The following is an 89,902-nucleotide window of genomic DNA, read 5'->3' as shown; positions in this document are numbered from 1 at the left end:
TGGCGCTCGGCGGCATCACGCCTGCCATGAAGTTGGCGATGGCCGCTTAGCTCCACTTCTGGCGACCGCTAAAAGTGGGGGGATTACCCCACCAAGTCGGAAAACATCAACGATTTCGTGACCACCCGGGTGCGCGATGCATTGCTGGGCTGCCAGCCGGGATCCTTCGATGGCTGCGTGCCGTACAGCGTCTGGAACGACAGCGTCACCGCCGAGCAGGCGCAGGCATTGCAGGGCGTGGGTATCGTCAATTACGAGACCTCGATGCGTGTCTTCAATGCCTACGTCACCGGCAATTTTGGCTACAGCCTGCCGTGGGCGGGCGATAACCCGATCAGCGTCGTCGGCGGTGTGGAAACCCGTACCGAAACCTTCAAGCGTGTTGCCGACAGCAATATGCAGACCGGCAATTTCACCGGCCTGGGTGGTCCGACCTCCAACGTCTCCGGCGATATCAGCGTCAAGGAACTGTTCCTGGAAGGCGCAGTGCCGTTGCTGGCGCAAGCGGGCAGCCTGGATCAGCTGGACATGCAGCTTGGCTATCGCTATTCGGACTACGACATCTCCGGCGGCGTGAGTACGTACAAGGCGGGTCTGGGCGCGACCTTCGCGGATGGCAAGTACCATTTGCGTGCAGGCTGGAATCGTGCCATCCGTGCGCCCAACATCACCGAGCTTTACAACGAAAACACGATCGGACTGTGGAGCGGCAGCGACCCCTGCGCAGGGGCCAATCCCACGTTTACCCAGGCGCAGTGCGCCAACACCGGCGTCACGGCCGCGCAGTACGGGCGCGTGGCGGCCAATCCGGCAGGGCAGTACAACGAGATCGGCGGCGGCAACACCGCGCTGCAGCCGGAAACCGCCAATACCTGGACCATCGGATTCGCTGCCAGCCCGGTCAAGGGGCTGGATCTGAGCGTGGATTACTACGACATCAAGATTGACGATGCGATCCGTGCCATTGGTTCTTCCAACATCCTGACCGCCTGCGGTGTGACCGGTAATGCGGACCTATGTAGCCGCATCCGCCGCAATGCCACGACCGGCGACCTGTTCCGCGGCAGCGACGTGGACACCTCCGGCCTGATTTTCAACTCCCAGGACAACTTTGGGTCGTTGCACTTCCAGGGCGTGGATCTGACGGCCTCCTATGCCTGGAGCATCGGGCCCGGACGCCTGACTGCCTCGATGATGGGCAGTTATGCCATCAAGCAGGAATACGAGCCGGTTCCGGGCGTGCAGCAGGTGACCTACGACTGCGCTGGCGTGGTGAACGTGGCATGCAACAGTGCCGAATGGCGGCATGTGCTGAGCACCCGCTACAGCTTCGATCGTTACACCGTTGGTCTGCGCTGGCGTTACATCGGTGAGCTGGACTATCAGAACACCGACGGCACTGCCGGTACCACCGACGTGCGCTTGGTCAATCAGGACAACAAGGTGTCGGCGTACAACTACTTCGATCTCTCCGGGTCGATGCAGCTCGGCGATTACGTCACCTGGACCCTGGGTATCAACAACATTGCCGACAAGGAGCCGCCGCTGGTGGGTGGCAGCTTGACCTTCAATGCCAATTCGCTGGGTGGTTACGACCAGGCCGGACGCTACTTCTTCACCAGTGTGGGTCTGCGTTTCTGAGTCGCGTTGCAGTGAGGTAAAACGGGAACGGCGGGCCTTGGCCCGCCGTTCTTTTTTGTACCTGAGCCAAGCTGCGTCTGGTTGTCTTTGCGCACGATCCGCACCGTTTACCACCGCGAATAGCGCCTGCTCGAGGCGGAAGATGAGCGTGTGGCTTACGCCGCAGCCTCCCGCAACAACGGTGAGTCCCAACCCGGGCGCGGCGCGAAGCGTTCGCCGTAACGGGCATGCAAGGCCTGCAGACGCTCCAGTAGCGCGTCTGCGCCGACGCTGCGGATGTATTGGATCGGGCCGCCACGGAAAGGTGCGAAACCTGTGCCGAAGATGACGCCGGCGTCCAGCAGGTCTGCGTCGGCCACCACGGCGTCATACAGGCACGCTACCGCTTCGTTGAGCAGCGGCAGGATCAAGCGATCTTCCAAATCTGCCGGTGCGGCGTAACCGCTGGCAACCTCGGGTTTGACGGCGCGTCCGTTCTCCCACTTGTACAGGCCCTGGCCGTCCTTCTTGCCGCGCTTGCCGGCTTCCACGGTCGCCAGTGCCGCCGGGATGGGCAAACGCAGGAATGGCGCCAACTCGGCACCTACGCCTGCCGCCACATCCAGGCCCACGGTGTCGATCAATTCGATTGGCCCCATCGGCATGCCGAACTTCACTGCCGTCTTGTCCAGCACCGGGCCGGGAATGCCCTCGGCATACGCGGTGGCCGCTTCGAGCAGGTAGGGGAACAGCACCCGGTTGACCAGGAACCCCGGCGTGCCGGCCACCGGCACCGGGAACTTGTCCAAGGTCTTGCAGAACGCAGCCAGGCGCGCGACGTTGGCCGGATCCAGGCCATCGTGCTGCACGATTTCCACCAGCGGCATCATCGCCACCGGGTTGAAGTAGTGCAGGCCGGCAAATTGCGCCGGGCGCTGGATGTGGCCACGCAAGTCGGTCAGCGGAATCGACGAGGTATTGGTCGTCAGCAATGCATCCGGCTTGAGTTGCGGCTCGATCGATTGATACAGATCGCGCTTGGCCTGCGGGTTTTCGATGATCGCCTCGATCACCAGATCGGCCTGCGTCACGCCCGCGCCGGCCAGGTCGCCGCGCAGACGCGCCGCCACTGCTGGTCGCTTGGCGTCGTCCTTGACACGCTTGGCGAACAGCTCGCCACCACGTGTCAGCGCCGTATCGATAAAACGCTGCTCGCGATCCTGCAACGTGACGTCGAAGCCCTTGTAAGCCGCCCAGGCCGCGATATCGCCGCCCATGACGCCGGCGCCGATCACATGCACATGGCGAATCGGGGCTGCGGCCACGCCGGCTGCGTCCTTGCCGCCCAGCGCTTTCAGACGCTCGGTCAGGAAGAAGATCCGGATCAGGTTGCGTGCGGTCGGCGTGCTGGCGAGTTTGACCACTGCCTTGCGCTCGGCCGCCAAGCGCGCCTGGTTGCCGCTACCGCCCGCCCGCTCCCAGACGTTGATCAAGGCGTAGGGCGCCGGGTAATGCTCCTTGCGCGCCTTGCGCGCCACCTGCTTGCGCATCTGCGGCGCCAGTAGTTTGCGCGCCAGCAAGGTGTTGGTGGCCCATGCGGTAGCGCGCTGCTTGAACGCATGCGTGGTGCCGGCGAGCGCCAGGCTGGCGGCCACATCCACCAGCACGGCAGGCGCGGCGACCTTGTCGACCAGGCCCATCGCGCGCGCGGCCTTGGCCGACACTGTGCGACCAGTGAGCATCAGATCCATTGCGGCCGGCGCACCGATCAGGCGCGGCAAGCGGGCGCTGCCGCCCCAACCGGGGAAGATGCCGAGCTTGGTTTCCGGCAGTCCGATGCGCGTACTGCCATCGTCGGAGGCCACGCGGTAGCGGCAGGCCAGCGCGATTTCGGTGCCGCCACCCATGCAGAAGCCATGGATCGCCGCGACGGTGGGGCACGGTAGTTCGGCCAGCTTCTGGAAGACCTGCTGCCCGCGATGGATCGCATCGTTGACCGTGCCCTTGCGGTCGAATTCCTGGAATTCCTTCAGATCGGCACCGGCGATGAAGCCGTTGGGCTTGCCCGAGCGCAGCACCACACCGGTCGGCGGATCCAGCGCCAGCCGCTCGACCAAGGCGCCCAGCTCCAGCAGTACCTCTTGCGAAAATGCGTTAACCGGTGCGCCCTGCCGATCGAGGCTGAGCACGACCACGCCGTCCTCGCGCAGATCGGCCTGCCAATGGCTGAATCGGAGCCCGTCGAAACCTGGAAGCATGCGTCTAGCCGTCCGGCGATAGAAGGAAAGGTCGTTATCATCCAGAGGTTGTTTCCTTCACGTCAAATACCCGTACCTGTCGACAGGGCAGATCCGCGCTTGCGCGCGGCGTCGCCAGCGGTGCATCGCTGCCGCTACCCTGATGCGTGACGGTCGTACGGATCGGTATGAACTTTTCTTTTCAATGGTGGTCTCATTGCCCGACTTCGGTGGGCTGACAGGAGTGTGGCCCGACATGGCCGAAGTCGATACACCTCAGGAGCTGGACCTGGAACTGGTCCGGCGTGTGCAGCGCGGCGAAAGCGCGGCGTTCGATGTGCTGGTGCGCAAATACCAGCATCGGATCGTTGCCTTGATCGGGCGCTACATCGCCGACTGGAGCGAATGCCAGGACGTTGCCCAGGACACGTTTGTGCGCGCCTACCGCGCGATCAACAGTTTTCGGGGCGACGCCCAGTTCTATACGTGGCTGCACCGCATTGCCGTCAACACTGCCAAGAACCATCTGGTTGCGCACAACCGCCGCCCGCCCACCGACGACATCGAGATCAGCGATGCCGAACAATTCGATGGAGCGACCCGGTTGCGCGACACCGATACCCCGGAGCGCGAATTGATGCGACAGGAGCTGGAACAAACGGTGATGCGCGCGGTCCAAGCGCTACCGGAAGAACTTCGGTCGGCCATCACCCTGCGCGAGGTGGAAGGGCTGAGCTATGAGGACATCGCGCGAAAGATGGATTGCCCGATCGGAACGGTGCGCTCGCGCATTTTCCGGGCGCGCGAGGCCATCGATATCGAGCTGCGGCCTCTGCTGGAGACCGAAAGCGCTACCCGTGAGCGACACCGCGTATGAGCCATAACCCTGCCATGTCCACTACCGACAAATTCGAACTTCACTATCGCCAGCAGCTGTCTGCGCTGGTCGACGGCGAGTTGAGCGCCGACGAGTCGCGCTTTTTGCTGCGCCGTCTGGCCCACGACGAAGAATTGGCCGGCTGCCACGAGCGCTGGCAGTTGTGCGGCGATGTGCTGCGCGGTGCCGCCAGTGCGCCGGCGCCGCTGGATTTTGCGGCGCGTGTGCGCGGCGCCATTGCCGAGGAGCCGGCACCGCAAGCACAGCCGGCGGCCCGCCCAGGCGCACGTTGGCGCTGGGGCGGCGGTGCAGCGATTGCCGCATCGGTCGCGGCGATCGCCATGTTCCTGGCGCGCGAGCGCCTGCCGGACACCGCCGCGCCCGGTGCTGAAACACCCGTCTATGCCACCGCTGCCCAGCTTCCGCCTTCCTCGCAAACGCCGCAGGCCCCTGTGGCTCCGAAGGCACCGGCCGCACCGGCTCCGGGGACGCCGGATGAGGTGGCCGCGCTCGCTGCAGCCGTACCTGCCGCTGCGCTGGCATCTACTCGGCGCGGCGCGGCAACGCGCAACCAGCAAGTCGCACGCAGTGCGGCGGCGCGTCAGCAGCAGGCGCCGACCCGCATGGTCGCTGCGGCGGTACCGGCACCCACGGAGACCTCATCTGCGGTTGCGGCGACGCCGTCCAACCCGTTTACGCATCCGGATACAACGCTGCAGGCACGCCCGTGGCCGCGCGCGGCCTTGTCCGGGGCTGGCGAAAGCCCGCTCAACGCCAGTTTCCGCCAGAGCCGACCCGGCACGGCGTTCTATCCGTTCGAACCCGCGCCACAGGCAGTCGCCAGTCCGGCGCCGAACCGCCCGGCACCGGCGCCGGCCCCGCAGGACTGACCCTGTCGCCGGCCTTCATCCGTTCGGCTATCTCCCTTCCGTTATCGTGCCGGGCCCGTGTCGCTACGCGGGTTCCGGCTCCTCTCGCCCTGCCATCGGAGGCAACCTGATGAACCATCGCATCCGCACCCAGATGTTCGGCCTGATCGCCATGACCCTGCCGCTGGCGGCCTGCGCGCAGCAGCCCGCACCCGCTGCCAAGGACGTCGCCCCGATTGCTGCCAATCGCAGTGCCACGCCAGCGCCGCAGCTGGTGGCGGGGCTGCCGGACTTCACCAATCTGGTCGAGCAGGTCGGCCCGGGTGTGGTCAATATCGAAACCACCATTACCCGCAAGGATGCCATGGCGCGTCAGCAGCGCAGCGGCCCGGGTGGTCGTGGAGGTGGCGCGATGCCGGATGACGAACAGATGCCGGAATTCTTCCGCCGCTTTTTCGGACCGGATTTCCAGATGCCGGGCGGTCCGCGCCAGGGGCCCGGTGGCGGCGATGACGACGGCGGCATCGCCGGCAAGTCGATGGGCTCGGGCTTCATCATCTCGGCCGACGGCTACGTCCTGACCAATCATCACGTGGTCGATGGCGCCAGCGAGGTGACCGTCAAGCTCACCGACCGCCGCGAGTTCAAGGCCAAGGTGGTCGGTAGCGACGAGCAATACGACGTGGCGCTGCTGAAGATCGAGGCCAAGGGCCTGCCGACCGTGCGCCTGGGCGATTCCAACACGCTCAAGCCGGGGCAGTGGGTGGTGGCGATCGGCTCGCCGTTCGGCCTGGACCACTCGGTCACCGCCGGCATCGTCAGCGCCACCGGCCGCAGCAATCCGTACGCCGACCAGCGCTACGTGCCCTTCATCCAGACCGACGTGGCGATCAACCAGGGTAATTCCGGCGGCCCGCTGCTCAACACGCGTGGCGAAGTGGTCGGCATCAATTCGCAGATCTTCTCCGCATCCGGCGGCTACATGGGCATCAGTTTCGCGATCCCGATCGACCTGGCCTTCAGCGCGGCCGAGCAGATCAAGGCCACCGGCCATGTGAGTCGCGGCATGCTGGGCGTGGCGGTCGGCCCGATCGACTCGCTCAAGGCGCAAGGCCTGGGCTTGCCGGATAGCCGTGGTGCCCTGGTCAACGATATTCCTGCCGGTAGCCCGGCGGCCAAGGCCGGCATCGAGGTGGGCGACGTGATCCGTGCGGTGAACGGCAAGTCGATCGATGTCGCCAGCGATCTGCCGCCAATGATCGGGCTGATGGCGCCCGGCACCAAGGTGACCCTGGACGTCTTGCGCGACGGCAAGCCGCGCACCGTGACGGTCACCCTGGCGCCGTTGCAGGACGGCACCGGGAACGCCGCGCCGCGCACCGCCGCCGAGGAGGCCAAGCCCGGCGCCCCGGCCAGCGTGGAATTGCTCGGCCTGCAAGTCGCCGACCTGACCGCCGCCGAACGCAGCCGCCTGGGCCTGGAAGCGGGCGAGGGTGTGCGTATTGCCGCGGTCACCGGCGCGGCGGCGCGCAGCACCCAGCCGCCGCTGTCGCCGGGGCTGGTCATCGCCCGCGTGGGCCGGACCAAGGTCGGCAGCGTCGCCGAGCTCAACCGCGCCCTGTCCAGCTACAAGAAGGGCGACGTGGTCATGCTGCTGGTGACCGACGGCAAGGCGACCAGCTACGTGGCCTTGAAGGCCGGCGGCTGAGGGAGGCCGGGATTGGGAATCGGGATTGGCAGCAGCGGGTCCGCACTACGCGGCCCGCCCTGCTTTGCGATTCCCAAATCCCGATTCCCCAATCCCCGGCCCCAAAGGGGCCGGGCGTGCGATAATGCTGCGTTACCCTGACGACGGCTGCGCCGGCGCCCACCTCAATGTCCTCTGATTCAATGCGGAACATCCGCAATTTCTCCATCATTGCCCACGTCGACCACGGCAAATCCACCCTGGCCGACCGCATCATCCAGCTGTGCGGCGGCCTGCAGGCGCGCGAGATGGAAGCCCAGGTGCTCGACTCCAACCCGATCGAGCGCGAACGCGGCATCACCATCAAGGCGCAGTCGGTGTCCCTGCCGTACACGGCAAAGGACGGGCAGACCTACCACCTGAATTTCATCGACACCCCCGGGCACGTCGACTTCTCCTATGAAGTCAGCCGCTCGCTGGCTGCGTGCGAAGGTGCGCTGCTGGTAGTGGATGCGGCGCAGGGCGTGGAAGCGCAGTCGGTGGCCAACTGCTACACCGCGGTGGAGCAGGGCCTGGAAGTAGTGCCGGTGCTCAACAAGATCGACCTGCCCACGGCCGATGTGGACCGCGCCAAGGCCGAGATCGAGGCGGTGATCGGCATCGATGCCGAAGACGCGGTGGCGGTGAGCGCCAAGACCGGTCTGAACATCGATCTGGTGCTGGAAGCGATCGTGCATCGCATCCCGCCGCCCAAGCCGCGCGACACCGACAAGCTGCAGGCGCTGATCATCGATTCCTGGTTCGACAACTACCTGGGCGTGGTCTCGCTGGTGCGCGTGATGCAGGGCGAGATCAAGCCCGGGAGCAAGATCCTGGTGATGTCCACCGGTCGCACCCATCTGGTCGACAAGGTCGGCGTGTTCACCCCCAAACGTAAGGAACTGGCTGCGCTCGGCGCCGGCGAAGTGGGCTGGATCAACGCGTCCATCAAGGACGTGCACGGCGCCCCGGTCGGCGACACCCTGACCCTGGCCGGCGATCCGGCGCCGCATGCCTTGCCCGGTTTCCAGGAAATGCAGCCGCGCGTGTTCGCCGGCCTGTTCCCGGTCGATGCCGAGGATTACCCGGATCTGCGCGAAGCGTTGGACAAGCTGCGCCTGAACGATGCCGCGTTGCGCTTCGAGCCGGAAAGCTCCGAAGCAATGGGCTTCGGTTTCCGCTGCGGCTTTTTGGGCATGCTGCACATGGAAATCGTGCAGGAGCGGCTGGAGCGCGAGTACAACCTGGACCTGATCAGCACCGCACCGACCGTGGTGTATGAAGTGCTCAAGACCGATGGCACGGTCATCAACATGGATAACCCGGCCAAGTTGCCGCAGTTGAACCTGGTGCAGGAAATCCGCGAGCCCATCATCCGCGCCAACGTCCTCACGCCCGAGGAGTACATCGGCAACATCATCAAGTTGTGCGAGGAAAAGCGCGGCACCCAGATCGGCATCAACTACCTGGGCAGCCAGGTACAGATCAGCTATGAGCTGCCCATGGCCGAGGTGGTGCTGGATTTCTTCGACAAGCTCAAGTCGGTCAGCCGTGGCTATGCCTCGCTGGATTACCACTTCGTGCGCTTCGATGCCGGCCCGTTCGTGCGCGTGGACGTGCTGATCAACGGCGACAAGGTCGATGCGTTGTCGTTGATCGTGCACCGCAGCCATGCCGATCGTCGTGGCCGCGAGCTGTGCGAAAAGATGAAAGACCTGATCCCGCGGCAGATGTTCGACGTGGCGATCCAGGCGGCGATCGGCTCGCAGATCATCTCGCGCTCCACGGTCAAGGCGATGCGCAAGAACGTGCTGGCCAAGTGCTATGGTGGCGACGTTTCGCGCAAGAAGAAGCTGCTGGAGAAGCAGAAAGAAGGCAAGAAACGCATGAAGCAGGTCGGCCGCGTGGAGATTCCGCAGGAGGCCTTCCTGGCTGTCCTGCAGATGGACAAGTAGCAGGGATTCGTCATTCGGGATTGGCAACGGCTCGTCGCCTTCCTGCTGTTGCGAATCCCCAATCTCCAATCCCGAATTCCGTTCCGAAGGAACATCAATGAAATGGTTTGAAATCATCCTGGTTGTCCTGACGCTGGGCAGCGGCTTCATCTGGCTGCTGGACAAGCTGTTTCTGGCCAAGCGCCGTGCGGCGCGTGCCGGCCTGCTGGACAGCGAGCCGGCGATCATCGATTACTCGCGCGCCTTCTTCCCGGTGCTGGCAGTGGTGCTGATCCTGCGCAGCTTCGTGGCCGAGCCGTACAAGATTCCGTCCAGTTCGATGATGCCCAACCTGCTGATCGGCGATTTCATCCTGGTCAACAAGTTCGCCTACGGTTTCCGCCTGCCGATCACCAATACCAAGTTCATTCCCACCGGCGAGCCCAAGCGCGGCGACGTGGTGGTGTTCAAGCCGCCGCACGCGCCGGACCAGAACTGGATCAAGCGCGTGGTGGGCCTGCCGGGCGACAAGATCGGCTTCCACGGCGATACGCTGTACATCAACGACAAGCCGATGCATTACACGGTCAAGGGCGAGTACATCGGCAAGGGCAAGGGCGCCGAGATGACCGGCACCACGCTGCTGGTCGAGGACCTGCCGGGCCGCACGCATACCGTGCTGGAATGGCTGGACCGCAACATGCCGGCCGGGCAGGGCGACTGGACCGTGCCGGCGGACAGCTATTTCGTGATGGGGGATAATCGCGACAACAGCGAGGACAGCCGGTTCTGGACCCAAACGCACTTTCTGCCGGAAGCCAATCTGCGCGGCAAGGCGTTCCTGATCTGGCTCAATTGCGAAGGATGGTTCTGCAAGGGGAGTTTCGATCCATCGCGGATCGGGACTGGAATCCAGTAAATGCACGCACGGCGTGCCAGGGGAAGCACAATGAAGCGCAAGCAAAGCGGTATGACGTTGACGTCGTTCGTGGTGGTGCTGGCGGTGGTGGGGTTCGGTCTGTACATCGGGATGAAGCTGTTCCCGATGTATCAGGAGTATTACGCAGTGCGTACGTCGATGAAGGGCCTGGCCAATGAGGCTGGCAGTGCCGACATGGATCCGTCCAAGTTGCAGGAAATGTTCTTCAAGCGGCTCGATATCAATGCATCCGAAAGCGTGAAGCGTGAGAACGTCAAGTTCGAGCGGATCGAAGGCGGCTGGCGCATGAAGGTCAATTACGAAGTCCGCCGTGAGCTGGTTGGCAATCTGGATGTGGTCGGCAAGTTCGATACGGCACAGGATCTGACGAAGCGCGGTGTCGAATAGAACCTTCCAGCGCGGTGATCCGATCGGGCACGCATTCGCCGATCCGGCTCTGCTCGCCCAGGCGCTGCGGCATCGCAGCGCCGGGACGCCGCACAACGAGCGACTGGAATTTCTCGGCGACGGCATCGTCAACCTGCTGATCGCCGAGGCCCTGTATCAACGCTGGCCCAAGGCCGATGAAGGCGCATTGACCCGTGCACGTGCCGAGCTCGTACGCGAAGGTGCGTTGGCAGTCATCGGGCGTACGCTCAATCTGGGCGAACGTCTCACGCTTGGCCCGGGCGAGCTGAAGTCCGGTGGTCACCGGCGCGATTCGATCCTGGCCGATGCAGTCGAGGCGATCGTCGCGGCCATCTATCTGGACTGCGGTTTCGAGCGTTGCCGTGCAGTGGTGCTGCCGTGGTTCGAAGCGTCGCTGGCGGCATTGCCGGTGGGCAAGGCAGAAAAGGATCCCAAGACCCGGCTGCAGGAATGGCTGCAAGCGCGGCAACTGCCGCTGCCCACTTACGCGCTGATCAGCGAGAGCGGCGACGAGCATGCCAAGCAGTTCCACGTCGCCTGCATTCTGGAGCAGCCCGTTGCCCGCGCCGAGGGCCAGGGCACCTCGCGTCGCCTCGCAGAGCAACAGGCGGCGACTCTTGTCATCGCACAACTGGATTCAAACACGTGAGCGAAATCACTTCCCCTCACCGCAGCGGTAGCGTTGCGGTGATCGGCCGGCCCAATGTCGGCAAGTCCACCCTGACCAACGCCCTGGTCGGCGCGAAGGTCAGCATCGTCTCCAACCGGCCGCAGACCACGCGCCATCGGTTGCTGGGCATCGCCACCTTCCCGGAAGGACAGCTGGTGCTGGTAGATACTCCGGGCTTGCACCGCGAGCAGAAGCGCGCGATGAACCGGGTGATGAATCGCGCTGCGCGCGGCTCGCTCGAGGGGGTGGACGCGGCGGTCCTGGTGATCGAAGCCGGCCGCTGGGACGAGGAAGACACGCTGGCGTTCCGCGTGCTCAGCGACGCCGGCGTGCCGGTGGTGCTGGTGGTGAACAAGGTCGACCGGCTCAAGGACAAGACCGCGCTGTTCCCGTTCCTGGCCCAGGTCAGCGAGGGGCGCACCTTCGCCGCCGTGCATCCGGTGTCCGCGCTCAAGCGCAAGGGCCTGGACGCGTTGGTCGGCGACCTGCTCAAGCTGGTGCCCGAAGCCGAGGCGATGTTCGGCGAAGACGAGATCACCGACCGCAGCCAGCGCTTTTTGGCCGGCGAACTGGTGCGGGAGCAGCTGATGCGTCAGCTCGGCGAAGAGCTGCCGTATGCCACCACCGTTGAGATCGAGCGTTTCGCCGAAGATGGCGCGCTGCTGCGCATCGGTGCGGTGATCTGGGTCGAGCGCGAAGGCCAGAAGGCGATCGTGATCGGCAAGGGCGGCACCCGGTTGAAAGAAATTGGCGGCAAGGCGCGCCTGCAGATGGAGCGCCTGTTCGGTGCCAAGGTGTTCCTGGAAACCTGGGTGCGCGTGCGCGAAGGCTGGTCGGACGACGAGGCTGCGCTGAAGGCGTTCGGGTACGAATGAGGCCGGGAAGGCCGGGACCCGGGACCCGGGACCGGGGGCCCGGGAAACGCTGGGTCAGGCAGTTGGCCGGCATGCTGCCGAGGAGAGGTTGTTTCGTTTGTTTCAGGTTCGGGTGCTGCGCTGACGGCATTGGCTCGGCGCCCAATCGCCGCGTCGCGCGGCACGGCGACGGCCGATCCGGCGCTTTTCCAGGGTCCTCGGTCGCGGGTCCCCAATCCCGGCTTTTCCTCCCATGCTGATCGAGCACGAGCGCGGGTTCGTGCTGCATGTAAGGGCCTGGCGCGAGACCAGCCTGCTGGTGGAAGTGCTGACCGAGCAACACGGGCGGGTGGGGCTGCTGGCGCGCGGTGTGCAGGGGCCGCGCAAGCAGGCGCTTCGCGCGGCTTTGCAGCCCTTGCAGCTGATCCAGTTCAGCGCCGTGCAGCGCGGCGAGCTGGCCCAGCTGCGCCAGGCCGAAGCCCTGGATACCGCGCCGCGGCTGGCCGGCGACACCATGCTGGCCGGTTTCTATATCAGCGAATTGTTGCTGCGCCTGGCGCCGCGTAACGATCCAGTGCCCGAACTCTATGCCTGTTATGCGCAGGTACGTAGCCACCTGGCGTCCGATCTGCCGTTGGCGTGGGGCCTGCGCCGGTTCGAGCGCGACGTGCTGGAGGGGCTGGGCTTCGCGTTCGATCTACAGCATGACAGCGACGGGCAGCCGATCGACCCGGCAGCGCGGTATCGGCTGGATCCGCAGGACGGCGCCTTGCGCGTGTTGAGCGAACGGCTAGCTCAGGATCGCCGCGAAACCGTCACTGGTGCGGCGCTGCTGGCGCTGGGCCAAGACGTCATGCCGGACGCGGACGACATGCCCGGCCTGCGGCGCAGCATGCGCGGCGTGCTGCTGCATCATCTGGGCGGGCGTGGCCTGAAATCCTGGGAAATGCTCGAGGATCTCGCGCGCCGTCGTTGATGGCGCGAAGCGCTGGACGCGCATGCGCGATTGCGCTGGACATAAGTCCAGCTGCGGCCGGCGTACCATGACCGAGCAGCGAATTGAGCGAAGCGGGTGCTCGGAACCGACCGGCAGCACCTTGCCGGTCGGTTCCGAAAGCCCTTCGGCATGCACCCGACAACGACCGCCACTCACGTTCTCCAACGTGGACCGGGCGAGCAGCAAATGCATGCGCCCTGCGTCGAGCCTGGAGCTCGTCCAGGCCGTCAAGCGCCTGCAAGTGGAGCCGGTGCTATCTGCAATACGCAGCTCGATCAGCAAAACGGCGATGCATCGACCATGGCGGCGAGCCGGAAGCGCACCGACGCCGGCGTCTCGCGCATCTCGTCAGGCGAGGCGCTGCGATGGGTTCGCTCAATGCAGCAACGCAGCCACCGCCGCATGGAATTGGGTGCGCGCGGTGCGCGAGTGCGGGTCGCCGCGCAGCAGGCGCACTGCGCCGGCAAGCCGTGAGGCGCCGACAAAACCGCAGCTGGCTTGCAAGCGATGAAGATGGCTGCGTAAAGCCTGCTCGTCGCTGATCTGCAAGGCCGAATCCACCGCATCCCGTGTGCCCGGTAGCTCGGCCAGGAACAGTTCGCGCAGGGCATTGAGATGATGCTGCTGGCCATTGAGCGCACTCAGCGCAGCGGTCTCGTCCCAGTCGCTGGCGGCGATGTCCAGCACGCCTACCGGGGCCACGCTGTAGCGACCACGTGCCAGGCCGCGCCGCACCGCCTGCAGCAGGCGCTCGGAGGTCAGCGGTTTGACCAGCATTTCCAGAAACCCGTCGGACTGCAAGCTGTTCTGCATCGACATGGTCGCGTCGGCGGTATGCGCCAGTGCCGGCACGTCCGGGTGCAGCAGGCGCAATGCACGCAGCAGACCACTACCGGTGCCATCGGGGAGGTTGACGTCGATCAGCCAGAGGTCGTGGCGACGTTCGCGCGCGCGGTCGAGTGCGGAAGAAAGGGAATCGGCACAGTCGACCGTGGCAGGGAGACTTTCGAGGACAGCCTGTAAGAACCCGCGGCTGATCGGGTCGTCTTCCACCAGCAGTAGGCGTGGGTGGGGTTCCTGGCGTGTGGCCATGTTCATGCTGCCTCCTTGTCAGCGATGCCGCGTCCTGATTTTGTCGCGCGCAGCGGGAGTTTGCCTGTGTTTGTGGGGCGCGACAATTGTTGCGCTGACCGGCGCGGCCTCCGTCGATCGCATCTGCGACAATACGCACCCTTTTTGCCCGCAGCTTGTCGCCACGTGGCCAGAACCAGAAACCGTCTCGACCGAACCCCCTTCCAGACCGCGGTCACCGACCTGAGCCATGACGGCCGCGGGGTCGCCCGCCGCGATGGCGAGGGCGGCAAGGTCACCTTTATCAGCGGCGCCTTGCCGGGCGAGTTGGTGCGCGCCGAACCCACCGCCCGTAGCCGGCATTTCGATGAGGCCAAGACCGTGGGGGTGCTGGAGGCATCGCCGCAGCGGGTCACCCCGCGCTGCCCGCACTTTGGCGTCTGCGCAGGCTGTGTGTTGCAGCATCTGGAGGAATCGCAGCAGATCGTGGCCAAACAGCGCGTACTCATGGACAACCTGGAACGTATCGGTCATGTCACTCCGCAAGCCGTGCTGCCTGCGCTGACCGGCGACAACTGGGGGTATCGGCGCAAGGGCAGGTTCTCGGTGCGTCGTGTCGAGAAGAAGGACAAGACCTTGGTCGGCTTTCGTGAGCTCGACCCGCGGTTCGTGGCCGATCTGTCCGTTTGCTACACGGTGATTCCGCAGATCGGCGAGAAGATCCCCTTGCTTGCCGCGCTGATCGAAGGCATGGATGGCAAGCGCGACATTCCGCAGATCGAATTCATCGCTGGCGACGATGCGGTGGCCTTGACCATTCGGCATATGCAGCCGCTCAGCGAGCGCGACCGCCAGAGCTGGATCACATTTGCCCAGGAGCACGGCTTTACGATTTTTCTGCAGCCCGGCGGGGTGGACAGCGTGCATCCGCTGTGGCCGCAGGAAGTGCCGCTATCGTTCCGCTTGCCGCAGTGGGATGTGGAACTGGCGTTCCGGCCGCTGGACTTTATTCAGGTCAACGCGTCGCTCAATCAGAAGATGATCGCGCATGCAGTCGCGCTGCTGGATGCCAAGCCCGACGACCGCGTGCTGGACCTGTTCTGCGGCCTGGGCAACTTCACCCTGCCGTTGGCGCGCGTGGTGCGCGAAGTGGTAGGTGTGGAAGGCGACGCCGGACTCGTGGCACGGGCGAAGGAAAACGCCCAGCGCAATGGCCTGGACAATGCGCAGTTCTACGCCGCCGACCTGACCCAGGATCAGCGCAGCGCACCCTGGATGCGCCAGGGCTTCGACAAGCTGCTGCTGGACCCGCCGCGCTCGGGCGCCCTGGAAGTGCTGCAGCAGTTGCCGTTGAAGACGTTCCAGCGCATCGTCTATGTGAGCTGTCATCTTGGCTCGCTGGCGCGCGACGCCGGTTATCTGGTCAACGAGCAGGGCTTCACGCTGGTCTCGGCTGGCGCGATGGACATGTTCCCGCACACCGCGCACGTGGAAAGCATTGCGGTGTTTGAGAGGCGGTGATTCGGGATTGGGCATTGGGGATTGGCAAAAGCGAACACCTTCGCTCTGCGTCGCAACTGTCGTTTCGCGCATGTCGCTCGCTGTTGAGTCCGGATCCGACTGCAATCCGTGGATCGATAAGATTTGAGGTGACTGGCACTGCTCCTGCTTCAACGAATCCCCACTCCCGAATCCCATGCCTCTAGAAATCGAACGCAAATTCCTGGTCACCGGCGATGGCTGGCGCGATGCCGCGCATGCGGTGATTCCGATGGCGCAGGGCTATATCAACGACCAGGCGGCGCTGCGCAGTGGCATGCAGCATGCCTCGGTACGGGTGCGCATTCAGGGCGAAAGCGCATTTCTCAATCTGAAATCGCGCGAAGTGGGGCATACGCGGCAGGAGTTCGAATATCCGATTCCACTTGCCGATGCACGCGCATTGCTGGCGCTGTGCGTGGGCGGCCTGATCGACAAACGCCGGCATCTGGTCGCCTATCAGGGCCATGTGTGGGAAGTGGACGAATTCCTCGGCGACAACGCCGGCCTGATCGTGGCCGAGATCGAACTCGAACGCCCCGACGAAGCATTCGCCACGCCGGAATGGGTCGGGACCGAAGTCACCGACGACGTGCGCTACTACAACCTGGCCCTGGCCTCGCATCCGTTCAAGCAGTGGAACGGGGATCTGTGATTCGGGATTGGGACTCGCAAAGGCGGGCACGCGGCTCGGCGCCTTGGAGGCCTGAGGTGCAATTGGTGATTCGTAAGAACAGATGATGCGCGGCACCAGGGTGCTTTGCAGCGCTTCATCATCGCTCCCCAATTTCAGCAGTGGCAAACGTTTGCGAGTGCAGAATCCCGTCTATGCTCTGCCAATCCCAAATCACCACGAACGAACCCCAGCTCATGCGCATCGACATCTGGTCCGACGTAGTGTGTCCCTGGTGCTGGATCGGCAAACGCCGTTTCCAGGCCGCCCTCGCAGCGCTTGGTGCGCAGGCGCCGGCCTTGGATATTCACTACCACGCGTTCCAGCTTGATCCGGATGCCGGTCTGGAGCCGACGCCATTGCGCGAGGCGCTGGCGCTGAAGTTCGGCGGTACGGCACGGGTCGAGCAGATCCTGGCGCAGACCCAGGCCACCGCGCAGGCGGAGGGCTTGCCGCTGGATTTTGGCCGTGGGCAGGTGCAGGTGAGCACGCTGCGTGCGCATCGTTTGATCTGGCTGGCCAGCCACGAGGGCGATGTGGATGCGGTCATGGAAGCGCTGTTCCATGCGCATTTTGCCGAAGGCCGTAACGTCGGCGCGACCGACACGCTGGTGCGTGCCGGTGAGGCCGGCGGCCTTGCGGCGGCGCGTGTGCAGGCGATGCTGGAATCGGACGAAGGCGCCGTCGAGGTACAAGCGCAGCTAGCGCAGGCCGACGCGTTGGGCATCCGCGCAGTGCCCAGTTTCGTGATCGACGGCCGTGCACTGATCCAGGGCGCGCAGCCGCCGGAAAGTTTTGCGCAGGCGCTGCTGCAGTTGGCAGCCGAATCGACGCCAGTCGGCGGCCCTGATGCCTGCGGACCCGACGGCTGCGCGGTGTGACACGCATGCCTGCCGCATGCACCGGCACCTGCGCGATGGCATGACACCGCCCGACCGCGTGCAGACGATCGCCGTGATTGGCGCCGGGCTGGCCGGGCTGGTCTGCGCGCAGCAGCTGCAGGCGGGCGGCCATGCGGTGACGGTGTTCGATCAGGCCCAGACCCCGGGTGGCCGCACGCGCCACTACAGCGCCGAGCAGTGGCAATGCGATCACGGAGCGCAGTATTTCACCGCGCGCGATCCTGCATTTGCAGCGGTCGTGGATGCCTGGATCGATGCCGGTATTGCCGCGCCCTGGCAGGCACGTATCGCAAGCTGGGACGGTACGCGGTTGCGCCGACCACAGAGCGCGCTGACGCGTTATGTAGGTGTTCCCGAGATGACCGCGCCGGCGCGTACGCTGGCCGCGCAGTTGGATGTGCGTCTGTGTGCCGAGGTGCACGCGCTGCGGCGCAGCCGGCAGGGGTGGCGCGTAGCGGTGTCGCAAGACGCTGCAGAGCCTCTGTTCGATACGGTGCTGCTGGCCGTCCCGGCACCGAGGGCGGCTGCGTTGCTCGCGCAGGCCGCGCCTGCGTTGCGGACGATTGCCGAGCAGGTGCGCATGCAGCCTGCATGGGCGGTGATGGCGCGCTTCGATGTGCCAATCGATCCAGGTTACGACGCGCTGTTCGTCAATGCCGGCGCATTACGCTGGGTGGCGCGCAACTCCAGCAAGCCCGCGCGTACGGGTGCGGAGACCTGGCTGCTGCATGCAACGGCCGAGTGGAGCCAGGCGCATTGCGATGCCATGCCTGGGCACGTCATCGCCAGCCTCGTGCCGGAGCTGGCGGCGCTCGGTTTGCCGATACCGCGGTCCTGCGATGCTTTTTTCTGGAAAGTCGCCAGCAGCGACCCCGCATTGCAGATCGGCTGCGTCTGGGACGCGCAGCTTGGCGTGGGCATGTGTGGCGACTGGTTGGCAGGCGGCAAGGTGGAGGGGGCATGGCAGAGTGGAATGGCGCTGGCCCGGCATGTGTCTGCCGGCGACGCGCCGCACAGCGCTTGCGACTGACGCTGTGCCAAGCAGCGCAGAACTAAAGGGTGATGCGGTGCTTGGCCATACCGCGGTCATGGCAGTCGTTCGTGCATGCATCCCCGGTGACGCGAATATTTTTTTCGGGTCGAAGGCGTGCCCGTGCGCCGCATCGGCCCGGACGCGCCCCTGCATCCGGCATGATCGGGCGTCACTCTGATGCATGATTCCAGCGCACTTATCGCGCAAACCAATCCACAAACGCCGGCCCATACGCTGCGCTTGATCCTGGGCGACCAGCTCAATCCGCAGCACAGCTGGTTCGCCACGCGCGATGCGGGGGTGGTCTATGTGTTGATGGAAGTGCGGCAGGAAACCGACTACGTACTGCATCACGCGCAGAAGGTCCTGGCGATCTTCGCGGCCATGCGCGCGTTCGCCGCAGGCTTGCGGCGTGCAGGGCATCGGGTGCGCTATGTGACGATCGACAACGCCAGCAACCGGCAGTCGATCCCGCGCAACCTCGAGGCATTGATGGCGCATTACCGCGCCGACCATCTGGAGTACCAGTCCCCGGACGAATGGCGGCTGGACGAAGCACTACAGCACTGGAGCACCGCGCAACCCTTTGCCACGCGCATGGTCGACAGCGAACATTTCCTGACCGCGCGCAACGAAGTCGCCGCCTGTTTTCGCACTGGCAGCCCATGGCGCATGGAAGTGTTTTATCGGCGTATGCGGCGCCAGCATCGCATCCTGCTCGATGCAGCAGGCGAGCCGGAAGGTGGGCGCTGGAACTTCGACCACGACAACCGTGCGCCGTGGCCGGGCCACCCGCCTGCCCCCCAGGATTGGCGCACGACCCACGATCACAGCGCGCTGTGGCACACGATCCAAGCCGCCGGCGTGCGCAGCTTTGGCGCACCGAACGCGCAAGCCCTGCCATGGCCGCTGGATCGCGACGAAGCCTTGCAGCATCTGGACGCTTTCATCGCGCATGCATTGTCCAATTTCGGCCGCTTTGAAGATGCCATGAGCACGCGTAGCCCGCGCCTGTTCCATTCGTTGCTCTCGTTCGCGCTCAACGTCAAGATGCTGCAACCGCACGAGGTGATTGCGCGCGCCGAAGCGGCATGGCGGCAAGGGCATGCGCCGTTGGCGGCGGTGGAAGGCTTCATCCGGCAGATTCTGGGCTGGCGCGAGTACGTGCGCGGTGTGTACTGGTCGCAGATGCCCGGCTACGCGGAATCGAATCGTCTCGACCAGCATGCGCCGCTGCCGCACTGGTTCTGGGACGGGCAGATCGGCATGCGCTGCCTGGCCGATGCGGTCGGCAATTCTTTGGCCAACGCGCATGCGCATCACATCCAGCGGCTGATGGTGATCGGCAATTTTGCGCTGCTGGCGGGGCTGGATCCGCAGGCCCTGCATCGCTGGTATCTAGGCGTTTACATCGACGCCTTCGAGTGGGTGGAGCTGCCCAATACGGTGGGCATGAGCCAGTTCGCCGATGGCGGCCTGCTCGGCAGCAAGCCGTATATCAGCGGCGCGGCCTACATCGATCGCATGAGCGATTACTGCGGTGGTTGCCGGTATCAACGCAAGTTGCGGGTCGGCCCGAACGCCTGCCCGTACAACGCGCTGTATTGGGATTTCCTGCAGCGCCAGCGCCCGCTGTTGGCCGCCAACGAACGCCTGGCGCTGCCGTACCGCCAGCTCGACGGGATGGCCCCCGAAGTCTTGGCACAAGTACAGGCCCAGGCCGCGCATTGGCGCGCCCACCTCGAGGGGCTGTGAGCCTACCCGCAGCGCCCGCAGGGGCGCGCAGCTGAATGCGCGATCTGACTCTGCCACGCGCATCTGCGACAATGCCGCGCTGCGCCACCATGGCGCCTGGCCCGGGAGTCCCCCAACATGCTTCTGATCGGCGTTGCCGGTACCGAACTCAGCGCACAGGAACGCGATTGGCTGCAGCACGATGCGGTTGCCGGCGTGGTGCTGTTCAAGCGCAACTTCGCTTCGCGCACCCAGGTGGCCGAGCTGTCGGCCGCCATTCGCGCCGCCGCGCCGCGCCCGGTGCTGATCTGCGTGGACCAGGAAGGCGGGCGCGTGCAGCGGTTTCGCGAAGGATTCAGCGCGCTGGCGCCGTTGCAAAGCTTCGGTGCGCAGTACGCGCAGGACCCGGAGGCAGCACTGGCCGCCGCGCGCGCGCATGCGCAGTTGATGGCCAGCGAGGTCCGCGCCAGCGGCGTGGACCTGAGCTTTGCGCCGGTGGTGGACCTGGGCCGCGGCAACCGCGCCATCGGCGATCGCGCCTTCAGCGACGACCCGCAGATCGTGGCCACCTTCACGCGTGCCTATGTGCAGGCGCTGCACGGCGCCGGCATGGCCGCCACGCTCAAGCATTTCCCCGGCCACGGCACCGTGCTGGAAGATACCCACGTCGATCACGCCAGCGACCCACGGCCGCTGGAGGTGCTGCAGGCCGAAGACCTGGTGCCGTTCGTGGCGGGAATCGAGGCCGGCGCCGACGCCGTGATGATGGCGCACGTGGTCTACCCGCAGGTCGCGCCGGAGCCGGCCGGCTATTCGCAGCGCTGGATCGAGCAGATCCTGCGCGGCCAGATGGGCTTCCGCGGGGTGGTCTTTTCCGACGACATCGGCATGGCCGCCTCCTTCAGTGCCGGCGGCGTGGCGGGCCGGGTGCATGCGCATCTGGATGCCGGCTGCGACGTGGTGCTGGTGTGCCACCCGGAGCTGGTCTCCGAATCGCTGCAGGCCGTGCAGGGCCGCAGCCTCAATACCGCTGCATTGATCGGCCTGATCGGCCGTGGCGCACTGGGCTGGGATGGCCTGCTCGCCGGCACCGACGCCTCATTCACCACTCCTCCTTCTGCCCATTTCGGAACAACTGCCTGATGTCCACGCTCACCATTTCCCAGGCCCTGGCCCAAGCCGATCTGCTGGTCGACCGTCCCGCCATCGATGCCGCCGTTGCCACCATCGCCGATGCGATCGCACGCGACTACGCCGGCGAAGTGCCGGTGTACCTCACCATCATGCACGGTGCGCTGCCGTTTTCCGGCCAGCTGGCGCTGGAGCTGGGCGCACGCGGGCAGGACCTGCAATTCGATTACCTGCATGCCACCCGGTACCGCGGCGAAACCACCGGCGGCGAACTGGTGTGGAAGCACCGTCCGGCCACCGCATTGTTCGGTCGCCGCGTGATCCTGGTCGACGACATTCTCGACGAGGGCTACACGCTGCAGGGCGTGCGCCAGTGGTGCCTGGAGCAGGGCGCCACCGACGTGCGCGTGGCGGTGTTGACCGTCAAGCGGCACGACCGTTGCGTGCCGGGCGTGAGCGCCGATTACGTGGGCGTGGAAGTGCCCGACCGTTACGTGTTCGGCTTCGGCATGGACGTCAACGAGCAGCTGCGCGGTATTCCTGCCATCTATGCGATGAAGCCGTAACGCTGCAAATCCATGCCCGCATCGTTGCGGGCAGCTCGGCGCGCACGCGTGCGCTCCCCATCATGTCTTTCGCTGCAGAGGTCGGTTGTGTCCGCAAATTCCATCGCATTGGCCGTCATCGGCGGCACGGGTGTCTACAAGCTCGCGCAGCTGGACGATGTGCAATCGCACGAAGTCCAAACGCCCTACGGCGCGCCGTCCGGGCCGATTCGCGTCGGTATGCTGCTCGGCCATCGCGTGGCCTTCCTGGCGCGCCATGGCGAAGGCCATTCGCTGCCGCCGCACAAGGTCAATTATCGCGCAAACATCGCTGCACTGCAGCAAATCGGCGCCTCGCGGGTGCTGGCGCTCAACACCGTGGGTGGGATCACCGAACAGTTTGGCCCGCGCGTGTTGGCGTGCCCGGATCAGTTGATCGACTACACCTGGGGCCGCGTGTCCACGTTCTGCGAAGAGCCTGGAAGCGAGGTGCAGCACGTGGATTTCGGCCACCCGTATTCGCCGATGTTTCGCAGCAAGGTCATTGCGGCAGCCAAAGTGACCGGCGTCACGCTGGTGGCGGGCGGCTGCTACGGTGCAACGCAAGGACCGCGACTGGAAACGGTTGCAGAGATCGCACGCATGCGTCGCGACGGCTGCGATCTGGTGGGCATGACCGGCATGCCCGAAGCTGGGCTGGCACGCGAAAAAGGCTTGGAATATGCGTGTTTGGCGATCGTGGCCAACTGGGCGGCCGGTTGCGGCGACGCGCAGGAAATCACCATGGCCGAGGTGTTGGCCAACGTCGATGCGGCTTCGTCCGGGCTGCCCGAGCTGATTGGCGAACTTGCACGCGGGTGATTGTCATCGGGGCATAAGCTTTGCATACTCGGCGCGTACGCACCGCCGTACACCACCCATTAATTATTGCAAAGGTCTCGCATCACCATGCCGAACGGTACCGTCAAGTGGTTCAACGACGCCAAGGGATTTGGCTTCATCTCACCGGAGGACGGCAGCGCCGATGTCTTCGCGCACTTCTCCGCGATCAATTCCAAGGGCTTCCGCAGCCTGCAGGAAGGCCAGCGCGTCAGTTATGACGTGACCCAGGGCCCCAAGGGTGCCCAGGCTTCGAACATCACGCCGGTCGAGTAATCTGACTCGATTGTGCGGTTGAAAAACCCCGCCACGGCGGGGTTTTTTTTGCGCCGATTGTGCGCGGGCAGCGATCGCCAGACAGGGCAGGGACGATGCAACGAGCATTACGTATTGCGGTAGTGGGCTACGGAACGGCGGGGCAGGCATTGGCCGTGCTGCTCGGCGCCGACGGGCATCAGCTGGAGGTCTTCGAGCGCGCAGCTGCACCCGGGCCGGTGGGCGCCGGTTTTCTGCTGCAACCCAGCGGGTTGCAGGTGCTCTGGAACATGGGCTTGCTGCCGCAGGCGCTTGCGCATGGAGCGCCGGTGCGCCGCCTGTATGGCGACACGCCGTGCGGGCGCGCGGTGATGGACATGCAGTACCGCGATCTGGATCCGCGCCTGATGGGTGTGGGCATGCAGCGCGGCGCCTTGTTTACGCTGCTGCGCGAGGCCTGGCCGCAGCACGCGCAACTGCATGTGGACACGCAGATCACCGCGATCGACCACGCGGGCGTGCGCGTGCAGGATCAACGCGGGCAGTGGCATGGCCCCTTCGATCTGATCATCGCCGCCGATGGCTCGGCTTCCACGTTGCGTGCGCAGGCACAGGGAACGCAGCTGGATCGGGTATATCCATGGGGGGCGCTCTGGTGCCTGCTGCCACGCGAAGACTGGCCGTTCGTGGACGAATTGCGCCAGCGCTATATCGGCGCACGCAAGATGATCGGCCTGTTGCCGGTGGGCACGCGCCCGGGCGACGACACGCCGCGGCTGAGCTTTTTCTGGAGCCTGCCGTGCAGCGATTTCGTTGCGTGGGAACAGCGCGGCATTGCCGCCTGGCGCGACGAGGTGGCACAGATGTGGCCGGAAGCACACGCGCGGCTTGCCACGGTGCAGGTGCATGGTGCACTGGCGCGCGCGAGCTATCGCGATGCTGTGGTGTCGCGCTGGCATCGCGGCCGCTTCGTGCTTGCCGGCGATGCCGCGCATGCGATGAGCCCGCAGTTGGGGCAGGGCGTGAACATGGCGCTGCTGGACGCATTGGCGATGCGCGATGCGTTGCGCGCCGGCGCCGATCTGGACGATGCCTTGCAGCGCTACCAGCGCGAACGCCAGGCGCACGTGGCGATCTATCACCGCTGGAGCCGCTGGCTGACGCCGCTGTTCCAGTCCGAACGCGATCTGTGGGCACATGGCCGCGATCTGCTGCTACGCCCGATGGGACGCGTGCCGGGTGGACGCGGGCACATGTTGCGTGTGCTCAGCGGCACCCAGCACGGTTGGTTCGGCAAGCTGGCGCTGGCGCCTGAATTTGTCGAGACCTTGGCGCAGCCAGTCGCGCGGCTGGCCGACGTTAACGCCGAAGCACTTGCACGGCCATAGCATCGACCGGTGCGTGCGTGGCAGGGCTAACGCACCGGCAGTGCCAACGCATCGCCTTCCACGCAGGCAACCAGGCGCTCGCCTTCGGTCAACGTCGGCACGATGCCTGCGGTGAACTGCGAGAACGCCGGCAGGATGGTGACGCGCTCGCGCAACCAGAACGCCGGCCAGCGCCGCGACAGCCCTGGCAGCTTGGCCAGGGGATGCAGGTGCCCGCATAGCACGTGGCCGGTGGGATGCGGCAATGGGTCATGGCGCAGCACGAACGGTCCATCTTCGACCTGTTCGCCGGCCGCTTCGATGTGCAACTCCGCACCGGCCAGGGCGCGGTCGTGATTGCCGCGGATGGCGATCACGCGCAACGCGCAATGCCGTTCGCGCCATGCGCTCCAGCGTCGGTGCCAGGCGGCACGCGGCGCGGGCCCGTGCAACAGGTCGCCCAAAATCCACAGCGTCCGGACATCGCGTTGATCCAGCAACGCATCCAGCCGCTCCAGATCGTGCGCGGTGCCGCCGGCCGGCAAGCCGATGCCGGCACGTCGGAAGACATCGGCCTTGCCCAGGTGCAGGTCGGCGATCAACAGCGCACGGTGTGCCGGGCGATACAACGCACGCTCGCCGAGCAATTCCACGGTTTCGCCGGCCAGCTGCAGCTGCACGCTATCGCCCATGCTTGCGTTCCAGTTGTTCGGCAGCACGCAAGACGCGCGCCTTCCAGTCCTCGGTACTCAGCTGCCCACGCACGCGTTCGGCCCACAGCGGAAACGATAACGGCGTGAGGCTGCGTGGCTTGCGCAGGCGCAACTCGCGACGCGCGCAGTCTTCCAGCGCATGCGCAAGCCGCGCCAGTTCGAGCTGGCCTTCGAACACCTCGCGCTCGGCCTGGGCGAGCAGCAGGTGATCGGGGTCGAAGCGTTGCAACACGTCGTACAACAAACCGCTGGACGCCTGCAGCTGGCGCAGGCTGCGCGGCGCACGGCCAGGCAACGACGGCGACAACAAGCCCGCCACGCGCGCGATTTCGCGGAACTGCCGGCGGGCCAGCTCGCCGAGGTTGAGGCTGTCGCGCAGATCGTCGAACAGTCCCGCCGGCGAGAGCAGGGCCTGCAGCACATCGGCATCGATGTCGACATCCTGCGCTGGCGACAGCACAAAGCCGTAGTCGTTGGCAGCGAAGCTGAAGGTATTGCGCTGGCGTCGGCCCCAACGTGCCGCCAGCAACGCGGCCAGGCCTTCGTTGACCTGCCGGCCGGCAAATGGGTAGACGAAGACGTGGCGGCCGTCGCGCGCCTTGACGCTTTCCACCAATAGATGGTCCGGCCCGGGCAGCGAAGAGAGCGACGCCTGCAGGTGCAGCAACGGCGCCAGTGCCTGCATCTCCGGCGCATCGCCGGGCTCGGCGAACACCGCTTCCACCTCGCGTCCCAGCGCAGATGACAACGGCATGCGCCCGCCCATCCACTTCGGGACCACGCCGCTGCCACCCTTGGCCACGCGCACATAGGCAGTCATGTCTTCCAGGCGTACCAGTTCCAGCAGGCGGCCGGCGAACTGGAAGCGGTCGCCGCGGCGCAGGCGGCCGATGAATTGTTCTTCCACCGCGCCTAGCCGTCCGCCGCGCAGAAACTGCACGCGCACGCTGCCGTCGCTGGTGATCGTGCCGATGGACAGCCGATGCCGCAGCGCGACGCGCCGGTCGATCACGCGGTACAGACCCTCCTCGTCGCGCACCACTTTGTGAAAGTCCGGGTAGTGCGCCAGCGCGCTGCCGCCTTGCACGATGAAATCCAGCACCGCGTTCCAGGTGGTCCTTTCCAGTGCGGCGAAGGCATCGGTACCGCGCACTTCCTCGAACAACGCGTCGGCGTGGAAGCCGCCGCCGAGGGCGAGGGTGACGCAGTGCTGCGCCAGTACGTCCAGCGATAACCGTGGCGGTGGGCGCGCTTCGATATGGCCGTGCACCAGCGCGCGACGGGCCGCGGCATATTCGACCAGCTCCAGTGCATGCGAGGGGACGCACACCACGTGGCCCGACTCGCCGGGACGATGGCGTGCGCGGCCGGCGCGTTGCAGCAGGCGCGCGATGCCTTTCGGGCTGCCGACCTGCAGCACCTGATCCACCGCCGGGAAGTCCACGCCCAGATCCAGGCTGGAGGTGGCGACCACGCAGCGCAGGCTGCCGTCGGCCAGCCCGCGTTCGGCGGCGGTGCGTAGCGACGGATCCAGCGAGCCGTGGTGCAGCGCCAGCGTAGCCAGGTCTTCGGGCCACACCGCGCTCAAGGCCTGATGCCACAACTCGGCCTGCGCGCGCGTATTGGTAAACACCAGGCTGGTGCGCTGTTGCATGATCTTTTGCAGCACGCGCGCCAGTTGCGCCAGACCGAGGTGGCCTGCCCAGGGAAAGCGCTCGCCGCTGTCCGGCAGCAAGGTCTCCAGCGTCATCGTGCGCGGTTTGACGCCGGAGACCAGCGCCGCCTCGGGGCGATGCGGCAACAGCACATCGCGTGCCTGCGACAAATTACCCAGCGTTGCCGACAGCCCCCAGATGCGCAGTTGCGGCGTCCAGCCGCGCAAGCGCGCAAGACACAGCTGCAGCAACACGCCGCGCTTGTTGCCCAGCAGTTCGTGCCATTCGTCGACGATCACGCAGCGCAATGCCGATAGCTGCGGTGCGGTATCCGGATACGACAAGAGCAAGGCCAGCGATTCGGGCGTGGTCACCAGTACATCGAGCTTGCCGCTGCGGGCCAGCCGCTTGTCGCGCGCGCTGGCATCGCCGGTGCGCAGGCCCACCTGCCAATCCAGCCCCAATGCATCCACCGGCTCGCGCAGCGCGCGTGCGGTGTCGGCGGCCAATGCGCGCAGCGGCGTGATCCACAGCACCTGCAGATTGCGTTGCGGCTGGCGACGCGCAGGCGAGGCGGGTTTGCCCGGTTTGCGCGGGGATGTGCGCCCACGTGCGGCCAACGCCTCCAGCAACGGCCCGCCGAATGCCGCCAGCGTCTTGCCGCTGCCGGTGGGCGTGTGCAGCAGGCCGGATTCGCCGTCGAGATAGCGCTTCCACACATCGCGTTGAAACGTCAGCGGCGCCCAGCCGCGCTGCGCGAACCAGGCACGCCACTGTTGCAGTGGCGTGCCGTACGTGTGCTGCGTGACGCTCACCGCGCCAGTGCCTGCAGGGTACTCAGGTGGTCGGCTTCGGCCATTGGCTTGTCGTGACGCCAGCGCAGGATGCGCGGGAAGCGCACTGCGATGCCGGACTTGTGCCGCGCGCTGCGGTTCACCGCTTCAAACCCCAGCTCGAACACATGCTGCGCGGTGACCGCACGCACCGGGCCGAAACGCTCGGTGGTGTTGGCACGGATCCAGCGATCCAGCTGCAGGATTTCCTTGTCGTCCAGGCCGGAATACGCCTTGGCGATCGGTACCAGTTGGCCCTCATGCCACAGCCCGAAGGTGTAGTCGGTATAGAGCGTGCTGCGTCGGCCGTGGCCGGCTTGCGCGTACAGCAGCACCGCATCGATGGTGAGTGGGTCGATCTTCCATTTCCACCAGTCGCCGCGACGGCGACCAGATTGATACACCGAGCCGGCGCGCTTGAGCATCAACCCTTCCACGCCGCGTTCGCGCGCTTCCACGCGCACCTGCGCTGCGGCCTGCCAATCGCTGACCTGCACCAGCGGCGAGGCAATGATGCGCGGGTCTGCAAGCGCGGAGAGTACACCTTCCAGCAGAGCGCGCCGCTCCTGCAGCGGGCGCTCGCGCAGGTCTTCGCCCGCCAGTTCCAGCAGGTCGTAGGCCACCACGCGTGCCGGTGCGGCGGCCAAGGTCTTGGGCCCGGGCTTGAGCCGCTGGATGCGCGTCTGCAAGGCGGTAAACGGCATCGGCAGGGGCTGTTCGGGTTGCCAGGCCAGCAGCTCGCCATCGATGACGGTGCCGTCTGGCAACTGCATCGCGGCGTGTTCGATTTCAGGGAAACGTCCATCCAGACGTTCTTCGCCGCGCGACCACAGTGCCGCTTCGCCAGCGCGGCGAATCAGCTGCAGGCGAATGCCGTCCCATTTCCATTCCAGCAGCCAGTCGTCGATGGCGCCTAACGTTTCGACCTCCGCTTCCAGCGGCGAAGCCAGGAAGAACGGGTAGGGCTGCTGGCGTTCGCCGGGCAGTTCTTCGCTGGTCAACAGGTCTGCAAGATAGGTCGGATGCGGCCGCCAACTGCCCAGCATGCGCTGGGCAATGCGCGCGATGTCCACGCCCGACAATTCGGCCAGCGCCTGCTGCACGAGCCGTTGCGACACGCCAACCCGCAGTGCGCCGGTCAGCAGCTTGTTGAACACCAGCCGCTCGTCGAAGGCCAGGCTGCGCCACGCCTGCACGATGCAGGCCTTGCGGATGTCCACGTCCTGGTTGGCGATCGGCAGCAGCCGCTGTTCGATCCACTCTGCCAGGGGCAGGTCGGCCGCCTCGGTGACCGGGTCGTCCAGCAGCAGGGCCAGCGTTTCGGCCAGATCGCCGACATGGTCGTAGCTGTCGGCGACCAGCCAGTCGGCAACGCCGGCGGTGTCGGTGATCCATTCACGCAGCTCGCCGCTGCTGGCAATGCGCATGCGCGCACTGGCCACCTTGCCACCGGCCATCAGATAGAGCGCCCATGCCGCATCCAGCGCGGGCGCCTCGCGGAAATACGCCACCAGTGCAGCGCGCTTGTCGAGCGTGCCGGTGCTGCGGTCCAGGGTGCGATACAACGCCGCGAAACGCCTCACAGCAGCGCCCGTGGCGCTGCGCGCCTGTCGGGAGCACGCAGTTCCAGTGCGCGTCGGGTAAACGCGGCAAGCACGCGTGGGCGCCGTAGCGGTCGCGGTGGACCGATGGTGGCCGCTGGTGCGCTGCGATGCACGCAAAACGCCAATGCATGACGGCGGAACGCGAGCGCACCGCTCAGGCGAATGCGCGGACGCGCGCGAACATAACGACGTGCGGGCAGCGGGTTCATTCCTCGGCTCCGAAATCGGTGCGGAAGGCTTCTGCTGCGACGCCGCGCTCCCGCAGGTGTTGGATCAATGCATCGGTATTGCCATGGGTGGCAATGACGCGCTGTGCGCCGGTTTCTTCGATGGTGCGCAGCAGGTCGGGCCAGTCGGCATGGTCGGAGACCACAAAGCCGCGGTCGTAATTGCGCCGACGGCGATTGCCGCGGATGCGCATCCAGCCCGAGGCAAAGCCCTGCTGTGCGCTGCGGAACCGGCGGATCCAGGCACTGCCGGCCGCCGATGGCGGTGCGATGACCAACTGCCCGGCATAGTCGGCGCCGCGCGCATGCTCGCTGACCGGCTGGGTGTCCAGCATCGGGATGCCTGCCTGGCGGTAGACCTCCACACCTACCGCGACGGCGCCATGCAGCAATGCCGGCTGCGTCTCCCACGCGCGCAATTCGGCCAATACGCGTTGCGCCTTGCCCAGCGCATAGCAATACAGGATGGCCGCTTCGCCGCGTTCGGCGCATTCGCGGCGCCAAGCGGAAATATCGGCCGCGACCTCGGAGGTGTCGGGCCAGCGATACACCGGCAGGCCGAACGTCGCCTCGGTAATGAAGGTGTCGCACGGCACCACTTCGAACGGCTTGCAGGTGGGGTCGGGCTGGCGCTTGTAGTCGCCGGAGGCCACCCAGACCTCGCCATCCACTTCGATGCGCACCTGCGCCGACCCCAGCACGTGTCCGGCCGGATGCAGCGACACGCGCGCACGACCCAGCTGAAACGTTTCACCATCCGCATGCGTGTGATAGACCTGTTCGCCCAGGCGCCATTGCAGGATGGACAGGCTCTCGCGCGTGCAGTGGTACTCGCCCATGCCGCTGCGGGCGTGGTCGCCGTGACCATGCGTGATCACCGCGCGCGGCACCGGCCGCCACGGGTCGATATGGAAGTCGCCTTGCGGGCAATACAGGCCCTCCGGCCCGAGCACCACCAGATCGCCGCGTGTGTGAGTTGTCTCATCGTTGCCGTTGCGCATGCGGCAACTCTGGCCAAGCCGGTGTGCAGATCCTGAGAATGGGAGCCGTGCGCCGGTGCGTTCGTGCAGCACGCGCTGACCGGCAGGTGCCACGACGTCGCGAGCCGCCGCCGGACGGGCGTGGACGGCGCGCAGAGGCCAGCGTGCAGAAGCCAAGGGTGCACGCATGGCACATGCCGGTCAGTTCACCGCCACGTTCGTCCGGCAGTGCGCGTTTAGTAGTGTTGGCAGCCGCGTGGATCGTGGACGCCTTAGAGCGGCCAACAAAACAAAGCGAGCGGCCGTCAGGTGGCGTCGACGGTACGAAGGAACCGCGGTGTACGCGTGGTACACACCGATTCCGGGCAACGGCCGCGCCCGCCTGGCTGCGCAGTCGTTTTTGTTAGCTGTTCTTAATGCCGCGTACGTCGCCCAGGCGAACGCACCGCGCTCGCTTCCACCGCCAGGGTGAAGCCGCGTTCTTCGCCGCCGTGCATGGCGCCGACATCGACCACCTGGCGACGGATCTCCTCGCCCTTACCGTTGCGCACCACCACCACCACCGTGTATTCCCATGGATCGCCGTCGGCCGGGTGGCGGATGGTGCCGTCGACCTTGAGCGGCACGATCGGCGCCGGCTGCGCGTGTTGCGCAGCCGCCGAATCGAAGCGCAGGTGGTGCTTGCACGCAGGGCAGACGCTGGCGCTTTCCAGGATCGTCGCCTTGCAGTGCGGGCAGCTACGCGTGGCGCCGGGCGTGCCCGGGCGAGGTGCACTCATGTGGCGTCGCTGTCTCCGCTGACGACCGGCTTGTTGGGCGCGACCGGCTTGCCGCCATCATCGCCCCAGCCGAAATCGGCTTGGCCGCGCATGCGCGCACCCGATGCCACCGTGAGGCTGCCGGCCTTGACGTCGCCGACCAACACACCGGATGTCTGCAGTTCGACCTGCGCGGCAGATTCGATGTTGCCCTCCAGCTCGCCGGCGATGATCACCTTGTTGGCGCGCACGCCGCCATTGAGCTTGGCGCCGCGTTCGATGGTCAGATCGCCCTTGACGTTGACATCGCCCTTGAAGCGGCCGGCCAAGCGCACATGGCCGGCGCCTTCGATCTTGCCTTCGATGCTGATGTCGGCAGCGATCAGCGACTCTTTCGCTTCGCTGTGACGCTGTGTGGCTGCAGTTGCCGGTGCGACGCTGGGCGCTGCGGCGGCGGGCACCGGCGGTGCGGGACTGGTCTCGGCGGTGAACAGCCTGCCATCGGCAGCAGGAACCTCGGGGGTGACCGGAACGCCGTCTTTCTTGTTGGGACCTTGATCGCGCCACATCGACATCGGACTGCCTCGCTTTAGGGGGCGAGGCCGACTATCGCCGCGCAACTGGATCTTTTGTGTGACGAACTCCGCAATCCGCGATGGACGGCGTGCGTGCCGAAGCTGTCGGCAAACGTCGCGAGCAGAGCTCAGGTGGGTGCGGTGTACAGGGCGGCAGTGTCGCTCGACACATCGCGGACGCGGCCGCACCGGCCTGGCAGCTGCGCCGCGGCTTTGTCAGCTGCTTTCAGTTCGCACTGTCCGTCGCAGCACCGTGTCGCTCGACCCGGTTGCGCCCAGCGCGCTTGGCGCGATACAGCGCTGCGTCGGCTTTCTGGATCAGGCTCGCACCCTGTTCGCCATCGGCCGGGAAACTGGCCACGCCGATCGAGGCAGTCACCTTCGGCAACGCGCGCGCACCGTCGCTGACCGCCAGCGCGGCGATGTAACCGCGGATCTGCTCGGCCACGCGCATGGCTTCCTCGCCATCGGCTTCGGGCAGAAGGACGGTGAATTCCTCACCGCCGTAGCGGCATGCCACGTCTTCGGCGCGCAGGCGGGTCAGCAGCACCTCGCCCACCGCTGCCAGCAACAGGTCGCCACCGGCATGGCCTTGGCTGTCGTTGAACTGTTTGAAATGGTCCACGTCCAGCATCAACACCGACAGCGGCAGACCACGCCGTGCGCACCGCGCCAACTCGTGGCTCAGCGATTCTTCCAGATAGCGGCGGTTATACAGCCCCGTCAGCGCATCGCGGATCGACTGCCGGCGCAGTGATTCTCGCAGGCGCAGGTTGCTCAGCGCCAACGACAACTGCTCGGCGGCCGCCTCGGCGATTTCCAGCCGCGGCATCGGTCCCGGGCCGGCTGCGGACAGGAACAGAAACCCGAGCTGGGTGCCTTGCGCCGACATCGGCAGGCACGTGGTGGTGACGGACGCATCGCGTGCGGGTTCTTCGATATGCGCACACAGCGCATCCCGGCCCAGGTCGTGGACGATATGCGGCTGGCCGCGGCGCAGCGCCCAGCATTGCTCCGGCGACAGATGCGGCGCACTGCGCACCAGCGGCTCGCCCCAGTGGCTGATCGCCTCGGCGCGGTCTTGCGAGGCGCGCAGCAGGTACACGCTTCCCGCCACGCCCGGCAGCAGGCTGGCCAGGGTACGGCTGCTGACCATCAACGCTTCTTCGGCACTGATGCAGCTCTGCAGCAGGCCGGTGTAGCGGCTGAGCAGGTTGAGGTCGGCGGTACTGCGCTGCAGTGCGTCGATGCTCTCGCCCAACTCGCGATTGGCTTGCGCCGCCAGCTGTTCGGCCTGCGCGCGATGGCGCAGTTCGCGCATCAACAGCGCATAGACCATGCCCACCACCACCAGCCCGAACGGAATGCCGGCCAGCGCCAGTGCCAGCAACAGGTTGGCGCTTTGTTCGCTGCTTCGCGCGCGCTGTGCCAGCAGTTCCTGTTCGCGCTGCACCATCGCCAATGCCTGCTCGCGGATCGCGCTGGTGGTGCGGAAGGCGCTCTGCCGGATGTCGGCACGTGCCGGCTCCAGCCCACTTTGCGTATAGATGTCGAGCACGTGCTGAATCTGCCGCAGGCGGGTTTCCACCAGCCGTTGCAACTGCGCCAGGTGCTGCTCCTGCGCGGGGTTGTCGACGATCAGGCGGCGCAGGTTGTCCAGCAGGATCGGCAAACGTTCGACACTGGTGTGGTAGTCGAGCAGGTAGGCGTCGTTGCCGGTGAGCAGGAAACCACGCTGCGCCGATTCGGCATCGAGCACGCGCGCCTGGATCTCGTCGACCCGCCCGATCACCTCGTGGGTATGCGACACCAGCGCGGCGTCGGCCAGCGAACGGCGGGCACCGACGAAGATGCCGATTCCGATGACGACGAAGATCAGCGCAGAAAAAATCAGCGCCAGCTGGTTGCGCCGGCGTGACGTAAAAGAAGAGGACATATGCGAATGCTAGCCTGCCGGCCTCGACAACACGAGCCACCCGTCGGCCGAGACAAGCGCGCCGGCACATGGCCGGCGCGTTGCGGGTGCCGCGAAAGAGGGGCGACTCAGTGCTGCGCGTGGTCGGCGTCGTGCTTGTCGGCGTTCTGTTCGGCCTTGTTGGCCATTTCACGCGTCTTGTCGGCGGTGGCATCGGCCGCATTGGCGGTGGCGCGGCTGGCGTCTGCGGCCAACTCGCGCGCAGCCACGCGTGCATCGGCAGTTGCGGCCTTCGCTTCCACTGCTGCACGGTCTGCGGCCTGTTCGGTCGCGGCGGCGGCGTGCTTGGCGGCAGACGCGGCATCGCGGCGCGCCTGCTCGGCATCCGGGCCCTGACAGGCAGCAAGGGTGAGGGCGGCGATGGCGCTCAACGACAGCATGCGGATCGTCTTCATGGGTGGTCCTGTTCCTGTTCCGGTGTTGGAAGCCGGAGCTTATGCAGGAGGCGATGCAGTCTGCGTCAATGCGCAGCCGGCCATTCAGCCACGGGGTAGACAGACGCAGTCTTGCAGGATGTTGGTGGTCATGCCGGCGGGTACGGCGTGCAAGGCCGGAATCGCAGGCAAAAAAAAGCCGCTGGAAACCAGCGGCTTTTTTCGAACTCGCTTGGAGTCAAGAAGTGATTACTTCTTGGCTTCTTCTGCGGTGTCCTTGGCAGCCTTGGCGGTGTCTTCAGCCGTCTTGGCAGCGTCGGCAGCCTGGTCAGCAGCAGCGTCGGTCGCGGCGCCGGAAGCAGCCTGGGCAGCGTCAGCAGCGGTGTCGGCCGAAGCAGCAGCGGTGTTGGCAGCAGCCTGAGCGGCGTCAGCCGACTGCGAGCCCGAGGCAGCAGCCTGGTCGGCAGCGGTCTGAGCGTCGGCAGCAGCTTCGTTAGCCGAAGCAGCAGCGTCCTGAGCCTGTTCCGGCTTCGAGCAAGCGGTCAGGGCCAGGCCCAGAGCCATTGCGATCAGCAGCTTGTTGATGGTCATTGTTTCAATCCTCGTCGTTAGATTAGGCAACGCGCTATTGCGCGCCCCCGACATGATGACGGCCACAAGACGAGTGTCAAGCGCACGCGTATTCAGTTTTGCAAAATCGCCGTTAAAGATAATTAAATCAATTCGATAGCGATGGCGGTCGCTTCGCCGCCACCGATGCATAGCGTTGCGATTCCGCGCTTGCCTCCGCGGCTGCGCAACGCGTTCACCAATGTCACCACCAAGCGCGCGCCGGATGCGCCGATCGGATGGCCCAATGCGCAGGCGCCGCCATGCACATTGACCTTCTCGTGCGCGATGCCGAGTTGCTTGATCGGTGCCATCGCTACGACGGCGAAGGCTTCGTTGATTTCGAACAGATCCACATCGTCCAATTGCCAGCCGAGCTTGCCGAGCAGCGCTTGAATTGCAGCGACCGGTGCGGTGGTGAACCACTCCGGCTCCTGAGAATGGGTGACGTGGCCGACAATGCGCGCCAGCGGCGTCACGCCGCGGCGTTGCGCGTCGTCCGCGCTCATCAGGACGGTGATTGCCGCGCCATCGGAAATACTCGAGGAACTTGCCGCGGTCACGCTGCCGTCCTTCTTGAAGGCCGGCTTCAGCGTTGGAATCTTGGCCACGTCCGATTTGCCCGGCTGCTCATCGCTGTCCACGACGACTTCGCCCTTGCGCGTGGCGACCGTCACCGGCACGATTTCGTCGGCAAACGCGCCGCTGCGCTGCGCCGCCTGCGCGCGTTCCACCGAGGCGATCGCGAATGCATCCTGGTCGGCGCGGGTGAAGCCGAACGTCTCCGCGGTGGCTTCGCCGAACACGCCCATGGCCTGGCCGTCATACGGATTGGTCAGGCCGTCCCAGGCCATGTGATCGACCGCCTGGAAATTGCCGTAGCGGTTGCCGGTACGCGAGTTGGGCAGCAGATGCGGGGCATTGCTCATCGACTCCATGCCGCCGGCCACCACGATGCTGGCCGAGCCGGCCTTGATCAGGTCGTGTCCCAACATGATCGCCTTCATGCCCGAGCCGCACACCTTGTTGATGGTGGTGGCGCCGGTGGAGGTAGGAATGCCCGCGGCAATCGCGGCCTGGCGCGCAGGTGCCTGGCCGAGATTGGCCGGCAGCACGCAGCCGACGATGACCTCGGAAATATCGGCAGGTGCGATGCCCGATTGCGCGAGCGCGCCCCGGATGGCAGCCGCGGCGAGCGTGGGTGCCGGCACCGCATTGAATTGGCCGAGGAACGAGCCGATGGCAGTACGTTTGGCAGCAACGATGACGATGTCGGACATGAGCAGATACCGTTTAAAGTGAAACGATTATCTGCCTCATGGCGGCGCCGCGCTAGCACGCGCCCCACGCGCACCCTTTCCGATTAAAGTAAGCAAAGCGTTATTCGGGCCCGATTGGGCCCCATCCATGGAATGGGTTCGGGGAGAACACAAATGAAGAAGCAAGACGTCGCCAGGACTGTACTGGCCTCGGCGCTGGCCGTTGCGTTGACCGCATGTGGCGGTGGTGGTGGCGGAGGTGGTATCCGTCCAAGCACTCCGGCCGCACCGCCGGTGACCTCGCCGCCGCCGCCGCCAACATCGCCGCCGCCACCGGTGACGACGCCCACCACGCCGGAGCCGGCGATCGATGCGCATCTGGCGCTGACCAACGCGCGTGCGGCGCAGGCGCTTGGCTTCACGGGTGCTGGGTACCGCATCGGCGTCATCGATACCGGCATCAATGCCAATCATCCGGCGTTGCAGGGACGCGTAAGCGACAGCTTCATCTATGTGGACCCACGCACCAACAACACTGCGGTGGGCGATGTGGTCGGGCACGGAACCGTGGTGGCCGAGCTGGCCGCCGGGCGTGCGGTCGGGCAATGGCCCGGCGGCATCGCGCCGGGCGCGGGCCTGGTGTCTGCGCGCATCATCAGCGACCGTGCGCCGGAGGATGACGGCAGCGGCGACGGCAACGAGGTCGATGGACCGCTTGGCCTGGGACCGGTGCACGCCGATCTGATCAGTGCCGGTGTGCGCATCATGAACAACTCGTGGGGCGGCCTGTACTGGAACGACCCGACGGTGACCAATCAGATTGCCCAGGAATATCGCCCCTTCATCCTCAGTAACGATGGGCTGGTGGTGTTCGCGTCGGGCAATGAATCGCGCTCGCAGCCCTCCGATACGGCGGCGCTGCCCAGTCAGCCTGGCCCCAACGGAACGCTGCCGGCGGCCGATCTGGAGCGCGGTTGGTTGGTGGTGGGCGCGCTGGATACCGCCAACCCGACGCAACTGGCGTCGTACTCCAACGCCTGTGGTGTGGCGATGCGCTACTGCCTGGTCGCGCCAGGCACGTCGCTGTTCATCGACCCGGACGCCACTGCCGGCAACATCCGTTATTTCTACGGCAGCGGCACCTCGTTTGCAGCGCCGCTGGTCTCCGGTGCGGCTGCGCTGGTGTGGCAGGCATTTCCGTATTTCAACAACGATCTGGTGCGCCAGACCTTGCTGGGAACCGCCACCGACTTGGGAGCTGCGGGCGTGGATCCGGTCTTCGGCTACGGCCTGCTCAACGTCGGCAAGGCAGTGTTGGGGCCGGCACGCTTCGATTGGGGCACGGTGGATGTCAATGTCACGACCTTGCGTTCGACCTGGGCCAACGCCATCAGTGGCACCGGCGGCCTGACCAAGCGCGGCACCGGCACCTTGGTATTGAGCAGCACGGCCAATGCCTTCACCGGCGACACCCAGGTACTTGGCGGCACCTTGCAGACCGCCAGCTTGCAGAGTGCGCGCGTGAGCATCGCCAACGGCGCGCGCCTGGTCGGCGCGGGCAGCATCGGTGGTCGGGTCGACAATGCCGGGACCTTGCAGGTCAACGGCGCGACCGCATCCATTGCCGGCAACTACACTCAGGCCAGCAACGGTCGCCTGGCAGTGAATGTGGGTGACCGTTTGAATGTCGCGGGCACGGCGACCATCGCAGGCGACCTGCAATTGCTCGGTCGGCGCGACTACGTCGTCAACAACACGACCTACGCAGTGCTGCAGGCGACCGATGGTCTGCAGGGCACATTCGACACGCTGAGCAGCGGGCCGGCGGTGACCTTTCTTAGCGCCACGCGCAGCTACGACGCCAACGCCGCGTATGTGTCGCTGCAGCGCATGGATGTCACCGCGGTCGCTGCGTCGCTGGGCGCGATCGGCACCGCATCGATGGATTCGGCCATCCGCGTCGAGCAGGCGTTCCAGCAGGTCGATGCGCAGCAGTTCCAGGGCAATGGTGCACTCAGCGGCGGCTTCATTCGCGCTGCAGCTGCCTTGCAACAATCGCCCACGGCCAAGGCCGCCGCGGATTCGCTGCGCAGCCTGTCCGGCCGCGCGCATGCCGACTCTGCGGCGATGACCTTCGACACCATCGATCTGGGTCGCCGCGCACTGGCAGCGCATTTCGATGGTCTCTCGCAACAGCCGCGTCTGTTGGGCAACTGGCAGCGGGCACTTGGCGGGCCGGGCGAGGGCGGTGCAACCACTTCGGGCTTTGCCACCTCCGGCTGGATGATGGGCAACGATCTGCGTCTGGCTTCCGGTGCGGTTACCGGCTTTGCGTTCGGCGAAACGCGCTCCAGCAGCCTGGGCGACCTGGATGGGGCACGCGGGCGCGATCGTCAGGTGCAGGCGCAGCTGTATTGGGGCACGACACTGGGCGCTGCGTACACGTTGGGTCAGCTGGGCTTTGGCAACGTCAATCGTCAGATCGAGCGCACCCTGCAGCTGGGCGAAGACCGCAGCAGCGCCTTCAGCGACTACAGCGGCAGTTACCTCAGCAGCAATCTGGAAACCGGGTACCGCCTGGGCGGTGCGCATGCAAGCCTGACGCCGTATATGGGCCTGGATTATGTGCGTTTGCGCAGCGGTGGCTTCCGCGAAAACGGCGGCGATGGTTTCGGCTTGCGTGCCGATGCGAGTACGTCCTCGCGCACGCAGGCGCTTGCCGGCGTGCGCTCGGCGTATCGTTGGCGCGGTATCCAGTTGGGCAGTTACGCCGAATGGCAGCAAGCGCTGAGCAGCGATGGCTTGACGCTGGATGCCAGCTTCGTCGGGGTGGATGCGTGGGCACCGCTGCGTGGCATGCAGCCGGCACGCTCGGGTGGTCTGTTCGGCATCACTGCTGCAGCACCGGTTGGCCAGCAGAGCCAGCTGCGTTTCGGTTACGACCAGCGGGTGGGCGAACGCGGCGACGACCGTGCGCTGAGCCTGCGATACAGCGCCGATTTCTGATCGGCGCCTTGCCTGGCTGAGGCATGTGGTCCCTGTCCAGGCAGCGTGCCTGGACAGGGTTTCACTCGCCGCGCAGCTTGTGCAGGAAGCGCGGTGCGGTGCGGCCCAGCGGCAGTTTGAGCTTGCTGATGGCCTCGATGCGCGCTTCGGCAATCTGATCGGCCGCCTGCTGCGGCGAAACGTCCAGCTGCGTTGACAGATCGAAAACCTTTTCCAGGTTGTGATAGATGCTGCGGATCAGCCGCATCGCACGTTCGCGGTTGTAGCCGTCGATCTCCAGCGACACATTCATCACCCCGCCGGCATTCACCACGTAATCGGGCGCATACAAAATGCCGCGCCGATGCAGCTCTTCGCCGATGGCGGCGCTGGCAAGCTGATTGTTAGCGGTGCCGCAGATGATCTTGGCCTTGAGTTGCGGCAGCGTGTCTTCGTTGATGGCGCCTTCCAGCGCGCAGGGAGCAAATACGTCGGCCGATACCTGATGGATTTCATCCGGGCGCACCGCTTCTGCGCCGTATTCGGCCACGGCGCGGTCGACCAACGCCTGATTCAGGTCGGCCACATAGAGTTTTGCGCCGCGCTCCTTGAGCAGCTTCACCAACTCCATGCCGATATGGCCCAGCCCCTGGATCGCGATGCTGGCCTTGCCGACTTCTTCGTGGCCGAGCTTGCGGTTGAGCGAGGCCATCAGCGCCTGCAGCGCACCATAGGCCGTAAACGGGGCAGGGTCGCCGGAGCCGCGGTGCACCTGGTGCACGCCGGTGACGTATTCGCTCTCCAGGTAGATCTGCTCCATGTCATTGACGTCGGTGCCGACGTCCTCGGAGGTGATGTAGCGCCCGCCGAGGGTGTCGACGAATCGGCCGAAGGCGCGGAACAGCGCTTCGGTCTTGTCGGTCCGAGGGTCGCCGATGATGACCGCCTTGCCGCCGCCGACATTCAGGCCGGCCAGGGCGTTCTTGTAGGTCATGGTGCGGCTCAGCCGCAGCGCGTCGTTGAGTGCCGCCTCGCTACTGGCATAGGGGCGCATCCGCACGCCACCCAACGCTGGCCCAAGGCGCGTGCTGTGCAGGGCGATGATCGCCTTGAGTCCGGCATCGCGGTTGTGACAGAAAATCACCTGCTCGTGGCCGGTGGTATCGAGGGTTTCGAAAAGCATCGAAGGCTCCGCGGGGCTGCGTGATGTGCCTTCCCTGAAGCCGGGCATGCACCCGTGCCGTGGGAAACAAAAAACGCGACGTTTGCAGATCCTGTCCGATCACGTCGCGCTGCAACATTTTAAACCACGTCGGCAGGGGCTTGTGCATGAATCTGTTCACCAATGCCGATAGCACTGCTGGCGGAACCATAGCGTCCCCAACCATTTGCTGCCTGCCGGGACGTGGCCGCATGCGAACGCCAGCGACCGGAAACGCCTCCTAGAGTGGCCGACACCACGTAGCGAGCGGTCGTCAGGCGGAGGTAGGCGGCGCGCGCGGGACTGCAGTGGACGAGGGGGACCTGCTCATTCCGAGCACCGGCCGCGTGCATGCTCGCCTGGCGGTGAGCGCAGAGCCGCGCGTGGTCTTGCACGCGTCCTGTACGATCAGCGATCAGCGATCGGCGGACAGGGCTAGTTGCGTCAAATACAGACGCAGGTCGAATTCCAGCTGGTGATAGTCCGGGGTCATGTGGTTGCAGAGCTGGTAGAAGGCCTTGTTGTGATCGGCCTCCTTCAGGTGCGCCAGTTCGTGCGCCACGATCATCTGCAAGAACGGTTCCGGCGCGTCGCGAAACACCGATGCGATGCGGATCTCGCGGCTGGCCTTCAAACGGCCGCCGTGCATGCGCGAGATCGCCGTATGCGTGCCCAGCGCATGCTTCACCACCTGCAGGTGGTTGTCGTACATCGCCTTGTGCAAGGTGGGCGATGAGCGCATGTAGCGCTCCTTCATCGCCTTGACGTACTCGTAGAGATGGCGGTCGGTGCGGATCGCGTGTCGGTCCGGGTAACGCCGTGCCAGCACGGCGGCGAGCTTGTCCTGTGCGATCAGCTCGCGTACCTGATCCAGGACGGCGGGCGGATAGCCGGTGAGGTAGCGAAGAGTGTCCATGGCGATCGGTCGCGGGCAAGCGCGCATGATCGCCGATGTGTCAGCCACTGACCAATCCACGCGTGCGGATGCGTGACTGCGAACCAGTTGCGCATGCGCACCGAGAGTCGATGGGGCAAGCGCGTGCATCGGTTGCGTTCAGTGCGGCTTGCACGATGTCACGCGGATGCGGTGCTTCGCCGCGGAGGGGTGGCCCCGCGTGCAGCTGTGATCATTTCTCCAGAAGCGCGCACGGTTGCGTGGACGCGGCGCTTGCTCTGTGAATGCAATGCACGTATTGCAGCGTGTGTCAGGCGTATTCACGAGTGCGGCACATTCGAATCGGTAGCGTGCGGTGCATGTTTTGTGGCGCTGCGCCGCAAGCACACGATCAAACAACGGCACGGTGCCGATGAGGAGACAACATCATGATCAAGTGGGCCATCATTTTCGCAATTATCGGCTTGATCGCCGGTGCGCTGGGTTTCGGCGGCATGGCCGGCGCGGCGATGGGTATCGCCAAGTTCCTGTTCTGGGCGGGCATCATCATTGCCATCGTGCTGTTCGTGCTGTTCGTGCTGTTCGTGCTGGGCATGACGATTGCCAAGAAAGTGACCTGACGACGCATGCTGCACAGCCGAGCAAGCGCATTGCTGTGCGGCTGTGTTACCTGTGATGCGAAGGAGCGGCCAATGGCCGCTCCTTTTTTTCTGCCGAGGCGCTGGCCCGCATGTCAGCTGCAGGCGATCTCAAGCGTGGCGTACGCGACGCGCGCGCCTGGCTCAAACGCCGGTATCGTTGGCAGTGGTATGCAGGGCGATATTGAGTTGATCGATGGTCACGATCCAGTCGGCATCGTCGAGGCGTTCTTCACGCAACAGCTGGGATTGGGCAGGCGTCCAGAACGGTGCTTCTTCCAGGCGCATCTCGCCTGGCAGCGGGGAATGCTCGGCAATGAAGCTGCGAATGCTGGCTTCGTCGGACGGCAGGCCAAGCTGGGCGAATAGTTCGGAAAACGGGTGGACGGGCTGTTCCATTGCTGTTCCTTCGTAAGTGCGGATGACGGAGTGCCTGGTCACTTGCCGCCCGTAGCGGCAGTGGCGTTGGCTTGATGCTAGTGCAACCAGCTTGAGCGTACTGTGCACATGCGGCTTGGATTTGCCTGCGCGAATGACCATATGTGTGTCCAGACCAGCGAGGTGTAGCGATCATGGCGACCGGATGGGCGGGTGATGGGGCGGTACAGGACCAGATCGATGCCACTGTCGACGATGCAATCAAGCGCGCACGGAGTCAGTTGCATCACGGGCCGAGCCTGACGCACTGCGAAGAGTGCGAGACACCGATTCCCGAGGCGCGCCGCAAGGCAGTGCCCGGCGTGCACTTGTGCGTGAACTGCCAACAAGCGCATGACTTGGAGCAGGCTGCGCAAAGCGGCTACAACCGTCGCGGCAGCAAGGACGGTCAGCTGCGTTGAGTGGTTGAGGGGTCATCTCCACGATGCCATTGCGACCGCGATCCCGTACAGCGTCTCTATCGCAAGCGGGCAACGCAGTGGAGCTTGCTGTAGTCGTTGGGGCTTGCCGCTTGCCGACGAGGACGTGTTTGGGTTCTGCCACTGGCGAACTGGCCGCAGCAAAGCGGCTTCGCCTTGCGCCTAGTTGGCGTTGAAGCCGCCGGTCTCGCGCCAGCGACGCGCGGTGCGCTGGAAAAACAGGCTATTGGGGACTTGCAATACGCTGCCGGCATGGTCGCCGGTTTCTTCCAGCGTGGTGTAGATCACGTTGATATCGATCACACGTCCCTTCAAGCCGGGCTTGTCGCCGCCTTCGAGTACCTCGATGTGATCGTGCAGGCGAAACGGCCGCGTGGTGATGATCAGGAACGTGCAGAAGATATTGGACAGTACGCTCCATGCAGCGAAGAAGGCTACTGCGCCGACGGCTGCGAACCCGGTGAATGCGGTCCATAACGTGCCGCCCGAGACGCCGATGACCCGCAGCACCATCAGCAAGGCACTGACCGAAATGACGAAGCTGCCGACGCGGCGGATACCGATCATCATTTCGGCGGGCACGCTGTAGCGTGTGCACAGCCGCCGCAGCAGTTGCCGGAGCAGCAGGCGGACCAACGCGGCAACTGCCAGGATCAGCACGATCTTGACCGTCGGTACTGCAATCGCCAGCCATTCCGGATTCCAGTGGGGCAACAGGCTGCGGATCATGGCGGGCAACGCATCGGAGGCGGACATCGCATCGTGCAGGATCAACGGGGCGTCCATTGTAGCGGGCCAACTCTGCGCTGTAGGTGCGCAGAGTGAATGCATGCTCATCTGCGAATGCAGGAGTGCGGCAGATGGCAGGCACTCCATGAATGCATGCCGACGCGCGCATGCGGATGGAGTTGGTGGGTGCAAGCCCGGCGCGTTCGCGCGGGTGCGGCGCGAGGCGCCGACGCGCCCGCAGCGTCCGGTCGCCGCGCATCGGCAACCCGTGCGAAGTCATTGCGCGGGTCATCGCCAGAAGCGACACGACGTCGCACTGAAGTCGCATTCCTGCGCGATGCGTATGAATGACATCGCCGGACGCCAGAAACAAACATGCCACCTTGCGGTGGCACGTCGGTACAACAGTTCCACTTCGCGGCACCATGCATTGCAACCTGCCGCGTTGTTGGCTGCGTTAGGCGGCCTTGTCGCCGTCGTTGCGCGCCGGGCCGAAGTTGGTGGTGAGCACTTCGATCCGGCCGCCGGTCTTGCGGAACGCGGCGATGTCGGCAGCGATGCGCTCACGACTGAGCGGCTGCGACTTACCTTCGCTGCGAGCGATGCTGGGCTGGGATTTCTGCTTGGTCGCGGGACGTGCCATGTGGCCTCCTGTAGCGGGGAAGTGCGGTGACACCGCGTGCTGCTAGGGTGGCGCGCGCGGAAGCGGTGTCGAGAGTGCGACGGCGTTCGGTGCGCCATCGCGGTGGCACGCTGTGCGTGCCGTTGCAGGCAAGACGGCTAGGCGTCGAGCAGCAACCGCGCATTATAGGGGATGACGCGGCGGCGCGTGTTAATCGTCCGACGAATGGACTGCCTGCGCGGCCGCCCAGGCCAATCCCTGGACCACGCCGAATGACGGATCGCCATGCACCAGGCGCGATTCGGGGAACGCAGCGGCCACGGTCTCGCGGATATAGCCGGCCCGCGACATGCCGCCGGTGAGGAACACCGTCGCCGGTGCGGCCGCCATGTCGGCGCGTACCTGTGCCAGCAGGCCTGCCAGTTCGCCCAGATAACTGGAAGCGGACGCGACCAATGCATCGGCCTGCACGTCCACGCCCAGGCCGCGCTCGATGAAGTCGAGCGCGGCCTGGTGCCGATCCAGCTCGCTGAGCGCGATCTTGCAGGCTTCCACGCCGCGATACAGACGCGCGGTGTTGCCGGTGTCCTGCAGGGCCTGCAGGCGCTTGTCGAAGGGGGCGGGCACGTCCTGGTACTTGTGCAGGCGGAATTCGCGCTGTCGCGTCATGTCTTGCACCATCGCCGCCTCCACGTAGTGGTGGGTAGGCACGCGCGTGATGCCGCGGCCGAACAGCGGCATGTAGGCCGCCAGGCTCAGCGCCAGATCGATATCGGTACCGCCGCGCGCGATCCCCCAGGCACGGTGTACCTGCGGCGCAGCGCTGCCACCGACGCTGGCATGGGCGATGTCGGTGGTGCCGCCGCCGATATCCACCACCACGGTGTCGTGGCGGCTGTCGTGGCTGACGTGATAATGCATCGCGGCCGCTGCAGGTTCTTCGAGAAAATCCACGTTGTCGAAACCGGCGGCGATCGCAGCGGTCTGCAGGATCTCCAGCGCCTGCGCATTGCCGGCCTCACCGATCGAACTGCGAAATTGCACCGGCCGGCCCAGGGTGGCGCGACGGATGTTGATGTCGAACTGGCGCGAGGCAGTCAGCCGGATGTGTTCCAGCACATGGGTGGCGATGCCGGTAATGGTCTGGCGCGCGCGCGGATGCAGGTTGTAGCCCAGCATCGACTTGGGGCTTTGCACCAGGCTGCCTTCGCCCTCGAGAAAATACGCATCCAGCGCCTCGTCGCCGTAGACGGCGTTTTGCAGCAGGGCGGCGGAGGTGCGTGGCTCACGCACCTGCGCTTCCATCCACTGCCGCCGCACGATGCGGATTGCGTCGCGGCGCAGGCTGTCGTTGTTGGGGGTGCGGCCGGCAGCCAATGCATCGCGTCGGCCCGAGTCGATGAGCCGCTCCACCTCGTATTCCAGCGCTGGCGTCAGGCTGAAATCGTCCGGGTCGCGCATGGTCTCCGGAAAATACACCGTGGTGCGGAACTGCAAGGCCTCGCCGAAGCGCACCGGCACGACCTGCCCATCGACGATCGCCGCGGCGGCGGAGTTGCTGGTACCGAAGTCGATGCCGAGTTTCATGCAGACAGGCCTGAGAGCGGGTCGCGCACTTTACTACGCCTGCCGCACCTGCCGTCGAGACTGGCAGCGTCGGTAACGCCATGGCCAAACCCGAGCGTTGTGCTGCGCACTGGCCCGCGCCGCAGCCACGGGGGCGCGCGGCGCGCGCCGGGTCAGGCCGCCAGCTCGGCCACGTGGCCGTCGTTCAATTCCTGCGTGGTGGCCTCGCGCACTGCCACCACTTCGACCGCAAAGTGCAGCGTTTGCCCAGCGAGCGGGTGATTGCCGTCCACGGTGACCTGATCCGGGCCAACCTCGGTCACGGTGACCAGGACCGGACCCTGCTGCGTGCGCGCCTCGAACTGCACGCCGGGGACTACATCGACATCGGTCGGAAACGCATCGCGCGGCACCTGCTGGATGAGCTGCTCATGACGCGGACCATAGCCCTGTTCGGGCACGACGTCGGCGGTGAGCGTATCGCCCAGCTGCTTGCCTTCCAGTGCCTGCTCCAGGCCTGGCACGATGTTGCCGGCGCCATGCAGGTAACTCAGCGGCGTGTCGGGCGTGGAGCGGTCCAGCACCTGGCCGTTGTCGTCGGAAAGGGTGTAGTGAATGGTCGCAACGCGACCCTGGCTGATTTCCATTGGAAACCTCCATGATGGATGATCGAAGGGAATGCATCGGCTGATTCACGATGCGAAGAAGTGCCGCACGCACACCGTAGGCAATCGCACCGCATCATGCAACTGCAGCCGGTTTTGCGGTTGAGGCGGGGATCAGCTTGGCGGCACAACCGCCACGACCAGGCTCGTGCCAGATGCGTCAGCGCGACAACGGATTGAAGCGTGGTGTGCGTCGGGCTGACGTCCGCAGCGCGATCGGCGATTGCGGCGTTGGCGCTGCGTTCGATGGATCAACGCGGCGCCGTGGTGACCGACAGGCATGCATCACGACATCTGCATGCCGCACGCTTCGGTCTGCCTCAGTCGGGCTCTGTTCCGCTCTCGATCTGCGCCCGCCGTGCACGCCAGGTTTCCGGGGTCTGCGGCTTGACGAACAGTGCGGTAAGTTCGGGATGTTGCTGCTTGGCAGCGGCTTCGATCCGCCCGACGCAGGCCTCGATCTGCGGTGTGGTGCGGCTGTCTTCGAACTCGGCGCTCAATGCTGCCACCACCTGGTTGGGGCCCATTTGCATGGTGAGCACGCCATTGGCCGCACGCACGTCCGGGTCGCTGGCGGCGATGCGCAGCAGCGAGTCGGTGACATGCGCATGCGCCGGCTCGCCGATCAGCAGGCCCTTGGTTTCGCGCGCCAACAGGAATGCGGTAAACGCCAGCACCCCGGCGATGCCGATCGAGGCGATGCCGTCGAGCTCGGGCATGTCGAACAATTGCGCACCGGCCAGACCGAGCAGCGCCATCAGCAAACCGATCAACGCAGCGCTGTCTTCCAGCAACACGGTGAAGGTGGTGGGGTCCTTGCTCTGGCGAAATGCCTGGAAATAGCCCATGCGGCCTTTCTTGGAGCGAAATTCGCGCACCGCCACCACCCATGAAATGCCTTCGAACACGATCGAGACGCCGAGCACGCAGTAGGCAACCAGATGGCTCTTGGCCGGCTCCGGGTTACGCAGATGCACGATGCCTTCATAGAGCGACACGCCCGCACCCATCGCGAAGACCAGCAGGGCGACGATGAAACTCCAGAAGTACAGCTCGCGCCCGTACCCGAACGGATGGGTTGGAGTGGGTGGCTGCGCGGCGCGGCGCAAGCCATACAACAGCAGCACTTCGTTGACGGTGTCCACCAGCGAGTGCACGCCTTCGCTGAGCATGGCCGAGCTGCCGGAGATGCCGGCGGCGATGAACTTGGCCACGGCAATGGCCAGATTGCCCGCCAGTGCCACGTACACCACCACGTGCGAACCTTTAGGCTTGCCTGGACCATTGCCGCTGGCCGAGGGCTCGCTCTGTTCGAGGCGAGGGGAGGATGGGTTTGTGCGCGGGGAAGGGGACACCGGCTGATGGGACACGCGCGACCTGCGAGGCATTCGACAAGCGTCGCACTATCGCGCCATCGCCGTGCCGGGTGCGTGATCGCGTGGCAGGGCGGCTACAATCCACGCCCGCTTCGATCAAGGAATTGCATGCCTACCGTCCCCGCCTGTCCGCAATGCGGACTGGAGAACACCTATGCCGATGGCGCGATGTGGATCTGCGCCGATTGCGGCTTCGAATGGAGCGCAGGCGACGCCGCGGCAGACACGACGGTGGTGCGCGATAGCAACGGCAACGTGCTGCAGGCCGGCGACACGGTGACCGTGATCAAGGATCTCAAGGTCAAGGGCGCGTCGATCCCGCTCAAGCAGGGCACGGTGATCCGCAATATTCGCCTGGTCGAAGACGACGCCGAACACATCGAGGGCAACTCGGAGAAGATCAAGGGCCTGGTGTTGAAGACCTGTTTCCTGCGCAAGGCGTAAGCGCGGTTAACCAATGGCGCTGCAATGTGGGTGGGCGCGACGTCAATGCGCGATGTTGACGAGTGCGCAATGTACCTGTGGATGGGGCACTGCTGGCCAGTTGCGCTAATCGCGCGGATACACCAATGCCACCATGCAGCCGGTGCCGATGTGGCTGGCAGGCCACGGCCAACGAACGGGCTGCCGAGCAGAACCGCAGCGAGCAGGCGCACATTCTTGGCAATGAGCGTGCTGCATCGTCGGCCAGCGTTGCGTGCTGGCAATCGCGACGGTAGCGCGCATGCGCCGCGGCGAGGTCACGTGTCGTGATGGGGGCGTTGCGGATCGGAGGCCCAGGTGACGAATGTCGGGCGCGCCTGGCAACCGGCGAAAAACCCAATGCCAACAACGCACGATCCCATGCGCGCGTGCGATGCGCAGGATGCCAGCAGCGGTTCGCCCGGCAATCGCCGATAGGCCGCATAGCGCCAGCGGCCGGCATGCGAGGGAGGCAGCCGATATCCGTCAACAGCAGGCATGCAGTGCATCGGCGTCACCCACAGCGACCGCACCGTGCGCTGGCAGGTGCGGTCGCGTGGTCAGTCGCTGATCAGGCGATCACTCCGGCAATGCGGGGTAATCGGTATAGCCCTTGGCACCGCCGCCGTACATCGTTGCCTGGTCGAGCTCGGCCAGTGGCGCATTCTCGCGCAGGCGACGCACCAGGTCCGGGTTGGCGATGAACGGGCGGCCATAGGCGATCGCATCGGCGTAGCCGCTGCTGATGGCGTGTTCGGACATGCCGCGGTCGTAGCCGTTGTTGGCGATCCAGGCGCCGTCGAACTTGGCCCGCAGCGCGGCGTAGTCGAAGGCGATGTTGTCGCGCGGGCCGCCGGTCGCACCCTCGATCACGTGGATGAAAGCCAGCCCGCCGATCAGGTTGAGGCGCTCGACCGCACGTTCGAACAGCGGCTGCGGGTCGGAGTCGTGCGCGCCGTACACCGGTGTCACCGGCGACAAGCGCACGCCGGTGCGCTCGGCGCCAATTTCATCGGCAATCGCCTGCACCACCTCGGCAAGCAGGCGGGTGCGGTTTTCGATATCGCCACCGTAGGCGTCGGTGCGCTGGTTGGAGCTGTCGCGCAGGAACTGGTCCAGCAGATAGCCGTTGGCCGCATGCACCTCCACGCCGTCGAAGCCGGCATCGATCGCGTTGCGCGCCGCGATGCGGTAGTCCTCGATCAAGCCGGGGATTTCGTCCAGCGCCAGCGCACGCGGCTCGGACACGTCTTCGAACCCGTTTTGGGTGAAGGTCTTGCCCTCCGCGCGAATGGCGCTGGGCGCAACCGGTACTTCGCCCGGGGGCAGCACACTGGTGTGCGAGACGCGGCCAACGTGCCACAGCTGCAGCACGATCTTGCCGCCGCGACGATGCACTTCGTCAGTGACAGCGCGCCAGCCCTCGATTTGTTCCTTGGTATGGATGCCGGGCGTATCGAGATAGCCCTGGCCCAGCGGACTGATCTGGGTCCCTTCGGCCACGATCAGGCCGGCGGTGGCGCGCTGGCCGTAGTACTCGGCAGCAAGCGGCGAGGGCACCTGGCCGGCGACGGCGCGGTTGCGCGTCAGCGGGGCCATGATCACGCGATTGGCAAGATCCAGTGCGCCCAGGCGCACCGGGGAGAACAAGGGGGATTGAGTGGATTTGGACATCAGCAACCAGTCGATTTGATCACGCGCCAGGCGCGACGCCGCGCCGATCGCGGTGCTCCGTAGCGATGGTGGTGGAGTGAAGCAGATTCGAGCGATGCAGATAGGACACAGCGTCCCTGTCGCGTTGAACGCGGCGTAATTGTGATGGATTAGGCGCTGGCGCCCAACCGAGTCATGGTGTCGCGCTTTCCTGCTCTGCTGCATTGCACAATAATAGGCCGCCCTGCATTTCTGGAGTCGGGCATGACCGATGCCGATCTTTCTTCGCCACGCGTGTCCCGGCGCGATTACGTGCTGATCCTGCTTGCGCTGGCGATGGGCGGCTTTGCGATCGGCATCAGCGAATTTTCCACCATGGGCCTGATGACGCAGATTGCGCAGGGCCTGCAGATCACCGAGCCGCAGGTCGGTCACGTCATCAGCGCGTACGCATTGGGCGTGGTGGTGGGTGCGCCCTTGCTGGCGATCCTGGGCGCGCGCTGGCCGCGGCGCACCTTGTTGCTACTGTTGATGGTGTTCTATGCGCTGGGCAACGTGGCCAGCGCATTGGCGCCGGGCTACCACGCCATGCTGCTGTGCCGCTTCATCGCCGGGCTGCCGCATGGCGCCTACTTCGGCGTTGCGTCGCTGGTGGCCGCATCGATCAGCCCGCCCAATCAACGTGCCACTGCAGTGGGGCGCGTGTTGTTGGGTTTGAGCGTTGCGCTGCTGGTGGGCAACCCGCTGGCGACCTGGCTGGGGCAAATCGTGAGCTGGCGCTGGGCCTATGCATCGGTGTCGGTGATTGCGCTGGGCACGGTAGCCGCTGTGGCGGTCCTGTTGCTGCCGCAGCCGGAGGAGCCGCGTCAGCAGCCGCTGCGCGAATTGCGCGCGTTCAATCAGCCGCAGGTATGGCTGGCATTGGCGATCGGGGCGGTGGGTTTTTCCGGCATGTTCTGCGTCTTCAGTTACCTTGCGCCGACGTTGACTGCGGTGACCGGCGTCACCGCAGCGCGCATTCCGTTGGCGATGGTGGCATTCGGCGTGGGTGGGGTGCTGGGAAGCATCCTGGGCGGTTGGTTGTTCGATCGCATGCAGTTCCGCGCGGTGCCGGTGTTGCTGGTGTGGTCGGTGGTGGTGATGTTGACGTTTCCGCTGGCAGCGCAATCAGCCGTGTGGGTGTTCGTCTCCGTCGTGGCGGTCGGCACCATGGGGGCCTTGGCGCCAGCCTTGCAGACACGCTTGATGGACGTGGCGGCAGAAGCGCAGACCCTGGCCGCAGCCTCCAACCACGCAGCGTTCAATACAGCCAATGCATTGGGTCCATGGCTGGGTGGCATGGCGATCACGGCGGGCTGGGGGTGGACCTCCACCGGTTACGTCGGCGCGGCCACCGCGCTCGGCGGGTTGCTGGTTTATGCAGCGGCGGTGTGGCAGGAACGTCATCAGCAACGTACGGTATTGAGGAGTTGCTGAGTTGCCGGTGCCGCGATGCGTCGAGCGTCCGCGGCGCCGTTTTGCTCAGGTGGCAGCACTTGCGCCGCTCTGCGGCGATCCGCAGCAGACCACGTGGCGTCACTACAGACATCTCACAGGGGGCCGGCGAGACTTCGCGCTCAATCAAGCGGACCGAACAGTGCCATGACCGAGTTCACTCCACCACCGTGGAAGCGCCCCAATCCCAAGGGCAAGGCGAAGTCGACGCCGTTGACCGACGCGCAAAAGGCAGCTGCCAAGCAGCGTGCTGAAGAGGCGGGGCGGCCGTATCCGAACCTGGTTGACAACATGTGGGTCAGTCGCCAGCCGAAGTGATCTTGACCTGCTGTTGGCATGGATGAACTGCGATTCATCGCCTGCACGATGGCGTGAGGATGATACCTACATCGCTCACATATCGATTATGCGAGCGACGCGAGGATGAGGCCGTACACAACGCGGCGGTACTGCAATCAACCCATCGATTGACTCACTTTCCGATGCATGCGCAGTGATCGCACAGCGCAGCGTCGGCCCATCCCAACAAGGAGCCCTACATGAGCATTCAGAGCAAGACCGAGCATAGCCTCAACGACCTCATCGCCATCTCGCGCGACGGCAAGGACTTCTATGAAGAAGCCGCGGCCAAGGTGGGCGATGCGGAGCTCGCAACGCTGTTTCGTCGCATCGCTGGCGTCAAGACCGATATCGTCAGCAGCCTGAGCAGTGTGGTCACCGCCGTTGGCGGCACGCCGGAACAGCACGGCACCCTGGTGGGCAGCATGCAGCAGTTCTACGGCAAGGTTCGCGCGACCCTGGGCGACACCAAGTACGGCTATGTAGCCGAGCTGGAAGAATCCGAAGACCGCCTGTTGAAGGCGTTCGACGAGACCATCGCCGACCAGGACACCCCGGTCGCTGCACGCGACGCCGCGTTGCGCCTGCTGCCGGAAGTACGCGCTTGCCATGACGTCATGCGTAACCGCAAGCATGCGATGAAGAGTGCCGCATAAGCTGCGCGCGCATTGAACCGATGTGCATCGTCACCGATCCGATGCAGCTCGGGAGCAAAACGATAAAGGCGGAAACGGGCAGCATACGCTGCCCGTTTCTTTTTGTGTCGCGGCGCGAGTGCAGGACCTGACACCGCAATCGCAGTTCCACGCGTACAAATAGGTTCCACATCCGCGTCATGCGTGCCGGCATATTCGGCACGCGTCGGGTCTGCTAGTATCCGCCGCCCTTCTTCAGGCAGGCCCGCGTTGCGCGGTCGTGGCATCCATCCATGAAGCAACAGTTCCTGTACCTGTCATCGGCCGAGGCGCAGTTGTCGCTCGGACTTGGGGAAGAGAAAACGACCGAACGTCTGTTTTTCGCGGTGATGGCCGATGCGCCCACTGCCGAACATGCCGCGCGGATTGCCGACAGCCTGTTGCGAGGCGGGCACGCCGAAGGCAAGCCGCTAGCGCGCGAGCGGCTGCATGTGACCCTGCATCACCTGGGCGATTACGCAGGTGGTCTGCCGCCCTCGTTGGTGAGCCGCGCCAGCCAGGCCGCGACGCGCGTGCAGATGGACGCCTTCGCCGTGGAGTTCGATCGCGTCGGCACTTTCGGTGGCAGGCGCTCGCAACTTCCCTGCGTACTGCGTGGCGAGGAGCAGGTGCGCGGGCTTTACGAGCTGCAGGGCGCATTGGGAAGGCAGCTGGCGCATGTCGGCATTGCCGGCGACGCGCAATACACGCCGCACATGACGCTGCTGTACTGCAATCAGGCGGTGCCGCAGCGGCGCTGCGATGCGCTTGCCTGGACCGTGCGCGACTTCGCGCTGGTGCGCAGCTTTCTTGGCCAGTCGCGTTACCAGATCGAAGGCCGCTGGTCGCTGCGCTGATGTGCACAGCCGCGCGCACGCGGTAGCCTGCGGACATGGACATCGCTACGCCATTGCCATTGCACGCCGACCACCTGGCCGCACTCGAACAGGCCTATGCCACGCCGCCGCGCGCTTATCACCACTTCGGCCACGTCCGCGCGGTGCTGCAGCACTATGCCGAGGTCGCAGCCGGGCCGGGCTGGCAGCAGCCGATAGAGGTCTGGCTGGCGGTGCTATTCCACGATGCGGTGTATCAGCCCGGGCGCAGCGACAATGAAGCGCAATCGGCACTGATGGCGTCCGAATCCATCCCGCGCTGGTGGCCGCAGGCGCCGGTGGATGTCGGGCGGGTGCATGCGCTGATCCTGCTCACGGCCCGGCATGGGCAATTGCAGCCTCAGGACGTGGATGAAGACGCCGCGCTGTTCCTGGACTGCGACATGGCGATCCTGGCCGCGCCCGCGGCTGTATTCGATGCCTACGATCAGGCCATCGCCGAGGAGTATCGCGGGCACGTACCCAGTGTGCTGTGCCGGCTCAATCGCCGTCGGTTCCTGGCGGGTGTGCTCAAGCAACCGCGCATCTTCCTGAGCGATTACTTCCATACCCACCACGACAGTGCCGCGCGCGCCAATCTGCGTCGGCGGCTGGGACGCTGAGCGTGCCCGTCCGGTCCGGGCCGCATGCCCGGCTGAGTCCGATGCGCACGCTACAATGGCCGCATGCACGACAGCGCTGCTTCCAGCCCAGACCCACGCCCGATCGCCCCGCAGCCGCCTGCGCCCAACGAATGTTGTGAAAGCGGCTGTCCGCTGTGCGTGCATGATCTGTACGCCGAGGAGCTGACGCGTTACCGCCAGGCCCTGGCAGCGTGGGAAGCGCGCCAGCCGGCGGTCAGCCGCCCCGAGGCGCAATGAGCAAGGTGCTGCGCTTCGCGCTGCAGTCCGGAACGATTATCTTTGAACCACTTTTCCCGATGGTGCGACATGCGACGACTTGAAATGTGGAGCGCGCTCTGCGGCGCGGCGATGGTGACGCTGTCGGGCATGGCTGCCGCGCAGGCGCCGGAACCGGTCAGCCACGGCCGTTTCGAGCAGGTGCCGGTGCTGATGCCCAGGGGCGAGCCGCAACGGGTGGTGATCTGGCTGGCCGGTGCGGGCAATGCCGCCAAGCGCCAGGCCCAGGCAGAAAGCCTGCGCGCCGACGGTGCGATGGTGGCGGTGGTGGACACCGCGCACCTGTACGCCGTGCTGCGCAAAGCCGGCGGCACCTGCATGTTCTCGGTCGGCGATGTGGAAAATTTCTCGCGCTACGTGCAGGCCTTCTATCACATCCCTACCTACCGTCTGCCGCTGCTGGTGGGCGATGGCGAGGGCGCCGCGTTGGCCTATGCGATCGCGGCCCAAGCCAAGCCGCATGTATTGGCCGGCGTGCTGACCGACGGGCTCTGCCCAGCCACCGTGTCCAACCAGGCGATCTGCCAGCCGGGTGTGCGCCCGGGGACCAATACGCTGTTGCCGGTGCCATTGCAGATTCCCTGGGTGCTTGCGGCCAGCCAGGACAAACGCTGTCCGGCGGCTGCCGAGGAGGGTTTCCTCCAGCAGGTGCCGCAGGCGCGAACCTTCCGGCGCTCAGCGCAAGGCGACATCCTGCCCGGCCTGCGTGCCGCGGTCCGTTCGCTGGGCGAGCAGAAGGGCGTGGCGTTGCCGCCGCCGCCGGGCGGTCTGGCGGATCTGCCGGTGGTGGAGCTGCCGGCCAAGCCGGACGGCGACAGCGACGACGACACGTTCGTGATCTTCGTTTCTGGCGATGGCGGTTGGGCCGGGCTGGACGAAGAAGTGGCCGACGCACTCGCCGCGCAAGGCATTCCGGTGGTTGGCCTGGATTCGCTGCGTTACTTCTGGACCGAGCGCACGCCGCAAGGATTTGCCGACGACCTGGATCGCATCGCCCGCATCTATGCGCAGCGCTGGGATCGTCAGCGCGTGGTATTGATCGGGTTTTCGCAGGGGGCCGACGTGCTGCCGGCAGCCATCAACAAACTGCCGGCGGCGACCAAGCAGAACCTGCGCATGACGGCGCTGTTGTCGGTCGGCAAGCTGGCCGACTACGAATTCCACGTCAGCAACTGGTTGGGCTCGGATGACGAGGGCCTGCCGATCGCACCGGAAGTTCAGCGCCTGCCGGCCGGCACGACGGTGTGCATCTACGGCCAGGACGACGACGATGCGCTGTGCCCAAGCCTGCCCGCAAACGTGGCCAGGCGGGTCGCACTGCCGGGCGATCACCACTTCAAGGGCGATTACGCAACCCTGGCCAAGACGATCATGGACCAGTTGCACGCGCTGTCGAAGCCGTAAGGCTGGACATCGTTTGATCTGATGGCGCCGACCATGGCGCCTGCCTTGGCCTTGGTCGGTTGTGCGGTGCCGCCTCCGGTCTCGGGGCAGGCTGTAACTCCATCCCTGGAAACTCGGTGGCGGCATTCATGCCGCCATCCAGTCCCGCCCCGAATGGCACACCGCGCTTCCATGATGTGCGGCAGCTTGCTGGCAAACCGGCATTTCATGAACTGGAATGCGCCTGGGATTTCGACATCCGCGCTGGTGAGCGGCGAAGCAGTGCCGCCAGATCGGCATGCCTGCCGCCAGCGTCCCGCCAGGCTTACTCCTGCCGTCCAGGATCGGCCGAGATCAACCGGGTGACATCCAGCAAGGCGGCCGGCAAATGCATGCCGCCGGGGGCGACCAGGTAGCGTGGACGCCAGGCCGGGGCGAACTTCGACTTGAAGCGGCGCAGACCGCTGAATCCGTAAAAACGCTCGCCGTGCCGCGCAACCAGGCTGGCGAAGCGGTTCCAGCGCCCGGCCAGGCGATGCTCGGCCAGGCCCGACAACGGCGCCATGCCCAGCGAGAACCGCGTGTAGCCGTTGGCCTGGCCCCACAGGAACAACTCGATGAACAGGAAATCCATGGTGCCCTTCGGTGCCTGCGCGCTGTGCCGCATCAGGTCCACCGAGAGTTCGCCGCCGGCCGGTGCCCACCACACGTTGGCGAATGCCACGATCTGTCCTTCGGCCTCGGCCACCGCCACCGGGAAGCGACGCAGGTAATCCGCATCGAAGCTGCCCAGCGAAAAGCCTTTCTCTTCGCCGGATTTTTCTTCCAGCCACTGTTCCGACACCTCGGCCAGACGCGGCAACACCTCCTCCACCTGGTCGGGCTGCAGCATGCGGAAGCTCAGGCCGCCGCGCTTGCCGCGATTCCAGGCCTGGCGCAGGTCGGCGCGGTCGCGGCCTTCCAGGGTAAAACCTTCCAGCGGCACGATCGCCTCTTCGCCCAGCTTGACCAGGGTCAGCCCCATGTCGAGATAGGTCTGCCAGTACCGTTCGCCGACCTGGTAGAACACCGGGCGCAGGCCCATGTGGTCGGCCTCTTCGCGGAAGCGCCAGATCAGCGCGCACGCCACCTCTGGCGGGCCGACCGGGTCGCCCATGGAAATCAGCGAGCCGCCATAGCGCTGCATCATCACAAAGCCACGGTGCTGCTCATCCAGCAGAAACGCCTTGTCGCCGGTCAGCGCCAGGCAGGCCTGGGTATCGGTGCTGGTGGCCAGGATCGGTGCCAGCGTCTGCAGCGTCTGTGCATCGGCCGCCGGCATCGGCCTGCGCCCGCCCCGCAGCAGGCGCGCCATGCCGAACACGATCACGCCCACGCACAGGATCAGCGCGGCGCGCAACGCACGCGGCGCATTGGCCGAGGTAGCGAACTGCCACCACAGATCGTTGCTGTATTCGACATGGCTGTAGACGAAGAACAGCAGCCAGAACGTGGCCACCAGCACCAGGCCCAGGTTGCTCAGCCAGCGCCACGACCAGGCTTCGTCCAGCAGCGCGCCCTGGCGATAGAACTCGCGCCGCGCCGCCCACAGCGCAACCGCTGCCAGCGCCGCCGACAACGACACCGAGATATGGCTGCCGCGCAGCAGCGCCAACGGCGGCAGCAGCAAGCACACGCCCAGCGCCAGCACCCAGGCCGCATGGCTGCGGCGCTGCAGGCCCTGGCCGATCAGCAGCAGCATCATGCCGCCCAGACTGACCAGCAGATGCGAGGTTTCGATCAGCGGCAGCGGCGCCACTTCCTGGCGCGCGCGCGGTGTCGGCAGGGTGCCGTCGATCACCAGCGCGGCACCCACCGCAAACACCGCCAGCGCCAGAATCTGCGGCAGCCACGGCCGCAGGGTCTTCCACACGGTACGCGCGGTGCTGGCGCCGACGCGTACCGGCGCGCGCAGCCCGGAGGCGGCCGCCATGACCACCGAGATCAGCAGTGGCACGATGTAATACGTGACCCGGTAGGCCAGCGCGGCCGCCAGGACCGCGGCGGGGGTCACGTGCGGCAGCAGTTTGAGCAGGCTCCACTCGAACACGCCCAGGCCGGCCGGCACGGTGGAGATCAGCCCGGCCACCACGGCCACCAGCCAGATGCCGATGAAGCCGAAGTAGCCGGTACCGGGCTCCGGTGGCAGCAGGACGTAGAACGCGGCCGCGGCCAGGCCCAGCTCCACCACGCTCAGTGCGGTGACGCCCAGCACCGTGGTGCGGTCCGGTAACCAGAACCGGTGGGTACGGATGCCGAACTCACGGCCCTGTTTACCGACCAGTACCAGCATGGCCCCGTAGCCGACCAGCAGGACGATGCCGGCGATGCGGATGGCCTGCGCGGTAATCGGCAACGCGCGCGCGGCCGCTTCCGGTTCCAGCAGCAATGCCAGACCCAGCAGCACCCAGGCCCCGAAGATGAAGCCCAGGGTGCTCATCAGCACCACCTGGCCGATCTCGGCCAGGGTCAGGCCTACGCTGCCGTAGCCGCGCAGTCGCACGGCGCCGCCGGTGAGTGCGGCAAAGCCCAATGTCTGCCCGACCGCATGCGCCATGAAGGCGGTGATACCCACCCGTGCCGGGTGCAACTGCTTGCCGGTGCGCTTGAGCCCCACCCAGTCGAAGCCCACCAGGCACGCGTAGCTGCTCAAGCCGAGCAGCAGCGTCAGTGCGATCTGCCCCGCGCCCAGCGCACGGAATGCATGCCGGATCTGGCGGTAACCGTGGTCGGTGAACTGCGACGACAGCGCATGCAGGGCCATCGCCAGGATCGCCAGACTGATGACGACCGGCAGGGCGCGACGCCAACCGCTGGCGGACGTTTCGGAAGACGCGGGGGTATCCGTCATGAGGGCAACGGGATCTGCTGAAAGGGAAGGAGGATGCATGCACGAGGTGTGCCGCGGGCGCGTTTGCAATGCATGGGCCGGTCGGGTTGAGGGTGCATGCAGCGTGGTTGCGAAGGTGCCGACATCCAGTGAACGCCTGGTTCGATCGTACCGACACAGTGTCTGTGCGGGCCGGCCGCGCGCATCATAGGGCAAAGCCGCACACGCGTGCCGAACGAACACGACAGGACCGCCATGACAGTTGGAAGGCAGACAGGCTGCTGATGCGCAATCCACCCGATTCCCCAACGTTCGCGCCTCGCGCGCGGGCCATGCCGCCGCGCTGGAGCGGCCACGCCGGCCGCGTCGCCGCCATCGCGGGCATGGTCTTCATCGGGCTGGTGCTGGTGCTGCAATGGTTGCGCCGCGATCTATGGTGGGTGGATGCGCAACTGAGCGCCTATCTGCACGGCCCGTATGGCTTGTTGCTGCGCACCGCCTACTGCCTGCTGGCCGCCAGCATGGCGTGGCTGGCACTGGGTCTGTATGCGGCGTTGGCGCCGGCCGCGCGTAGCCGCACCGTGCTGGGTTTGTTCTGGATGGCGGCAGTGGGCCTGTGCATGGTCTCGATCGGCGACAGCTGGATGCCCGAGCTGGCGCCGGAGGCGGCCGCGATGGTGCACGTGCTGTCTGCGGATACGACGTTTCTGTGCGTCATTGCGGCGGTGCTGCTGCAGTCGTGGTACTTCCGGCGCGATGTGCGGTGGCGTGCGCACTTTCCGTCGGCCTTCCTGCTGGGCTGGGCAGCGTTTGCGGTGTTGCTGTTCCATGTCACGGTGACCAGCGCACCCTTGGGCATCAGCCAGAAGATCGCCATCGTGCTGATCGTGGTCTGGATGGTGCGCGCGGGCACGGTGTTGGCGCGCTGCGAGCGCGACGGGGCTGCACGCCTGCCGCATTCGCGGGACAATGCAGGGGTCAATCAACCGTAGGAAGCCTGAAATGCTGCAGCGATTCGATGCCGGTCCGCGTATGTCCGAAATGACCGTCCATGCCGGCGTGTGTTACCTGGCCGGCCAGATTGCCGAGGACACCAGCCAGGACATCACCGGGCAGACCCGCCAGGTGCTGGGCGAGATCGGCAAGCTGCTGGCGCTGGCGGCCAGCGACAAGACCAAAATCCTGCGTGCGGAGATCTTTCTCGCCGACATCGCAGACTTCGATGGCATGAACAAGGCCTGGGACGAGTGGGTGCCGCACGGCTTCACGCCTGCCCGCGCTACCGTTGAAGCCAGGTTGGCGCGGCCGGAGTGGAAGGTGGAAATCGTGGTGACCGCCGCGACGGGCTGACCGCGTTCCTGGGTGCGGCGCTTGAAGCGGTGCGCGCGATGGCACGCAGCGCTTCAGCGCAACCAAGTGCCTGCTGTGCGGTTGTCGCAGTGCGCGCACGTACGCACGCGCGGTGCATGGTGGCCGGCAGTCATGTTCGCAACGACTGCCGGCGGTGCAATCAACGTTTGACGAAACGGTAGTGCGCCACGCCCCATTCGCGGCCCTGGTCGTAGCCGAACAATTCCGCGCAGGCCAGCCAGAACATGCGCCAGCGCTGCCACCAACGCTGCGCGTCGTCGCCGTAGGTCTGCTTCAACAGCGGCATGATCTGGTCGCGGTGACGGTCCTGGTTTTCCAGCCAGGCGTTGGCGGTCTTCTCGTAATGCTCGCCCGACAGCACCCAGCGTTGTTCGATCACCACGTCCTGCTGGAAATGCAGCAGGGTATCGGCCGCCGGCATCAGCCCGCCGGTGAAGAAATGCCGGCCCATCCAGTTGTCTTCGCCGGCCACTTCGAACGGGTAGGCCAGATCGCGGTGGCAGAAAATGTGCACGAACAGCTTGCCGCCCGGTGCCAGCCAGCTGCCGACGCGTGCGAGCAGGTCGCGGTAGTTGCGCATGTGCTCGAACATCTCCACCGAGACCACGCGGTCGAAGTCGCCCGGTGGCAGGGTCAGCGCGTTGACGTCGGCAGTGATCACCTGCACGTTGCTCAGCCCGCGCACGCGGCACTGCTCCAGGATATGCGCGCGCTGCGGGCGCGAGTTGGACACCGCCGTGATGCTGGCGTTCGGATAGCGCTCTGCCATCCACAGGGTCAACGAGCCCCAGCCGCAGCCCAGTTCCAGGATGCGCTGACCATCGGCCAGTTCGGCACGCTCGCCGTACAGCGCCAGCATGCGTTCTTCGGCGGCATCCAGATTGGGCGTGGTGGCGTCCCAATAGCAGCTGCTGTACTTGAGCCTGCGGCCCAGGCACAGGGTGAAGAACTGCGGCGGCAATTCGTAATGCTGGCGATTGGCCGCATCGGTTTCGATCGCGATCGCGCTGGCGCGCAGGCTGTCGATGAAGGCGCGCTGGCGTTCGCCGCTGGCATCGGCATCGTTGCCGCGCTCATCGCGCAGGCGCTGCGCGCACAGGCGACGGATGCCGTGGCGCAAGACGGCATCGGGCAGCACACCGGATTCGGCGAGCCGCGTGGCGAAGGCTTCTTCAGGCTGCGCGGAGGGCGGGACGGTAACGGTAGACATGCAACTCTCCAGGCAACTCAGGACGAAGGGGGAAGTGGAAAGAACGCGCTGGTGCTGCGCTGGTACTGGGCATAGTCCTCGCCACGCGAACGCAGCGCCTGCTGCTCGGTGTAAGGAATGCCGGTGAAGCGATACAGAAACACGAACATCACCACCGGCCCGAGCGCGCACAGCGCCACCGGCCACGGGCCGGCACCGACGGCCAGCGCCAGATACGCGAACCAGTGCACGAACTCGAAAAAGTAATTGGGATGGCGCGAATAACGCCACAGCCCGGCGCGACAGGTCTTGCCGCGATTGGACGGGTTGGCCTTGTGCGCCGACAACTGCCGGTCCGCCAACGCCTCGCCACCGACCGCGATCAACCACACGACGATCGCGATGCCTGTCCATACGCTCCATTCAGCATGTGGGTTGCTCGCAGCGGCGAGGAACGGCACGGCGAACAGCACCACCACCACGGCCTGGGCCAGGAAAAAACCGAGGAATTTGCGCTGGCTGCCGTTCCAATGTTCGCGCAACGCGCGGTACCGGCCGTCTTCGTGCGGGTCGCCGAAGACGCGCACGCCCAGGTGCAGCGCCAGACGCGCCCCCCACACGCCCCCAAGCACCGCCACCAGCACGCGCGGCAGCAGTGCACCATCGGCCATCCACGCACAATACGGCGCCGCCAGCGCCAGGCAGCCCGCCCACAACACATCGACCGGGCCGGCGTTGCCGCTGCGACGCTGCCACAGCCAGCCGACCACCATCACCACGCTTGCGAACACGCCCACATGCAGCAGCGGCCAGGCATTCATTGCAGTTCTCCAGTGGGGTCATCGGGCAATGGTCGCGCCAGCCGGCGTGCATACAGCGACAACACGCCGCAGGCCACGCCCCAGCCGATGCCCACGGCAAGCACGGCGTGCAGGGAAGGCGATTGAAATTCCACCGCGTGCCAGCCGCGTTGCGCCAGCCAGTACGAAAATGGCCCGAAGATGGCGCCCAGCAGCACTGCCAGCCACGGCCGCTGCATCGCCGCGGCCAGCGAATGGTTGAGGGTGAGCGCAAAGCCCAGCCACAATGCCAGGATCCACGGCGGCGCCAGCAGGCTGCCCGGCCACGGCGCGGCGTAGCGCACCCAATTGCCCGCTGCGAGCGTGGTGTCCAGCAGCAATCCCAGCGACAAGGCTGCGACCATCAACTGCACGTCGCCGGGTGAGCGTCGCGATGGCCACAGCTGGTACAGCGCAAAGACGGCCAGCGCCAGCAGCGTTGGCCAGATGCGCGCATGCGCAGCGGAACCGACCGCTATCAGCCACAGCACCTGCAGGCCGAGGTAGTTGCCGAGCTGCTTCATGCGTCGGCGGTGAGGCCCGGCACGAATTGCGGCGGGCGTGCATCGGGCTTGTTTAGCCACAAATGCACATCGCCGATCGAGCGTTCCAGAAAACCGGTCTCGCAATAGGCCAGGTAAAACTCCCACATGCGGATGAAGCGCTCGTCGTAACCCAGCGCACGCACCTGCGGCAACTGCGCCATGAAACGCTGCCGCCACGCGCGTAAGGTCAACGCATAGCTCGGGCCGATGTCTTCCAGATTGAACAGGCGCAGATCGCTGGCGCGCGCGATCGCGCCGGTCATCGCCGCGACCGAAGGGATGAAGCTGCCCGGGAAGATATGCCGTTTGATGAAGTCCACCGAATGCAGCGCCTGTTTGTAGCGGTGGTCTTCGATGGTGATGGCCTGGATCAGCGCTTCGCCATCGTCAGCCAGCAGGCTGCCGACCTTGGCGAAGTACGTGTCCAGATACTGGTGGCCGATGGCTTCGATCATCTCGATCGAGACCACGCGGTCGAAGCGGCCTTCCAGGTCGCGGTAGTCGCGCAACAGCACCGTCACCCGATCGCTCAGACCCGCCGCGGCGATGCGTTGGTTGGCCAGTTCGAACTGCTCGCGGGAAATGGTGGTGGTGGTGACGCGGCAGCCGTGTTCGCGTGCGGCGTGCAGCGCAAAGCCGCCCCAGCCGGTGCCGATCTCCACCACATGATGGTGCGGCGCCAGGCACAGTTTCTGGCAGATGCGTTCGAGCTTGCGGGTGGCCGCGCGCTCCAGCGCCGCTTCGCCCAGCGCCTCTTCGCCATCGACAAAGATGGCCGACGAGTACATCAGGTTTTCATCCAGGAACAGCTTGAACAGCGGGTTGCCCAGGTCGTAATGCGCGGCGATATTGCGCCGGCTGCCGCTGCGGGTATTGCGCGCAAACGCATGCAGGCTGCGCATGGCCCAGCCGCCCAGGCGCGCGGTGCCGGTCTCCATCGCGTCCAGCCGCTCGCGGTTGCGCAGCAGCAGCCGCATCAACGCCACCAGGTCGTCGCACTGCCATTGCCCATCCATGTACGACTCGCCCGCACCGACGCTGCCGTTGAGCGCCGCCTGCCGATAAAAGCCGGGGTCGATCACGCGCAACTGCATCTGCAAGGCCTGCGCGCCAGTGGCCGTGCCAAGCGTGGTGACAGTACCGGCTTCATGCAGCTGCAGCTGCCCATCGCGCAGTTGCCCAAGCGTGGCCAGCAGGCGCTTGCGCAGCAGACGGTCCGTCCAGGAGGCCGCGCGCGGCGCAGCGTGATCGGGCAGGGACGTGGCGTTCATCGGGGTTCTCGCACAGGCGGGTGAGGGTGGTCGTGGACCGGGTTGCCGCGCAGCCACAGGCGCAAGGCCTGCCAGTGGATGGCGATCACCACCCACACCGTCATCAACGGATAAGCCAGCAACGTGCGCGCCAGGTTGCGCGCGCTGAGCGGTTGACGTTGCAGCACCATGGTGGCGTCGAAGCGGCGCGTGCTGCTGTTGTCGATGGCACCGCCGGCATCGTCGCCAACGGCGTCCAGCACATCCATGTGCACACGCAACTGCGCATCCGGCACGCTGAAGCGCCAGTCGTAGCGCTGCTGCATGCCCATGAACGGCGAAACGTGGAAGCGCTTGTCGAAGCGCCACGCATGCACATCGCGATGCGTGCGCGCCTGCGCGACCGGCAGTACGTAGGTATGGCGTTGCTGCCAGGGCGTGTTGGTGATTTCTGCCACGATCCAGCGCAGGCTGTCGTGGCGATCGAAGCAATAGTAGAAGCTGACCGGGTTGAACACGTGACCGAAATAGCGCAGATGCGTCAGCAGCCGGATCGCGCCCTCGGGACGCTCGCCGGTGTGCGTCTGCACGCAGTCGCGCACCGCCTGGTCCAGCGGAATGCTCGCATCGCCCAGATAGTCGCTGCGCCGGAACTGCGCCAGATTGGCGCGCCCCACCGACCACAACCAGCGTCGTGCGAACACCTGATCCAGCTCGGACAGATCCAGATACATCAGGAACAGGCGATAGCGGAAATGCAGCGCCTTGGGCATGAAGCGCCGGTGCCGCACCCAGCCGGTGTAGATCGCGCTGCGCAATGGCCCCGCCACGCGACCGGCGCCGCTGCCCTCGGTAGGGGGCAACGGCACCGCGTCGGGATGGGCTTCGCGCAGCAGCTGCATCACCAGTGCACTCCCAGGCCATGCGCGACGTCCACGCCGCTGCGCAGGCCGTCTTCGTGGAAACCGAAGCCCCACGCGGCGCCGGCAAACCAGGTGTGCTGCACGCCCTGGATGTCGGCCTTGCGCGCTTGCGCTGCCACTGCCGCCGCGTTCTGTACCGGATGGCGGTAGCGCATGCGCCGCAGCACCTTGCCGGGGTCGATCTCGTGGTTGCGATTGAGGCTGACGATGAACGGCTGCGGTGACGCGATCGACTGCAGTGCGTTCATCCAGTAGCTCACCGTGCAGGCGGCGTCCGGGTCGGCCGGCACGTGCGCGTTCCATGCTGCCCAGGCGCGATGGTCGCGCGGTAGCACGCTGGCATCGGTGTGCAGCACGGTGTCGTTGTCCTGGTAGGTGATGCCACCGAGGATGTGTTGTTCGGCCGGCGTGGCATCGCTGAGCAAACCCAGCGCATCGTCGGCATGGCAGGCCAGCACAACGTGGTCGAAATGTTCCTCGCAACGCGAAGCCTTCAGCACCACGCCATTGGGCGTGCGGCGGATTGCCTGTACCGGCGTGGACAGGCGCTCGATCACCTGCCAGCGCCGCCGCAGCGCACGCACATAGCTGTTGGACCCGCCACGCACCACCTGCCACTGCGGGCGTCCGCTCAGTTGCAGCATATGGTGATTGGCCATGAAGCCGATCAACTGGCCCATGGGAAATTCGAGAATGGTCTGCGAGGGCGAGGACCACAGTGCGGACGCCATCGGCACCAGGTGCTGGTCGCGGAACGCATCCGAATAGCCGTGCCGCTGCAGATACACGCCCAGCGTGCTGAAACGCTCATCGCCGTGCAGCACCGCCGGTGCCTGGCGATAGAAGCGGCGCAGGTCGGCCAGCATGCCCCAGAAGCGCGGGCTGAGCAGATTGCGGCGCTGGCAGAACAATCCACTCAGGCTACCGGCGTTGTATTCGAGCCCGCTGCGTGCATCGTGGACCGAAAAGCTCATCGTGGTCGGCTGCGCGGCCACGTCCAGCTCGGCGAACATGCGCGTGAGCAGCGGGTAGTGCTGCGGATTGAACACAATGAAGCCGCTGTCCACCGCATAACGCTGACCTTCCAGGTCGATGTCGTGCGTGTGCGTATGCCCACCCAGATAATCGGCGGCCTCGAACAAGGTCACCTCGTAGCGCCGCGACAACAGCCATGCTGCACCGAGGCCGGCGATTCCGCTGCCGACCACGGCAATTCTGCCCTCGCTCATCGCTTCACCCGTTCGGCGCGCTGGGTGAGCAGCTTCGGCATCGGCTTGAGGTCCCACACCAGCCCCACCCACGACATTGCGGTGAGTCCATACCAGGTCATGTCGTATTCCCACCATCGCAATCCCTGGCGCGCCGAGCCTGGGAAGAAATGGTGATTGTTGTGCCAGCCTTCGCCGAAGGTGAGCAATGCCAGCAGCCAGTTGTTGCGGCTGTCGTCGCGGGTGTCGAACCGCCGGCTGCCGAAACGATGCGCCAGCGAGTTGATGGTGAAGGTGGCATGGAACAACGCCACGGTGGAGATCACAAAGCCCCACACCAGCAATTGCGCGCCGCTGGTCTTCAGCGCGGGCGCAGCCACTGCCAGCCAGTCGCCTAGCAGGTACAGGCCCAGCGCCAGCAGCACCGGCATCACGATGTCGAAGCGGTCCAGAAAACGCAGTTCGGCAAAGCGGCGCAGATCGGGAATCACGTCCCAGTCGGTGCGGAAATTGCGCGGGGTCAGGAACCAGCCGGTGTGGCTCCACCAGAAGCCATGCTGCGCCGGCGAATGCGGGTCGCGGCCGGTGTCGGTATGCCGATGGTGGTTGCGATGATGCGCCGCCCACCATAACGGCCCGCGCTGCACGCAGGTGGCCCCAATGGAAGCGAACACGAATTGCAGCACCCGCGACGTCTTGAACGCGCGGTGCGAGAAGTAGCGGTGATAAAAACCGGTGAGCGCGAACATGCGCAGCGCGTACAACGCCACCGCCATGCCCACCGCAAACCAGGACGCACCGACCCAGAACACTGCCAGGCAGGCCAGGTGCAAGGCGATGAAGGGCACCGCACGTAGCCAGTCGATGCGATCGGCACGCGCTTCGTCCAGGGGCTCGTCGGTTTGCGAATCCACCCAGCGCCGCAGGCTGCCGACGCGTGCGGCCAGGCCGCCACGCGGTGGTGCGGTGGCGGGCTGCGGCGCTGCGGCGTGAGGGTCCAGGCCAGTGCTCGGCACGCGTGATTCTCCATAGAGTAGTCGTGACCCAGTACGGACGCTGCCGGCAAACAGATGCACCAGGCCGCTTGATCGTCGCACGCATGGGTGGGGTTCGCTTGGCGTCGCGAACGAATCGCGCAGCTGCGCACACATTGCCCGCGCCAGAGAAGACAGGCGCGGATGAGGCTGTTTTGGAGAGCCCCGCCTGCGGAGTGCCTGCAGGCGAGGTCAGGCGCGCTGGATCAGGGAGCCATCGCCAGCGTGCTGATGCCGCCCTTGGCCACCACGGTGCCGGTGGCAACGCCACCGGGTGCGCCGCCTGGCGGCTCCAGCGTGACGGCCAGAATGGCCTCGTTGCTCAACATGGGCATCAACTGATCGGGAATCTGCGCACGGCGTGCACGTTGATCGTCGAAGGTGCCCATCGAATGCGCCTTGCCATCGGGGGTGATCAGCCACAACTCCGGCACCTTGCCGGCCGTGGCGGTGCGGTCCAGCGGCGTCACCGTGATGGTGTGCTTGTCGGCGTCCATCAAGGCCACATAACCAGGGCGACCGTCTTCGGTGGCCAGGGTCGAGGTCATGGCGATCCCGGTCGCGGCAGGTGGATTGGTCGCAGGCGGGGTGACCGGGGTCTGCACCACTTCGCCGGTCGACGGCGGTTGCAACGGTGCCGGCGGCGTACGCAGGTTGAGCAGGGCGAGCACGCACACCGCTGCCGTGGCCAGGCCACCGACGCTGGCCCAGCGCCAGAACCGCACGCTGTTCCACAACGGCGCTGCAGGCGCGCTCGTGCTGACCGGTGCTGCAGAGGGCACCGCGCGCAAGGGCGTGTCGAAGCCCAGCGCCTGGCGCACGCGTACCCACACCTGGTCCGGTGGCGTCTGCGCCACGATTTCCTCCAGCAGCGGCGCCAGCAGTTCCTGCCATTGCAGCACTGCCTGGGCGAACTGGTCGTCGGTGGCGATGCGTTGTTCGGCCGCCAGGCGTTCTTCTGCGCTCAGCAGGCCAAGCACGTATTCGCCGGCAAGCACGTCGCGCGGCGGTTCCTGGTCGATGGGAAAGGGCGTACTCATCGTTCCAGACATGCCTTGAGTTTGGCCAGACCCCGACGGATCCAGCTCTTGACCGTGCCGATCGGCGTATCGGTGCGCGCGGCGAGTTCTTCGTAGGTGATGCCTTCGAAGAACGCCGTGCGAATCAACTCGCTGCGCGGCGGTTCCAGCTCGGCCAGGCAGTGATCGATGCGCCGGCGCGTGCTGGCGCGCTCGGTGCGATCCAGCGGCGAGGCATCGCTGGCACGCAGTTCGCCGGCATCGTCCAGCGCCACGTTGCGGCGCTGCGGCGCGTTGGCGCGCAGATGGTCGATGGCCTTGTTGCGCGCGATCATCGCCAGCCACGTGAGCCCGCGTGCGCGGCTCGGGTCGAACTGTCCGGCCTTGTGCCAGATCAGCGTGAACACGTCCTGCAGCACCTCTTCGGCTTCGGCACGTTGCGGGATCATCCGCAGGCACACGCCGAACAGCTTGGCGGAGGTCTGCCGATACAGCGCTTCGAAAGCATGCCGGTCGCCGCCGGCGGTTGCGGTCAGCAGGCGTCCGGTCTCATCGTCGTCGTGGCCAGGAATGGCACTCATGCGGTCGGGCGTTGGGTGAGGTGGGGGCGATGCTACCGGACTGGGCCGAGCGTGTCTTTCACTTACGCTGGAACCACAGCAGCACCGCGGCAAGCAACAACAAGATCTCCACCCCGGCAAGCGCAACAGTGGGCGTAGAGACCGGCCACAAGCGCGAGAGCGAGACGCTGCGGAACAGCACGATGGGGGCATAGAACGCCAGGGCGACCACCAGGCCGGTGCGGGCTTGGTCGATCCACGCGAAGTAGCCGAACAGGAACGCCATGCCCAGCTGCAGCCCGCCGTAGATGACCAGATACTCCGACTGCCCGGCCGGCGAGAGCTGGGTATAGCCCACGGCCGTTGCGGTCTTGGCTGGAGAGAGCGTGCACCACACCGCCAGGACGAAATAGAGCACTGCATTGATCCAGAGATAGGCTTTTGCCACGACGCTGCTCCTGTACGGGGAATGGGGGCCCGGGCCGTTGTACGCAAGCGCGCGTGGTCGGACGTGAAGATGGCGCGGGCGTGGTTCACGGGGCGCTGCACGAGGTGGCCAGCGGCTGCTCGCGCGCCTGACGTAATTCCTCGGCACTGGCCGCGCGCGCTGGGGTGTCCGGAAAGACGATGCGCACGCGCGGATAACGGCCGTTCGCATCGCGCAGATTGCCGACCCCGCGGAACTCGAGCAGCCGCTTGTCGGCGAGCGAATAACGCACCTCCAGCGATGGCACCGCCGCGCCGTACCAGGCATCCAGACTGATGCGGAAGCGCCGCTGGCCGGCAGCATCGCCCAGGCGTTCGACCCGGAAGCCCAACCGCCGCTGCAGGCTGGGCAAGACGAAGTCCACCTTTTGCGGCGCACGTGCAATGGCGTCCCACTGCTCGCGCAGGTAGGCGTCGAACCCGGCATCGATCACCCGCGCGCCGCCGCCAGGCGGCAGCGCGGTGCGGCGTTCGGGTTTGCCTGGGGCGAGCTGATACATTTCGCGTGCGCCATTGCGTTGGCGCACGCCTTCGCGATACCCGTCGCGTCCATCGATCAGGCTGAAATCGGGCGAGCTGCCGCCGCCATCGACCTGCTTGCGCGCGAACGCTCGCCCGTCCGGGCAGCGGTACAGCACCAGCCGCCCGCCGCCGTCGAGCAACCAGTGCGACTCGCGATACCGCAACGCGCCGCTGTCGCCATCGAACGCATCGCCATCCACCCGCGTCACCGCGGCTGCGCCGAGCGGCACGCTGGCCAGCACCAGCAGCAACAGCGGCGGAATCGGCCGGCAACGGACGGTGAGCGCGGCGAGGGTGGCGGCAAGTGGACGCATCGGCAGATCCTCGATGGGAGTGCCTAGCAATACGGGCGCGGCCGCAGCACGGATGCGCCAGCTGCGTCAGGACGTTCCTGACGGCGAGGTGGTTGTGGGCGCCTGGCGCGGCTAGCCTGGAAGTGGTTGGTGGCGGCGTTGATGGCGCTGACGGTGCTGGCGGCGGCATGGTGGTGTGCCGTGACGAGTGGGCTTGCCGCAATGCGCGAACGAGAGTGACAACAACCGGTGCCACATGCCAGGGCGAGCGCGCATGGTGCAACGTTTCGAACGGTGGGCGCATGCGCAGCGCGATCACCTGGCCTGCTTGGGCTGCGTGGCTCGCGAGCGATGGCTGCCAACGGTCCGCAGTATGGGGCATCGGCATGTCGGGGCGCAGGTTTCGTGCGCATGCCGACGGCGCGCAGCCAAGCGCCGTTGGCACCCGGATGGTTGCACGAATGCCAACCCGCCTGCGGCGGTGTCGATGCTCTTGGTGCTGGCCTTTCGACCTGGATGCGGCAGACCACTGATCGATCAGTGGCATCGCCTGCATGTCGCGCTTGCTCGAATCTGCCTTGCGCAGCAGGTGACCATGCATGGAATGCATGCCAACCCATGACCACAGGCATCGGCTGGACGCGGCATCGCGCCAAGCGCTGCGCTCAGGCGGTTGGATGCAACTCGATGCAATCCACCGGGCAGGCCGGCAGACACAGTTCGCAACCCGTGCACAACGGCGCGACCACCGTGTGCATGTGCTTGGCGCCGCCAACGATGGCATCCACGGGGCAGGCCTGGATGCACTTGGTGCAGCCGATGCAATCGGCTTCCACGATCCAGGCCACCTGCGGCAGCTTGTGTACGCCGCGACTGCGATCGTAGGGACGTGGCGGCACGCCCAGCACCTGCGCCAAGGCACGTGCCCCGGCATCGCCGCCGGGCGGGCAGTGATCGATCGTCGCCTGGCCATCTGCCATCGCCTGCGCATACGGACGACAGCCGTCATACCCGCATTGCCCGCATTGGGTCTGCGGCAGCAGACGGTCGAGGCGTTCGACCAGATCGGGTGCAGGGGCAGGCATCGCGGTCATCTCAATGCAGCAGATTGCCGCGATACCAGCGTTGTTGCGCAAGCGCGAGCATCGGTTTGTCTTCCCGGCTGTCGCCATAGGCGTGCACGCAGTCGTACCGATGCAGCTCGTATTGACTGCGAATCCGCGCGACCTTGTGCGGCCCGCAATCGCCGTCGGCGTAGCGCCCGCTCAAGACACCTGCAGTGTGTTCCAGCCGATTGCAGATCAGCGACAACCCATGCTGGGTGCACCACGGTTGCAGATACAGATCCAGCGATGCCGACACCAGCACTACTTCATGTCCCTGCGCCTGATGCCAGTCGATGCGTTGCATCATCTCCCCGCGCAGCATGCCCGGCAGCGCGGCGCGTGCGTACTCGGCGCCATGCGCGTCCATCTCTTCGAGCGAGCGGCCGCTAAAGACCAGTCGCGTCACCCGCGCGCGCAGTGCCGCTGCAGACACCACGCCCATCCGGAATCCCAACACCCATGGCCCCGCCTGCCATCTCGCCGCCGCAATCTGCGCCGGCGTTGCCACCTTGCGCAGGAAACGGCCATAGCTGTCGCAAGTGGTGATGGTGTGGTCGAAGTCGAACAGGGCCAGGTGCATGGAGGCTGGGATTGGGGAGTCGGGAGTGGGGATTGGTGAGAAGCCTGGTTTTTTGGAGCTTGCCTTCTCCCGTTGGGAGAAGGTGTCCCGCAGGGGCGGACGAGGGTACGCGCGAAGGCACATGTAGCTGGAACGGTACCAGGGCTTGGCCCCGTACCCCCATCCCAACCCCGCTCCGCGCCCCGGCCCGCGCTAGCAGCGCGGGCGCTCCAAGGCATGCGCGCCAGTGGCGCGCAATCCGTGCCTTCTCGCCCCGGCAGGAGAGGGGCTTTAGAGTGCGCTGTTCGCACATCCCTCATTACGTCGTGTTTCCAGCACGTTTTGTCAGCCTCTCAAGCTTAAATCGGTGTGTGGATGTCGGGTGCGGCGATTTCTCAAGCTCGCAATCAGCAGACCTTGCAGACCGAACGGACTCCGCTTTTACGAATCCCGAATCCCGAATCCCGTCACCTGACCGGCATGCCCGGCTGTGCGCCGCTGTCGGCGTCCAGCAGCGCCAGGGCGCCGCCGTCGAAGCCAGCCGACAAGATCATGCCTTCGCTGATGCCAAAGCGCATCTTGCGCGGGGCCAGGTTGGCAATGAACACCACGCTGCGGCCGACCAGCGTTTCCGGTTCGCCGTAGCTGGCGCGAATGCCGGAGAAGATCTGCCGCGTGCCCAGTTCGCCGGCGTCCAGTTCGAAACGCAGCAACTTGTCCGAGCCTTCCACGAATTCGCACACCAGCACCTTGCCGATGCGTAGGTCGAGCTTGGCGAAATCGTCGATACCGATGAGGCCGGGATTGGTGGTTTGGGATTCGGGATTCGCAACGGCGGCAGGCTTTGGGTCAGCCTTGCTCGGTGCGGGCTTGGTGGTGGTGGCTGGTGCTGCGGGTGCGGCGAGGGTGTCCTTGGAAGCGTCGGTCATGGCGTCGATCAGTTTGGGGTCGATACGGGTAAACAGGGCGGTGTAGGGCTGGATCGTGTGCGCTGTCAGCGGGCCGATCACGTCTTCCCAACTGGTCATCGGCGCCGACAGGAAGGCCTCGGCTTCGGCGCAGGTGCGCGGCAGGATCGGCTTGAGCGCGGCCACCAGGATGCGGAACAGGTTCAGGCCCTGCGTGCAGACCGACTGCAGCTGCGCATCGGCGCCATCCTGCTTGGCGATCACCCACGGTTTGGTGTCGTCGATGTATTTATTGGCCTCGTCGGCCAGTGCCATGGTCTGGCGGATCGCGCTGGCGGCATCGTTGCGTTCGTAGGCCTCGCGGATCGGTGCCAGGGCGGCGACGAAGCGGTCGTACTGGGCGGCATCGGGTAGTGCGTCGGCCAGCTTGCCGTCGAAGCGCTTGCCGATGAAGCCGGCGCAGCGGCTGGCCAGGTTGACGAACTTGCCGACCAGGTCCGCATTCACCCGTGCGATGAAATCGCCCAGGTTGAGGTCAAGGTCGTCCACGCCGCCGGAGGACTTGGCCGCGAAGTAGTAACGCAGCGCTTCCGGTTCCAGGCCGACATCCAGGAAGGTCCGCGCCATCACGAAGGTGCCGCGCGACTTGGACATCTTGGCGCCGTCCACGGTCAGGTAGCCGTTGACGTGCAGCCGGGTCGGCGCGCGGTGGCCGGTGCCGTGCAGCACCGCCGGCCAGAACAGGCCGTGGAAATTGACGATGTCCTTGCCGATGAAGTGATGCAGCTCGGTCTGGGTGCCGGCCACCAGATGCGCATCGAAGTCTTCGCCCATCTGCGCGCACAGCGTCTTGAAGCTACACAGGTAGCCGATCGGCGCGTCCAGCCACACGTAGAAATACTTGCCCGGCTGGCCGGGAATCTGGAAGCCGAAATACGGCGCATCGCGCGAGATGTCCCAGGCGCGCAGGCCGCCTTCGGCGTCCAGCCATTCCTTGAGCTTGGCCTTGACCCCGGGCAGCGCCACATCGCCGGCAAGCCACTGCCGCAGGAAGCCGTCGAAATGGCCCACTTCGAAGAAGAAATGCTCCGAATCGCGCAGTTCCGGGGTGGCGCCTGAAATCACCGACTTCGGTTCCTTCAGCTCGGTCGGCGCATAGGTGGCGCCGCACACTTCGCAGTTGTCGCCGTACTGGTCGGCGCTGCCGCAGTTGGGACAGATGCCCTTGATGTAGCGGTCCGGCAGGAACATGCCCTTGGCCGTATCGTAGAACTGCGCCACCGAGCGCCGGCTGATGTGGCCGGCAGCATCGAGCTTGGCGTAGAAGGCTTCGGTGAGCTCGCGATTGACCGGCGAATTGGTCGAATCGTAGTGGTCGAAGGTCACTCCGAACGCCGCGAAATCGCGCTCGTGGCTGGCCTGGACGTTGGCGATGAAGGCTTCCGGGGTCACCCCGGCCTTCTCGGCAGCCAGCATGATCGGCGTGCCATGGGTGTCGTCGGCACAGACGAACCAGGTCTTGTCGCCGCGCAACCGGCGTGCGCGCACCCAGATATCGGCCTGGATGTAGCCGACCAAGTGGCCAAGATGCAGCGGGCCGTTGGCATACGGCAGGGCGGTAGTGACGAGTGCGGTGCGGGTCATGGCAGGCGTAATGCGGGGGACACGCGATTATCGCACTAGTCGTGAGCCGGGATTGGGGATTGCTCAAGGCAGGATCAGGCCGCCTGCCTGTCGAGCCGCGCGGCCTTAGCCATCTCTGCAGCAGCGGAAGCAATGATCCCGCTCATAGGACAAGCCCCAACATGCGCCTGCGCGCAAAAAAAGGCGCCCCGAAGGACGCCCGCTTTTGCAATCACCAATCCCGAATCCCGAATCCCGAATCGATTACTCACGCACCCACGTCTGGGTCCGGCCCAGCGCTTCGATACCGACATAGCCGCGCATCTGCAGCTTCTTGCCGCCGTCGGTGAGGGTGATCTTGGACTTGTAGGTCTTGCCCTTGGCCGGGTCGAGTACCGAGCCACCGCTCCACACCGCGGTGCCGTCGGGCTTGAGGCCCCACAGGATGGTCATGCCCTTGATCGGCTTGCCCTTGAGCGCGCCATCGCACTTGTCGCAGACCGGGTTGGGCCCCTTGGACGACTGCAGGATCTCGACCACCTTTCCGCTCAGCGTGCCATTGGCGGCCTGCTCGATCTGCACCACCGATTTGGGCTTGCCGGTTTCATCGTCGATGGTCGTCCAGCGGCCTACCGGCGAATCGGCCGCATGGGCCATCAGCGAAGCGGCCGCCAGCGGCAGGGCGAGCAACAGGGTCTTGAAGGTCTTGCGCATGGTTCCCCTCCCAGGGTTTGCTTGGGCCACCGTCGGCGGCCTGAACGCGAATGTATCCCGTGGAGTATGGTTGCGGAAAGATGCACTGCGGGATGCGTTCATGCGTGCGCTGCGGGCATCGCCGTGGCCCAGGCCGGTGACTGACCTTGCGCTGATCGCGCGCCACAGCAGACGCGCGGGAGCAGCGCATGCCGTGCCCTGTCCTGCGCCTGCTGCTTCAGTGATCGCCGATCAGTTGGCCGCCAGGCTGATCCGCTTCCGATTGTCGTCCGGCACCCGGTCAATCAGCTTGTTGTCGGGGTCGAAGCCGGCTTCGACGGGCAGGGCGTCCACCGTCAGCGTGAAGCTGGGCGTGGCGCTGGTGACGTGCCGCCGCTGTAGCGCCAGCACCGGCGCAGGTGCGTTCTTGTCGGCGGGCTGGCCATAGATCCCGACCTCGATCCAGTCGTCCATCGGCACTGCATGTTCCTTGCCGCGCCCATCGGCCTGCAGCTTGGCCGCCTGCGCCTGCACGGTCACATCGAAGCGTCCATCCGGGCGCTTGCGGGCCTGAGCGCTCACCACACGGTTGTCGTAAAACGTGATCCTTTCGAACAGGTCGGTGATCATTGCTTGCTGATCGGGGCCTGCTTCGGCACGAATGGCCTGTAGCAGTTCGGCCGAGGTGGTATAGGGCGGTTGCTGAAACGCCTTGGCCTGCAGGAAGCGCTGCAACGCGCGATTGAGCGCCTGTTCGCCGATCTCCTCACGCAGGCGATAGAACGCCAGCGACCCCTTGCGGTAATGGATGTACTGCTGGTTCTCCACCCGGTACAGCGGCAGCTCATCGATCGTTTCGCCGCCGCGCCCTTCCAGGTAGCGGTCCAGTTCGTATTTAAGGAAGCGGCGCATGTGCGTGCGCCCGTATTCGCGCTCCATCACCATCAGCGCCGAGTACTGCGCCAGCGATTCGGACAACATCGTGGCGCCTTGCACATTCGCACCGATCACCTGATGCGCCCACCACTGATGCGCCACTTCATGCGCGGTGACGTAGAACACGTAGTCGATGTCGTCCTTGTCGCGCAGGTCGGCGATGAACCCGATCGATTCGGAGTAGGGGATGGTGTTGGCAAACGACTGCGCAAACCCCGCATAGCCCGGGAACTCGATGATGCGCACCTGATGATGCTGGTATGGGGTGAAATTGGCTTCGTAATAGGTCAACGATTTCTGCACGCCTTCGATCATGCGTTGCACGTTGTACGGGTGCTTGGGATCGTAATAGATCTCGATCGGAACGTTTTTGTAATAGCCCTTGCGCGCCTGCCAGCGCGCCGACAGGTACGCATAGAAGTTGAGCATCGGGCGATCCATCACGTAGCGGAAGCAACGCCTGCCAGCCTGCCGGAATTCCTTCTGCAGATAGCCCGGTGCCAGTGCAATCTGGTCCGGTGCGGTGCAGATGGTGCTGGCGAAGCTGAGCCAGTCGGCATCGTCGCTGACGTAGGTGTTGGCGCGTGCGGCCTGGTCTTCCAGTTTGGGCATGCGCGTCGGTTCGCCCAGGCCACGCTTGCGGCGGTCGTTGCGGTCGGTGATCTCGGTCTGGGTGTTGTAGCCGAACCAGGGCAGTGCCTGACTGTTGAAGAAGCTGCCGTTGGCGACCAGATCGGTCTGTGCCTGCCCGGCGATGATGCCATGCGGGTGCTGGTCCACGCGGAAGCGGAACACGCGCTCTTCGCCAGGTTGCAGTGGGCGCTGCAGGCGATAGATGCGGTAGCCGGCCGGAATGTCGTGGGTGATCAACGTCTGCCCGCCCAGGTCGACGTTCACCAGGCTACGGTCGCCCGTGCGCCCCTGCATGCCGATATGCACCTCGTTGATCGGCGCGCTATGGGAATTACGCACGGTCCAGGTGGCATCGATCACGACCGACTGCGTTTCCGGGTGCAGATCGACATGATTGTCCACGGCAATGATGCGCGGCTGCGGCAGGTCCTTGTACTTGCGGTAATCGCGCTCGTAGCGTGCCTGCAGGTCCAACTGCTGCTCCGGCGACAGGAAACTGTTGTAGACGTTGGTGTTCCAGTACAGCCAACCACCGATCGCCGCAAAGCCAAGCAGGCTCACCGCCAATGCCGCGCCGGTGGGGCTGCGCAGACGCTGCGATGCCAGGCGCAGCCGCTGGCGCAGTCCATGGCCGACCCCACGCGGCCAGAACGCCGAGGACAGCAGCAACAAGGCCAGCAGGAACACGCCCCAATAGCCCTGGAACCACAGCTGCCCGGGCAGGAAGTGGCCGAAGCCGTTCATGTCCGAATACGGTGCGTTGGGCCAGCTTCCGAAGTTGTACAGGTTCTGCGTGTAGTCCAGCATCGACAACACCGATTGCCCGATCAACACCAGCATCAGCATTGCATAGCCGACGAACTTGTTGTTGCTCAATAACTGCAGCACCAGTGCCATACCGCCCATCAGCACATACAGCACCGACCCAAGCGCCAGGGTCTTCAGATACAGCAGCGGCTCGATCGTGGTGTAGCCACGGCCAAGTTGCAGCGCGATCGAGGTCAACGCACCGGCGAGCTGGAAGCTGGCGATCACGGCCAGCAAGGCGACGAACTTGCCGAGCAGGGGAACCCAGTCCGGCACCGGCATGGCATCGGTGATGCCGTCGATGCGGTTGCTGCGTTCTTTCCATACCAGTTCGCCGGCATAGAACAGCACCACGATGATCAGCAGAAAGCTGTAGCTGTTCTGCAGCGCTTGCAGCATCAATGAGGTGACCGGCAGCACGGCGGTGCCGTACATGCGTGCATTGAACAATGCGGTGGGGATGAAGTTGGCCAGGCCCAGCACCAGCAGCACCACGAAGGGTGCGCTACGCAGCACGCCGAGCGTATCGAAACGGATCTGGCGCAGCAGTTGCCGAAAGGCGGTGCTGGCCGCGAAGACGGGCGTCACGCTGAGGCGGGTGGTGTTGACGCGCACTCCGGCTGCCTGCGCGCTGGAGGATGCGGCAGGCACCGCGCCGCGACGACGACGCGTGCCGCTGCGTTCGGTGCGGAAAAGTGCAAAGGTCGCGGCGAACAACACGCCGCTCATGCCCAGCCACAGGGCGCGATTGGCGAGCAGGTAACCCGTCAATGGGGGAAGCTGCAGGTTGCGTTGTTCCGCCGACCAGTAGCGCAGCGTTTGCGACAGTGCGCGGATGCCGAGTGGATCGGACAGGGTCGCAACCCAAACGTTGTCCAGGTCCGATAGCAGCGCCCGGCTCACGCCATACAGCACGAAAAACACGATGACGCCGATGTAGACCCACAGAATGCTACGCGTGGTCACCGCAAGCACCGACAGCAGCGCGGTGGTGAACAGCAGGTTGGGCAGCACCAGCACCAGCAGCGACCACAGGTACGGCAGCAGCGCGACCGGCCCGAGCCTCGCCTGGTCGATCCATGGCATGAACTGCGCCACAAACATGCCCAGCGCGATCACCAGATACATCACCGTGCCGGCAATCAACGCTGCGGCGATGCGGCCTGCCAGGTAATCGCGGCGGCGCACCGGTGTGGAAAACACCAGCTCTGCGAAGCCCAACTCGAAATCGCGCAGCAAGGCATTGCTGACAAACAGCGCAGCCACCAGTAGGCCGAGCAAGGTAAAAATCGCCAGCACGCTGGCAATCACGGTTGGCGCATTGCGCAATACATTGCCGATACCGCCGCCGATCTGCACGGCATCGCTGGACAGCGCGGCGAAGGCCAGTAACGCATACAGCGCGGCCAACAACCACAAAAACGGCGAGCGCAGTTGTTCGCGCAGCTCGAAGCGCAGGAACGCCAGGATCATGGCCGTGCTCCGTCAGGCAGCCAACGCCTGCTTGCGCAGGCGCTGGAAATAGACATCCTCAAGATCGGGAGCGACTTGTTCGAAACCCGGTTCCGGGCAGTCCGCACTGAACACGTGGATCACCGGATGGCCGGCGATCAGGCGTGTGGACAGCACGGTGAAGCGCGCTTCGTAGTCGGGCAGGGTGCTCTTGCTGACCTGCTTGCGCCAGACCTGCTGGCTGAGCATGTCGATGGCATCGGCCGGCCGTCCGGTCAGCAATACCTGTCCCTTGTTCATGATGGCCATCGTCGGGCACAGGTCGGTGACGTCTTCGACGATGTGGGTGGACAGGATCACCACCACGTTCTCGCCGATTTCGGCCAGCAGATTGAGGAAACGGTTGCGTTCCTCCGGATCCAGCCCGGCGGTCGGCTCGTCGACGATGACCAGCTGCGGGTTGCCCAGCAGCGCCTGCGCAATGCCGAAACGCTGGCGCATACCGCCGGAATAGGTGCCGAGCTTGCGCTTGCGCGCGTCCCAGAGATTGACCTGCTGCAGCAGGCGTTCCACCACTTCCTTGCGCTGTGCCCGGTTGGTGAGCCCCTTGAGCACGGCGAAATGATCGAGCAGGTCGAGCGCGCTGACCTTCGGGTACACGCCGAAATCCTGCGGCAGATAGCCCAACCGGCGCCGCAACAGGTCCTTGTCCTTGAGCACGTCGATGCTGCTGCCGTCGGCAGCGGTCAGCGTCACGCTGCCCGAGTCCGGCTCCTGCAAGGTTGCCAGCGTGCGCATCAGCGAGGACTTGCCGGCACCGTTGGGGCCAAGCAATCCGAACATGCCGCGGGGAATGTCGAGCGAGACGCCTTGCAGCGCATGCACGCCATTGGCGTAGGTCTTGGACAACGCGCGGATCTGCAACATGGACGGTCCTGTGCCCTGGGTTGTGAAGATCTTCAGGGCGTTGCCGCATGGCCGCATGCGCCGGAAGTCATGTCACATCGACGCACAGACGCGGTGGATGCGACCGCACCGCGCAACCGGCTGCGAGGTCTGCCGGTTCTAACCGACCTCGTACAACTCCAGCGGCAGCTCGTCCGGGTCGGCGAAGAAGGTGAAGCGGCGTCCGGTGTATTCGTCGATGCGGATGTCTTCGGTCGCCACGCCGTGTGCGTTGAGATGCGCGACCGCCGCATCCAGATCGTCGACGCGAAAGGCAAGGTGGCGCAAGCCGCGCGCTTCGGGGCGGCTGGGCCGCAGCGGTGCGTTGGGGAACGAGAACAGCTCGATCTGTCCGCCATCGGGCAGCGCCAGATCCAGCTTCCACGAATCGCGCGCCTGTCGGTAATGCTCATCGAGCACACGCAGGCCCAGAATTTCGCAATAGAACCGTTTGGATGCCGCGTAGTCGCCAGCGATGATTGCCACGTGGTGAATTCCGGCGAGCATCATGCGGCGCTCCACCGCAGTGTTTCAGGCAATGCGATCACTCTCGCCGTGTTCGAGCATGCGCAGCGCGTGGGCGCACTGGCAATCGAACGCGCAGCAAGCTCGGCATCGCTTGCGCGGGAGGCACCGTTTGGATTGGGCCTGCGCGTAGGCAGGGCCGCGGTGGCGAGGCGGCGCGCGGATGTGTGCAAATCCGGAAGGCGGTGATGGGGCATGGGAAGGGGCGAGCAGAGACCGATCAGCAGCATACCCGCGCACCAGTGAGCGGTCTTGCATCACAACTCGACTGCGCGCGGCTTTGCCCGTCTGCGTGCGCGTGGCAGGATGGAGTCCCCCGATCAGATGCCCCCATGCCCGAGCCGTCGTCCGCCACCGCACCGCAGTTCCAGCGCAGCATGCAGGTGCGCCATCTGGTGATGCTGTCGCTGGGCGGCGTGATCGGCACCGGCCTGTTCTTCAACACCGGCTACATCATTGCCAGCACCGGCGCGCTGGGCACGGTACTGGCGTACCTGATCGGTGCACTGGTGGTGTACCTGGTGATGCAATGCCTGGGCGAGCTGGCGGTGGCGATGCCGCAAACCGGTGCGTTTCATGTGTATGCCGCGCGCTACCTCGGCCCGGCGACCGGCTATGTGGTGGCGTGGTTGTACTGGTTGACCTGGACGGTGGCATTGGGTTCGAGCCTGACGGCCGCAGCGTTCTGCATGCAGTACTGGTTTCCACACAGCCCGGCGTGGCCGTGGTGTCTGCTGTTCTGCGCGCTGATCTTCGGCCTGAATGCAGTATCGGCGCGCTGGTTTGCCGAAGGCGAGTTCTGGTTTTCGTTGATCAAGGGGATCACCATCCTGGTGTTCATCGTGCTTGGTGGCGCGGCGGTGATCGGTCTGTTGCCACTGGCCGATGGTTCGCCCGCACCCGGGCTGCGCCATCTGCGCGCCGACGGCTGGTTCGCGCACGGTACGCTCCCGATCTTGATGACGATGGTGGCAGTGAATTTCGCATTTTCCGGCACCGAGTTGATCGGTGTGGCGGCCGGCGAAACCGCCCAGCCTGCACGCGCGATTCCGCTGGCAATCCGCACAACGCTGGCGCGGCTGGTGGTGCTGTTCGTCGGCACGGTGCTGGTGCTGGCGGCGCTGCTGCCTGCCAGCCAAGCGGCCGTGGAAACCAGCCCGTTCGTGCGCGCCTTCGCGCTGCTGGGCATTCCATATGCAGCCGACATCTTGAATGCGGTGATCCTCACCGCGATCCTGTCGGCGGCCAATTCCGGCCTGTATGCGGCCGCGCGCATGCTGTGGTCGTTGGCCAATGAAGGCACGTTGCCGGGCGGCCTGGCGCGCTTGACCGGCCGCGGCATTCCGCTGCGTGCCGTATCGCTGAGCATGCTGGGCGGCTTGCTGGCGCTGCTCACCGGCGTGTATGCGCCCGAAACGGTGTTCGTTGCGATCTCGGCCGTCTCGGGCTTCGCCGTCGTGGTGGTGTGGCTGAGCATTTGCGCCGCGCATTACCGCTTCCGTCGCCAGTGGCTGCGCGATGGCGCTGCGCTGGAAACGCTGGCGTATCGCGCGCCGTGGTACCCGTGGACACCGATTCTGGGCTTTTCGCTGTGTCTGCTCGCCTGCATTGGCTTGGCATTGGATCCGCAGCAGCGCATTGCGTTGTGGTGCGGTATTCCGTTCGTCGCGCTGTGCTATGGCGCCTACGCACTTACCCAATGGCTTGCGGCCCGGAGACTGCACGCATGACGATTCTTCCGCGCCAACCGCGCCCCAATGCGCCTTTCAGCCAGGCCCTGCAACACGACGGGTATGTGGTGCTGGATGGCGCGCTGGCCACCGAGCTGGAGCAGCGCGGCTGCGATCTCAACGATGCGCTGTGGTCGGCGCGCGTGCTGATGGAGCAGCCGGAGCTGATCTATCAGGTGCATCGCGATTACTTCGCCGCCGGTGCGCAATGCGCGATCACCGCCAGTTACCAGGCCACGCCGCTGGGATTTGCCGCGCGCGGGTTGGATGTTGCGCAAGCGCAGGCGTTGATCGCTCGCAGCGTAGCGCTGGCGGTGCAGGCGCGTGCCGATCATCTGACGCTGCACCCGCATGCCGCGCCTTTGTGGGTGGCAGGCTCGGTGGGACCGTATGGCGCGTATCTGGCCGATGGCTCGGAATATCGTGGCGACTACGTGCTGCCGATCGAGCAGTTGATGGACTTTCATCGTCCGCGCATCGCGGCGCTGGCTGAGGCTGGCGTGGATCTGCTGGCCTGCGAGACGCTGCCATCGGCCAGCGAAATCGTGGCCCTGCGGCAGTTGCTGCAACACGATTTTCCACAGCTGCATGCCTGGTTTTCCTTCACCTTGCGCGATGCGGCGCATCTGAGCGACGGCACGCCGCTGGCGCAGGTGGTGCCGGCGCTGGACGCCTGCGCGCAGGTGATCGCGGTGGGCGTCAACTGCATTGCGCTGGATCAGGCGACCGCTGCATTGCATAGCCTGTCGGCGCTGACCGCGCTGCCGCTGGTGGTGTACCCGAACTCGGGCGAGCACTACGACGCCAGCGACAAGCGCTGGCATGCCGGCCGCGGGGCTGCGCTCACGCTGGCCGACCAGCATGCGCACTGGCTGGCGGCTGGCGCGCGCTTGATCGGTGGCTGCTGCCGCACCGCACCGCGCGATATCGCCGCGCTGGCGGCGGCGCGTGCGGCGGAGTGACCCGGCTTACGAACGCGCACTCGCCCCGCGTGTCACACGCGGCCGGCATCGTTGGGATTGCCACCGCAGCATGCCAAGGGCGAGGCGAAGCCGGGCTTTGCCAAGCACTCCAAGCCTCAACCTGAGGCAATCCCAAGGCCAACCCGCAGTGACGGGTCAGCAGCGTCCAATCATCGCAGCCGCGCGCTTCACCCCTTCTGTGTGGCGATCCAGCGCTGGATCTTGTCCTGCAAGATATCCAGCGGCACCGAGCCGTCCTTGAGCACTTCGGTGTGGAAGGCGCGGACATCGAAGCGCGGACCCAGCTCGCGCTGCGCCTGCTCGCGCAATTGCGCAATCTTCATCTCGCCCACCTTGTAGGCCAGTGCCTGGCCGGGAATGGCCATATAGCGGTCTACCTCTGCTTCGGCATCGGCGCGGCTCATGGCGGAGTTGTCCACCATGTAGTCGATGGCCTGGGTACGCGTCCAGCCCTTGCTGTGCAGGCCGGTATCGGTGACCAGGCGAATCGAGCGCCACAACGCGTTCTGCAGATAGCCGTAGTAGTTGTACGGGTCGTCATACAGCCCTAGCTCGCGGCCAAGCGATTCGGCATACAGACCCCAGCCTTCGATGTAGGCCGTTTCGCCGCCCAGGCGGCGGAACTTGGGCAGGTCGGTCAACTGCTGCTGCAAGCCCAGCTGGTAGTGGTGGCCGGGCACTGCTTCGTGCAGGTACAGGCTCTCGGCCTCCCAGGTCTTGCGCGACGGCAGGTCCGAGGTGTTGACGTAGAAGATGCCCGGCGTGCTGCCGTTGCCGCTGGGGCGCATGTACGAGCCGCTGGCCGCCGATTGCGCACGCTGCGGTTCCACCGCACGCACTTCCAACGCCGGCATGCCCTGGGTGTTGAACAGCCGCGGCACCGCCAGCTGCACGCGGCCCTGCAGGCTGCGGTACGTGCCCAGCAACTCGGTGTCGCTGCGGAAGCTGAAGCGCCGGTCGGTCTGCATGAACTTGTAGAACTTGGGCAGGTTGCCGCGGAATCTGACCTGCTTGGCCAAGGTCTGGATGTCGCCCTGCAGGCGAGCGACCTCATCCAGGCCGATCTGATGCACCTGCTCGGGGGTCAGGTCCGTGGTGGTGCTCTGGCGCACATCGTAGGCGTACCACGCCGCGCCGTTCGGCAATGCCGCCAGCCCATCGCTGTCGCGGCAGGCGGGCAGGTATTCGGTGGCGATGAAGCCGCGCAACGCGCGGTAGGCCGGCATGATGCGCACTTCGATCATGCGCTTGTACTCGGCGGTGATGCGCTGCTTGTCGGCCTCGGGCATGTCGGCGGGCAGGTTGCGCACCGGACCCCAGAACAGGCTGTCTTCGGCATTGCGCGCGATGATCGCATCCAGCTGCGGCAACACCTTCTGCATCAGCACCTTGGGCTGCACCACCCTGGCCTGCATGCCCGCACGCATGTTGGCGATGGCCTGCTCGAACAGCTCGGGAATGCCGAGCGCACGCCGCGACCAGTTGTCGTAATCCTTGACCGTCTTGAACGGCTGCGCGCCGGTACCCGAGCCCAGCACCACCGCGATGCTGGCGATGTTGTAGAACTGGTTGATCGGCAGCATCCAGCTGGGGAACTGCTCGGCGGCCAGCGCGCTGCGCGCATCGCGTACGAAGATCTGGTAACTGAGCAGATCCTGTCCGCTCAGCCCATCGGGGCCCAGCGCCTCGGCCTTGCCCAGCCACAGCACGGTGAAATCGTGCGACTGCTGGCGGAACGCCGGCGACAGGAAGTTCGGCAACTGGTCGTTGTAGCGGCTCTCACCCTGGAAGGTGGCCTGCAGCGAGTTGAGCTTGAGCGAGGCGTCCCAGTACTGGTCGTACAGCAGGTTGAGCTGTTGCGCCTTGGTCAGCACCACCGGCGCGGCAACCGCGCGTGGCCTCACCTTGGCGGCCTTGCTGCCCTTGCCCTTGGTGCTCTTGGCTGCCGGCTTGGCGGTCTTCTTGCCTTTGCTCGCCTTCGCGCGCGTTTGCGTGGTCTGTGCCTTGGCGGTCTTCTTCTTGGCCGCATCGGCCGGCGCCGCCAGCGACAGGCTCACGAGGGCGGCCATGGCCAGGGACAGCAGGCGGGAAAAGCTGAGGGGCATTACCGGCTCCGGAAACAAGCGAGCGGGGAGCTTGCCCGATCCGCACGGTTACGGCCACCCATTGGCGGCATACCGCCTATCGGCAATTCATGCGGCGCATGGGCGCGGTGCTGTGCCCGCGCGATGTGGTGCGCTGCGACATGGCCAGCCAGGCTGCATGCAAGTCCCAGCTCGGTGGGCCGGCTCGCAGCGCCGCGATGCGGACCACTGTCGGCAAGGTGTGGCCGCCGCACCCCATTGCGGCGTGACGATCCTGGCTGGGAGGCAGCCCGGCTCAGTCGGCAGCGGCTTCTTCGCGCAGCTGCTCGGCACGCTCGGCGCCCAGGTACGCCGTAATGCCGCGGCGTGCCAGATACAGCAGCGGGATCAGCAAGACCGCAAAGCCCATCTTGTAGATGTAGTTGAGCGTGCTCACTGCCAGAAACTGGTCGACCGACCAATGCTGCGGGCCGAGCACGAAGGCGATATAGATCACCACGAAGCTGTCCACCACCTGCGAGACCGCAGTGGAGCCGGTGGCGCGCAGCCACACGTGTTTTTCGCCAGTCACGCGGCGGATGCGGTGAAACACCGACACATCGATCAACTGGCTGAACAGGAATGCCACCAGCGAGCCGCCGATGGTCCACAGCCCTTGCCCGAATACTGCCGCAAACGCCGCCTGGTAATCGGGCACGCCCTGGTTTTGCGCCGCAGTGACCCACCAGCCAGCCGGCGCCAGCGCGATGGCCGCGAATGCGAACACGAAGCCGTAGCCGATCAGCGCCACCGCCACCCACGAGATGAAACGCACCCCGCGGCTGCCGAAGAACTCGTTGATGGTGTCGGTCATGATGAACACGATCGGCCACAGCAAGGTGCCGGCGGTGAAGCTGAGCGAGCCGCGCTGGCCGAACAGATTCCAGTTCAGTGGCGCAATGCCGAGCGTGTCTTCCAGCGCGAAGATCTTGACGCCAATGAACTCGGCCAGCGCCGCGTTGACGCAGAAGAAGGCCGCCAGTGCAATGAACAGGCGTACCGCACGATCGTCGAGGGTGCGCACATGGGTCATGGTGTCAGCGATCCGCAGTTCGGGTGAAGGGAACCGATTCGGGCGCCACGGCGCCACCGGAAATGATGAAGCTCATCGCCTGATCCACGCTCCAGTCGGTGGGCGTGAGCAGCTCCACCGGCACGATTTCCAGGTAGCCGGAGGTGGGGTTGGGCGTGGTCGGCACGTAGACTGCGGCCAGCTCGCGGCCGGTGCCCTGTTCCTTAATCACCCGGGTGACCAGGCCCACCGATTTCATGTCGCGATGCGGGAAATCGATCAGCACCACGCGCTGGGTGCTGCCGGGCTGGGTCTGCAAAATGTCCAGCAGCTTGCGCGCGCTGTCGTAGACCACGCTGGCCAGCGGAATGCGCCGCATGATGGCCTCGAACCAGCGCAGCAAGCGCTGGCCGATCACGCGCCGGCTCAGGATCCCGACGAACAGGATGACCGCCACCGTGGCGATCAGGGCGATGGTGTTCTGCACCCACAGCGCCTTGAACCAGCCCAGATAATCGGGGAACGAGGCAGCGATGCGTTCGGACAACGGCACCACCCACGGGCTGCTGATGCCCGAAAGCAGCGAGAAAACGAACTTCACCACCACCCAGGTCAACCAGACCGGTAGCAAGGTGAGCAACCCGGTCAGAAAGACCCGTTGCAGGGAAGGGCGGACGTGCGGAGTAGGGGATTGGGACATCGGCATAGTGTAGGCATTCGGCCACGCTCGGTGGAGCTGGGGCCGGGGTCTGGCAGCAGGCATTCGCGATTGGCAAAAGTGTTTCGCGTGCCTCAAGCCGGCGCAATCCCGTCATTCCGGTACCCACATCGACACAGGCGTGGCGGTACCCGCAGCCCAGCGGCAGCGGGCGACCCGTGCAGCCCTTCTTTCATTGGGAAGCATGGCGCGCAGAGGCGCAGGGGGCGACGTCTGCAGCGCCCGGATCCTGATGAGACCGTCGCCCATCGCCAGCGCGTGGTGTGGTTGCCCAGTGTCACGCAGGTTGCCAGACGCACCGCTGCCGATGGTCTGCAGCCCAAAAGAACGCAATACGTCAGTGCCCGTCGCGGGCCTGTGCCGATGGCACTAAGATGCGCAGCTCCCAGGGACGGATCGTTCGCACGTGCTCGCCAAATTTCTCAAAGCCGCCTTGCTCGGTGTGTGCATCCTGATCGCAGCAGCGCTGGCGCTCTATGCGATCTCCAGGCATTGGCCGATTCCCGAATCGCAGCGTCAGGCGTTGGCGCAGCTGCGCCAGCCGCTTCCACCGTTGCGCGGGAGCAACATGTTCGGGGCGCTGTGGTCGCTGTCGTACGCGATTCCGGAGGCGCAGCGCGAGGCAGTGCTGGCCCAGGACGTGGAGCGATTCAATCGGCTGCCGGAGCATGCGGCATTTCAAAGCGCCGCTGTGGGCTATCGGCGCTTGCCAGGTTGGCCATCCAGCGCGCCTGCGCTGTGCATGGCCAGCGCTGGCGGATGCTTGCAGCGCGTGCGCGAACAACCGCAGGCCTATGCCGCTGCGTTGGCCGCACAGGCACCGATGCTGGAGCGGATGCGGGCGTTGTCGCAACACGCCGACTATCGCAGCCCGTTCCGTCCACGTGTCGATACGCCGTTGCCCGAACTGCCGCGCATGCCCTTGTCGATGACGGCCAGCGCCTTGGACTTTGTCCAGGGGCGCACCACCCAGGCCTTGTCCGGTGTCTGCACCGATGCGCAGGTTGCCCGTGTCCTGATGCGCAGTAGCGACAATCTGGCGATCACGATGATTGGCGCGGCGATGCTGCGCGGCAATGCGCACCTGTTTGCCGACATGCTGGCCGAATTGCCGGCGCAGCATCCCTTGCCTGCGCAATGCGCCGCTGCATTTGCGCCGCTGCCGGTGGATGAGATCGCGCTGTGTCACGCGTTGCACGGTGAATCGCGGATGGTGTTTTCGATGCTGCAGGAGGATGCGTTGACGCAAGGCGGCCAATCGTCCTGGCAAGACCGGTTCCCGCTACGGTTGCTGGACGACGAGCGCACCCAGGCCTTGCTGGCGCCCACCTTCACCTGGGCCTGCAGCGCGCCGGTGCGGACCTTGCTGGCACAAGATCAGCCGGTTCCGCAAACGCTGATCCCGTTGCCGCAGACCGCATCGGTGGCCTGCATCGCCAATGCAACCGGGTGTTTGCTGGCAAGCGTGTCGCATCCGGACTACGCCAACTATCAGCGCAAGATGCAGGACACCGCCGCTGCATTGCGCGCGCTGTCTGCGCTGCAGTGGTTGCGCGATCATCCTGCGCAGACAATGCCGCTGACGCAGCGGATCGCCGCGCTACCGCCTGCGTTGCGTGGACAGGTGCGCCCGCTAGGCGCAGGAAACGACGGCAAGAGCCTGATGCTTCGGCAGTACGCACGACCGGAGGGCGGGGCAGGCAATGATCGCTGGCCCGTGCCAGGCAGTGCGATCGCGGCCACACAGGCAGCCTCATCGGCTCGATGAAACAAGACGCCTTCTGCACTGCCAGGCACAGGGCGCAAGACTGGTACAGGCGGTCTACGCTTGCATGAGTAATGTTTGTATCGGCAGCAGCTGCCTGACGACCGCCGGCGGACAGCCGTCAAAGCCGGGCGAGCAGTCGTCAGGTGAGCGTGGAGGCGCGCATGAATCGCCGTGCGTGGCCATGCCGATGCGAACCATCGGCCATGCCTGCCTGGCATCTGCGCAGGGGTGGGGTGGCTGCCTGAAGCGGCCGGAGGTCAGGACGACTCAAGGCCGTGAATGCACTGTGCGCGTCGCTGTCTCCGGCCGCATGACGCATGCGGCCTTGTTCGCTGTCATCGGCATGCCGCACGTAAAGGACGACATGCCGCGTCCTTGCGGGACGCGGCATGTGATGACGCCACTGTTGTTGGAGATGGATCGCGCACCCAACCGCTGTGTTCAGAAGCGGAAGTTCAACCAGCCCATCACGAAGGTCGAGTCGCCGTAGCCGGCCTTCTCCAACGCCGGCCCGGCCATCAGATGTTCGGCGCGGAAGGTCACCGACCAGTTCGGGTCGATGTTCCAGGTGGCGTTGATGCGCGGCATGGTCCCGATGCGGCGCTCGCCGGTGTTCTGAGTGCGTGCGTAGGCGCGCGCCTGGTTGTTGTAGATCGCATCGCTGGTGGTCTGGCGCCACAGCGTTTCCCACTCCAGGTTCACGGTGAGCTTGGAGGTCGGCGAGAACGTCAACGTCGGTGCGGCAGTGACCAGGTTCACCGGGCCGAAGAACGTGGCCCAGCTGAAGTAGATCGTGTTGCCGTACAAGAAGTTGTTGTTGCGCAGCGTGCCGGTGCCGGAGGTGCCGCCGCCACCGGAAGCGATCTCGCTATGGAAGCCCAGGCGCGGCTTCCAGCCCGATTCGCTCAACGACCAGGCGTTGGAGGTACTGGCCATGTAGGCGCGCAGGTCGCGTCCGCCGAAGCTGCCGCGCTGCACGGTCACGAACGAGTCGGTGCGCAGCTTGCCCACGTTGCCCCACAGGCGCAGGCCGTAGTAATTGCGGTTTTCTTCTGCGGTCTGGCGGCCCCACACCTGGTTGTCGTTGCGGAACTGATAGAAGAACGGCTCCAGGTACATCGGCTTGGCCGTCGCCAGGCGGTAGCCACCGACCACGCCGCGGAAGTGCCGCGAGCGGTCGATGCGATCATCGCCGAGGCCTTCGGTGCCATCGATGTTGAAATTGAAATCGAACAGGTCAACACGCGTCCTGTCGCCGACTGCCCAGGCGCGCGCGCCGTTGAAGGTCACGAAGATATCGGTGTTGTCGCGCAGCGCCATCAGCGTGGTCGGGCCATCGACGAACACCTGACGTCCGACGCGCAGGCCGGTGTCGGCGCTGCCGATACGGCCTTTCACGTCGAAGAACACCTGCTGCAGGATCGCGTTGTTTTCCTGTGTGCCGGTCTTGGTCCCCTCATTGCGCCCGTCCAGGCTGCCATGCGCCAATTCCGTGTACAGACGGAAGTGCTCGCCCACATGGAAGTCCGCACCGAAGAAGGCGCGCAGCAGATACTGCTGCTGCGAATGGCTGCCGGGAATCAGGCCCGGATTGGTGATGGTATTGCTGCGCACGCGCAACTCGTTGCTGAGCGACACATATACATCGCCGTCGTCGTTGAGCGGGATGTACTTGAGCGGATCGAACGGACTCTTGCGCTTGGACGGGTCCTTCAGATACGACCAGTCTTCGGCCCAGCGCACCTGCCACATGTTGCCGCCTTGCTTGGCACCCCAACCCTGCGCTTCGAGCGGATAGCCCTTGGCGGTGGCCGGAGCGGCGGTGACCGGCGCTTTCGCCGGCTCGGCAACGGCCTGCTCGGCATTGGTCGGCGCCGGCTGCACCTGCGCCAGGCCAAGACCCGGCAGCGCCAACCCGATCGCAAGGCACAAGCGCCGTGTGGCACCAAAGGAAGTATCAGCCATGGCCGCCTGCGCCAAGCGTGTCGTTTGCATCGTATTCCCCGTCGAAAGTGAAAACCCCTAGGCGAAAGGTATCGGCAGGGGGGACACCGACTGTAGTAAAGCCGTGCCAGAAAGGCAGTAACCCAAAGGTTCTAAGGAAGGTCTGATCAAC

Annotated in this window: 80 protein-coding genes, 2 other RNA genes and 1 pseudogene; 36 read left to right on the top strand and 47 right to left on the bottom strand. The window is 65.5% G+C overall.

Features of this window, described 5'->3' with window-relative positions:
• Window positions 1–90: 90 nt before the first annotated feature.
• Window positions 91–1,641: pseudogene (locus J7367_RS09040) on the top strand (TonB-dependent receptor); the annotation flags it as partial.
• Window positions 1,642–1,796: 155 nt separating this feature from the next.
• Here the strand turns inward: J7367_RS09040 and J7367_RS09035 are convergent.
• Window positions 1,797–3,878: a 3-hydroxyacyl-CoA dehydrogenase NAD-binding domain-containing protein gene (locus tag J7367_RS09035; RefSeq protein WP_057660816.1), complete on the bottom strand. Its 2,082-nt coding sequence runs from the start codon at window positions 3,876–3,878 to the stop codon at window positions 1,797–1,799.
• A 235-nt stretch (window positions 3,879–4,113) separates the two neighbouring features.
• Between J7367_RS09035 and rpoE the strand changes: the two genes are divergently transcribed.
• The 9 genes from rpoE to recO all read left to right on the top strand — a co-directional run bounded on the left by rpoE (window position 4,114) and on the right by recO (window position 13,111).
• Complete coding sequence (gene rpoE / locus J7367_RS09030; RefSeq protein WP_007962205.1) at window positions 4,114–4,734, top strand: RNA polymerase sigma factor RpoE; 621 nt, start codon at window positions 4,114–4,116, stop codon at window positions 4,732–4,734.
• Window positions 4,731–5,624, top strand: a complete 894-nt coding sequence (locus J7367_RS09025; RefSeq protein WP_057660821.1) for a sigma-E factor negative regulatory protein — start codon at window positions 4,731–4,733, stop codon at window positions 5,622–5,624. Before rpoE ends, J7367_RS09025 begins: the two co-directional genes overlap by 4 nt.
• Window positions 5,625–5,733: 109 nt before the next feature.
• Window positions 5,734–7,311: a DegQ family serine endoprotease gene (locus tag J7367_RS09020; protein WP_057660823.1), complete on the top strand. Its 1,578-nt coding sequence runs from the start codon at window positions 5,734–5,736 to the stop codon at window positions 7,309–7,311.
• Between the two features lie 182 nt (window positions 7,312–7,493).
• Complete coding sequence (lepA, locus tag J7367_RS09015) at window positions 7,494–9,284, top strand: translation elongation factor 4 (protein ID WP_033481242.1); 1,791 nt, start codon at window positions 7,494–7,496, stop codon at window positions 9,282–9,284.
• Window positions 9,285–9,381: 97 nt separating this feature from the next.
• A complete protein-coding gene (gene lepB, locus J7367_RS09010; RefSeq protein ID WP_007970507.1) occupies window positions 9,382–10,182 on the top strand; it encodes a signal peptidase I in 801 nt (266 codons plus the stop codon).
• Window positions 10,183–10,590, top strand: a complete 408-nt coding sequence (locus J7367_RS09005; protein ID WP_011050845.1) for a DUF4845 domain-containing protein — start codon at window positions 10,183–10,185, stop codon at window positions 10,588–10,590. It begins immediately after the preceding gene.
• Window positions 10,580–11,260: a ribonuclease III gene (rnc, locus tag J7367_RS09000; RefSeq protein WP_008574282.1), complete on the top strand. Its 681-nt coding sequence runs from the start codon at window positions 10,580–10,582 to the stop codon at window positions 11,258–11,260. The genes J7367_RS09005 and rnc overlap by 11 nt, the downstream gene beginning before the upstream one ends.
• Window positions 11,257–12,156, top strand: coding sequence for a GTPase Era (gene era / locus J7367_RS08995; RefSeq protein ID WP_003488210.1), 900 nt, complete (start codon window positions 11,257–11,259; stop codon window positions 12,154–12,156). Before rnc ends, era begins: the two co-directional genes overlap by 4 nt.
• Window positions 12,157–12,388: 232 nt before the next feature.
• Entirely contained in the window at window positions 12,389–13,111 is a 723-nt protein-coding gene (gene recO, locus J7367_RS08990) for a DNA repair protein RecO (RefSeq protein ID WP_022559779.1), read from the top strand.
• 396 nt (window positions 13,112–13,507) lie between these two features.
• Here the strand turns inward: recO and J7367_RS08985 are convergent, their stop codons facing one another.
• On the bottom strand, window positions 13,508–14,230 hold the full coding sequence (locus J7367_RS08985) for a response regulator (RefSeq protein WP_057660826.1): 723 nt from the start codon (window positions 14,228–14,230) through the stop codon (window positions 13,508–13,510).
• 159 nt (window positions 14,231–14,389) lie between these two features.
• On the opposite strand from J7367_RS08985, the gene rlmD reads away from it, so the two are divergent.
• The 10 genes from rlmD (at window position 14,390) to J7367_RS08935 (ending at window position 24,282) form a co-directional block, all read left to right on the top strand.
• Entirely contained in the window at window positions 14,390–15,724 is a 1,335-nt protein-coding gene (rlmD, locus tag J7367_RS08980) for a 23S rRNA (uracil(1939)-C(5))-methyltransferase RlmD (RefSeq protein ID WP_057660829.1), read from the top strand.
• A gap of 175 nt (window positions 15,725–15,899) precedes the next feature.
• A complete protein-coding gene (locus tag J7367_RS08975) occupies window positions 15,900–16,397 on the top strand; it encodes a CYTH domain-containing protein (protein WP_022559776.1) in 498 nt (165 codons plus the stop codon).
• Window positions 16,398–16,612: 215 nt separating this feature from the next.
• Entirely contained in the window at window positions 16,613–17,296 is a 684-nt protein-coding gene (locus J7367_RS08970; RefSeq protein WP_042806154.1) for a DsbA family oxidoreductase, read from the top strand.
• Between the two features lie 16 nt (window positions 17,297–17,312).
• Window positions 17,313–18,347, top strand: a complete 1,035-nt coding sequence (locus J7367_RS08965; protein ID WP_057660832.1) for an FAD-dependent oxidoreductase — start codon at window positions 17,313–17,315, stop codon at window positions 18,345–18,347.
• 180 nt (window positions 18,348–18,527) lie between these two features.
• Entirely contained in the window at window positions 18,528–20,105 is a 1,578-nt protein-coding gene (locus J7367_RS08960; RefSeq protein ID WP_057660835.1) for a cryptochrome/photolyase family protein, read from the top strand.
• Window positions 20,106–20,222: 117 nt separating this feature from the next.
• The gene (gene nagZ / locus J7367_RS08955) at window positions 20,223–21,227 is read left to right on the top strand and encodes a beta-N-acetylhexosaminidase (RefSeq protein ID WP_057660838.1); all 1,005 of its coding nucleotides are present in this window, start codon (window positions 20,223–20,225) and stop codon (window positions 21,225–21,227) included.
• Window positions 21,227–21,781, top strand: a complete 555-nt coding sequence (locus tag J7367_RS08950; RefSeq protein WP_017155614.1) for a hypoxanthine-guanine phosphoribosyltransferase — start codon at window positions 21,227–21,229, stop codon at window positions 21,779–21,781. The genes nagZ and J7367_RS08950 overlap by 1 nt, the downstream gene beginning before the upstream one ends.
• A gap of 87 nt (window positions 21,782–21,868) precedes the next feature.
• Window positions 21,869–22,621 carry an S-methyl-5'-thioinosine phosphorylase gene (locus J7367_RS08945; RefSeq protein ID WP_057660841.1) on the top strand — a complete coding sequence of 251 codons (753 nt, stop codon included), beginning with the start codon at window positions 21,869–21,871 and terminating at the stop codon, window positions 22,619–22,621.
• Between the two features lie 87 nt (window positions 22,622–22,708).
• Window positions 22,709–22,915 carry a cold-shock protein gene (locus J7367_RS08940; protein ID WP_003488188.1) on the top strand — a complete coding sequence of 69 codons (207 nt, stop codon included), beginning with the start codon at window positions 22,709–22,711 and terminating at the stop codon, window positions 22,913–22,915.
• 95 nt (window positions 22,916–23,010) lie between these two features.
• The gene (locus J7367_RS08935; protein WP_057660844.1) at window positions 23,011–24,282 is read left to right on the top strand and encodes an NAD(P)/FAD-dependent oxidoreductase; all 1,272 of its coding nucleotides are present in this window, start codon (window positions 23,011–23,013) and stop codon (window positions 24,280–24,282) included.
• 26 nt (window positions 24,283–24,308) lie between these two features.
• Here the strand turns inward: J7367_RS08935 and pdeM are convergent, their stop codons facing one another.
• From pdeM to J7367_RS08875, 12 genes are all read right to left on the bottom strand, one after another.
• Complete coding sequence (gene pdeM / locus J7367_RS08930) at window positions 24,309–24,953, bottom strand: ligase-associated DNA damage response endonuclease PdeM (RefSeq protein ID WP_057660848.1); 645 nt, start codon at window positions 24,951–24,953, stop codon at window positions 24,309–24,311.
• Window positions 24,943–27,444: a ligase-associated DNA damage response DEXH box helicase gene (locus tag J7367_RS08925; RefSeq protein WP_057660850.1), complete on the bottom strand. Its 2,502-nt coding sequence runs from the start codon at window positions 27,442–27,444 to the stop codon at window positions 24,943–24,945. The genes pdeM and J7367_RS08925 overlap by 11 nt, the downstream gene beginning before the upstream one ends.
• Window positions 27,441–29,045, bottom strand: a complete 1,605-nt coding sequence (locus J7367_RS08920; RefSeq protein ID WP_057660854.1) for an ATP-dependent DNA ligase — start codon at window positions 29,043–29,045, stop codon at window positions 27,441–27,443. Before J7367_RS08920 ends, J7367_RS08925 begins: the two co-directional genes overlap by 4 nt.
• Complete coding sequence (locus J7367_RS08915; protein ID WP_017155619.1) at window positions 29,042–29,275, bottom strand: hypothetical protein; 234 nt, start codon at window positions 29,273–29,275, stop codon at window positions 29,042–29,044. The genes J7367_RS08920 and J7367_RS08915 overlap by 4 nt, the downstream gene beginning before the upstream one ends.
• Complete coding sequence (locus tag J7367_RS08910) at window positions 29,272–30,294, bottom strand: ligase-associated DNA damage response exonuclease (protein WP_017155620.1); 1,023 nt, start codon at window positions 30,292–30,294, stop codon at window positions 29,272–29,274. Before J7367_RS08910 ends, J7367_RS08915 begins: the two co-directional genes overlap by 4 nt.
• Before the next feature lie 258 nt (window positions 30,295–30,552).
• Window positions 30,553–30,627, bottom strand: a non-coding RNA gene (locus J7367_RS08905) — sX9 sRNA.
• Window positions 30,628–30,686: 59 nt separating this feature from the next.
• Entirely contained in the window at window positions 30,687–31,052 is a 366-nt protein-coding gene (locus tag J7367_RS08900) for a hypothetical protein (protein ID WP_008578205.1), read from the bottom strand.
• Complete coding sequence (locus J7367_RS08895) at window positions 31,049–31,606, bottom strand: polymer-forming cytoskeletal protein (protein ID WP_057660857.1); 558 nt, start codon at window positions 31,604–31,606, stop codon at window positions 31,049–31,051. Before J7367_RS08895 ends, J7367_RS08900 begins: the two co-directional genes overlap by 4 nt.
• 226 nt (window positions 31,607–31,832) lie before the next feature.
• Window positions 31,833–33,542, bottom strand: a complete 1,710-nt coding sequence (locus tag J7367_RS08890) for a diguanylate cyclase (protein ID WP_057660860.1) — start codon at window positions 33,540–33,542, stop codon at window positions 31,833–31,835.
• Window positions 33,543–33,649: 107 nt separating this feature from the next.
• Window positions 33,650–33,976: a hypothetical protein gene (locus J7367_RS08885; protein ID WP_011346837.1), complete on the bottom strand. Its 327-nt coding sequence runs from the start codon at window positions 33,974–33,976 to the stop codon at window positions 33,650–33,652.
• A gap of 228 nt (window positions 33,977–34,204) precedes the next feature.
• Complete coding sequence (locus J7367_RS08880) at window positions 34,205–34,546, bottom strand: hypothetical protein (RefSeq protein ID WP_003489455.1); 342 nt, start codon at window positions 34,544–34,546, stop codon at window positions 34,205–34,207.
• A 122-nt stretch (window positions 34,547–34,668) separates the two neighbouring features.
• Window positions 34,669–35,844 carry a thiolase family protein gene (locus J7367_RS08875; RefSeq protein WP_017155623.1) on the bottom strand — a complete coding sequence of 392 codons (1,176 nt, stop codon included), beginning with the start codon at window positions 35,842–35,844 and terminating at the stop codon, window positions 34,669–34,671.
• A gap of 153 nt (window positions 35,845–35,997) precedes the next feature.
• Between J7367_RS08875 and J7367_RS08870 the strand changes: the two genes are divergently transcribed.
• A complete protein-coding gene (locus J7367_RS08870; protein ID WP_057660862.1) occupies window positions 35,998–38,829 on the top strand; it encodes an autotransporter serine protease in 2,832 nt (943 codons plus the stop codon).
• A 61-nt stretch (window positions 38,830–38,890) separates the two neighbouring features.
• Here the strand turns inward: J7367_RS08870 and J7367_RS08865 are convergent, their stop codons facing one another.
• The 3 genes from J7367_RS08865 to J7367_RS08855 form a co-directional block, all read right to left on the bottom strand.
• Window positions 38,891–39,991, bottom strand: coding sequence for a Glu/Leu/Phe/Val dehydrogenase dimerization domain-containing protein (locus J7367_RS08865; RefSeq protein WP_005924809.1), 1,101 nt, complete (start codon window positions 39,989–39,991; stop codon window positions 38,891–38,893).
• Between the two features lie 266 nt (window positions 39,992–40,257).
• A non-coding RNA gene (locus tag J7367_RS08860) (sX9 sRNA) lies at window positions 40,258–40,334 on the bottom strand.
• Between the two features lie 90 nt (window positions 40,335–40,424).
• Window positions 40,425–40,952: a YgjP-like metallopeptidase domain-containing protein gene (locus tag J7367_RS08855; RefSeq protein ID WP_306347936.1), complete on the bottom strand. Its 528-nt coding sequence runs from the start codon at window positions 40,950–40,952 to the stop codon at window positions 40,425–40,427.
• A 380-nt stretch (window positions 40,953–41,332) separates the two neighbouring features.
• Here J7367_RS08855 and J7367_RS08850 point away from each other — a divergent pair, with 380 nt between their 5' ends.
• Entirely contained in the window at window positions 41,333–41,524 is a 192-nt protein-coding gene (locus J7367_RS08850; RefSeq protein ID WP_057660868.1) for a DUF1328 domain-containing protein, read from the top strand.
• 162 nt (window positions 41,525–41,686) lie between these two features.
• Here the strand turns inward: J7367_RS08850 and J7367_RS08845 are convergent, their stop codons facing one another.
• On the bottom strand, window positions 41,687–41,941 hold the full coding sequence (locus J7367_RS08845) for a DUF2789 domain-containing protein (protein ID WP_022559761.1): 255 nt from the start codon (window positions 41,939–41,941) through the stop codon (window positions 41,687–41,689).
• A 173-nt stretch (window positions 41,942–42,114) separates the two neighbouring features.
• Here J7367_RS08845 and J7367_RS08840 point away from each other — a divergent pair, with 173 nt between their 5' ends.
• Complete coding sequence (locus J7367_RS08840) at window positions 42,115–42,381, top strand: DksA/TraR family C4-type zinc finger protein (protein WP_057660871.1); 267 nt, start codon at window positions 42,115–42,117, stop codon at window positions 42,379–42,381.
• Between the two features lie 180 nt (window positions 42,382–42,561).
• On the opposite strand, the gene J7367_RS08835 is transcribed toward J7367_RS08840, so the two are convergent.
• From J7367_RS08835 to J7367_RS08815, 5 genes are all read right to left on the bottom strand, one after another.
• Window positions 42,562–43,155, bottom strand: coding sequence for a mechanosensitive ion channel family protein (locus J7367_RS08835; RefSeq protein WP_057660924.1), 594 nt, complete (start codon window positions 43,153–43,155; stop codon window positions 42,562–42,564).
• A 430-nt stretch (window positions 43,156–43,585) separates the two neighbouring features.
• Complete coding sequence (locus tag J7367_RS08830; protein ID WP_022559758.1) at window positions 43,586–43,771, bottom strand: hypothetical protein; 186 nt, start codon at window positions 43,769–43,771, stop codon at window positions 43,586–43,588.
• Between the two features lie 189 nt (window positions 43,772–43,960).
• Complete coding sequence (locus tag J7367_RS08825; RefSeq protein WP_007967345.1) at window positions 43,961–45,337, bottom strand: Hsp70 family protein; 1,377 nt, start codon at window positions 45,335–45,337, stop codon at window positions 43,961–43,963.
• A 152-nt stretch (window positions 45,338–45,489) separates the two neighbouring features.
• Window positions 45,490–45,963, bottom strand: a complete 474-nt coding sequence (locus tag J7367_RS08820) for a peptidylprolyl isomerase (protein ID WP_011050866.1) — start codon at window positions 45,961–45,963, stop codon at window positions 45,490–45,492.
• Window positions 45,964–46,301: 338 nt separating this feature from the next.
• A complete protein-coding gene (locus tag J7367_RS08815) occupies window positions 46,302–47,351 on the bottom strand; it encodes a cation diffusion facilitator family transporter (protein WP_057660874.1) in 1,050 nt (349 codons plus the stop codon).
• A gap of 114 nt (window positions 47,352–47,465) precedes the next feature.
• Here J7367_RS08815 and J7367_RS08810 point away from each other — a divergent pair, with 114 nt between their 5' ends.
• The gene (locus tag J7367_RS08810) at window positions 47,466–47,801 is read left to right on the top strand and encodes a zinc ribbon domain-containing protein YjdM (protein ID WP_057660877.1); all 336 of its coding nucleotides are present in this window, start codon (window positions 47,466–47,468) and stop codon (window positions 47,799–47,801) included.
• A gap of 597 nt (window positions 47,802–48,398) precedes the next feature.
• Here J7367_RS08810 and J7367_RS08805 read toward each other — a convergent pair.
• Window positions 48,399–49,493: an alkene reductase gene (locus J7367_RS08805; protein ID WP_057660880.1), complete on the bottom strand. Its 1,095-nt coding sequence runs from the start codon at window positions 49,491–49,493 to the stop codon at window positions 48,399–48,401.
• Window positions 49,494–49,736: 243 nt separating this feature from the next.
• Between J7367_RS08805 and J7367_RS08800 the strand changes: the two genes are divergently transcribed.
• From J7367_RS08800 to J7367_RS08770, 7 genes are all read left to right on the top strand, one after another.
• Complete coding sequence (locus tag J7367_RS08800) at window positions 49,737–50,948, top strand: MFS transporter (protein WP_057660884.1); 1,212 nt, start codon at window positions 49,737–49,739, stop codon at window positions 50,946–50,948.
• Between the two features lie 165 nt (window positions 50,949–51,113).
• On the top strand, window positions 51,114–51,284 hold the full coding sequence (locus J7367_RS08795; RefSeq protein WP_057660888.1) for a hypothetical protein: 171 nt from the start codon (window positions 51,114–51,116) through the stop codon (window positions 51,282–51,284).
• A 221-nt stretch (window positions 51,285–51,505) separates the two neighbouring features.
• Entirely contained in the window at window positions 51,506–51,961 is a 456-nt protein-coding gene (locus J7367_RS08790; protein ID WP_007967331.1) for a PA2169 family four-helix-bundle protein, read from the top strand.
• A 272-nt stretch (window positions 51,962–52,233) separates the two neighbouring features.
• On the top strand, window positions 52,234–52,836 hold the full coding sequence (gene thpR / locus J7367_RS08785; RefSeq protein WP_005911644.1) for an RNA 2',3'-cyclic phosphodiesterase: 603 nt from the start codon (window positions 52,234–52,236) through the stop codon (window positions 52,834–52,836).
• A 35-nt stretch (window positions 52,837–52,871) separates the two neighbouring features.
• Window positions 52,872–53,477: a hypothetical protein gene (locus tag J7367_RS08780; RefSeq protein WP_057660890.1), complete on the top strand. Its 606-nt coding sequence runs from the start codon at window positions 52,872–52,874 to the stop codon at window positions 53,475–53,477.
• Window positions 53,478–53,540: 63 nt separating this feature from the next.
• Window positions 53,541–53,735, top strand: a complete 195-nt coding sequence (locus tag J7367_RS08775; RefSeq protein ID WP_031421812.1) for an oxidoreductase-like domain-containing protein — start codon at window positions 53,541–53,543, stop codon at window positions 53,733–53,735.
• Window positions 53,736–53,804: 69 nt separating this feature from the next.
• On the top strand, window positions 53,805–55,178 hold the full coding sequence (locus tag J7367_RS08770) for an AcvB/VirJ family lysyl-phosphatidylglycerol hydrolase (protein WP_057660892.1): 1,374 nt from the start codon (window positions 53,805–53,807) through the stop codon (window positions 55,176–55,178).
• A 304-nt stretch (window positions 55,179–55,482) separates the two neighbouring features.
• Here J7367_RS08770 and mprF read toward each other — a convergent pair whose 3' ends face one another.
• A complete protein-coding gene (gene mprF, locus J7367_RS08765) occupies window positions 55,483–58,047 on the bottom strand; it encodes a bifunctional lysylphosphatidylglycerol flippase/synthetase MprF (RefSeq protein WP_057660894.1) in 2,565 nt (854 codons plus the stop codon).
• Window positions 58,048–58,139: 92 nt separating this feature from the next.
• Between mprF and J7367_RS08760 the strand changes: the two genes are divergently transcribed.
• Window positions 58,140–59,018, top strand: coding sequence for a DUF998 domain-containing protein (locus tag J7367_RS08760; RefSeq protein WP_306316024.1), 879 nt, complete (start codon window positions 58,140–58,142; stop codon window positions 59,016–59,018).
• A gap of 10 nt (window positions 59,019–59,028) precedes the next feature.
• Window positions 59,029–59,376: a RidA family protein gene (locus tag J7367_RS08755; RefSeq protein WP_057660895.1), complete on the top strand. Its 348-nt coding sequence runs from the start codon at window positions 59,029–59,031 to the stop codon at window positions 59,374–59,376.
• A 160-nt stretch (window positions 59,377–59,536) separates the two neighbouring features.
• Here J7367_RS08755 and J7367_RS08750 read toward each other — a convergent pair whose 3' ends face one another.
• The 18 genes from J7367_RS08750 to J7367_RS08665 form a co-directional block, all read right to left on the bottom strand.
• Window positions 59,537–60,607, bottom strand: a complete 1,071-nt coding sequence (locus J7367_RS08750) for a cyclopropane-fatty-acyl-phospholipid synthase family protein (protein ID WP_022559747.1) — start codon at window positions 60,605–60,607, stop codon at window positions 59,537–59,539.
• A gap of 17 nt (window positions 60,608–60,624) precedes the next feature.
• Complete coding sequence (locus J7367_RS08745) at window positions 60,625–61,407, bottom strand: DUF1295 domain-containing protein (RefSeq protein WP_007967316.1); 783 nt, start codon at window positions 61,405–61,407, stop codon at window positions 60,625–60,627.
• Window positions 61,404–61,949 carry a DUF2878 domain-containing protein gene (locus J7367_RS08740; RefSeq protein ID WP_057660897.1) on the bottom strand — a complete coding sequence of 182 codons (546 nt, stop codon included), beginning with the start codon at window positions 61,947–61,949 and terminating at the stop codon, window positions 61,404–61,406. The genes J7367_RS08745 and J7367_RS08740 overlap by 4 nt, the downstream gene beginning before the upstream one ends.
• Window positions 61,946–63,241, bottom strand: coding sequence for a cyclopropane-fatty-acyl-phospholipid synthase family protein (locus J7367_RS08735; protein WP_057660899.1), 1,296 nt, complete (start codon window positions 63,239–63,241; stop codon window positions 61,946–61,948). The genes J7367_RS08740 and J7367_RS08735 overlap by 4 nt, the downstream gene beginning before the upstream one ends.
• Window positions 63,238–64,122, bottom strand: a complete 885-nt coding sequence (locus J7367_RS08730; RefSeq protein ID WP_057660901.1) for a DUF1365 domain-containing protein — start codon at window positions 64,120–64,122, stop codon at window positions 63,238–63,240. Before J7367_RS08730 ends, J7367_RS08735 begins: the two co-directional genes overlap by 4 nt.
• Entirely contained in the window at window positions 64,122–65,372 is a 1,251-nt protein-coding gene (locus tag J7367_RS08725; RefSeq protein ID WP_057660903.1) for an FAD-dependent oxidoreductase, read from the bottom strand. Before J7367_RS08725 ends, J7367_RS08730 begins: the two co-directional genes overlap by 1 nt.
• Complete coding sequence (locus J7367_RS08720; RefSeq protein ID WP_042676065.1) at window positions 65,369–66,367, bottom strand: acyl-CoA desaturase; 999 nt, start codon at window positions 66,365–66,367, stop codon at window positions 65,369–65,371. Before J7367_RS08720 ends, J7367_RS08725 begins: the two co-directional genes overlap by 4 nt.
• A 224-nt stretch (window positions 66,368–66,591) precedes the next feature.
• On the bottom strand, window positions 66,592–67,425 hold the full coding sequence (locus J7367_RS08715) for an anti-sigma factor (protein ID WP_007974404.1): 834 nt from the start codon (window positions 67,423–67,425) through the stop codon (window positions 66,592–66,594).
• Complete coding sequence (locus J7367_RS08710) at window positions 67,422–67,985, bottom strand: sigma-70 family RNA polymerase sigma factor (RefSeq protein ID WP_003485439.1); 564 nt, start codon at window positions 67,983–67,985, stop codon at window positions 67,422–67,424. The genes J7367_RS08715 and J7367_RS08710 overlap by 4 nt, the downstream gene beginning before the upstream one ends.
• Window positions 67,986–68,043: 58 nt before the next feature.
• Window positions 68,044–68,412: a hypothetical protein gene (locus J7367_RS08705; protein ID WP_057660905.1), complete on the bottom strand. Its 369-nt coding sequence runs from the start codon at window positions 68,410–68,412 to the stop codon at window positions 68,044–68,046.
• An 85-nt stretch (window positions 68,413–68,497) separates the two neighbouring features.
• Window positions 68,498–69,286: a hypothetical protein gene (locus J7367_RS08700; RefSeq protein WP_057660906.1), complete on the bottom strand. Its 789-nt coding sequence runs from the start codon at window positions 69,284–69,286 to the stop codon at window positions 68,498–68,500.
• 644 nt (window positions 69,287–69,930) lie between these two features.
• Window positions 69,931–70,359, bottom strand: coding sequence for an Rnf electron transport complex subunit RnfB (gene rnfB / locus J7367_RS08695; RefSeq protein WP_057660907.1), 429 nt, complete (start codon window positions 70,357–70,359; stop codon window positions 69,931–69,933).
• A gap of 1 nt (window position 70,360) precedes the next feature.
• The gene (locus J7367_RS08690) at window positions 70,361–70,951 is read right to left on the bottom strand and encodes an HAD family hydrolase (RefSeq protein WP_057660909.1); all 591 of its coding nucleotides are present in this window, start codon (window positions 70,949–70,951) and stop codon (window positions 70,361–70,363) included.
• A 446-nt stretch (window positions 70,952–71,397) separates the two neighbouring features.
• The gene (metG, locus tag J7367_RS08685; RefSeq protein ID WP_057660911.1) at window positions 71,398–73,482 is read right to left on the bottom strand and encodes a methionine--tRNA ligase; all 2,085 of its coding nucleotides are present in this window, start codon (window positions 73,480–73,482) and stop codon (window positions 71,398–71,400) included.
• 243 nt (window positions 73,483–73,725) lie between these two features.
• Window positions 73,726–74,175: a DUF2147 domain-containing protein gene (locus J7367_RS08680; protein WP_003485424.1), complete on the bottom strand. Its 450-nt coding sequence runs from the start codon at window positions 74,173–74,175 to the stop codon at window positions 73,726–73,728.
• Window positions 74,176–74,406: 231 nt separating this feature from the next.
• Window positions 74,407–78,003, bottom strand: coding sequence for a M1 family aminopeptidase (locus tag J7367_RS08675; RefSeq protein ID WP_057660913.1), 3,597 nt, complete (start codon window positions 78,001–78,003; stop codon window positions 74,407–74,409).
• Window positions 78,004–78,015: 12 nt separating this feature from the next.
• Entirely contained in the window at window positions 78,016–78,909 is an 894-nt protein-coding gene (locus J7367_RS08670) for an ABC transporter ATP-binding protein (protein ID WP_005924907.1), read from the bottom strand.
• A 138-nt stretch (window positions 78,910–79,047) separates the two neighbouring features.
• A complete protein-coding gene (locus J7367_RS08665) occupies window positions 79,048–79,437 on the bottom strand; it encodes a VOC family protein (RefSeq protein WP_022559734.1) in 390 nt (129 codons plus the stop codon).
• A 347-nt stretch (window positions 79,438–79,784) separates the two neighbouring features.
• Here J7367_RS08665 and mmuP point away from each other — a divergent pair, with 347 nt between their 5' ends.
• Window positions 79,785–81,182, top strand: a complete 1,398-nt coding sequence (gene mmuP, locus J7367_RS08660) for an S-methylmethionine permease (RefSeq protein ID WP_057660915.1) — start codon at window positions 79,785–79,787, stop codon at window positions 81,180–81,182.
• The gene (gene mmuM, locus J7367_RS08655) at window positions 81,179–82,144 is read left to right on the top strand and encodes a homocysteine S-methyltransferase (RefSeq protein WP_057660917.1); all 966 of its coding nucleotides are present in this window, start codon (window positions 81,179–81,181) and stop codon (window positions 82,142–82,144) included. Before mmuP ends, mmuM begins: the two co-directional genes overlap by 4 nt.
• Before the next feature lie 188 nt (window positions 82,145–82,332).
• Here the strand turns inward: mmuM and J7367_RS08650 are convergent, their stop codons facing one another.
• The 3 genes from J7367_RS08650 to J7367_RS08640 form a co-directional block, all read right to left on the bottom strand.
• The gene (locus tag J7367_RS08650) at window positions 82,333–84,270 is read right to left on the bottom strand and encodes a DUF885 family protein (RefSeq protein WP_057660919.1); all 1,938 of its coding nucleotides are present in this window, start codon (window positions 84,268–84,270) and stop codon (window positions 82,333–82,335) included.
• Between the two features lie 274 nt (window positions 84,271–84,544).
• On the bottom strand, window positions 84,545–85,321 hold the full coding sequence (locus J7367_RS08645) for a queuosine precursor transporter (RefSeq protein ID WP_007965588.1): 777 nt from the start codon (window positions 85,319–85,321) through the stop codon (window positions 84,545–84,547).
• Between the two features lie 4 nt (window positions 85,322–85,325).
• Window positions 85,326–86,000 (bottom strand): DUF502 domain-containing protein, encoded by a 675-nt coding sequence (locus tag J7367_RS08640; protein WP_022559729.1) that lies wholly within the window; start codon window positions 85,998–86,000, stop codon window positions 85,326–85,328.
• A gap of 424 nt (window positions 86,001–86,424) precedes the next feature.
• Between J7367_RS08640 and J7367_RS08635 the strand changes: the two genes are divergently transcribed.
• Window positions 86,425–87,786, top strand: coding sequence for a hypothetical protein (locus J7367_RS08635; protein WP_057660920.1), 1,362 nt, complete (start codon window positions 86,425–86,427; stop codon window positions 87,784–87,786).
• 441 nt (window positions 87,787–88,227) lie between these two features.
• On the opposite strand, the gene J7367_RS08630 is transcribed toward J7367_RS08635, so the two are convergent.
• On the bottom strand, window positions 88,228–89,781 hold the full coding sequence (locus J7367_RS08630) for an alginate export family protein (protein WP_057660922.1): 1,554 nt from the start codon (window positions 89,779–89,781) through the stop codon (window positions 88,228–88,230).
• Window positions 89,782–89,902 lie beyond the last annotated feature (121 nt).

The organism is Xanthomonas sp. D-36-1, from assembly GCF_017746155.1.
Classification (GTDB): domain Bacteria; phylum Pseudomonadota; class Gammaproteobacteria; order Xanthomonadales; family Xanthomonadaceae; genus Xanthomonas; species Xanthomonas cissicola.
This window is presented reverse-complemented; position numbering and strand designations above follow the sequence as displayed.

Bases quoted from the DNA above. Each gene is read 5' to 3' on its own strand.
- J7367_RS09035 (WP_057660816.1), bottom strand. From the start codon at position 3,878: ATGCTTCCAGGTTTCGACGGGCTCCGATTCAGCCATTGGCAGGCCGAT.
- rpoE (WP_007962205.1), top strand. From the start codon at position 4,114: ATGGCCGAAGTCGATACACCTCAGGAGCTGGACCTGGAACTGGTCCGG.
- J7367_RS09025 (WP_057660821.1), top strand. From the start codon at position 4,731: ATGAGCCATAACCCTGCCATGTCCACTACCGACAAATTCGAACTTCAC.
- J7367_RS09020 (WP_057660823.1), top strand. From the start codon at position 5,734: ATGAACCATCGCATCCGCACCCAGATGTTCGGCCTGATCGCCATGACC.
- lepA (WP_033481242.1), top strand. From the start codon at position 7,494: ATGCGGAACATCCGCAATTTCTCCATCATTGCCCACGTCGACCACGGC.
- lepB (WP_007970507.1), top strand. From the start codon at position 9,382: ATGAAATGGTTTGAAATCATCCTGGTTGTCCTGACGCTGGGCAGCGGC.
- J7367_RS09005 (WP_011050845.1), top strand. From the start codon at position 10,183: ATGCACGCACGGCGTGCCAGGGGAAGCACAATGAAGCGCAAGCAAAGC.
- recO (WP_022559779.1), top strand. From the start codon at position 12,389: ATGCTGATCGAGCACGAGCGCGGGTTCGTGCTGCATGTAAGGGCCTGG.
- J7367_RS08985 (WP_057660826.1), bottom strand. From the start codon at position 14,230: ATGAACATGGCCACACGCCAGGAACCCCACCCACGCCTACTGCTGGTG.
- J7367_RS08975 (WP_022559776.1), top strand. From the start codon at position 15,900: ATGCCTCTAGAAATCGAACGCAAATTCCTGGTCACCGGCGATGGCTGG.
- J7367_RS08970 (WP_042806154.1), top strand. From the start codon at position 16,613: ATGCGCATCGACATCTGGTCCGACGTAGTGTGTCCCTGGTGCTGGATC.
- J7367_RS08965 (WP_057660832.1), top strand. From the start codon at position 17,313: ATGCACCGGCACCTGCGCGATGGCATGACACCGCCCGACCGCGTGCAG.
- J7367_RS08960 (WP_057660835.1), top strand. From the start codon at position 18,528: ATGCATGATTCCAGCGCACTTATCGCGCAAACCAATCCACAAACGCCG.
- nagZ (WP_057660838.1), top strand. From the start codon at position 20,223: ATGCTTCTGATCGGCGTTGCCGGTACCGAACTCAGCGCACAGGAACGC.
- J7367_RS08950 (WP_017155614.1), top strand. From the start codon at position 21,227: ATGTCCACGCTCACCATTTCCCAGGCCCTGGCCCAAGCCGATCTGCTG.
- J7367_RS08940 (WP_003488188.1), top strand. From the start codon at position 22,709: ATGCCGAACGGTACCGTCAAGTGGTTCAACGACGCCAAGGGATTTGGC.
- J7367_RS08935 (WP_057660844.1), top strand. From the start codon at position 23,011: ATGCAACGAGCATTACGTATTGCGGTAGTGGGCTACGGAACGGCGGGG.
- pdeM (WP_057660848.1), bottom strand. From the start codon at position 24,953: ATGGGCGATAGCGTGCAGCTGCAGCTGGCCGGCGAAACCGTGGAATTG.
- J7367_RS08915 (WP_017155619.1), bottom strand. From the start codon at position 29,275: ATGAACCCGCTGCCCGCACGTCGTTATGTTCGCGCGCGTCCGCGCATT.
- J7367_RS08910 (WP_017155620.1), bottom strand. From the start codon at position 30,294: ATGCGCAACGGCAACGATGAGACAACTCACACACGCGGCGATCTGGTG.
- J7367_RS08900 (WP_008578205.1), bottom strand. From the start codon at position 31,052: ATGAGTGCACCTCGCCCGGGCACGCCCGGCGCCACGCGTAGCTGCCCG.
- J7367_RS08895 (WP_057660857.1), bottom strand. From the start codon at position 31,606: ATGTCGATGTGGCGCGATCAAGGTCCCAACAAGAAAGACGGCGTTCCG.
- J7367_RS08890 (WP_057660860.1), bottom strand. From the start codon at position 33,542: ATGTCCTCTTCTTTTACGTCACGCCGGCGCAACCAGCTGGCGCTGATT.
- J7367_RS08885 (WP_011346837.1), bottom strand. From the start codon at position 33,976: ATGAAGACGATCCGCATGCTGTCGTTGAGCGCCATCGCCGCCCTCACC.
- J7367_RS08880 (WP_003489455.1), bottom strand. From the start codon at position 34,546: ATGACCATCAACAAGCTGCTGATCGCAATGGCTCTGGGCCTGGCCCTG.
- J7367_RS08875 (WP_017155623.1), bottom strand. From the start codon at position 35,844: ATGTCCGACATCGTCATCGTTGCTGCCAAACGTACTGCCATCGGCTCG.
- J7367_RS08870 (WP_057660862.1), top strand. From the start codon at position 35,998: ATGAAGAAGCAAGACGTCGCCAGGACTGTACTGGCCTCGGCGCTGGCC.
- J7367_RS08865 (WP_005924809.1), bottom strand. From the start codon at position 39,991: ATGCTTTTCGAAACCCTCGATACCACCGGCCACGAGCAGGTGATTTTC.
- J7367_RS08855 (WP_306347936.1), bottom strand. From the start codon at position 40,952: ATGCGCGCTTGCCCGCGACCGATCGCCATGGACACTCTTCGCTACCTC.
- J7367_RS08850 (WP_057660868.1), top strand. From the start codon at position 41,333: ATGATCAAGTGGGCCATCATTTTCGCAATTATCGGCTTGATCGCCGGT.
- J7367_RS08845 (WP_022559761.1), bottom strand. From the start codon at position 41,941: ATGGAACAGCCCGTCCACCCGTTTTCCGAACTATTCGCCCAGCTTGGC.
- J7367_RS08840 (WP_057660871.1), top strand. From the start codon at position 42,115: ATGGCGACCGGATGGGCGGGTGATGGGGCGGTACAGGACCAGATCGAT.
- J7367_RS08835 (WP_057660924.1), bottom strand. From the start codon at position 43,155: ATGTCCGCCTCCGATGCGTTGCCCGCCATGATCCGCAGCCTGTTGCCC.
- J7367_RS08830 (WP_022559758.1), bottom strand. From the start codon at position 43,771: ATGGCACGTCCCGCGACCAAGCAGAAATCCCAGCCCAGCATCGCTCGC.
- J7367_RS08825 (WP_007967345.1), bottom strand. From the start codon at position 45,337: ATGAAACTCGGCATCGACTTCGGTACCAGCAACTCCGCCGCCGCGGCG.
- J7367_RS08820 (WP_011050866.1), bottom strand. From the start codon at position 45,963: ATGGAAATCAGCCAGGGTCGCGTTGCGACCATTCACTACACCCTTTCC.
- J7367_RS08810 (WP_057660877.1), top strand. From the start codon at position 47,466: ATGCCTACCGTCCCCGCCTGTCCGCAATGCGGACTGGAGAACACCTAT.
- J7367_RS08805 (WP_057660880.1), bottom strand. From the start codon at position 49,493: ATGTCCAAATCCACTCAATCCCCCTTGTTCTCCCCGGTGCGCCTGGGC.
- J7367_RS08800 (WP_057660884.1), top strand. From the start codon at position 49,737: ATGACCGATGCCGATCTTTCTTCGCCACGCGTGTCCCGGCGCGATTAC.
- J7367_RS08795 (WP_057660888.1), top strand. From the start codon at position 51,114: ATGACCGAGTTCACTCCACCACCGTGGAAGCGCCCCAATCCCAAGGGC.
- J7367_RS08790 (WP_007967331.1), top strand. From the start codon at position 51,506: ATGAGCATTCAGAGCAAGACCGAGCATAGCCTCAACGACCTCATCGCC.
- thpR (WP_005911644.1), top strand. From the start codon at position 52,234: ATGAAGCAACAGTTCCTGTACCTGTCATCGGCCGAGGCGCAGTTGTCG.
- J7367_RS08780 (WP_057660890.1), top strand. From the start codon at position 52,872: ATGGACATCGCTACGCCATTGCCATTGCACGCCGACCACCTGGCCGCA.
- J7367_RS08775 (WP_031421812.1), top strand. From the start codon at position 53,541: ATGCACGACAGCGCTGCTTCCAGCCCAGACCCACGCCCGATCGCCCCG.
- J7367_RS08770 (WP_057660892.1), top strand. From the start codon at position 53,805: ATGCGACGACTTGAAATGTGGAGCGCGCTCTGCGGCGCGGCGATGGTG.
- mprF (WP_057660894.1), bottom strand. From the start codon at position 58,047: ATGACGGATACCCCCGCGTCTTCCGAAACGTCCGCCAGCGGTTGGCGT.
- J7367_RS08755 (WP_057660895.1), top strand. From the start codon at position 59,029: ATGCTGCAGCGATTCGATGCCGGTCCGCGTATGTCCGAAATGACCGTC.
- J7367_RS08750 (WP_022559747.1), bottom strand. From the start codon at position 60,607: ATGTCTACCGTTACCGTCCCGCCCTCCGCGCAGCCTGAAGAAGCCTTC.
- J7367_RS08745 (WP_007967316.1), bottom strand. From the start codon at position 61,407: ATGAATGCCTGGCCGCTGCTGCATGTGGGCGTGTTCGCAAGCGTGGTG.
- J7367_RS08740 (WP_057660897.1), bottom strand. From the start codon at position 61,949: ATGAAGCAGCTCGGCAACTACCTCGGCCTGCAGGTGCTGTGGCTGATA.
- J7367_RS08735 (WP_057660899.1), bottom strand. From the start codon at position 63,241: ATGAACGCCACGTCCCTGCCCGATCACGCTGCGCCGCGCGCGGCCTCC.
- J7367_RS08730 (WP_057660901.1), bottom strand. From the start codon at position 64,122: ATGCAGCTGCTGCGCGAAGCCCATCCCGACGCGGTGCCGTTGCCCCCT.
- J7367_RS08725 (WP_057660903.1), bottom strand. From the start codon at position 65,372: ATGAGCGAGGGCAGAATTGCCGTGGTCGGCAGCGGAATCGCCGGCCTC.
- J7367_RS08715 (WP_007974404.1), bottom strand. From the start codon at position 67,425: ATGAGTACGCCCTTTCCCATCGACCAGGAACCGCCGCGCGACGTGCTT.
- J7367_RS08710 (WP_003485439.1), bottom strand. From the start codon at position 67,985: ATGAGTGCCATTCCTGGCCACGACGACGATGAGACCGGACGCCTGCTG.
- J7367_RS08700 (WP_057660906.1), bottom strand. From the start codon at position 69,286: ATGCGTCCACTTGCCGCCACCCTCGCCGCGCTCACCGTCCGTTGCCGG.
- rnfB (WP_057660907.1), bottom strand. From the start codon at position 70,359: ATGACCGCGATGCCTGCCCCTGCACCCGATCTGGTCGAACGCCTCGAC.
- J7367_RS08690 (WP_057660909.1), bottom strand. From the start codon at position 70,951: ATGCACCTGGCCCTGTTCGACTTCGACCACACCATCACCACTTGCGAC.
- metG (WP_057660911.1), bottom strand. From the start codon at position 73,482: ATGACCCGCACCGCACTCGTCACTACCGCCCTGCCGTATGCCAACGGC.
- J7367_RS08680 (WP_003485424.1), bottom strand. From the start codon at position 74,175: ATGCGCAAGACCTTCAAGACCCTGTTGCTCGCCCTGCCGCTGGCGGCC.
- J7367_RS08675 (WP_057660913.1), bottom strand. From the start codon at position 78,003: ATGATCCTGGCGTTCCTGCGCTTCGAGCTGCGCGAACAACTGCGCTCG.
- J7367_RS08670 (WP_005924907.1), bottom strand. From the start codon at position 78,909: ATGTTGCAGATCCGCGCGTTGTCCAAGACCTACGCCAATGGCGTGCAT.
- J7367_RS08665 (WP_022559734.1), bottom strand. From the start codon at position 79,437: ATGATGCTCGCCGGAATTCACCACGTGGCAATCATCGCTGGCGACTAC.
- mmuP (WP_057660915.1), top strand. From the start codon at position 79,785: ATGCCCGAGCCGTCGTCCGCCACCGCACCGCAGTTCCAGCGCAGCATG.
- mmuM (WP_057660917.1), top strand. From the start codon at position 81,179: ATGACGATTCTTCCGCGCCAACCGCGCCCCAATGCGCCTTTCAGCCAG.
- J7367_RS08650 (WP_057660919.1), bottom strand. From the start codon at position 84,270: ATGCCCCTCAGCTTTTCCCGCCTGCTGTCCCTGGCCATGGCCGCCCTC.
- J7367_RS08645 (WP_007965588.1), bottom strand. From the start codon at position 85,321: ATGACCCATGTGCGCACCCTCGACGATCGTGCGGTACGCCTGTTCATT.
- J7367_RS08640 (WP_022559729.1), bottom strand. From the start codon at position 86,000: ATGTCCCAATCCCCTACTCCGCACGTCCGCCCTTCCCTGCAACGGGTC.
- J7367_RS08630 (WP_057660922.1), bottom strand. From the start codon at position 89,781: ATGCAAACGACACGCTTGGCGCAGGCGGCCATGGCTGATACTTCCTTT.